Genomic DNA, 114184 nt, shown 5'->3' on the forward strand with positions numbered 1-114184 from the left:
CCCAGGACTTGGCGCCGGCGGATGCGCCGCGTCTTGACGCGGTGGCCGCGACAGGCGCGGCGATGTACCGCCTCGATCAGGCGGCTGCGACGGCAACCGATCTCGCCCAGGCGCAGCGCGCCTTCCGGCGCGACAAGCGGGTACGGGGTTGGATCACCGAGGATCTGGGGTCGGCGGTGGCCGTGTACTTCCTGGATGACGCCGGCCAAGCGATCTACCGGGTCGACGTGCCCGATTCGGACGAGGTGTCCGGCGCGCTGCAAGTCATGGACACGCCGCTGGTGTTGGACGGTGCGTTGGCAGCGGCCGTGCAAGCGCGCGCGTCGGCATTGGCGGCACTCGAGAGCGCGGATGATTTCGGCGGCTGCAGCCGGCAGCACAACACCGTGGTGCTGCCGGTGGATGGGCATCCGGGGCGCTTCCACGTCTATATCCTGCCGGGCACTACGCGGCACCACGTCGTGCCGATCGGCGGCAGTTACCGTGTGGAGGTCGACAACGGGCAGGTGATCGCCCAGCGACCGTATACGCGCTCGTGCATCGAGCTGCAGAACCCGCCCGGTAACGTGGCGATGATGATCACCCACCTGCTGGACGACACGCCGACGGAGGTGCATGTGTTCTGGAGCCTGTGGGCCGGCACTCCGCTGATGGTCTCAACCGAGGCGGGTGCGTGGCGGGTGGAGAACGGCCAAGTGACCTTGCTGCACGAGCAGTGATAACGGGGGCGGTTTCACTTGCCGCCGCTTTTGGCTAGGCGATGTGCAAGCAGGGAGCCGGTAAAGCGCTGCGTCCTGACTTCGACCATCGTTCGGAAGTCACCGCGTCCCCAGCGCTATTGTTGGCGGGAGGGCGCCATGCGTGGCGAGCATGGCGCCCGATTTATGACCTGTCTATCGGGGACGCACACGGCGGCCTATACAGAAAGTGAAACTGCCCCCCGTTTTTGCACATCAATATGCTTATGATATCTCCGTCTCAACGTGGCCCACGCGCAGGAAATAACTGAATCGTCACGCCGAAGGGAAGTTCAATTGTTGTCAGCTTTATTTGAAGCCTGGTTTCTAGGAAAGCTCAGCGGCTGTGTTCTGACTTCAAAATTCTGAAATTCGACGACCCTCAGGCGCTCACTTTCAGTGTCGAAAATAGCAACGTGGTCGGTCGAAGTGGCCACGATATAACCTCGAATCATCAACTCGTTCTCGCGCCAAAGTTCTGCGGGGTCGAGGTAATGCTCTCCCGTTCGAAAGCTGTCAATCATCTTGTCGGCTGACTGTTTTCCTGCGCTCTCACCGACGAGCGCTGGGATGATTGCGATAAGCAGGATCAAAAGAAAAAGGTAGAATGCCAAGGTCATCGAAAGTGCGGAAAGGAGTATGGCGGAAGCGGCATTCTTGAGCCAAGCCGGAATCTTCTCGACCCATTGTGATCGAGCCCGCTTTGGTGCTGGCAGGCGAAAGAACCAGATCACTAGCGCGATCATGAGGCATATCACCCCGAGAAGCGTCAGTGGCATGTTGTCCAGCAACCTGGCGCTCTCGTAGTAGATCGCGTAGTAACCATTGATCATGGTCCACTCCACGCCGCGGCCGAAGAGATCGCTTGGCACGCCCAGCCCGCGCAGTTGGGTGATGTGGGCAATATGACCGGTCAAATGAAGGCAGATGCCGGCCAGGGTGCCAAGGGCAATAAGCAATGCCATAACCGAGGTCAAACGGCTAGCCCAGACGCTCAACGAGCGGTTTGGCGGACGCCCGCCACTCGACTCTTCCACAGTGCTTTCCATATGCCTCCCCCTGATTTGGCCTTGAATGCCGTCACAGTAGCGCTCGGCAGTCTCAGTTCCGGAGACGGCGGTAGCGGGGTCAGGTCTAATTTTCCGACTTCCAAGGGCGGTGAGCTTCTCGAACCCCGGTGAAGGGCTTCGCTTTGGTTCCGGATAACGGGTCAGGTTGGCTCACTTACTGCCGTTTTTGGCTGGATGGTGGCGAACGCTGGCATCGCCTACGTGGTGTTGACCGAGGTCGTCGACTGCCGACCCAATTTGAGCAGGAAATCACTGGGTCATTACAGGCGCGTGGTCGATCAACCGTTTCCGCACTTCCAAGACTCGTAAGGAATTGGATGTTCATTTAGATAGTGTTGCGTGGCAGGCTCAAGTTTTTCCCTTGAGTATGCGTAAGCACCGCCAGTTTTTCCCTGACTTGGCCCTTCTGACACCACACTTGCCTGCGAACACATCACTTCGACTGGCTCAAGGCCCACGCCACTGTTCCAAACCTTGACCGCACCACCAGGCGCTAGTCCGACAATCAGCTGATTGCGGTACTGCAGCTTCTGTTCGGGCAAGTACCTCGGCTGTGGCTCGCGTTGCTGCATCAAGCGTCGCACCTCGTCGGGAATCTCGAGCGTCACTTCGTAGGTCTGGGGTTCGACCAGTGATTGCCAGCGCACGTAGATGCGGGCGGGCAGGTCCGCGCCGGTGACGTTCCGGCCTGCACCACGCCCCGGTCGATCTGGCCAACCCGATGGGTCTCCCGAGTAGCGAAGCGACACCGTGCCGCTCCCCGCGTTCGGATACAGCCCCCCTTTGACATCGATGACGCTCGCGGTCTCCACCCACGTTTCCATGTAGGCAGGCGCGCCGAAGCCGAGGTGCCATGGCTCTTCCAATGCGCCAGACCTCACCGTGGCACCGCTGCATCCGATCAACATGACAAACAGCAGTAACCAGACACTTTTCATTCCGCACGCCCTCCGATGGCGTCTACAAGGGCCGTCAATCGGCTCCGCACGTCCATGAGCCGTAGGGGATCGGGTGGGCCTCCACATATGGGCGCGCCCGTTCTGGCAAGGTCACGTAGCGACCACCGTAACGGCCACCGTCGGGTCCTCCTGCCACCACGCTGGCCTGTGCACACATCACTTCGACCGGATTACCCAGCGTCCCACTCACCCACACCTTGATCGCACCGCCGGGTGCCAGACCCACCACCAGCCGATCCCGATAGCTGCTCCGGTTCGGATCGCGCACCGAAGGGGCCTGCGTCAGCATCAACGCGCGCACCTCCTCCGGAATCTCCAGCGTCGCCTCGTAGGTCTGCGGCTCCACCAACGATTGCCACCGGACATGGATGCGGGCCGGGAGACTGGCCCCGATGATCGAGCGTCCCGGGCTGGCGCCGAGCGTGGCGGGCCAGCCCGCGGCACTTCCGGAATAGGAAATCCCCGCAGTACCGCTACCGGAACGCGGAAAGACCCGACCGTCCATGTCCTCGACGCGTGCAGCTTCGATCCATGCACTCATGTAGTTCGGTGCGATGAATCGTAGTGCCCACGCGTCATATGGCAATCCACGTACTGCGGTACTTGTTCCGGAGACACAGCCGGGCAACATCACCAGCAACAGGACAGCCAGCCATAGCCGCTTCATTCCGCACGCCCTCCCAGGTTGGCGTAGTTGACGCGTGCATAGTCGTCCGTCGGCCGGCTGATGTACAACGCGTTGAACGGCAGCGGGCCGGGGCCGAGCCCCTCCAGCAGATCGATGTTCCAGTGCGCGGACAGATGCAGGTACTTGCGCTTGAGCAACGCGTCTTCGGCCGCGGTCAACAAGGGGCCACCACCGCGCGCATACGCGACGAGCTTGTCGCTGATCGGTTGGAGGTCATCCGGCAAGGACAGCGCAGGCACGTCGTCAGGCGACTGCTCCCACGGCACCCCCGCATCCTCCGCCAGGGCGTGCATGACCCGCAGGCAGACCAGGGTGTAGGCCGCGCTCACTCGTCGCTTGAGCCGCACCGTGGCATACGTGCGTTGCCGCGGTTGTGGCACCACGCTACCTGTTCGTGGGTCGCGGCGACGGTAGATGATCGCCCGGGCATCCACCTGCAGTTCCGCTTCCGGATATGATGGATCCAGCCAAGGACGCCACAGGGTCTTGAGCCTGTCGGCCTCCCGATAGGCGCGCGCACGTTCCGGCGTACGTCCCAGCGGTTCGTCGCTGGAGAGGGGTCGGATCATCATCAGTTCCTCGACCACCTCGTCCCGGTAGCCGCCGCCGATATCGGCATGGGCACCCGGCAGCAGGCGGATGTCGGTGTGCGGCGGGCCGGTCAGGGTCAGCGGGAAGTTCACCCGGTGTTCGTCCCGGGCACATAGTTGCACCACCTTGTCGGCACAGCCCTCGGGCAGTTGCATCTCCAGCCCGTGCGTGCGGGCACGGAGCGGATCGCCGGTATCCGCATCCAGTCCCACATTGACGACTGTGTCGAAAAGGCCGACGAAGGCAATGCGCACATCGCGTTTGGCCTGGAATCCCGGCACATAGGTGGCATCACAGTTGGCCAGCGGATCGCACAGGTCGATGCCGCGCTGGTGCACGAGTGCCACAAAGTGCCGGGCGGCGGCTGCACCGCGCGAGAAGCCGAACACGTGGAAGACGACACGCTCGACCAGAGTGTCTGAGTTGTCCTGCGCGAATCGATCCAGTGCTTCACGCACTGTCTTGTCCAGCGTTTCCTCTGCGCGACTTCTGACACCGGCAGCACCTTTACCCATGCCCTGTCCCCGGATCGTACTGTCGGGTTCTCCCGTTGTTGTACCGATGCCGGCGATGTACAACGGAATGAAGAACTCACTCGCACCGTCCTCGGGAAGTGTTTGCGTGCTGTCCCGAAACAGGTCGTACAACTTCGCCACATTCGTCGCAGCCCCCTCGTAACTGCCACTGCCCATGTAGGACTTGCAGAAGTCCCGATAGGCCTCCGCATCCGCCTCGTCGCGCACGTCCACGCGGCATTGCGCGCCGAGCTCGGCATTGGTGGCGTTGTTGTTGGTGCCGTCGAAGAACAGCCCGAGGTGCACGGTGACGGCGTTGAGCATCGGCTCGGTGCTGTCAGCGAACGCCATGGCGTCGTCCGACTGGGCCGGGCGCAAGCGGGTGGGCACTTCGTGGCCTGCCTCCTCGGCCCGGCGCCCAGCCGGCGTGAGATAGCTCTGCGGCAGCGTGTCCTCGATGCGCATCGTCAGCGGACAGCTGCTGATGGCGTGACAGCCGCAGCTGAGCTTGTGGCCCTGCAACACCAGCCCACGGCCGTTGAGGCTGCGGCTGAGGCAGCCCTCCACGAACACCTGCTGCCCACCGCAGCAGATCGCCGACATGCCGCGGGTGATCACCGGAATACCGTCGATGGGCATGAACGCATCGCCCGGCCCGAGGACGTGACCGCCGCTGCTGGTGCGGTCGCCGACGCGGATCGGGCCGCCCCGGAGCAGGCGGGTCATGCGCCGGTCCCTGCGTCGTCGCCGAGCGTGGCGAGGGCGACGCTGCCGTCGTCGTACTCGATGGCGACGACGCTGTGCTGACCGGGATCGAGGATGTACTCACCTGGACGCGTGGTGAGGCTGCCGGCGCAGGCGACGGGCTGGCCGTGGGCCTGGAGGGCATCCAGGCGGGTGAGGATGCGGGCATCACCCAGGTGAGGGTGGGTGACGGTATCGCCAGCGCAGGCCAGCGGCACGTCGTGGTGGCGCATCCCGCTGGACGCAGTGGCGACAGTACTGCCGAGGTTGGTGCGGGCGCCCTGTTGCGCCAGCGGCACGATCCGGCGGGGCTGCGGGGGCCGGTGGGGGCGTGCATCGTCTTTCATGTCGACCTCTCTCCTTGAGATTCCTTGTCGATGTGCGGCATGCGTGGGACAGGCTGGTCCGGCCGGGCGTGCGGTGTCGTCGGGCAAGTCAGTGTTCGGCTTCCGGACAACACCGCGACCGGGAGTAGGAAAAACCTGATTAGGGAGAACGTGCGGGTCCGGGACCTTCTATGGGTGGGCTGGGGGTGGGGGGCGACACGCGGCTCCACCACTTGATATGCAATTGAAAGATGTCATCAAATGCAATCAAAAGATGTATTGCTTGGTTCGTTACACGTCGGCACTTTCCGGGCGGTAAGCGCCGCTGTCGTAAGTCCGCCGCCTTGCACCTGACTTACGCAGCACGTAGAGTCTACCTCGGGCGTAGCCCATGGGTCATGCTGTTTGCATGTTCGCGTCGCAACCGGCCCGCCTGTGAGTTCCGCCCTCTCCGCTCCCCGGGCGGTGGTGGCGGCGCGCCTGCGCCAGATCCGCCAGCTGCGGGGCCTGAGCCAGCGGGACGTCGGAATCCGGATGGGACTGGACAAGGACACGGCATCGGCACGGATCAGCCGCTACGAGAGCGAGGCCATGACGGTCAGCCTCGAGTCGCTGTTCGCGCTGGCGCAGGCCCTGGACGTGCCCCCCGCCTACCTGCTGGCCGACACCCCGGCCATGGCCGATGCCATCCTGGCGCTGGGCACCGAAAGCGCCACCCAGCAGACAAGGCTGGCGGAGGCGGTCGCGGCCTTGGTGGCGATGCCCGTCGGCCAGCGCAAGGCACTGCTCGAAGGCCTGCTGGACACGCACCGGCCATAGCACGCACGGCCGGGTTCGCAAGGAACCGCACACATGTGGGCAAGGATGCGCCACTGGCTTCGGCAACGCCGTCGTCCGCCGCGTCGCACCGTCACTGCCGAGGTCATGACGGCGCTGGTCGACATCAACATGCTCTCGTTGAACATCACCGAGGCGCAGTGGCTGCTGCGGCATGTCGCGCCGCTGACGGATGCAGAGACGCAGACCATCACGCGCTTCCTCGAAGCGGCCGCCGCGTGCCTGGCCGAGACCCCGCCGCTGTCGGCACCTGCCGATCAATGGCACGCGCTGCAGGCGCGCGCGCGTGCGCTCAATGCGGAGTTCACGCGTTTGCGTGACCGGGTGACGGGCGGTGATGACCGCGCGCCATAAACACGGAATCAGGTTCGGGGAAAACGGGGTCGGAAAACGGGGTCAGGTTCACTTTGACGCGCCCTCGACCGCGAGGCCTGATAGAGAGCCGGCTAGTTCACCTCACTTGGGGACTTGCCTTCCGGCTGTCACGGCGACCTACCGGGAGGTCCGCACTGCGGTGCGGAAGACAGCTCCCTTATGTTGACCCAAGAGCGACTAGCCCGCGGCACCCACCGTAGCTTGTTGCAACCAGCGAGTACACGTGCGTGGTGGACGGGGAGGCTCACCGTCTCGATCGCGTAGTTCGAGCCATCAGGTGATGGCGGGATATCGCAATGCGAGTGCCTGTGCGATCAGCCTACGTTTCTCGACAGAGACGACTGGCTCGCCGTAGGTGAACCACTCGCAGCCCCGGCCCATCGGCGTGAAGACAAAGACCTCCGAACTCTTCCCGGCTCCTGTCTTCTCTACATACCATCCAGGCAGCGAAACAGCGGGCTTGACGGAAGCCGGCTCGTCCAATGCTTCGCGCAGAAGGTTGGCGAGGTGGCTTGCCTGGCGTCGTGCCTGCTCGATTGGGGCACGCGTCACAAAGTCAGGGAATTGAAGTGTTTCGCCATCGAAGGTGAGCTTTGCTTTGTTCTGGGATGGTAGGTGTCTCGGCTTGCGAAATGATTTGGTCTCCACAGCGAAGATGCCGCGGGGCGCGATCACCACGTGGTCGATGTTGAATTTCCCGCAAGGCAGGTCGTGCATCACAATGCAGTCTTTCGCGGTGAGCCGGTTGAGCTGTATGCCGGTCACACGCTCGGCCAACAGACCATCCCGTGCCTGCTCCTTTCGCTTGAGATGGCGTTGGTACTGCCAGAAGCCGAACCCAAACAGAGGCACCCATCCTGCAAGGAAGAGTGCCTCTTGCGTTCGGAAGCGAAACTGCGTCCAGTCGATCTGCGTCGTCGCCCAGATCAGAAAGAGCATCGGCAGCGCGAGGGTCATGAGGTTGTATCCGTACATGATCTCCTCGTCCGCTTTGTCGATGCGTCGTAGAAGCTGCTGCCCAGGCAGATGACCGATTTGCTTCCCGTGTAATGGTGATCGTCGCTGGCGCGATGTCCGGACGGCCTTGAACACCAAGAGAATGATCAACGTGATCACAGTTGATGCGATGAAAACTGCGTGGCCGATGAAGATTTCCCATTTCATATCTGTGCTCCTTGCGCTGATGCAGCGACATCATGGTGCGCGGTTTCAGCACGTAACGCTCGCTAGCGACAAGACCGACTCGTGGCGGCCCTCCCGGAGCGTGCTGGTGCGAAAGTGGCCTGCATTAAAAACGTATTGGTGTCCGAGCCGCTGCATGAGTTGCCCAGTATCGCCAGCCGCGGCGTTGCCTTGGTTGTCCCTCAGAACAGAGGCATGCAGAGGCATGCCGGTCACCAATAGCTCTCCCTGCAGCGCCTGCAGATATCGCAGGCGGTCACTATCAGCAATGAAAAAAAAGAGTGGCCGATTGTTGCCGCGCTACATGATGTGTTGCGTAACTTTAGTTAGGTTGAGGCGGGCAGGCGAGCCACTCGGGTCAGTGTGCTAGTCCGCACGCGGCGCGCGCATCGAGGAATCTGAAGAGGGTTGGCCGGTTGAATTACTGGCGCGTCATGAAAGCGAAGCTGACCACGTCTGACAGGGGGCCGGTAAAGCGCTGAGTCCTGACTTCGACCATCGTTCGGAAATCACCGCGTCTCCAGCGTTACCGTTGACGGGAGGGCGCCATGCATGGCGAGCATGGCGCCCGATTAATGACCTGCCCATCGATGAAGAACACGATGGCCTACACGAAAAGTGAAACTGACCCCGTTTTTACAGCCTGCTCGGTCATCAGGTCAGTTTCTCGGGTCCGCGATCACTCGGGCGGGTGACCCGTAGAGCACCAGAACACGCTGTCCAGCCGCAAGCACCGGCTCTGATCCTTGGACGACTGTCATCAGACTCCCGTTACTTGTCTCGACCACGTACTCGATTCCGCTCTGGCCGGACACGCCACGCTCGGCCGCAGCACCTGCGATCGAGCCGATCACCAGGCCGCCGATAGCTCCAACGGCGCCGACGGCATCGTTGCCGCCGATCTGGGAGCCTGCGACAGCGCCTGCCGCGCCGCCAGCAATAGAGCCGCCGCCTCGGCTTCCATCGATTGCGACCGATCGCGCGCTCACGACGACACCTTCCACCGAGCGGTTGACCTGACCAACTGATCCGACCGAGTAGCTATCGGGTCGGATGTTCGGTGTGCAGGCAGCAAGACCCGCTGCGAGTCCGAGGGCAACGACCAGCCCTCTCACGGCGCGGCCTCCGGACGACCGTTGGGAAACATCGGCCTCGTCACATCGATCGTTTCAAGCGCCTGAAGAAACTGTGCAATGTTGTTCTGGACCGATCGGTTGATCGACTCGCGGGCGCGGATCATCCCAGCGAATGCATAGCTCGCGGGCACTACGCCAGATGCGCTGATGTCTTGTGTGTAGATGATCGAGCCTGACTCTCGATCGATGATCTCGTAGCGAGCCGTCGTCTGGGTGGTCATCGATGCGCCGAACGCGGGAACATCGAGCTCAAGAACCTTGACGCTGAGGCTGACCTTACGATTGGAGTTGTCACTGAAAACAGCCATCCGATTGAGGGCTTCTGTCAGGGCCGACTCCCACATTTGAGGAACTTCATGCTGAGCGGCCGCAGGGATCTTGCCCTTGGCTTCATCCGGTCGAGCGAGTGAGACCGTCAGTGAGCGCATGTCGGCATCGACTTTCTGCGCGGTGACGCCAACGTTGGGCACGGAAAAATTGAGTGGTGGATTGGATGCACATCCCGCCAAGCCCAGTACGAGGACTGCGGCCAAAAACATCGTCTTCATGGAGTTCCCCTGTATGCCCATCCTGGGCGATGTGGGCAGCCTGAAAGGCTGCCCCGCCTTATCGGCTCGCTCGAAAGGAAGTTGAGAGGCGATGAGGACCGCTCCCTCCCATTTCGCGAATTCAGAAAATTCCTACACCTGTCCAGCCGATTGTTACCTTGACCGCCCAGCACTCCCCGTAGCAGACTCGACCCCAAGGAGCGTCGAAACTCCTCACACAGCGGTACCCACCTCCGTCAATCTGGTGGGTTTTTTGTGCCCGTGCGTTTGCTTTCGGGCATGGACCGACGCGATCCCTGCGTCGGGAGGGCGGCTAATACAAGACCCTTCGGGGAAATACGCCCGCCGGCTGTGTGCGGTTTCGAACCTCCCGACTTCCCGTCCTCCGTCTGGCGGACGGGCACTTCATGGAATGGAGGACACGACGATGTCGACGTTCGAGACGGAAGATCGCGGCGCACTGGGCTATTTCCTGAGCGAGGACGGCCAGTCCCGGCTGCGCAAGCTGCACCAGCACATCGAGTTCCTGTCGCGCCTGGCGGAGCCACGCGTGGACGAGGAAGAGGACGGCCCCGAGATCGAGGCCCCCGCACTGGCCGGCTGCCTGGAGCTGCTGGCCGAGCAGGTGCAGCAGGTGCTCGATACGGTGTCCTGGCCGGCACGCCTGCAGCCGAGGGGCACGCCGGTGAGGGTGGGGCAGCAGGCCGACGGCGACGAGGCCGAAGACGCGGATGAGACCGATGCCGACACGTCGCCGGCGGCGGCCTCCGCTGACGATGACTACGTCTTCGGCATGACCATGGACCAGCTGGACGAACTGCACCGCCTGCTCGACCTGCTGCGCGCCCAAGGCGATCTGATGATGGCCACCGGCGACGGCGATGTCGCCAAGGACACCATCGTCGTCACCGGCTCGGCGGTCTTCGACGGCGCGGATGCCGTGCGCACCATCATCGACGAGGTCGAATCGCAGGCCCGCGACGATGACGACGCGCGTAGCAAGGCCCGGCGCGTGCGCGAGACGCCGCCGCTCTACAACGTGCACGCCGTGGCCGCCGCGCCGCAGGTCAACCCCGGCGCTGGTCTGCACTGAGCCCGACGCCACCCACAGCCGTGTTTGCATGTGCTGCGGGTGGCGTCCTTCGTCGAAGCGACGTTTTTTGGGCTGACGCTCTGCCTGTGCATCGCTCGGGCATGGCCTGATCTGTCGCTGTCCTGAGGCGTCGTTGCTGTGCCGACTGACCGGGCATCGCCAGCCCGGGCCATGGTCCAACGGCGTAAAACGTTGCGCCTCCTCAGATACACAATGCCGACCGCATTTTTCGGTAACGGGCGGCTTTGCCGTGCGCGTCGCGTCTGCCAGTTGGGGGGCGGCCGCGCACTGGAGCGTCTCCATGTCGGACGGCAAGGATGTTGAGTCTTGTGAGGTGACGCGGCACCGCGCTGCCTTCGATGCAGCACTGATGCATCTGCGACCCGAACTGCTTCATTTCATGCAACGGCATGTTCGCGATGCAGACACTGGCGCGGACCTCGCACAAGAAGCGCTACTGCGCTTGCTGGCTTACCGGGACATGCCCGATATTGCCTGCCATGTGTCGCTGATGTATCGCGTTGCCTGGAACCTGCTGCGGGAGCACTGGCGAACGAGGCATCGCCACCATGCGTCCCACCATGTACCAATGGATCTGATTGAACCGTTGCTGGCGGAGGCCGCTTCGGTTGAGGACATCGTCGACGCGCGCCGGGCGCTGCAGCGTCTTTCCAGCGAGGCGCTCGACACCTTGCCACCAAGATGCCGGAAGGCGTTCGAACTCCATCGCGCTGACGGTCTGACCTATCCCGAGATTGCCGTCGAGATGGGCATCTCGGTGAAGATGGTGGAGAAGCACATCGGTAGGGCGCTGGCGACATGCCGTATTGCCGTGGAGCGTGCAGGATGACAAAACCGCAAACGTTCTAGAGGAGTCTTGGCGACTTGCCGGTGCAGTCTCCTCTGGTGGCACGGCTGACGGGCACCGCCAAACCTTATGAAGCTCCCTGAGCTTTATAAGGTTTCTGGCCTTTCCTTCTAATATGTTCCTCGCCTCCCAAGCTTGCGCACATAGGCTTGTCATGCGCCGAGATGAGGTTGACGTTGAACTGCATTCGTGCCGGGCATGTGTGTCAGGACATGCCGGACGTTGCCTGCACCCACCGATAGTTCCTGGTCAGCAGCGGCACAGGTCAATCAGCATGAGCGCGGCGGGCGGCAGTGAAGCGGGGAGTGCATCGCCAGGTATCTCCGAAAGCCCCACCACATGTGGCTCTTCCCGACATCTAGGGGCTGCCCTAGGTGCGTACTCGTGCGTGTTTCACATCTCGTGTACGTAATCCAATCGTGCCTGACTGCGCAAGGTTCCACCGGTAAAAACGCCGTTATATTCCGGACTCCCCCGAAGCAGGAGAACTGGATATGTCGCTCATCCGACAGCATCGTACGAAGGCACAAATGATCGGCGTGGCGCTCGTTGCCGCCGTGGGCCTCGGTGGCTGCGCCACCTACAAGGACGACTTCGCACGCATGGACTCGCGGCTGGATTCCCTCGACTCGCGGGTGCAGGGCGCGGCCCAGAGTGCGGAATCCGCCAACCAGTCCGCGACGCAGGCCAACCAGCGCCTGGATCAGATGGAACGTCGCGTCCAGCAGCTCGAGACGGCGCCGCGCCGTACGCCGCGCGGTTGATCTGATCGGGCCGGGCCCCGTTGGCCCTGTCGGCCACGGGTCCCGGTGTTTCATCCGTCTTTCGAGGAGTGTTCCTATCGCCAAGTCCACTCACGCTGCGATGCGGGTCGTCCACGGTGCGCTGCTGCTTGCATTGGCCACCGCGAGCGTCGGTGTGGCCGTCGCGAACGAGGACGCCGCGACGCCATCGGCCGCCTCGGTCGACCAGCTTCCGCCGGGCCAGGACGTGTCCGACACGGTGATCGCGCTTGCGGGCTGGGTCATCGCCGCCAACGACAATCACGGCTACCCGTTCATGGTGATGGACAAGGCCGCCGCGCAGGTGCTGGTGTTCGGCGGCGACGGTCGCCTGCGTGGCGCAGCGCCGGGGCTGTTCGGTTCGGCGGTCGGCGACCATGCGGCACCCGGCATCGCCGGTCTTGCGCTGCGCGAGATTCCGGGACGGGATCGCACCACGCCGGCGGGTCGTTTCGTGGGCGGCTATGGCCCCTCGATCGACGCCGGCCGCGTGCTCTGGGTGGACTACGATTCGGCGGTCTCGCTGCACCCGACGGCAAGCGGCACGCCGGTCGAGCGACGCGAGGAGCGTTTGGCGTCGCCCACGCCGGACGACAACCGTGTCACCCATGGGTGCATCAATGTGGCATCGGATTTCTACGAGCAGGTGGTCCGCTCGACGTTCGAGAAGGGGGGCGTGTTCTACATCCTGCCGGACACGGATTCGATGGAAGAGACCTTTCCGGAGTTCGCGCAGAGTCGCGTGGCGGGGAAGAACTAAAACGGGGTCAGGTTCACTTACCGCCCACGACGCGCCGATCGGTTGGATGGCCGGTCACGCGCACGGGGTATGACATCCGGCGGAACGGACCAGCGGCGTGAAGGCCATCGGTTGGGTGGGAGACCACGATGTGCCTTCCCCGTGCCGCCAGGGCACGGGCGCAACATGCACTGACACGTTGTATTCAACATAAGGCGCAGCGCGCCAGGGGATGAGAGCAATGAGCAAGTGGATGGGGATGGTGCTTGTGGCGTGCGTGGGCCTCGCGGGGTGTGCGGCCTCGGTCCAGCGGCCGACATCGGTGGCGGACCGGCTGGACATTCCCCCGGTGGCGACCGAGGAGATCCATCTGCTGGTGCAGACATCCCCCGAGCATCAACGCGCGGAGGACTGGGAGGCGTTCCGCGCGGAGTGGCGAACGGCGATGGCGAGCGCGACATCGGCGGCCGGCCATCGCTTCGTCTACCTCGATGCCATGCCGGCGCAGTTCGAGGGGCCGGGCACGCTGGTGGTCGTGAACGTCAACGACTACCGGTATCTCTCGCAGGGCGCGCGGTTGGGGCTCGGCGTGATGACGGGCAATGCCTACATCGATGCCGATGCCACGTTCTATGTGCTGCCGCAGCGCACCCTAGTCGGCACCCGCGAGTACGCCACCACCTCGACCGCCTGGCAGGGGGTGTTCTCGGCGATGACGAACAAGCAGGTGGGGGCGATCGCGCAGGAGATCCTGGCGGAGATCGACGGGCGGTAGGCCTTGCTCCGAAAACGGGGTCAGGTTCGAAAACGGGGTCAGGTTCACTTACCGCGGCTTTTGGCCGGGCGGTGTGCGGGTCGGACGCCGGCAAAGCGTTGCGTCCTGGCCTCGACCATCGCGCGGAAATCGTCGCGCCCCCAGGCGCGTTGCTGCTGGAGGTACTGCTTGATCTCGACGAGGTCTTGGTCCGGGATCGATGCGTCGAGCAGCCGTCGCCATGCGCTCGCACGTGCCGCGGGATCGTCGTGCAGCGCCAGCCACGCCGGGTGCGGCGTCAGCAGGGCGTGCCTGCGCCCATCGAGGTGTGCGGCGCAGCTCGACCAGCGATAGGCGGCGGGGTCGTCGGTCACGCGCGCCCGGACCGGGTTGAGTTCGATGTACCGCTGGCAGGTGAGGACGTAGCGTTCGCTGTCGACGAGGCACGCCTTGTAGCGTCCCTCCCACAAAGTGCCGGTGCGTCCGTGCCGCGCGTTGAACGTGCCCACGTACTGCCGGCCGAGCTTCTGCATCATTCGCGCAAGGTCGCCGGTTGCACGGGGCGTCGCCAGTAGGTGGACATGGTTGTCCATCAGGACGTAGGCATGCAGCTGTACGTCGGTGGCCAGGAGTGCTTCGCGGAGCAAGTGCAGGTAGTGCAGGCGATCGCCGTCATCGAGGAAGCAGGGCAGGCGATTGTTGCCGCGCTGCACGACGTGCTGCGGGATGCAGGGAAGATCGAGTCGAGGGCGTCGTGCCATGCCAGGAAGCATGGCGCCCGATCAATGGCCTGCCGATCGGCGAAGCACGCGGTGGCCTATAGGAAAAGTGAACCTGACCCCGTTTACCCGGGAAAAGTGAACCTGACCCCGTTTACCCTGACCCCGTTTACCCCCGCGGCAGCGGAAATCGCGAAAATCGCGCCAGAGCCAGCCCGATGATCGACAGCAGGCAGGGCAACGACATCGTCAACAGAAACGCGAACAAGCCATACCCATAGCTGCGGTCAACGTTTGTGGCATACCAGACCGCGACCAGATAAAGCACCGAAGCAATCAGGATCGCCGCCATGACATGGACAATCGCGCGATTCACGCTGTCGTGTGCCGGCGTACCCAAGCGATGCCCGCCCAACAAGTAGGCCAGTCCGAGCACGCAGAACACGGTTGCTATCGGCCAAACATAGCTAAACAAGGCAAATCCGAAGCTCACGAACGCTTCAAGTACCGCCGGCATGGCAGATCCCGTACCAAGGTTGCTGCGCATGGAGCATACATTGGCAATGGCTTCGATCGACACGGTGCACAGTCGCGCTGCCAAGACGGAAACGGGGTCAGGTTCACTTACCGCCGCTTTCGGCCCGGCGGTGCGCGGGTCGGATGTCGGCCAAGCGCTGCGTCCAGGCTTCGACCATTGCGCGGAAGTCGTCCCGTTCCCAGGCGCGTTGCTGCTGGAGATACTGCCTGATCTCGACGAGGTCTTGGCCCGGGATCGATTCGTCGAGCAGCCGTCGCTATGTGCTCGCATGTGCCGCGGGGTCGGTTTGCAGCGCGCGTGAGGCCGGGTTGGGGCGCCAGTCATGCGCGCCCGGAAACGGTTGAGCCCGTTGTACCGCTGTGGGGTGCAGGGAAGATCAGGTGGAGAACGTCGCGCCATGCTGGCGAGCACGGCGCCTGATCAATGGCCTGCCGACCGGCGAGGCACACGGCGGCCGATAGGAAAAGTAAACCTGACCCCATTTACCTGGACCCCGTTTACCTGACCCCGTTTACCCACGCCCTCAGCGAGGCAGCGGGGCCAAAGAGTACTCGGGTGGCTCGGCTCCGTGCAGATGTCGGACGAAGTAATCCCAAAGTCTGCGGGTGAACACGCGGTCGTTCCGGAACAGTTCGTGGTCCTGGCCGGCCAGGTAGAGGAGATCGTAGTCGCGGTCAGCGCGGTTGAGCGCGGCCGCCAGCTGCAGGGTGAGGGCCGGCATCGCGTGTTCGTCAAGTTCGCCGTAGACCAGCAGCAGGTTGCCGCGCAGGCGGTCGGCGAGGGTGGCGTTGTCGAGGGCGGCGAAGGCTGCCGGCACACCTCTTCCATGATGGCCGTCGGCACCCGGATCCGACTCCGGTTGGCCGACGAACAACCGGTCCATGCCATGGATCGCGCCGCCGTAGATGCCTTGGAAGTTGTGACTCCCCGCCGATGCCACACCAACGCTGTAGACATCCGGGTAACGCAACAAGGCGCGCGCGGCGCTATAGCCGCCGAACGAATGGCCATAGATCCCGATGCGCGTGGCGTCGATCCCGGGATAGCGCTCGGCAAGCTGTGCGATCGCAGCAACGTGATCATCGAGCTGCACGTCCGCCGCATGCACGAAGCTCGCGTCATGGAAAGCCTTGTCGCGCCCGGCGGTGCCGCGGCCGTCGATGGTCACGACGACGAAGCCCAACTTCGCCAGACTCGCGCGCGACACGGGATTGTGCGCCGAGACGGCCTCGACGTAGCTCACCGGTGCATTGTGCAGAAACACGCCTCCGTACATGGCATCGATCAGGGGATGATTGCCATCTTCCCGGTAGTTCGGCGGCAGGTAGATGGTGGCGTAGATCGGGGTGTGCCCATCGGAGGCGAACAACTGTTCGCGGCGTGGTGGCCGCCAGCCAGCGGCGATGACCGTGCTGGCGTCGGCGTCCTCCAGCGTCAACAGTACGCGGCCGTCATCGACCGCGCGCAGGACACTGCGCGGCGGTTGCGATAGCGTCGAGTAGGTGTCGACGATGGCATTTCCGAGAGGCGACAGGGCGTTGGGGGCGCGATCGCCGACGACCGTGCCCGCACCCGCATCCACCGCATGATCGGCGTCGGTAGTGCCGAGAAGATGCGGGTCCCCGCCGTCCAGAGGTACGCGATAGAGCCGGCGTAGATAGGGATCACCGGGCTCGCGCCCGCTACCGGTGACATAGAGCTGTCCGGCGTCGGCATCTACCCCGACGATGTCGCGCACCAGCCAGTTGCCGTGGGTAAGTTGGCGCTCGACTCGACCGCTGCGTCGATCGAGCAGGTAGAGGTGGCCCCAGCCATCGCGTTGTGAAAACCAGACGATGCGATCCTGCGCCGGCAAGACCACGACCGCTGGCCGCTGGTAAGACAAGGCATTGAGTTGGACGCGGGTCTCGCTGCGTTCCTCGTGCAGGGTACGCACGCTGCCGTTGACGAGATCGATCTCCACCAGGCGCAGCCGCGCCGGCCGGTCGTAGCGTGCAATCGCGGTGTAGACCTTGCGCCCATCTTCCGCCCAACCGAGCGCGCCGGCCTCGGTCAGGGCTTGCCATCCCTCCGGGACAGGGATCACACGATTGCCCCCATCGGCGACATCGAGCGCGAACCAGCTGCTGCGCACCTGCTGGGTGTCACCAAGCAGGCCGAGTCGGACGGTGTGGACGACTGGACGGGCACCGTCGCCTGGCGAGCTGTCGAGATAGGGATATGACGTGAGTCGCCGCTCGTCGTAGCGCACGCCGAATACGCGCTCGCCCTCTGGCGACCACCAGACCGCGAAAGGCGGGGCCTGTACGCGGCCTGCGCGGCGGGGAATCGCGCGCAGGGAGAAGTCCGGCAATACGCCGTAACCGAAGCCGTCCTCCCCATCGACGGTTAGAGGCTGCGCGGTCATCTCACGTCCGTGCAGCCACAAGTTGTGGTCGCGCACCATAAGCCAGCGTTGGTTGTCGGGTGCGGCAAGTGCCTGCGGAGGCATGATCTCGCGCGTCGCCATGTGGCAGTGATACGTGGGGATCTCGCATTTGGCGACTTGAGTGGGTGTAGCTCGCAGGCTGACCCACAGGCGGTCGGCGTCGGGTTCGACCGCTTCGACGCGTGAGGCGACGTCGTCCGGGGTGCCGACGCCGGCTGTGATAAGTGCGGAACGCAGGGCCTCGGGGTCGAACAGCGGCTGCCTCGCGGAGGTTGTCGGGTCCACAAGCACGAACTCGATTCCCTCTTGCGCATTTCCGCGGTGGCGGCGATACCAGAAACGTCCGTCTGGTAGCCAATGGGGGGTTACCGTGGCATTGCGAACCGAGCCGCGCAGGCGCGTATCGAGCACGCGTTCAGCGCGTGCGTAGTCGTCGGCATTCGGGCTGGAACGTGGCGGCGCGGCGATGGCACTGCCGGTTGCGGCAAATGCGGCCATGGACGTGAGGACCATGCCGATACGGCGGTAGCGTGAGGCGATCATCGGCAGATGATAGTGCGCGGGGCGATGCCGGCGAAGCGCTGGAATAATGGGTCGGCTTCACTCCGCACCCAGCTCGCTCGGCGCCTCCACCACCGGCAACCGCAACACGCTCGGATGCCCGGCACTGTGATGCAGGCGCACCGTCGCCACCTGGGCATCGACCAGTGTTTCGTGGCCGATGCGGCCGCCGCTGTTGAAGTTGCGCTGCAGCTCGGGCGTGTCCACCGGGGCGATGACCAGCCGCAGGCGGCTGCCTTGCTCCAGTTCCCGGCAGGTCCAGGGGAAGCGGTCGAAGCGCCAGGTGTCGATGTCGCCCGGAGTGGCGAGGCGTTCGGCGTCCATGCCGTGGCGGAACCGGGCGCGCTGGATGTCGCGGCCCAGCCAGCGCAGTTCGTTGCGTGGGGTGACCTGGTACACCTCCACCTGGACGTCGGTGTCGGGCACGTCGAGTTCGATGCTGGCGTCGAACGTCATGCGGCCGCAGAGCGTCTGCGTGTGCGGCAGCGGAGCGCTGTGGAAGAACAGCTGGCCGCCCTGGAGGGCGTCGCCGTGCGCGGTGTAGTCGAACTCGCCGATCGGCCGCGGGGTCGGATGGTCCGGCGTGCGGCGCGGGTCGAAGCGATAGGCCGAGGGCGGCTCGTCGCCGGCCGGCCCGGGCTGCAGGCGGCCGCTGCGGAACACGTCGTCGGCCGGCAGCCCGCCGGCGCTGAGCTGGAAGCTGAGGGTGTGCGGGGCCACGGCCTCCAGGCTCGGTGCGGAGCGCCAGGTTTCGGCGCCCATCACGTAGTAGGTCACGCGGTCGGGCAGGGCGTCGGGCCGGGGCGCACCGTCCAGTACGTGCTTGAACCACGCCATCTGCAGCGCATCGAGATCCAGCACGGCGGCCTGGTCGAATGTCAGGCCGCCCAGTTCGGCGGTGGGGTAGCGGGTGCCGGCGTGGCTCCAGGGGCCGATCAGCAGCCAGTGGTTGGCGCGCCCGCGCCGGGTGGCGTGGGCGAGGTGTTCGTCGTAGTAGCGCAGGGTGCCGTCCTGGTCGCCGTCGAAGTAGCCGGTGATGCTGAGCACGGGTGCGTCGATCGCCGCGTACTGGGGCGGCGTCGGGTTCATGGCCTGCCAGTACGCGTCGTAGGTGGGATGCGCCAGCCAGCGTGCGAACGGCGCCTGCGGCACGCCGCTGACCGTGGCGAGGTCGGCGAAGGCGATCTCGCCGCGCCAGGCGCGCTCGAAGTGGCGCTGCCACAGCGCGGTGTCGGCGATCCACTGGGCGTTGCCCGCGCGGCCGTCGACGTAGCCCAGCCACGGCGCGATGAAGCCCAGGAAGATGCCGCGCGGCTGCGGGAAATCCCAGCCCGGATACGCCGAGGCGGTGGGCACGGCGGCCTGGATCGCGCCGGCGTCTTCCGCCATCGCCTGCCACTGCATGGTGCCGCGGTAGGAGCCGCCCATCATCGCCACGCGGCCGTCCGACCACGGCCGGTTGGCGAGCCAGCGTGCCGCGTCGGCGCCATCCGGGCCGCCGCCTTCCATCGGCCGGAATTCGCCGCCGGAGGTGCCGCGGCCGCGGCGGTCGACGCTGGCGTAGGCGAACCCGGCAGCAACGAACTTCATCGCCCGCGCGTGGGTTTCGTCGGAGAGGTAGGGCGTGTGCTGCATGACCACCGTGTGGCGGCCGTCGCCGCTCGGGCGCCACACCCGGACCGAAAGCTCGGTGCCGTCGCGCATGGGCGCGCGCAGGTCCGCTTCGATGATCGGGGGCGGTGCGGGCGGCGTGGCCGCGAACGCGGTGGGCAGTGCCAGTGCGAGTACGAGCGCGGCGAACAGCCGCCTGGCGGGACGGGCGGTGCTGCGGAGCAATCGACGGGGCATGGGCACGCCTTCGGGAATCGGGCCTGCAGGATAGCGTTGCGGCGCATGCCTGATGACGCGACTGCCGGCTAGGTGCCGCGGCGATGACGTGCGAAACGGCCTGACCTACAGGGCATCGGACGAAGGCGCTTTTCCGGAAAGCGGAGGCGGGATGTCGGATCCCGGCCGATGGGGGCGGCGTGGACGGACGCGAACACTGCGAACGCACCGTCCCGCACCGGGATCGGATCGAAGGGAACCGCCATGTGCAACATCGCTCATCTTTCGGCTGCGCCGGCAGGCGACCGGGCCTACCTGAAGGCATTGGTCCAGGCGTCCATCCATCACTTCCAGGAGTTCCGCGGGGCAGGGGCCGGCGTCGCCAACGGCTCGTGCTGTGCGGTGATGAAGTCCGGCCCGGGCCCGCAGGACTTCGTCTTCGGGCACAGCCAGGCCCACAACCTCGATCCCGACGCGCCTCATCACGGCGGTCTCTTCAATCCGGATCACCATGCCGAGCGTGTCGTCTACACCGCGGCCGCCGCACATCCCGCGCACCACAATCATCTCTTCGTGGAGTTGCCGCCCTGCGCGAGCTGCGCCGCCTGGCTGCAGGCCACGACCCCGCACGGCTTCAACGTCTGGTACCTGTACGCCGACACCGAATCGATGCGGTTGGCCCATGCCTACGGCACGGAGGCCGAGCTGGCGACGCTCGACAGCATTCTCTAGGCGCGCACGCGGCCGTCGTCACGCCTGGCGTCGCGCGCGCGAGGCCATCGGGGCGCGCGGGCCGGGTGTCGGCGAGGCCGCCGCCATGGCGGATCCCATCCGCCTGTGCTGCAATTCGCGCATGCCCGATCCCAGCCTCGACGCCCTGCGCCGCTACGCCGTCGCGCGCACGCTGTTCAAGCCGACCACGTTGCTCCGTGCCATCCAGAGGCTGGGGTTCCTGCAGGCCGATCCGATCCGCGCACCCGCCCGCGCGCAGGACCTGACGCTGCGGCACCGGGTCAAGGACTATCGCGCCGGCGATCTGGAGCGGCGCTATCCGCGGCTGGCGGTGGAAGAGGACTGCCTGGTCAACTACGGCTTCCTGCCGCGCGAGCACGTCGCGCTGATGCATCCGCGCCAGCCGCGCCGCGCCTGGGACGCGAAGACGCGACGGCGGGCGGCGGAGGTGCTGGCCTTCGTGCGCGAGCATGGACCGGTGCATCCGCGCGAGGTGGAGCGGCATTTCGCCCATGGCCGCGTGCGCAACTACTGGGGCGGCTCCAGCCATGCCAGCACCCAGTTGCTGGACGGCATGCACTACCGCGGGCTGCTGCGGGTGCAGCGACGCGACAACGGGATCCGGGTGTACGAGGCGGTCGCGCATCCGGCGGTCGACGACGGCCCCGAGGGCCACGCGCAACGGGCGGCCGCGCTGGTCGACCTGATCGTGCGCAAGTACGCGCCCTTGCCGGCGGCCAGCCTGACCTATCTGGTGCGCCTGCTCGGCTACGGTGCGCCGCACCTGGCGACGCAGACCCGGGCCGCGCTCGCGCGGGCGCGTGAGCAACTGCCGAATTGCCGCATCGACGGCGTCACCTGGTACTGGCCGGTCGACGACAATCCACGCGCGCGTCGCCATGCCGTCGACGACGCGGTGCGCCTGCTCGCGCCGTTCGATCCCGTCGTGTGGGACCGCCGCCGTTTCGCGCTGCTGTGGGACTGGACCTACAAGTTCGAGGCCTACACGCCCGCGCCCAAGCGCCGGTTCGGTTACTACGCACTGCCGATGCTGTGGCGCGACCGGGTGATCGGCTGGGCCAACGTCGGCGTGCGCGATGGGCGCGTGGACCCCGCGTTCGGTTACGTGGGCGGTGCCCCGAGGGATGCGGCGTTCCGCGCGGCGCTGGACGAGGAGATGCAGCGGATGACGCAGTTCCTCGCGGCGCGCTGACCGGACGGCGCGACAGCCGCGGTCACGCGGTGGCCGGATAGCGGAGCGCGTCCACCAGGTGCGTGAAGGCGGCAGTCGGCTGCCGGCGGTTCGGGTAGTAGAGGTGATACCCGGGGAACGGCGTGCACCACGCGTCCAGCACACGCACCAGCGCGCCGGATGCCAGCTGCGCGCGCACCAGGTCTTCGAGGATGTAGGCGAAGCCGAAGCCTTCGACAGCCGCGGCCACCATCAGGTCGCCGTCGTTGAACACCGGCCCCGGGCCGGGCTTGACCGTGAGCTCGCTTCCGTCTTCCTCGAACGCCCAGGGCGAGCGTTCGCCGCTGTGGTGCCTGAAGCAGATGCAGGCATGGCGGGCGAGGGCGGTGGGGTGTTTCGGCGTGCCGCGGCGCGCGAGATAGGTCGGGGCGGCCACCACGGCGATACGCATCGGCGGGCCGATCGGCAGCGCCACCATGTCGTGCTCCAGCCGTTCGCCCAGGCGGATGCCGGCGTCGAAGCGTCCCTTGACCAGGTCGACGAAGTCGTTGTCGACGCAGACCTCCACCTCGATCCCCGGGTGCCGGCGCATCAGCGGCACCAGCGCAGGCCAGAGGATCGTATCGGCCGCATGCTTGCCGGCGGTCAGGCGGATGGTGCCGGCCGGCTCGTCGCGCAGGCTGGCGATCTGCTCGATCTCGTGCGTCACCGCGTCGATGGCCGGCGCCAGCGTGGCCAGCAGGCGTGCGCCGGCGTGCGTGGGCGAGACGCTGCGGGTGGTGCGCGCCAGCAGCCGGATCCCGATGTCCGCCTCCAGCCGCTTGATCATCTGGCTGAGCGCGGACTGAGTGACGCCCAGGCGCCGGGCGGCACGGGTGAAGCTGCCTTCGGTGGCGATGATGCGGAAGATCGCCAGATCACCGAGCAGGTCGGGACGCATTGGTTAGTCCTTCTAATAGGCCTTATGAATCATGGTGCGGTCGATTCGCTGCGTGCCCTCGTACGCTGTCGAGCGGTATCCACACGCGAGGACATGATGATGGCTGGAGTCTGGTTCATTACGGGTGCAAGCCGGGGCCTGGGCAAGGAGATCGCGGGCGCAGCGCTCGATGCCGGCGAGACCGTCGTGGCGACGGGACGGTCGGCGGACGATATCAGGCAGGCGCTCGGCACGAGCAGCCGCCTGCATGCGCTGGTGCTCGACATCACCGACGAGGGCGCGGCGATCGACGTGGCGCGGCACGTCGTCGAGCGGCACGGCAGGATCGATGTGCTGGTCAACAACGCGGGCCATGCGCAACTCGGCTGGTTCGAGACGATCGCCAGCGCGCACGTGCGACGCCAGTTCGAGGTGAACGTCTTCGGCACGATGAACGTCACCCGGGCGGTGGCCCCGTATCTGCGCGCGCGACGATCGGGCCGCATCGTCACCATCTCCTCGGTCAACGGCCTGCTGGCCAACCCGGGCGGATCGATCTACGCATCGTCGAAGTTCGCCGTGGAGGGATGGATCGAGGGCTTCGCGCAGGAGCTGGCGCCGTTCGGCATCGAATCGATGGTGGTCGAGCCCGGCATGTTGCGGACGGATTTCCTCGACGATCGCTCGGCCGCGCATGGCGATGTCGAGATCGAGGATTATGCGGAGGCGATCGAGCAGTTCCGCGCGTTCATCGCGGGCGCGAACCACAACCAGCCCGGCGACCCCGCAGCGCTCGCGGCGCGGATCGTCGCCCTGGCAACGGCGGACGCGCTACCCGCGCGCCTGGTCTACGGCGACGATGCACAGGAATGGGCCGCCGACAAAGTGGATCGGCTCAAGGCGGACATCGCGCGGTCGGTCGGGCTCGCGAACGGCGGTTGATGGGCAACCGGGTGGCGTCGAGGGTGCGCGTGCGCATCATCGCGCGTGGTCCTGACGGCTGCGTGCAGCTCGTTGAACAGCCGCAACCGCCTGCGCGTCACGAGCGCGATGCCCGGGCGGATCGCCATCCAGCAGAGCGCCGTCTTCGCGCGCGCTTTGGGATCGTTACGGTGCATGACGCACTCGGGTACGCGGGACTCGGCACACAGCGGCCGCTCAGCCGCTGTGCGCCTCACGCTTTCCGACCTGCGAACTGCGCGCAGGCGGGGGTGACGTGTCAGATGACCTGTCCGCCGGAGACTTCGATGCGCTGCGCGTTGATCCAGCGGTTGTCCTCGCTCAGCAGGCTGGCGATCATCGGGCCGATGTCGTCGGGCTCACCCACGCGCCCCAGCGCGGTCATGTCGGCGAACACCTTGTTGAGGTCCGGCATGTCGCGCACGGCGCCGCCGAGGAAGTCGGTTTCGATCGCGCCAGGCGCCACTGTGTTGACCGCGATGCCGCGACTGCCCAGTTCCTTGGCCAGGTAGACGCTCAGGACCTCGACCGCCCCTTTCACCGCCGAATAGGCGGAGAAGCCGGGGTAGGAGACGCGGGTCAATCCGGAGGACAGGTTGACGATGCGTCCGCCGTCTTCCAGCAGCGGCAGCAGGGTCTGGGTCAGGAAGAACACGCCTTTGAAGTGGACGTCGACCAGGCGGTCGAACTGTGCTTCGGTGGTGTCGATGATCGACGCCATGTCGCCGTGACCGGCATTGTTGACGAGATGATCGAAGCGATCGCGCTGCCATGTGTCGCGCAAGGCGGTGCGCAGGCGATCGGCGAATGCCGCGAAATCGGCCACGTTGCCGGTGTCCAGCTGCAGGGCGACCGCTTTGCCGCCCTGCGCCTGGATCTCGGCGACGACGGCCTGGGCGTCGGCTTCGCGGCTCTGGTAGGTGATGACGACGCCGCTGCCCGTGCGCGCGATATGGAGCGCGGTGTTGCGGCCGAGTCCGCGGCTGCCGCCGGTGACGAGTGCGATCTTGCTCATGTCCGATCTCCTGTTTCGGGAGCGACAGTGTCGAAGCGAGGGGCGGACGCGGGTTGCCGGAAAGTCCGCGTTGCTTGCCGGAACCTCCGTCGAGCGGGCGCATCTGTCTCCGCGTACGGAAGGAGTCGACATTGCCGGATACTCGACGAATCTTGCGCGATCCCCCGGCAGCCCTGTCCCGGCGCATCCAGGCGATAGGATGGCGGCATGTCCGAGACGCTTCTCCACGTGGTCCGTCGCTATGCACAGGCATTCGCCACGCCCGATGGGGTGGCGCGGACGCCGATTCCCCGCCTGACGATCATCCGTGCCACAGGCCCGAGCGGCCTGGATTACGCGATCTCCCGGCCCACGGCCTGCCTGGTGTTGCAGGGCGCCAAGCAGGTCGACATGGGGGCGCAGTCGTTCGTCTTCCGCGCCGGCGATTCATTGCTGATCAACGCCGACGTGCCGACCGTGAGCCGGATCTCCCAGGCGAGCATCGCCGAGCCCTATCTCTCGCTGATCCTGGACCTCGACCTGTCCCAACTCTCCGAGCTCGCGCTCGAGATGAAGGCGGCGCCTGCGGTGGCGGCACCCGGTGTGCACCAGGAGCCGACGGACGCAGAGGTCGGCGATGCCGCATTGCGTCTAATGCGGCTGATGGAGCGGCCTTCCGCGATGCCTGTCCTGCAAGCGCAACTGTTGCGGGAGCTGCATTACTGGCTGCTTGCGGGGCGCCATGGGCCGACCCTTCGCCAGCTGGGTGTGCCCGACGGCCAGGCGCAGAAGATCGCGCGCGCCGTCGCGCTGCTGCGGGCCCAGTTCGCGCAATCGCTGACGGTGGATCAGCTCGCGGCAACGGCCGGCATGAGTCCGTCGTCGTTCTATCAGCATTTCCGCGCGGTGACGTCCCTGTCGCCGCTTCAGTTCCAGAAACAGCTGCGGCTCATCGAGGCGCGTCGCCTGATGCGCGCCGAAGGCCGGCCGGCCAGCACTGCCGCGTTCTCGGTAGGGTATGAGAGTGTCCCCCAGTTCACCCGGGAGTACCGCCGCATGTTCGGGCTCCCGCCCGCGAAGGACACCCAGCTGGCATCTGCGTGACACTGCGGCCGCGCCGTTGCGCCGGGGCTTCGGGAGGGGACCACGCCCCGCAGGAAGAGTTCCTGGCGCCGCTGGTGATCAGCCAGAAGGCGCTGGCACGTGCCATGGGCGTGCCGCCACGCCGGATCAACGAAATTTGGCTACTCCGCGTCTAGCGATCCCCGCTTGTCGGATAAGTCGAGAACGAATCCTTGCAATCGGATCGCGTCGGTTCGTCCAAGGCGTCCGCAATGTCGCCATTCTCGTCGTAGGAGAAATACTCGATGTGTTGCGTGCAGAAACGGATGGTCCCAGAAGACAGCATGGAACGCAGCGACGTCGCGTTTTCCCATGCGTAGTAGCCACTGACGAGATGCGAGGCGTGGGGGTGCGCCTCTTCGTCGTAGAACACGATGCTCGACGCCAGCCCGGGGCCGGCTTCGCTGATCGCCGGATACACGAACTGTATCCAGGGTAGGTCGTCGACGACTCCTGCAGCAACATCCACCTGGGACCTCGTGTCCCAGGGCGCCTTGATGTCCGATGGATGGACGCGATCGATCTCGCCAGGACTGCACCCCGATCCCAGAGGCTCGATGGCGTCGTAGGCGCTGGTGTAATTCTCCGAAGTCAAGTTGAGCGAGCGCTCGATATCGAACTCGAGCCGACCTTGACTCTCCCCGGTTTTGAGGTCGGCGATGAATGTCTGGCATGACGATGGCTGCGGGTCGACCGCAGTCTCCGCCGCGCATGCGTGCAGCATTGGCGTAGCGACGAGGAGGAGAATGCTCGTGATCTTATTCATGCCGGTCGGTGATGGTCGGGTTGTAGCCCTGCAGGTGGAGGTGATGTTGATGGTTGACCAGATGCTGGGTATGGTTCAGAAGCCTGCTCTGCCCGTTGATCGTATACCGCCATGCCCTCAGGTCGTGCCATCCGTACTTGTGGAGCGCATTGTTGAAGGCGTTCTGACGCGCTTCGTCCATCAACTCGGGATTGGTGTCGATGTGAAGGCTGGATTGGGTCTGGGTCGTGCCATCGGCCCGGAAATACTTGAAGTCGCCATTGACGCCGTTGCGGTGGCTCGAACTTCCTCCGATCGAATGTCCGCGATGGTCGCTGAAGCCATTGCAGGACACGTCCTCGTATCCGGTATCCAACATGGCACCAAGCAGACTGGCGAGGGCGTGATCCGCGATGTAGGGGCGGAGAGTCAGGCGGGTGTCGTAGTGAAAGCCGTATCGGATGCTCCCACTCGCGTAGTTTCCGAGATCGCGAAGATCCACGAGACGTGACGTTCCGCCCGCCGGCGCGTTGCCCGGCCCAACCATGCTGGCGGATGAAAATGTGTACTCACCCACGTCATGCTCCGTCCCCGCGGCGTCGACATAGAGGTATCGAACGATGGTCCGCCTGGCGGGCGCGATGTTTGCGGGCGTGATGCGCTCCAGAGAGCCGTTATGGTGATGGATCCGATACGTGAGGCAGTCGATCGGGCTCTGTTTGAACGCCGCAATGAAGCCGATCGCATGGAGATTCATGGCGACGAGCGGGTCGCCATCGGGTAAGCCGTGCTGCCCCTTGGCATCATCCCACCACAGCAGCGAAGCGATCCGCTCCTTCTCCTTCGCCCAGTCCGCTTTGCGGCTCTCGGGGATCAGCGGGTCGATGGCATCCCACTTGCCCATCGGTCCGGACCACTCGCTCTCATGTTCGACAATGAGGTGCGATAGCGCTTGGGCGAGCCAAGGCTTTCGCAGGGCACGGCGAAGTTCATCGGCGGTGATCTTGCGGTCGCCGCTGTCGTCGATGATCTCGTAGAGCTTGCGGAAGATCGGGCCGGTGTCGACGGCGGCGCCGCTCTGCTCCAGCGCGCTCTGCTCGTCCGGGGCGACCTGCGCCTGCTGGCCGGCATGACGGGCGTAGAACTGATCGGGCCGGGTGTCGTCGACGTGCACGATCTCGAAGCCGGGCCATTCCCACGGCGAGGCGAGGCGGACGTGGGCATGGTCGCGTTCGCGTACCCAGCCGGATGCGGTTCCGCCGCCTGCGATGCCCACGTCCACCGGCCACCAGCGGCTGCCGTCGTCCCCGGTGACCGCGGTCAATGCCTTGATGGGCAATACGCGTGTGCAGTGGGCGACGGGTCCGCCGCCGGCGCCTTGGGCAGCCGTGAGTTGCGCCGGCGAAGGCGTTCCGCTCGGAACGGCCAACTGGGCACCCCTGTCGACGACCAGCAACGTCTTGGCCGTATTCGGCAGTCGGGCCGCCAGGTTACGGCTGGCATCAATGAAGGCTTCGATGTTCTCCGTAGTGAACACGTCGATCTGCGCGAGCGGGCGCACGTCGCTCGAACACATGGGATCGACATCGATGTAGCGCTTGTACTCGCCGAGATGACCGACGAGCGCCCCCGCAGCGATCGGGATCGGTGTTTCCGGAACAACCACGCCGTCCTTGATATCGGGTTCCGTCGGTACCGGGCTCAATTCGCCGCGAAACGCATAGACCTGCGTGACGCCGGGCGCGAGCACGGCGTCGCCGACGATCCCGGTGACTGCGAAATAGCCTCCGACCGGACCTTCCTCGCCCAGGCGCAGGCGGGTGCCACGCGGCGCGAAGCCTGCGTAGGCGTTGGTGGCGTCGCGAAGGTTCAAACCGACGCCATCGGGTGGCAGGTACGGATTCGGTTGGCGGTTGGTCCGTTCGGAATCGTTCGCCTGCGCGGCCACCGTGTAGGTGTCGTCGCCCCAGAAGGACGGTCTCGGCCGGTCGGGATGCTGCCGGTAGCCCTGCCAGTCAAGAAGATGCATGTACAACGAGTAGAAGAGCAGGGTGGGTGCGTCGTCGTCTTCGTCGCTCGCGTCGGTGGTTCCGTCGGGCGCGGGCGTGGCCGGGAGCGCCAGACGATGGCGGACGAGGACGAATCCCGTGGAGTACGTCGCGGCGCCGCAGGTGTCGTACGCGACCGCGGGGTAGGTGTCGTCGATTTTCCAGGCGATGACCTCGCCATCGGCGATGCAGCGGAGCCCGTAGTCCTGGTCGAGCAGGGTGCCGGTCTGGCGGCCGAAATGGATGCCGCCGTGCCATTGGCCGTTGGCGCCGATCGGATAGAAGCCGTCTTCGGCCAGTGCGAGGGCGTCGTAGTAATCCTGGGGGTCGGTGACCTCGCGGCTCGATGGCTGGCCGCTTGCCGAGGTGTCCGTCTTCGGGAATGGCCACGAGAATTTCCTGAGCGGCGGTGGCGCCCCGGTGCTGTTGCTCATACAGGCATCCTTGTCTGCGAAGTCGTGGGCGCTGGTATCGAGCCCCCGACACACACGGGCAGTCTCCTCACGGTGTCGCAGTCACGTCAAGTTTGGCTAGCTGGCGGGTCAAGGGGGAAAAGGGCGACAGTGCCTCGAATCCCGATCGTCGAACGGTCTTGAGGGCCAGCCCTCGACGTGCCCCACCGAGACCGGCTACGGTGCAGCGGACGGCAGCACGCCGTGGCAGGAGGCCGATCCGGCATGACAGACCCGACGCACGCTCCGGTGGTCCCCGAGGTCGCCAACCCCTGGCGCGCCATGTGGCTGCGGCCCCGGCAGACGATCCAGTCGATCGTCGACCGCGATCCCACGCAGTCGGTGCTCCTGCTGGCGGCGCTGTCGGGCTTTTCCCAGACCCTGGACCGGGCGACGGCCAACAACAGCGGCGACGTGTTTTCGCTGCCGGGCGTGCTGTTGTTATGCCTGGTGGGCGGCGCGATCAGCGGCATCGTCGGGCTCTACGTCGCCGGTTTCCTGCTGCGTGTGGCCGGGCGCTGGCTGGGCGGTACGGCCGATTCGGTCCAGGTGCGGGCCGCGGTGGCGTGGTCGGCGGTACCGGTGGCGTGGTCGCTGCTGCTCTGGGTGCCTCAACTGCTCATCTTCGGGAGCGATCTGTTCACCCGTCACGCGCCGCGTATCGATGCGTACTGGTGGCTTTATCTCGCGTTCGTGGCGGTCGAGGTCATCCTGGCGATCTGGTCGGTCGTGTTGCTGCTCAAGGCGTTGGGGCAGGTGCACGGGTTCTCGGCCTGGCGTGCCCTGGGGACCGCGGTGATCGCCTTCGCCCTGGTGTTCGTGCCGATCGCGCTGCTGGTGCTGGCGTTGTTCGCGCTGCGCTGAGGGTGGCGTGGTCCATTGGGGAGGAGAGCGCCCAGCGTCTTCCCGGCTGGGCGCCCTGATCGCAACGCGCCTTACCAGCTGAAGCCCGCGCCGGCCGAGACGCTGCGCTCGCCGCCGGCGACGGCGCCGCCCAGGGAGACGCTGGCGCGATTGCCGATGGCGCGCTGGTAGCCGACGGCGATGGCCTGTTCGCCGCCTTGCGCGCCGACGCCGACACCGACGCGGTTGCGTCCGGCCAGGCCGGCGGTGTTGAGCGCCATGCCGGCGTAGGCGCCGCTCATTGCGCCCATCCGGTCGATGCGGCGGTCCTGGTGCTGGAAGCGCTCGTCGATCTCGCCGCGCAGGGCCTGGAAGTTGTCCTCCCAGGCGGCGAAGCGCTGGTCGGCGTAGGCGCGGGCACTGTCGAGGGTGCGCGCGTCGGCCGCGTCCATCTGGCCGACGTCGGCTGCATTCCGTGCCTCGACGCCGTCGGCGATCTGGCCCGCCCGGGGCGGGGCGGCGTCTTCGGTCGCGGCCGTGGCCTCGGCGGATCCGCGCGGCGTCGCATCGCCCGCATCGGCGGTCTGTGCGTTGCGCGCCGTCGTCTCCGACGAAGTATCGGCCGCCGCCGCCGTCGTGCGGGCGTCCGCGACCTGCGCAGTCGCGCTGGTGCCGGCGTCGTTCTCGAGCACGTCGATGCGGCTGTCGAGCCCGGCGATCGCGCCGTCCAGGGCGCCGATGGCGGCGCCGACATTGCCGTAGTGGGCGCCCTGCACGGTGAAGACGCTGCCGATCAGGCGGCCGCCGGCATCGACCACGGTGCCGCCGCCCAGCGTACCGGCCACCGAATCCATGGCGCCATGCAGTTGCCCACCGGTGACGGCCTCGCGGCTGCCGGCGCGGACGCGGCCGTCGGCGAGGTTGTCGATGACGGTGCCGTTCGCGCCCTCGAGGCGGATGCGCGAACGGTTGGTGTCGTCGTAGCGCACCGCGGTGGCGGCGATGTCGCCGACCTGGTCGGAGACCGCGTCGAGTTGCTCGAGGTTCACCGCATCGGTGCCCCGCGTGCCTGCGGCGACGTGGGCGATCTGGCGTTCGCCGCCGCTGCGGCCGACCGAGACCGTGCCGGCGCGGTCGGCCACGGCACCGCGCCCGAGCGCCACGCTGTCGTCCGCCGATGCGATGGCATCGCTGCCGATCGCCACGCTGCCCGCACCTTCGACGTCGCTGCGGAAGCCCAGCGCGACGCTTTGCTCGCCGATGGCGCGGGCCACCTGGCCCACCGCGGTGGCGCTGTCGCCGAAGGCGCCGCTGCCGGCGCCCAGTGCCAGCGTGCGGATCTCGCCCGCAGTGGCGCCCTGGCCCAGCGCGGTCGCGTGATCGCCGGCCGCGGTGGCCATCACGCCGACTGCGGTGGTGCGCTCCGCGCGGGCGCTGCCGCCGATCGAGACCGCCATCTTGCCGCCGGCGTAGGCGCCCGAGCCCAGTGCGGTCGCGTCGTCCTCGAGCGCGCGCGCGCCGGCGCCGAGTGCGGTGCTGTCGCGGCCCGAGGCGACGGTGGCGAACGTGTCCATCTCCCAGGTCTCGCCGTTCATGGCGGTGAGGTAGCCGCCGATGGCGGTGGCGCCGGTGGCCGTCGCCTCGCTGCCGGCACCGTAGGCGCTCGCGTCGTCGCCCGAGGCGGTGCTGTTGAAGCCCACCGCGGTGCTCCTGCCCGCGTAGGCCTGCGCACCGCTGCCGAAGGCGGAGGCGCCCAGTTCGCCTGCGTAGGCGCTGGATCCTGCAGCGGTGGCGAAGGCCGCGTGGGCGGTGGCCGGCTGGGTGTTGTCGGCGTCGCCGGTGGCCTCGAAGTAGCGGGTGTGGGCCGTGGCCGCCTGCAACTGGCCGAGATTCACCGCATCGGTGGCTTCGGTACCGGCGGCGACGTTGACGATCTGCCGGTCGATGGCCGCGATCTCCACCGGAACCGGATTGCCGCCCCGATGCGAGCGTGCTGGCGAGCCGACCGAGACGGCGTTGTCGCGATCGACATACGAGTCGGCACCCAGCGCCACCGCGTTGGCGACGCCGTCGGCGACCATGGCGTTGCGGCCGAGGGCGATGCTGCCCGCGCTGTCCGGGTGCACGATGCTGTTGGATCCCATCGCGATGCTGGCGTGGCCGCCCGAGGCGCTCCAGTTGCCGAGGGCCAGGCTGTTTTCGCCCCAGGCGTAGGACAGCAGGCCGAATGCGGAACTGCGGTCGCCATGCGCCTGTGCGCTGCTGCCCACCGCGGTGGCGTTCGCGCCATAGGCACGTGCCTGCCTGCCGATGGCGATGCTCGCGTTTCCACGCGATGTGCTGGCCGCGCCCAGCGCGATCGCGCCGCTGGCACTGGCTTCCGAGGTCATGCCCAGGGCCACGGCCGCGGACCCGGATGCGTGCGCGGCGGTGCCGACCGCCGTGGCCTCCTGGCCCGAGGCGGTCGTCGACCAGGTCTCCTCTTCCCATGTCTCGCCGTTGATCACCGTCATCTGGCCGCCGATCGCGGTGCTGCTCCTGCCGGTGGCCTGGCTGCCGGCGCCGTAGGCGGTGGCGTTGCCCTGGCTGGCGACCGCGTTGAACCCGGTCGCGCTGGCGTTCGCCTCCAGCGCGAACGCGCCGCTGCCGAGGGCCGTCGCGCCGGCGCCGCCTGCCAGGGCGGCCGAACCGGCTGCCGTGGCGTACGCGCCGTCCACCGTCGCGTGTTGATCGTTGCCGTCGCCACCGCTGGCCGCGAAGTAGCGGACCGCGTCGGGCTTGCCTGGCCGGGTCGGCAACGGGGCATCGGGGCGGGTCGCCTCGCGGTTGGTGCAGCGGGTCAAGGCCTCGCCGGCGGGCACGGCCAGGTCCGCGCAGGCGTCGTCGGCCGGCGTGGCGATGCCGGGGCGCTCGGCCGTCCAGGCGGGCGCGGCCAGGGGCGCGATCAGGGCGGCGATGGCCAGCGGTAACAACGAATACCTCATCGGCGTGCGTCTCCTCGGTGTCGGGGTGCAAGCCCGTGCGTGGGCCTGCCGCTGCCGATCCTCGGGGGCGGGGTGGGGCAACTGCCATTCCAAATGCGTTACCAGCGCATGATCTGGATGTTTTTGTGCTTCAGATTCAATCTGTTAGCGGCGCACGCCCGAGGCGGGCGGCCCGCTGCCGTCCGGGCCGTCGCAGGGGGGCGCCGGGTGCCGGGCGTTCAGATCTGCGCGGCGCCGCCGTCCACGTAGAGTTCGATGCCGGTGATGTAGCTGGCATCGTCGCTGGCCAGGAACGACACGGCCTTGGCGACTTCGTCAGGCTCGCCGACACGGCCGAGGGGCGCGGCGGCGGAGGCGTCCTGGACGAAGGCGTCGATCTGCGCCTCGGTCATGCCGAGCTCCGTGCGGTAGCCCGGCGTCACGATGGTGCCGGGCGCGATGGCGTTGACCCGGATGTCGCGTCCCCTGAGGTCCGAAGCCCACGTGCGCACGAACGAGCGCAGCGCCGCCTTGGTGGCGGCATACACGCCGAACGCAGGGACGCCCTTGGCCGAGGTGGCCGACCCGTTGACCACGATGGCCGCACCGGGCGGCATCAGTTCGAGCGCCTTCTGCACGGTGAACAAGGTGCCTTTGACGTTGATGTCGAAGTACTTGTCGAACTGGGCTTCGGTGATCGCGCCCAGGGGGCTGAATTCGCCGCCGCCCGCGTTGGCGAACAGGATGTCGAGCGTCCCGTGACGTGCCCGGATGCGTGCGAACACGCGATCCAGGTCCTCCTGGCGGCCGATGTCGCCCTGGATGGCTTCGACCTTGTCGCCGAGCGTGGCGGCCGCGGCGTCCAGTTCCGGCTGGCGACGCCCGGTGAAGTAGACGAAAGCGCCCTCGGCGACCAGCCGCTGGACCGTCGCCAGGCCGAGCCCGGAGCTGCCGCCCGTGACCAGCGCGACCTTGCCGGCGTGTTTCGTGGTGTGGATGGATGTCATGCGGAATTCCTGTCGATGCGGGAGGAGGGCACACCGCCGCTTGGTGCGGAATCGTTGCCTTGGGGCGCCGCGCCCGTGGTGACCACGTGCGACGGCCGCCCCGGCGATGTGCGTCGCAGCAAGGTAGGAATGCGATTACCTCGGGACAAGTACATACTTTCTGGTAAGTATCCAAGGCAGGCGTACGATGACCTCCCCTCGATTCAATTGCGGCCTCGACGCCGCACTCGCCGTGATCGGCGGCAAGTGGAAGTTCCACATTCTTTATTACGTCGCCCAACAGCCGCGCAGGTTCGGCGAACTCCGGCGATTGGTGGTCGGGATCAGCGAAAAGATGCTGATCCAGCAACTGCGCGAACTGGAGTACGACGGTGTGGTCCACCGGCATGATTTCCAGGAAGTGCCGCCGCGCGTGGAATACAGCATCACCGGATTCGGAACGAGTCTGGCGGCCGCCGTGGCGCCACTCTGCGCGTGGGGCGTCACCCACATGGAGGCGGTGGTCGCTCTCCGCGATTGACGTCGGCCGGCGCGTGGACCGATGCGGGGTCGGCGGCATCGGCGGGTCGGCGTTTCGCGGACGCCTCGGGGCCCGCCGGTTCGACCGGGCCGGCGAGATCGGGTGCGGCGGCCCGGTGCGCACCGGTGCAGATTTTCTTCCCCGCTGGCGTCCATCGCGCGTACGCTGCGGTGGAGCCCCACGAGGTGTCGTCATGCCGTCCGCCTCCGCACACCGCCGCCGCCTCGGGGCCTACGTCATCATCGCGGCGATCGTCGTCGTCGCAGGCGGTGCGTTCGCCTGGACCGCCGGCTGGCTGACGCCCGAGCGGTTGACGCCGGCCCGCATGACCGATGCCATCGAGGCGACGTCGGTCGCGTCTTACCCCGGGTTCCGTCGTGCGCACGCCAAGGGGATGTGCGTGTCGGGGCGCTTCGAGAGCGCCCCCGAGGGTGCGGTCCTGAGCCGGGCGCGGGTGTTCGCCGAGGGTGCGACGCCGGTACTGGGACGGATGTCGATCGGGGGCGGTTCGCCGTATGGCCTGGACGCGCAGGCGCGCGTGCGCAGCATGGCGCTGGTGCTGCAGGGCGGAGCCGCGGGCGAGTGGCGGATGGCGATGAACAGCTTTCCGTTCTTCGGTGCGGCGTCGGCCGAGGCGTTCTTCGAGCAGACGCGCGCCTCGGCGCCGGACCCGGCCACCGGCAAGCCCGATCCCGAGCGCATGGCGGCGTTCGCCGCGCGACATCCCGAGGCGCAGCGCTTCGCGGCCTGGGCCAAGGCCGCGCCGTGGTCGGACAGCTTCGCCAATACCGCGTACCACGGCATCCATGCGTATCGCTTCGTTGACGACGGCGGGGAGGCGCGCCTGGTGCGGTGGACGATGCGACCGCAGGCGCCGTTCGTCGAGATGAGCGCCGCGCAGCGCGAGGCGGCCGAAGGCGACTATCTTCAGGACGACTTGCGCGCACGCCTGGCGCGTGGGCCGCTGCGCTGGGACATGGTGGTCACGCTTGCGGCGCCGGGCGACGACGCAAGCGACCCGAGCACGCCGTGGCCCGACGATCGCGAGCAGATCGTGGTCGGCACGGTGGTGCTCACCGATGCACAGGACCAGGCGGCTGGACCCTGCCGGGACCTCAATTTCGATCCGACCGTGGTGCCGGCCGGCGTGGCGCTCTCGGACGACCCGATCCTGGCCGCGCGTGCAGCGGTGTATGCGCAATCCTTCGATCGCCGCGAGCGCGAGGTGGCGCGCGGGGCGGATGTCGCCGGTACGCCGCCCGCGGAGGTCGCCCGGTGAGCGGCGTCGACCGCGCCGGCGGTGCGCCCGATCGCCACGATGCGTTCGCGCGCCTGCTGCACTGGGGCATGGCGGTGCTGATCCTGGCGATGCTGTTCGTCGGCGTGGCGATGGTGTCGTCGATGACGCTGCGCCCGTCGCTGCTCGCATGGCATCGGCCGATCGGCATCGCCTTGCTGGCGCTCGCGGTGCTGCGGCTGCTGCATCGCCTGTACCGACGTACGCCCGCATTGCCGGCCGACCTGCCTGCCTGGCAACGGTTCGCGGCGCGTGCGTCGCACGTCGCGCTGTATGCATCGATGCTGGCGATGCCGCTGATCGGCTGGGCGATGGTGTCGGCGGCCGGCAATCCGGTCGTGCTGTGGGGCGATGTGCACCTGCCACCGATCGCGCCCCACGATGCCGGGTTCTACAGCGTGCTGCGCACTGCGCACGCATGGCTGGCCCGGGCGCTGCTGGCGGTGATCCTGTTGCACGTGGCCGCCGCACTGCACCACGCCTGGGTGCGGCGTGATGGCGTGTTCCGCTCGATGGCGCCGGTGCCGCTGGGGCGCGATCCGGTGGAGCACGCTCCGGTGGAGCGCGGCCCCGGCGTGCCGCCGCGCGCGCCCTGATCGACGGTCGGCGCCTGGCGGCGGCCGGCGTCGGCACGCTGATAGGATCGTCCACTCCATACTCCGGGTGAGGCGACATGGATCCGAATCGCTGGTCGAACGGCATGCCCCGCCGACGCGTGTTGCAGACGCTTGCGCTCGCCGGTGCCGCAGCGGCATTGCCTCGCGGCTTCGCGGCAGGATCCTCGACGCGCCGCCTGGGCGTCGCGATCGTCGGTCTCGGCGGCTACAGCGGCGAACTGCTCGCGCCTGCGCTGCAGCTCACCCGACATTGCCGTCTCGCCGGCCTGGTCACCGGCTCGCCGCACAAGATCCCGGACTGGCAGGCGCGATACGGCATCGCCGACGCCAACATCTACAGCTACGACGAATTCCACCGGATCGCCGACGACCCGGACATCGATGTCGTCTACATCGCCACGCCGAACCACCTGCATAAACCGCAGGCACTGATCGCCGCCAACGCGGGCAAACACGTCTGGTGCGAAAAGCCGATGGCGATGGACGCCGCCGAGGGCGAGGCGATGATCCGCGCCTGCCGCGACAACCGGGTACAGCTCGCCATCGGCTATCGCATGCAGCACGAGCCCAATACGCGACGGTTCATGGCCATGGCGCAGGAGCGTCCGTTCGGTCGCATCGTGCAACTGCGGGCCGAGGCCGGCTGGCTGGGCTGGCGACAAGGTGCCGACGACGCCTGGCGGCTCGATCCCGCACGCGGCGGTGGCGCGATGTACGACATGGGCGTCTATTGCGTGAACGCCGCGCGTTACAGCAGCGGCCTCGAGCCTGTCGCGGTGCGCGCCTGGGACGAGACCGCGCGTCGCGAGATTTTTCCCGCGGTGGACGAGACCACGCGTTTCACGCTCGAGTTCGCCGACGAGATCGTCGCCGAGTGCGTCACCAGCTTCGGCCGCAACCTCAACACCCTGCACATCGACTGCGAGCGCGGCTGGTACGAGCTGTCGCCCTTCCAGGCCTACGACGGCAACGTCGGCCGCGCCAGCGACGGCACCCGCTTCGCCGCCCAGCTCGGCGAGCGCCCGCGCATGCAGGCCGAGCAGATGGACCAGGACGCACTCGCCATCCTCGAAGGCCGGGCGCCGCGCGTGCCCGGCGAGGAAGGCCTGCGCGACATGCGGGTGGTCGATGCCGTGTTCGCTTCGGTGCGCAACGGCAACGCGCGCGTGCCGCTCTGAAACGGGGTGCTCCGACCGGATGGGACAGTGAATCCGGTCCTGTCGTGCGCAGGGTGCGGTACGGTTGGCGACTGCCAGCGTGAGAGCTCGACAATGGGGTCAGTACGGTTCCGCTCGACGAATGTGATTCTTGCAGGGATGTTGTGGCCGGCGGTCGCCGCGGCCACGCCGGCGCAACCGCCGCAGGACCTGGCGGAGGCCTACACGCGCGCCGCGCGCGTGCTGGACGGCAATCTGGCCGGTCGGATGCGCAACGCGGCCGTCGCCCCCCACTGGATCGAAGGCGGCGACCGCTTCTGGTACCGCCGCGACGGAGCCGAGGGTCCGGAGTGGGTCGTGGTCGAGTCCGCCACGGGCGCGAGCCGGCAGGCCTTCGATCCGGCCCGGTTGCGCGCCGCCGCCGCACGTGTGCTGGACACGGCGTTGCCCGAGGCCCTGCCGGTGACCGCGATCGACGGGGACGAGGTGCGGCTCGACCTGGGACACCAGGTGCTGCGTTGCACCCTCGCCGATGACACCTGTGTCGCCACGCCGCGTGCCGCGTCCCCGGGCGTGCTGTGGTCCGCCGATGGCCGGCATGGCGTGTTCGTCCGCGATCACGATCTCTGGCTGCAACCGCAGGGCGATGCGCCTGCGGTGGCGCTGACCGACGATGGCGTGGCGCACTTCGCCTACGGCACCGCGCCGGGCACGTCGTTGTTCGCCATTCCGCGGATGCGTGCCACCCAGCCGCTGCCGCCCGTCGGCCTGAGCTGGTCGCCCGACGGCACGCGCCTGATGAGCGTGCGCGTCGACGAGCGCGCGGTGCCGGCCTATCCGTTCCTGGAGTCGGTGCCGCAGGACGGCAGCTATCGACCGAAAGTGTGGGCGCCCCGTATCCCGCTGATGGGCGATGCCGAGCGGGGGATTCCGGAGGTCGCCGTGCTGGACGTGGTGGCCCGGCGCCAGCAACGCGTGGAGGTGCCGGACGGCTGGGAGCTGTACCAGCCCGTCTTCCAGGCCCATCCGGTGTTCCACTGGTCGACGGACGGGCGCCGCGCGTGGAGCCTGGCCGCGACCCGGGGCATGCGCGAGATCGCATTGGCCGAGATCGACCTCGACAGCGGCGCGGTGCGCCTGCTCGCCAGGGAGGCGGTGGCCGGCGTGGGCCGCTTCAATGCGTTCGTCTACAGCCCGCCGAACGTGCGCATCCTGGAGGCGAGCGGCGAGGCGGTGTGGTTCTCCGAGCGCGACGACTGGGGCCAGTTGTATCTGATCGATCTCGAGACCGGGGCGGTCAAGCGCCGATTGACCGACGATCCGCGCACCGTGCGCGATGTCATCGGCGTGGACGAGACCCGGCGCCGGCTGTTCTATACCGCGGGCGGTAGCGAACGCGATCCGGACCCCTACTACGTGCGGGCGTATTCGGTGTCGCTCGATGGCGGCGCCTCGCAGTTGCTGACCCCGGAAGACGGCGTCCACCTCATGGGACGCGCCCCGATCGGCAACGGTGCGCCCGGCACGGCGACGACGGCGGGGGTGTCGCCGGATGGCGCGTGGCTGCTGCACACCTATTCCCACTTCGACCAGCCGCCGGTGACCGTGCTGCGTTCGGCGGACGACGGACGGGTGGTGCGGACCCTGGAGACGGCGGAGGTGTCCGCGCTGGCGGCGACCGGTTGGCGCGCGCCGACGCGAGTGCAAATGGTGTCGGCCGATGGGGTCACGCCGATCTGGGGCTCGGTGTACTTTCCGCCCGACATGCAGCCCGGGCGGACGTATCCGGTCATCAACGCGATCTACGCCGGACCGCAGGTGATCAACGCGGTGCCGTCGTACCAGGAAGCGGTGGCGACATTGAACCCGCGTTCGCGCGCGAGTCTGGCGGAGCTGGGTTTCATCGTGGTCACGATCGACGGTCGCGGCACGCCCGGCCGCTCGAAGACGTTCAACAACGCCAGCTACGCAGAGTTCGCGGAACCTGCGCTGGCCGACCACGTGGCCGGCATCCGCCAGCTCGCGGAACGCTACGGCAGCCTGGATCTCGACCGTGTGGGCATCTACGGCCATTCGTTCGGCGGCTACACCTCGGCGCGCGGCATCCTGACCTATCCGGATTTCTTCAAGGTGGCGGTGTCGTCGGCCGGGCCGCACAACTTCCAGGGCTTCTACCCCGTGGAGAGCCTGTTCCCCGTGCCCGATTACGGCGACGGCCGCACGGCGGCGCCGGACCCGCAAGCCATTCCGGACAACTACGCCGATCTCGACATGCTGCCGCTGGCCGAACGCCTGACGGGCAAGCTGCTGCTGGTCTACGGCGAGCTGGACGAGAACGCGCCGCCGGCGGTCACGTTGCAGTTGGTCGATGCGCTGATCCGGGCGAACAAGCCCTACGACCTGATGTACCTGCCCAATCGCGACCATGGTTTCTTCCGCACGGACGCGTACTACACGCAGCGGATGTGGGATTACTTCGTCGAGCATCTGCTGGGCGGCACCCCGCCCGCGGACTTCCGGCTGGAGTTGGAACCGCCGACATCGGCGTTCGGGTTCTGAACCAGGTCGTTCGACGGTGGGCAGGTCGATCCGCCCGGTGGTCCTGGCGGAAGGCAGGCTGCACGTCCGCCCGATCCCGTCGTGGGGTCGGCGCCTGCCCGTCGAGGGGTCAGCGTCCGGTATCTTCCCGGCTGGCGACGATGCGGCATGCATCGCCGCCGACCGCGGTTTGCGCGCCGGCGTCGTCGGCGACCACCTGCGGGCGCTGCGCGGCGTCGAGCGGGGCGAGGTCGAGCACGCCGGCGGGATCGACCAGCACCACCGTGCGGCCGTCGGCATGCAGGCGGCGCAGGTTCTCCAGCAGCATGCGCGTGGCGACGTCGTTGAGCGAGTGGGTGTGCAGCAGCGAGAGGATCACGGCGCTGGCGTCGCGGTGACGGCCGCCGTCGGCCGTGTCGGCATCGCCGAGATCGCGCGCCAGGGCGCGGGTGAGCAGTTCGGCGCCGCCGAAGCGCACCGCGCCGCGCAGTTCGTACACCGGCACGACGGCGTCGTCCGTGTGGCCCTTGCCGCCGGCCAGCGTCACCACCAGCGTGCGGACCACCGCGCGGCCGATCTGACTGACGTCCATCATGTGCAGGCCCATGTCGCGCGAGAGGCGCTCGCAGACCGCCACGCCGCGTGCGCTGTTGCCGTGCGCGTCGAGCTTCGGCGAGAACACCGCCAGCCCCAGCTGGCCGGGCAGGGCGCCGATGATGCCGCCGGCCACGCCGCTCTTGGCCGGGATGCCGACGTTGGAGACCCAGTCGCCCGCGGCGTCGTACATGCCGCAGGTGGTCATCACCGACAGCACCTGGCGCACGCCGCCGCGATCGATCACCTGCCGGCCGCTGAGCGGCTGCACGCCGGCATTCGCGAGGGTGGCGGCCATCAGGGCGAGATCGCGCACGGTGACGTTGACCGCGCACTGGCGCACATAGCCGTCGACGATGGTCTCGGCTTCGGCGGTGATGATGCCGCCGGCGCGCAGCATGTGCGCCAGGCCACGATTGCGATGCGCGTCGCGCAGTTCCGCTGCATAGACGGCTTCGTCGACATCGAGCTCGCGGCCGGCCATCGCCGACATCAAGGCCCGCAGGCGCTCCACGCGCTGCGGGCCTGTGGCGTCGGGACCGCCGACAAGCGCATGCGTGGCGAGCGCGCCGGCGTTGATCATCGGGTTCATCGGGCGATGGCTGCCGTCTTCGAGCGAAAGCTCGTTGAAGGCGTCGCCCGACGGCTCGACGCCGATCTTGGCCAGCACCGCACCCAGACCCACGTCCTCGATGGCCGCCGCGTAGGCGAACGGCTTGGAGATCGACTGGATCGAGAACGCCACGTCGCTGTCGCCGGCGGCGTAGACCTCGCCGTCGACGGTGGCCAGGGCGACGGCCAGGCGCGAGGTGTCGGCGTTGGCGAGCACGTCGATGTAGTCCGCGGGGGCGCCGTCTTCGATCGAGCGCACCGCGTCCAGCACGTCGGCGAGATAGTCGGGCAGGGGTGATCGCATCGGGCGGGTCCGGGGAATGGGCTGCCATCCAACCGCAGCCGGGTGGCCGATTCAACCCTGCCGTGCGCTTCCGGCGGGATCGGCTTCACGGGCTGGCCGGACGCAGGCCGGTGCGATCTCCAGGCGCGACCGCAGCGCGTTCGAGGTGACGCTCGTCTCACTTTTCCATGCGTGTCATCGGGTATTCACCGCCTCGATGGCTCCGGGTGCATGCGGTCCCTAGACTCCCGGACTTTGTTTTCGAATACGGAGTGCGCCATGCGCGAGTCTCGACACCGTTCCGCCGCGGAGGCTGCGGTGCAGCACGCGATTGCGCCCGCCAACGACGAGCACGTCCTGGATGCGGACGCCGCGCGTCGGATTCTCGTCGACTGGAACCGGACCGAGCGGCCTTACGACAGGGCCGCGACCGTCTGCCGCCTCGTCTTGGCGCAGGCACAGGCGCACCCCCGGCGCGTCGCCGTCATCGATGGCCTCACCGAGATCGACTACCGGCAACTGACGGCGCGTGCGGACGCGATCGCCGGCGCGCTGGCCGCGCGTGGCGTGCAGCCGGGTGCGCTGGTGGGTGTGTGCATGCAGCGGACATGGGATCTGGTGGCGACGCTGCTGGGCGTGATGCGCGCCGGCTGCGCCTACGTGCCGCTGGATCCGGCGTACCCGCGCGAGCGGGTACGCTACATGCTGGAGCACGCGCAGGCGGTGGCCGTCGTGGTGGACGGCCCGGCCACGTCAGCACTGTGCGCCGGCGCGTCCGTCCAGGTCCGGCTGGATACGGTACCCGCGCAAGCGCAGGCGGCCGATACGCCGCCCGAACCTGCCGCGGACGACCTGGCCTATGTGATCTACACCTCCGGCTCGACCGGGCGGCCCAAGGGCGTCGCGGTCGAGCATCGGCAGGCGGTGGCGATGACCTGCGCGATGCGCGAGCTGCTGGACGACGAGGATCTGGCCGGCGTCCTCGCGGCGGCATCGGTCTGTTTCGATACCTCGGTGATGGAGATCCTGGGCACGCTGTCGCTGGGTGGGACCGTGGTGCTGGCCGACAATGCGCTGGCGTTGGCGACCCTGCCGGCGGCCGAACGGGTGCGCACGACGGTCATGGTGCCGTCGTCGATGCAGGCATTGCTCGCCACGGGCGGCCTGCCGCGCAGCGTGCGCTGCACCGTGCTCGGCGGCGACGTGCTGAAGGCGCCCCTGGTGGCGCAACTCCATGCACTCCCGCAGCGCCCGCGGGTGTTCAACTTCTACGGACCCACCGAGGACACGGTGTTCTCGACCGCGACCGAGCTGCCGGCGGGTCGGTCGACGGTCACGATCGGTCGACCGGTGGCGAACGCGAGGTCGTACATCCTCGACGAGGCGCTGCAGCCGGTGCCGGTCGGCGTGGCGGGCGAGCTGTACCTGGCCGGCGACAAGCTGGCGCGTGGTTATCTCCACGACGAGGTGCGCACGCGCGAGCGTTTCATCGCGCCGCCCGACGGCGGACAGGTCCGCGAGCATCGCCTGTACAGGACCGGCGATCGATGTCGATGGACGGAGGACGGCGAGATCGAGTTTCTCGGGCGCATCGACCAGCAGGTCAAACTGCGTGGTTTCAGAATCGAACTGGAGGAGGTCGAAGCGGCGCTGGCATCGATGCCCGGTGTCGACGATGCCGCGGCGGCCGTGGTCGAGGCGGTCAACGGGAAGCCGATGCTCGCCGGATACGTGGTGAGCCGGAACGGCGCGGTGGACAGCGAGGCGGTGCGGACGTTCGTGGCGGCGCGCCTGCCGGGCTACATGGTGCCGCAGGTGGTGATGGATCTCGTCGAGTTGCCGCGATTGCCCAACGACAAGCTCGACCGCAAGCGACTGCCGACCCCGCAGGTCGGACCGCCCGCGGGCGGGGGCGCTGCCGTGGCGCGTGCGGCCGTCGGGGATGGACTGGCCGGGACCGGAGCCGAGGCCGTCGGCGATGGGGACGGGTGGGCGCGGATGTCGACCTTGGACCGCCAGGCCGCCGTGCTGGCGATCGTGCAGCGCGAGATCGCCCGCTTCCTGCGTCTCGACGATCCCGCGCAGGTGCCGCCGCAGCAGACACTGGACACCCTCGGCCTGGATTCGCTCGATTCGGTCGAGCTGAGCCACCGCCTGTCCGGCGTGTTCGGGCGGACACTGCCGGCCTCGTTGCTGGTCGAACATCCCACGCCGGAAGCCGTCGCCGGAGACCTGGCCCGTCGCCTGACGGGCGACGCGGCGGAGCGCACCATCGACGTGCCCGCGGCGAGCACGGCCGATACGCTGGGACGTTTCCAGTCGCAGATCCAGGCGGGCCATCCGCCGTTCCTCGCGGCCCGGGTGCCGGCGTGGTCGGCGACGGACAAGGGCACGCTGCTGCACGAACTCAAGGGCCTGCTGGCCCGTTCGGGACGCGAGCCCTACAGCAAGCTGGTGCGCACCGGCAGCGGGCATCGCGGCACGGTGGCCGACGTGCATACGGGCGAAGCGCACGACGCCATCATCTGGAGCACGAACCTGTATCTCGGCCTCAACCGCGATCGCGACGTCATCGCGCAGGCCCGCACCGCGCTCGAGCAGTTCGGTACCGGCATGGGCACCTCGCCCACGGCATCCGGCATGACCGACCTGCACGTGGCCTTCGAGAAGGAGTTCGCCGAACTGGTCGGCAAGCCGGCCGGCTGCCTGTTCTCCACCGGCTTCACCGCCAACCTCGGGGTGATCGCCGGCCTGCTGGGCGAGCGCGACGTGGTGGTGATGGACCAGCTCTGCCACGCTTCGATCGTCGACGGCGCCCGGCTGAGCGGCGCCACGATCCGCACGTTCAAGCACAACGACGCCGACGACCTGCACGCGGTGCTGGAAGCGGAAGCCTCACCCTATCGAACGACGCTGGTGGTGCTCGAAGGCGTGTACAGCATGGGCGAGGGCACCGCGCCGGTCGCCGAGATCGTGCGCACCGCGAAGCGGCACGGGGCGCTGGTGTTCGTGGACGAGGCGCACTCGTTCGGTTTCTACGGCCCGGGCGGTGGCGGCATCTGCGCCGAGCAGGGCATCGTCGACCAGGTCGATTTCATCATGACCACGCTCAGCAAGGCGCTGGGCAGCCTGGGCGGGGTGGTCGTGGCGAGCGAGGCGCACATCGCGTTGCTCAAGACCGCGGCTCGCGCCTACGTGTTCCAGGCGACCACCACGCCGGCCGACATTGCCGCCGCGCTGGCTGCGTTGCGACGGCTGCGCGACGACGACGCGTTGCGCCAGCGGCTGTGGGACACCACCCGCTACATGCGCGAGCGGTTCACCGCCGCCGGCTACGACCTGGGGACCGGCGACGGCCCCATCGTGACCCCGCATTTCGCCGACAGCGACATGCTCTACGCGATCGCGCGCGGTCTGCACGACCGGGGCATCCACACCACCGCCGTCACCTATCCGATCGTCGAGCGCGGCCGCGGCCGCCTGCGGTTGATCTGCTCGGCCGCGCATTCGCGCGACGATGTGGACAGGACGCTCGAGGCGCTGATCGAGGTCGAGCGCATCGTGAAGCGCGACATGGCGCAGGCGCGCTCCGGCGCGCATTCCGAGGCCGACGACGGTGACGGCGATGCGCAGGCGGGCGAAGGCCGGGCGTTCCATGGCGGGGCGGGTGTGGGCGCCGGTGCGGGGCGGGGCGCAGGGCGGGGTGCCGAGGCGCAGGCGTGGCACGCGGAACTGGCCGCGTGGGCGCACGCGTTCGGCGACGAACTCGGTGCGGCGCTGGCCGATGAGCAGGCCCCGGTGCCGAGCCTGGCGATCTCGATCCGTGTCGCGGACCACGACGTGCCGGTCTGGCTGTCGGTCGACGGGCGAGCCGTCACCGTGGGCGTGCCGCCACCGCAGCCGCTGCCGACCTGCACGCTCGTCCTGAAGGACGCCGATGCCGTCGCCGCGCTGCGGGGCTTCGACGTCAAGGCGCTGCTCGAGGCCGGCCTCGAGGGCCGATGCGTCATGAGCGGACAGGCCGAGCCCTTCGTCTGGCTCGTCGCACGCTTGACGAGCAAGCGGGACGGCGGGGGCTGAGCGCCCGCAGCATCCGCGGGCCGGGCGGCCAGGGTCGCTCGAGCCCGAGGATGTCGCCGCGACGCGGCGGCCGATACGAACGACGCATGCCCTCGGGCGTGGTGGATAATCGGTCCGGCACGGGCCGCAGCGCTCGAAGACAGGAAGGTTCCGAATGCGTAGGGACACGCGATTGGCGTTCTGCGAGGGCGGCTTCGAGGCATCTCGATGCGACCATGAGGTCCTGACGTGAGCGCGGCGCGCGAGGAAGATGCGCGCAGGCACGGCCCGGTCAGCCGGCGGGCGACGACCGACGGCATGCGTGGACTGCGCGCGTGCTTGATGGTGTCCCTGTGGCTTGTGCCGGCGTTGACTGGTCTTGCTCGCGAGCGCCATGCGGTCGAGGACGCGTTGTGCGACGGCTATCCCCGTCTCGCCATCGAGACCCTGCGGGGGATGTGTGCGGGGCTGGTCGTGGGGCCGACCACGCAGGATGCGGCGCGGACGTTGCGCCTGCCACGCTCGTTGTTGCAGCTCGACGCCCAGACCTGGCTGGTGACCGATCTCGGTGCGTGGGAGGGGGCGCGGGGCGCGGTCTGGCGATTGCGGATCGCGCCGGAACGCGAGGTGGCCCTGGAGCGATTGCTCGATGGCCTGCACCTGCCGCATGCCATCGCACGCGGGCCCGATGGCGCGGTGTATGTGGGCGAGATGAGCCGGATCTTCCGCTTCGATCCGCTGGCGGATCTGCCGGCCGCCACGGTCGAAGAGGTCGTGGCCGGCTTGCCCGACAATCGGTTGCACAGCCATCGCCATCCGTTGTCGAAGTTCGTCTTTCTGCCCGGCGGCGACATGTTGGTCAACGTGGGTGCGCCGAGCGACCAGTGCGCCGATGCCGATGCGCGCACCGCGGCGGGGCTGTGTGCCGAGAGCGAGGGCGACGGAGACGCGGCAAGCCTTCGGACGTACCGCTACGAAGGCGACGGCCGCTGGTCGGCGGACTACGAGGTGCTGGCGCGAGGGCTGCGCAACTCCGTCGCGCTGGCGGTGCACACCTCCGGTACCGTGCTGCAGGGGGAGAACAGCTACGACTTCGACAGCCGCTGGTCGCCGTTCGAGGAAATCAATGTGATCGAGGCCGGTCGTCATTACGGCTGGCCCTACTGTTCCGATACCGCCGAGGCGACGCCGGCCTGGCCCGACAAGGCGGCATGGTGCCGGTCCGACGCACATGCCGCCCCCGATCTGTTGCTGCCGCCGCATGCCGCGCCGCTGGATATGCTGTGGTACGAGGGCGACATGTTTCCGGCGCTGCAAGGCCGGTTGCTGATGACCTGGCACGGCCATCGATCCGTCGGCGGCCGCATCGCGAGTTTCGCCGTGGACGCGCGTGGCGTGCCGGTGGCGGATGCGCGCCCTCGCTTTCCCGTCTACGGACAGGCCGATCGCGCGTATGGCGCGGGGCCGGCCGCCACGCCCGTCGTCCTCACGCCGGGCTGGGGGCGCCAACCTGGCAAGCGGCCCCAGGGCTCGCCCGTGGGGTTGGCCGTCGCCGACGACGGTGCGATCTGGACCGCGGACGACCGCGCCGGTCTGGTGATCCGCTTCGCCCGGAGCGAGGACTTCTGAAGCACGGTCGCGACGGTTCGCACAGCGATCCGCCACCGCGTGCGACAAGGCGTGAACGTCGCCGGCCATGACACCCGGGTCGAGCGGGAAGCGGATGCACGCGACACCCAGGCGTGACGAAAAACGGGGGAGCCGGGGTCGGGCGTGGACAGTGTGGAATCGCAGTCACGCTTTCGTCGTTTCCCGGCGTTCGCGTCCGTCGGCCACGCGTCCCCTGCGTGCTAGCCTGCCGCGCACAGGCGTTACCGTCTCGGCCGGACGATGTCCGTCGGAGCAGGCGCGGAGACGATGTGGATCGATGACGCTCCAGGAGACGTTCCGGCATGCCGACCTATTCCTACGACAAGACCTTCGATGGCACGCCGCGTCCGGCGGCGTACGGCAGTGTCGCCATCGAGTACGAGATCCTCGGCGCGGGCACGTTGCATCAGCGCGAACGCCCGGTGCTCGCCAGCGGCTACGTTCTTCCGATGGGCTCGACGGCGGGACGCAAATCCGCGCCGGAACCGCAATCGAACTTCCGCATCGGCATGACCCAGAAGGTGCCCAAGAAGGCGCTGGCGCTGAGTGCGAGAAACACCGGGCGCGTGGACATGGACAAGGGGCACATCTTCGCACTCGAGCTGGGTGGCCCCGATGTGGCCCACAACATCCTGCCCCAGTTCTCGCAGTTCCAGCGCAACGGCGTGTGGCGACGGATGGAGGTGGAGGCGCACGACATCGCCAGCGGCACGTCGGACCTCGTGTTCATGAGTGTCGCCATCGTCTACGGCAACGCCCGCACGGTATCGCGCTCGCTGGTGCCGAGCGGCTTCCTGGTGAATCTGTACGTGGAGGGCGCAGGCGGACGCAGCTTGCGCAAGTCCTACCAGATCGAGAACCGGCAGGACGCGACCGACGACAGGGTCGGCCTCGCCAGGGATCCGGACGTGGATGCATCGGACCAGATGGATGTCGTCTACGGCGATGCGCCGGCCGGCAGTCCGTTCGATCGCCCCGTGCTCGGGGTACGCGTCAACGGACATTCGTTCCTGCGACAGGAACTGGCGCGAGCCGCAGCGGCCTCGCCATCGATCACGCGCCGAAGCGACGTGATGTGCGGCAAGCGGGCATCGCCTTCGTCGTCGACCGATGCCGGCGGACCCGCGAAGAGAAGACGCTGAGGCGTCCTGGCGCATGTCGGCGCCGCGCGCTTCACACGGGCTGGCCGACGACGAACGCCTGCAATTCCGTCATCCGGCCATCGCGAAAGCGCCAGACGTCCGCGTAGGCGTGCCGGGCAGGGGCGCCCTGACGGTCGGGCAGGGTGATCTCGCCCAACGCCACGACCGTGTCGTCTTCGGCCACGAGGCGATGCACCTCGAACACCGGCGGCCGGGCATAGGCATCCGCCATCCAGGCGCGGACGGCCGCTTTTCCGTCGAGAGTGGACTCGCCGACCGTCGTCCATTGGATATCGTCCGTGCAGTGGGCGAGGAAGCCTTCGATATCACCCTGGGCGATGGCCGCATTGGCCTGTTCCAGAACGGCCTTGTTTCGATCCGGCATGGCGCGCGCCTCATGCGAACGGGAAAGTGGCGACGCTAGTCGAGTCGCGCGAAGCGGGAGGTGAAGTGCCACATGGCTGGAGAGCCTGGAAGAGCGCGACCGTGGTGCGGCCCCGACCGACTCCCACTGCGGTGGTCGCATGGCGCGGTCGTCGCTTCGAACACCGCGGACATGCACCGGCCAGATGAGCTCGACCGCCAGGCGCGTCGTTGCCGGTGATGCCTGGGCGTGCCGTGTTCAGGCCTGCGATGCGTTGCGTCTCTCGCGGCGCACACGCGCCTTCCGCCGCCGTTCCGCCGCACCGGCCCAGAACACCAGGCCGGACTGCGACGCCACGCACAGCGCCAGCAGCGTCCAGGCGATATCGAGTTGCATGTAGAACGTGTCGGCGTGGTCGAGCCACGACCATTCCGGACGCCGCATCAGCAGGTTGCCCGGGCCGAGCAGGCGATGCAGCGCCTGGTCGTTGGAAAGCGATCCCCAGCCGCCGTACTGCACGATCCCGATGACGCCCCACGCGACACATGCCGCGACGGCGAGCCCGAGCGCGCCGCCGAGCCACGGCACTGCATCGACGATCCAGCGCGTGCGCGGCCACAGCTGCAGGCTGCCGAGTGCCCACGTCGATGCGATCAGCAGGAGCGCGAGCAGCAGGACCATCGGCGCCCCTCGGCTTCGCTACATGCTGTGGACATGAAGAATGTTGCCGTCGCGATCCTTGAACCAGATGGCCGAGAACCCATCGGCCGTGTGCACGCCGCGGTCGATGCGCATGTTCAGATCCGGGTACTCCTCCAGAACGACGCCTCGTTCGCGCAACGCTGCCGCGATGGTGCCGACATCGTCGCCGCCGCTCCAGGCCACGGCATTGCCGGTTCCCGGACGGACCGCCTCGGAGCGGTACACCACCAACATCGTCTGGCCGGTCCGATAGCCGAGTACGCCGTCCATGTCGTCTTCGACGAGTTCCAGGCCCAGCGTACGGGTATAGAAATCCCGTGCCCGTTCCAGGTCGCCGACCGCGACGATGGCATTGGAGGTCTTGTCCTTCAACATGGGGCTCTCCGTTGGCGCGCGTGCGCGATACATCGCCCGAGGGCGGGCGCGGTCACCAGATGCTGCCGGCGACCACATTCAGACGGCGTGGAATGTCCGCGACGATCCCGAAGATGAATGCGGCGAAGGCTTCGCGCTTGGCTGGGATACGCCGACCTGGAAACTCCCAACGCAGAAAAGGGAGCGCACTGCGCTCCCTTTTCCTGTCGAGCCCGACGCATCGGATGCGTCCGGCTGCCATATGCGCGGTCAGTGACCCTTGCGGGCCTCGTCGCGGGCCTTGCCGACTTCGCCCTGCACCTTGCCGACGTTCTTCTGCACCTTGCCTTCGACTTCCCTGGCCTTGTTGCCGGTGACCTTGCCGGCGATCTCCTTCGCGGTGCCCTTGACCTGGTTCTTCGCGCCTTCGGTACGGTTCTTGTCCACGTGCGATCTCCGATGCCCGGAATGGGCAGGCCGACGCTAGGCCCGCGACTGTCAGGTGGCGGTGAAAATGGAAGACGGCACGGATTCCAGTTCGCTGGCCTTCATCTGGCGACCGCCGGGCGTCATCCGCCTGACGTTCGCGAAACGCCGATACCCTGGTCGTCAGTCGAGTACACGGGGCGCGCCCCCGTGGGTCGCCTCGCGACACCGCTGGAGCAGGGCCGCGCACAACGCCCGCAGGCGCCGGTTGTCCCGCATCAGCCGTGAAAGCGTGTGAGCATCCATGTCGTCGACCATGCAGATGCCAGGCGTAGGCGGCCGGTCGTCCAGGACGTCGCTCAGCGCACATGCGCCCGTGAGCAGGGCCTCGGCATCGGCGGCGACGTCGACGCCGTGGGTGATCGCCACGGCGGGCTCGAGAAGCCGATAGCCCCGACGGTGCACGGTGCCGATGTAGCGGGGGCGATGCACGTTGTCGTCGAGTGCTGCTCGCAAGAGCGCGACATGCTTGTGGATGGTGTTGTCGCCCAGAGCCTGGCCCGGCCAGCACGCGGACAGCAGGGCATCGGCACTGCAGATCGCACCGCCGCCTGCCGCGAGCGCGCACAGGACGCCCATGGTCCTGGGCTCGACACGGCGCCTTTGGCCGGTGCGCTGCAGGCGCCCTTCGGCCGGAACGACCATCCAGTCGCCGATGCGGAATCGTTCCGCTGTCGTCGGCATGTCCTTTGCCATTCCCCCTCCTGCTCGTCACTGCCCCGCGTACACCGCACGGTTTCATCGCGTGCGCGCCGCGCATACGGTCGCGCCGCCGTGACCGTCCTTCGAGGCGGCGTGCCGGCGCACCGGCCATCGCGCGAACGTGCCGGAAGCTTTTCGGAAGGACTTCGGCCAGACCGGTGTGCATGCTCGAGCCGGATGTGGTGTCTGGCGCGCCACCGACTCTAGGGGGGACGAAATGATCGGGCGATGCGATGAACGGGTCACGGCGCGGAAACCTGCCGTGCGGCACGGATGCGATGTGATCGAAGGGGGGCGTGCGCCATGACGCTGCGGATCCTGCTGGCCGACGATCATGTCCTGGTGCGCGCCGGCGTCGGCGCACTGCTGACATCGGATGCGCGGGTCGAGGTCGCCGGTGTCGCCGGGGACGGTCTGGAACTGCTGCGGGTGGCGCGACGACTGGCGTTCGATGTCGCGGTCGTCGAGCCCTCGATGTCGGGGATGAACGGGATCGAGGCGACCCGCCGCCTGCTGGCGCGCACCCCCGACGCGCGGGTGTTGTGCCTGGCGCACTCCGGCGACCACCACGCGGTGAAGGAGGCTTTCGACGCCGGTGCCCGTGGTTACGTGCTCAAGCGCGATCCGGTGGAGGTCCTGCTCGCCGCGCTTCGCGGCGTGGCGAGCGGACGGATGTATCTGAGCTCGGGGCTGGAGGCGGTATTCATCGAGGCCTATCGCAATCGCGATCACGTGGCGGCGGGTCCGTCGCCGTTGACCGGGCGGGAACGCGAGGTGACCCAGCTCTATGCCGAGGGCTGGTCGACCCGCCAGATCGCCGCGCGCTTGCACATCAGCGAGAAGACCGTGGCCACCCATCGCGAGCATGTCTTCGCGAAGCTCGGCATCACCGGTATCGCCGGATTGACCCGTTACGCGCTGCGCGAAGGCATCAGCCGGTTGGACAGTGCCGGCGCCGGCGACGCCCGCGACGACGGCCAGGCGCGCGTGTCGCGGTCTTTCGGTGAGCAGGGCGGTGGGACGGCAGGGTAGACGTCGCATCGGGAAGGTGCGCCTCGCGCGAAGGCCATGTCGGCGGGATGCGGTCACTGTCCGTAGCGTCGGCGCCTCATGCCATCGGGCGGATGCCGATCCTCGCATCGGCGCATCGCCGGCTTCGGGCGCCGGGTGCGTCCGTTGCCGAGCCCGCCGCTTCGCCCGCGCGGCGCGGATTCCGAGTGCGGATTCCGTCATCCCGCCCGATCTTCTAGGCATTGCACCGATGCCCTGGCGCAAGTCCCTCCATGACGCTGTGTCCAACGAACACGACACATGCCAGGAGGACGCCATGGCCGATTTCAACGCGTTTTTCCCCACGCTGCTCCGCTTCGAGGGTGGCTACGTCAACGATCCCGCCGACCCGGGTGGGGCCACCAACAAGGGCATCACCTTCGCGACGTTCCGTCGGTTCGCGCAGACGATGCTCGGGGTCGAGCCGACGCTCGACAACCTGCGGGCGCTGACCGATGCCCAGGCCGGGGTGCTCTACCGCCGGCTGTACTGGGACAGCGTGCACGGCGACGAGATCGCCCTGCAGCCGCTGGCGGACATCGTGTTCGATTTCAACGTCAACGCCGGCGCGCACGCGATCAAGCTGCTGCAGCGCGTCCTCAACGAGCAGGGTGCGCAGCCGCGGTTGCAGGTGGACGGCCTGTTCGGCCCCGGCACGCTGACCGCGCTCGCCGGAGCGGATGCGAAGGCGGTGTATCTCGGCTACCGGAAGGGACGCATCGACTACTACCGCGGCCTGGTCGCGCGCCGGCCCTCGTTGCAACGTTTCCTGCGTGGCTGGCTGGCACGTGTGGACGCGTTTCCCGCCGACCCGACGGTCGCCTGACCACCGGCCGCGTCCAGGCCTTTCGAGGAGCCGCCGATGGCGACGAACACGACGCTCAATTCCCTGATCGAAGCGCTCGCCGGGGCGGTGATCGAGGCGCAGGACAAGATCGAGCAGCATCAGACCGCGCACCTCGCCGACTTCTTCGACGAGGACAACCGGCCGAAGAGCGTGGTCATCCGGCTGCCGTCGCTGCATCCCGATGCGACGCCGGGCGACGAGGACCTTTACCGGGCGCCGTTGCTGCCGTTGGTGTCGACCAACGTCCTGCGCATCAAGGATGTCGAGATCACGTTCGATGCCGATCTGGGTGGGCTGACGACGCACGAGGACGAAGCGCCCGTGCCCGGCGCGCCTCCCGAACACGCATGGAACCGCCGCGACCACGGATCGCGGCCCCGTATCAACGTCGACACCGGCGCGGCGGTCGCTGGTGGTCAGGGGTCGGTCCACGTGGTGTTGCGCGTGGAAGGCTCCGAACCGACGGACGGCGCCGCCAGACTCATCAACCATCTCGCGCAGACCCAGGGCGTGTTCCGGACGACCACCCCGAAGCCGTCGTCCGGCGACGGCACCCCGACGGTCTAGCCGACCTCCAGGAGCAATGACATGGCAAACGAACTCGTGAACATCTCCAGCCAGTTCCAGGGCCTGCCGATGGGCGATCTCATCGGCGGACCGCTGAACGCGGCCTGCGACGCCCAGATCAGGCTGGCCCAGGCCACGGCCGATTTCATCAAGGTGATCGGCTTCCTGCCGCCGCTCGACCCCGCCCGCAATCCCGGCGGCGTCGGCGACACCCGCACGGCGAGCTTCAAGTTCAAGCGCCCGATGGACAGCACCGATCCCAACCGGCCGGGCATCGCGGAGGAAGAGGTCGAGCTGGAAGTGCCGCTGCTGGCGATCGTCAAGGTGCCCAACCTGGCGATCAGCACGGTCGACATCACATTCGACATGGAAGTGAAGTCTTCCTTCTCGAGCCACGAGAGCAGCGACACCTCGGCCTCGCTGGACGCGACGGCGCAGGTCGGGTGGGGCGTGTTCAGCGCCAAGGTGCACATCCAGGGCTCGGTCGCCACGCACAAGGAGAACACCCGGTCCTCCGACAACTCCGCCAAGTACCACGTCAGCGTGCACGCGGAGGACAAGGGCATGCCCGAAGGCCTGGCGCGGGTGCTCGACATCCTGCAGACGGCGTGCGCGCCGAGGAAGATCACGACGACGTCGCTGCCGGCGCCCGCACCCACGCCCGCACCGACGCCCGCACCCGCACCCGCACCTGCACCTGCACCGACGCCGTAACCGAGGCACGCGGACCGGCCGCGCGCCCGCGGCATCCACCCGGGCGCGCGTTTCCCCTCCACCCGCCGCGTGCCCGTTCCCGGGAGCGCGGCCGACCGCCAACGCGGAGCGCACGCGATGTTCGACCTGAGCGACGTGAAGTTCGTCAAACGCATCGTGGTGGGTACCGACAACCCGTCGCGCATGCGCAGCGAAGAGGAGATCGAGGCGGCGCGTGCGTTGCTCAACCGCTGCCTGACCGATGCGCCGCGCGGGACGATCGTCGGCATGGAGAAGAGCTTCACGATCCTCCAGATCGGCGAGCACCAGGTGGTGCTGCAATGGCTGTGCTACCACGTGGGGTTCCCTCGCAAGCCGGCCTGGCTGGAGGGCGCCTGAGGTGCGCGCGCGGCGGTATCCGCTGACGATGCTGGTCGAGGCGTTTCGCGGTGCGGTGCTCGACGGTCGCGCGCGCATGGAGACGGTGTTCCGGCGTTGCCGGGCGGACGCCGTCCAGCGTCTGGCCCGAAGCGGCTCGGCGCTGGAGCGTCTGCGCCCCTGGCGCCGGCATCGGCTCGGCCACGCGGAGCTGCATTTCGCCTGTGTCGTGCTGCGCGATCGCGACGGCAGCGTACGCGCACTCAGGCTGCTCGGGCGCAAGCGCCGCTGGGACGTCGTGCATCGGCTGCGGGTCGAGCTGCATGGCGAGCACTGCGAGGACGTCCGTGTGTATTTCGACGGCCATCTGTTGCCCGTCGGTCGGCAGGTGGACGGGCCCGGCGGATGAAGCGCGCCATCGAGTTCGAGCTGACCCCGGAGCAGGGGCGCGCGATCGTCCGGCGACTGCCGCCGGGGCCGCCACGCCGGGGCCGGGGGGTGCGGGTGATGGCCGCTGCGGGCGCTGCATTGGCGGTCCTGGCGGCGCTGGCTTGGCTGGCTTGGCTGGCGCCATGGTGATCGGCCGCACCCCGCGGCCGGCGACGATGAGGAGATTCACGATGAACGAGACGAGCGTTCGATGCACGCTGATGCTGGCGGCGATGCTGTCGCTGTGCGCATCGACGGCTGCAGAGACCGGCACGTGGCTGGGCAGCGGCTGGGTTGGCGAGGTGCCCCATGCGGTGCGACTGGAGCTGCGAGCCGACGGCGGCGAGCTGCGCCTGGGCGCGCCGTCGGCGTGTCGCGTGCCGTTGTCGCGAGACGGCACGCGCTATGTGGCTGGGCCCTCGACGTCCGGCGGCGCGGCCTGCGAGCGGCTGCTCGGCGAGACGCTGACGGTGGCCGGGGATGGCCACGTGCTGCATCTCGACGGCGCATCCGCAGCGCCGTTGATCCTGCACGCGCTCGGCGATGCGGCCACGACCGCCGACGGACTCGCCCTGGCGTTCACCGGTTACGGCACGGGCACGGCGCAGGTGCGCGTGGAGACGGCGGCGCTCGGGCAGCGTGCCGGCGAGTGGCGCCAAGGCGCACCGGCATCGTGCAGGATTCCGCTGGAGCTGGCGGCAGTGGACGGCGAGCGACGCTGGTACGCGTTCTCCGCCGATTCCTCCGGCGGGGCTTGCGACGGGCTCGTGGATGGGGTGCTCGCGTTGCCAGATCCCTCGGGCCATGGCGCGAGCGTGCTCGATGGGCACGGTCGTCGTGCCGCACTGGCACCGCGATGAGGGTGCGGTCATGGCCGATGTGTGGGATCAGCTCTGGGTCGTTCTGGCCGGCGTCAGCGGTGCGCTGCTGCCGTTGGTGCTCGACGACACGCCGTCGCGACACCGCGCGATGGTGCGGGTGAGCTGCGGCGCGCTGGTCGCGGTGTTCGTGGGGCCGGCGTTGAACGAGCGTTTCTTCGTCAACGCCGACGCGCACGTGCAGGCCTGCACCGCGTTTCTGGTGGGCTGCTTCGGGTTGCAGGGGACCGCGATCCTGCAGCGGCTCCTGCATCGCCGCGGCGATCACATGGCCGACGACCTGGTGGCGCGGGTGACGGGCCGCGGGCGGGGAGAGGCGCCATGAGCCCCGCCTATCTCGTGGTGACATCGTGGCTGGTCGTGGCGGCGCTGTGGATGATGACCGCGACGGGCAACACCCGGCGCATCAAGCTGTGTTGTGCCGTGCTCGCCGCCGGCGCCATCGTCGATGTCTTCGGCCTGGCCAGGGCGATGCTGGACGGCAGTGCCTACGCGACGATCTGGCCGGGCGAGCTGGTGCTCAATGCCGGCGTGACGTTGCTCATGTGCGAGTGGATCCGGCTCGACCGGCGTCAGCGGGCGCGTCGGGTCGCGCGCGACCCCGATGCCTGATGTCCGGAGGATGCCGGGGCGCCCTCTGGTTCCCGCGTCGCTCACGAGCGAAAGGCGCCCGGACCGGGCACTGCGGCGCATGGTGCGCCGTGCGCCTTTGCCTCGCCCGGGGCGTCGGGCCCTGCATGGGGCCGGTCCTGTCCGGTGGCCGAGATGCGTGCCTCGCGGCTGCGTCCGCCGATTCGCTTAGGATACGCATGCACCGTTACGGGCCCATGGAGTGCCCCATGCCGATCACGCCTCCACATCGCGACGATCACGACGCAGACGGCTGGGACGGCGTGCCGCGTTCGCCGGGGACCGTCGTGCTGGACAGTGCCTCGCTGGGCTGGAACGACGTGCGGGTGTTCAGGGTGATCGAGCCGCAGGTCTGCGATGGGCTCGAGGTGTTCGCCCGCGATCACCAGAGCATCGTGTTGATCGAGCGCGCAGCCCAACCGGCCGGCGCCGCGAACATCGAGCGACGGCGGGCAGGGCGCTGGCTGGGGGCCCGCTACCGCGATGGCGATCTCGGCTTCACCGCACCCGGAGAAGGGGCGATGTTGCGCTGGCGCAACCGGTCCGAGCACGTCACCGTGCAGGTGCGGATTCGCGCCCGGTTGCTCGAGGAAGCCGCGGACGGCACCGGGTACGGGATGCCGTCCAGGCGCCTGAATCGCCTCTCGCACCACGATACGACGACGGCGCAGTTGGTCCGGGCGCTGGGGCAGGCCGCAGGGCAGGCGGCGCCTGGGTTCTACGTGGATGCCGCCGCGCGCTTCCTGGCCGCCCACCTGGTGGGCGAGCCCGCCCGTCCGCGCGATGGAGCGCATGCCGTCCGGGCGCATGTTGCGCTCGACCGCATGGATGCGTTTCTGCGAGAGCGGCTGGCCGACGATTTCACGCTCGCCGAGGTTGCCGGGTACGTGGGCGTGGGGACGTTCCAGCTGATCCGGCTCTGCCGTGCGCAGCATGGCGAGACGCCGTTCCGCCGGTTGCAGCGTTTCCGGATCGAGCACGCCCGCGCACTGCTGCAGACGCGTGGCATGAGCGTCACCCAGATCGCCCTGGAGTGCGGGTATACGAGCCCGAGCGCATTCGGCAATACGTTTCTCAAGGCCACCGGCCTGTCGCCCAGCGTCTATCGGGCGCTTTGAGGGGCTTCGTGAAGGGCGCCGGCCGGCCGCGTGCCGACCGGCCGCCGCTCCGTGCGCATGGGCGCAATCGCACGCGTGCAGGCCGCAATGGCGGGAGAGAAACCGGATGAGGCGAACGGTAAAACGGGAATCCCCCGACGCCGAGGCGCTGCCCCCATGTCCGAACCGAACGATGAGACCGATCGGCCGCCCGCCTTCCAGTTGAACCGGCGCGAGGTGCTCGCCGGCGGCCTGGCCACGGTCGCGCTGTCCTGGCTGCCGAGCGGCTTGAACGCCGCCATCCCCGGCGGGCCGCCCGCGGCAGCGCCGGGTCCGTTGCCGGACGACGCGCTGTCGAGCCTGCTGTCGACGGTGATCAACGGCGAGCAGGTGGCGGTGGAGGTGGACAACCGCACCTCGCTGCTGGATCTGCTGCGCGAGGGGCAGGGCTTGTTCGGCAGCAAGAAGGGCTGCGATCACGGTCAGTGCGGTGCCTGCACCGTTCACATCGACGGGCGCCGCGTGGTGTCCTGCCTGACCCCGGCCGTGCAGGCCGAGGGCCGTGCGGTGACCACGATCGAGGGCATCGCCCCCGAGGGCGAACTGCATCCGATGCAGGCCGCCTTCATCGAGCACGATGCGCTGCAGTGCGGCTACTGCACGCCGGGCCAGATCATGGCCGCGATCGCCTGCGTGCGCGAGGGGCACGCAGGCTCGGCCGAGGACGTTCGCGAATACATGAGCGGCAACCTGTGCCGCTGCGGCGCGTATGCCGGCATCGTCGCCGCAGTGCTGGATGCGGCGCCGAAGATGGAGCGCGCCTGATGCGTCCCTTCACACACGTGCGCGCGACATCGCTGACGCAGGCGGTGACCGCCTCGACCCGCGCCGACGGCGCGCGCTTCCTGGCCGGCGGCACGACGCTGTACGACCTGATGAAGCTCGATGTCGAGACGCCGTCGACCCTGGTCGACATCACCGCGCTGCCGGGTCTGCACGACATCGTCCCGGGCCGGCGTGGCCTGGTGGTCGGCGCGCTGGCGAAGATGGCCGACGTCGCGGACCATGGCGAGGTCAGGACGCGGTATCCGGCCATGGCCGAATCCCTGTCGAAGGCCGCCTCCCAGCAACTGCGCAACATGGCGACCGTGGGCGGCAATCTGCTGCAACGCACCCGCTGCGCCTACTTCCGCGGAGGCGCACCCTACCAGTGCAACAAGCGCGTGCCCGGCAGCGGGTGCTCGGCCATCGGCGGTGCCGACCGCGGTCTCGCGCTGTTCGGCACCAGTGAGGCGTGCATCGCCAATTACCCCGGCGACTGGGCGGTGGCGCTGGTGGCCTTCGACGCCGAGATCGAGATCGCGGGGCCGCGCGGCACGCGCCGGATCCCGGCGGAATCCCTGCATCGCGAGCCCGGCACGACTCCGCACATCGAGACGGTTCTCGAACCGGGCGAACTGATCACCCGGATCCACGTGCCGTCGCTGCCGGCGTTGCGCGCCTCCACGTACCACAAGATCCGCGACCGCGCGTCCTACGCCTTCGCGCTGACCTCGGCAGCCGTCGGCATCGAGGTGGCCGGTGGGCGGGTGCGGGACGTGCGGATCGCGCTGGGCGGCGTCGGAGCGCGGCCGATCCGGGCACGCGACGCGGAGGCGGTGCTCCGCGGCCAGCGCTACGACCGGTCGCTCGCGATCAAAGCCGGCGAGGTCGCCATGCGCGGCGCGCGCACCAGTTCCCACAACGCCTTCCGGGTGCCGCTCGGCGTCCAGACGGTCGCCGATGCGATCGGCATCGCGATGGAGAGGGTCTGACCATGCAGACGCACTATCCCAGGACGCGCCGCGTCGATGCCGAAGACAAAGTGCGCGGTCGGCCGATCTATGCGGCCGACCGGATCGCCGCCGGCATGCTGCACGCGGTCACGGTCAACGCCACCATCGGCCGCGGACGGCTGGTCTCGCTCGATGCCGATGCCGCGCTCGCGATGCCGGGGGTCCGGCACGTGCTCACGCATGCCGACATGAGCGGTGTGGAACCGCCCGGGTTCGTGCTGGGGGGCGGCTACGGCGTGCAGAGCGTGCAGCCGATGCTGGGCACCGAGATCGCCTTCCGTGGCCAGCCGGTCGCGCTGGTGCTGGCCGAGACGCTGGAGGCGGCCACGGCCGGCGCGCATGCGGTCCGCGCCGAGTACGCGGCCGTCGGGTTCCACACCGACATGGACGAGGCGCCGGAGACCGATATCGTCGCGCAGCAAGGGTCGCCGCTGCCCCAGGCGATGTTCGCCGATCGAGCGGTCGGCGATGCCGATGCCGCCTACGCGGCGGCCGAGATCAAGGTGGATGGCCGCTATACCGGGCCGGCGCAGCACCAGAACCCGATGGAGTTGATCGCCACGGTGGCCGAATGGCGGGGCGACACGCTCGTCATCCACGAAGGCACCCAGAACAGCAGCGGCATCCAGCACGGCGTCGCCCGCCAGCTCGGCATGCCGGCGGACAAGGTGGTGGTGGTGTCGCCGCAGGTCGGCGGCGGCTTCGGCCAGAAGAATTCGTTGCAGGGACAGACCGTACTGGCGGCGGTGGCGGCGCGTGCGAGCGGGCGGCCGGTCAAGCTGGTGGTGTCGCGCATGCAGACGTTCCATTGCGCGAGCTTCCGCCCGGCGTCGCGGCATCGGGTGCGGCTGGGCGCCACGCCCGGGGGCAGGATCACCGCGGCGATCCACGAGGTGGACCAGCAGACGTCGCGTCACGATCTGTTCCCCGGCGTCTACACGGATGTGACGGCCCGGTTCTACGGCATCGAGAATTTTCGCGGGCGCGAGCGGCTGGTGCGCACCGACGTGCAGACGCCCGGCTACATGCGTGCACCCTACGAGCACACCGGAGCGTTCGCCTACGAGAGCGCCGTCGACGAACTGGCCCAGCAGCTCGGCCTCGATCCCGTGCAGTTGCGTCTGGCCAACGACGCCGATGCGGATCCGCTGACCGGCCGCCCGTTCTCGTCCCGGCACGTCCGCCAGACCCTGGAGGAGGGGGCGCGACGCTTCGGCTGGGCGCGCCGGACGCCGGCGCCCGGCTCCATGCGGACCCCGTCCGGCGATCTGCTCGGCATGGGCGTGGCCATCGGCATGTACAAGGGCGCGACGGCCGCCGCCGGCGCGGTGCTGGAGGTGACCGCGGACGGTGCCGCGACGATCGCCGTCACCGGACACGAGATGGGCCAGGGCATCCGCTCGACGGTCGCCAATTATCTTGCCGAGCGTCTGGGGATCGCGCCGGACCGGATCGCGATCTCGGTCGGCGAACCGGGGCGCATCGTCCAGCATCTGACCGCCGGCTCATGGGGTACCGCGACCGCGCTGCGTGCGGCGGGGACCGCGGTGGACGCGCTGGGCGAGCAGCTGGGCGTGTCTCCCCGGGACGTGCTCGAGGCCCTGCGCCGGCAGGGCCGCCAGCACGTCCGCGTGGACGTTCGCAGCCGCGCGCCCGGTCAGCCGGAAGAGGCGCTGAAGCGGCTCGAGACCGGCCAGGTGGCCGTCGTCGGCCCGGCGTATCCCGAGTTCGTCACGATGAGCTCGATCGCGCACTTCGTCGAGGTGCATGTCGAACCGTCCACGCGCCGGATCCGCGTGCCCCGCGTGGTCAGCATCGCCGACTGCGGGGCGACGGTCAGCCCGGTGACGGCCGAGAGCCAGGTCCGGGGCGGCGTGGTCTGGGGCATCGGCGGCACGCTGCACGAGGTGAGCGAAAGCGATCCGAGGTTCGGCGGTTTCCTCAATGCGAGCCTCGAGGAATACGTCACCGCGGTCAACGCCGACATCGGCGACATCGAGGTCGGCTTCGTGGGCGCGCCCGATCCACTGATCAACGGTGCGGGGGCGAAGGGACTGGGCGAGGTGGTGATGGTGGGGGTGGCGGCCGCGGTGGCGAACGCGATCTTCCACGCCACCGGCCAGCGCCACCGGGACCTGCCGATCCGGCTCGACCGGATGTTCCCGGCGGGCTGACCCGGCCGTGTGCGAGGCCGCCTCACACGTCGATGCGATGCGCGCTCAGGCGTCCGGCAATCGCACGGTCACGCGCGTGCCTTCGCCCAGCGCCGAGACCACGTCGATGTCGGCCCCCAGCGCCTGCGCGGTCTGGCGCACGATCCACAGGCCGATGCCCAGGCCGTCGGTGCGCGCGTCGCCCTGGGCGAAGGCGTCGAAGTAGCCTTCCACGTGCGCGGGGTCCATGCCCACGCCGGTATCGGCCACCACGATCGCGGTGCGACCGTCGGCCTGGTCGCAGCTGATGTCCACCCGGCCGTCCTCGGGCGTGTACTTCACCGCGTTGGAGATCAGGTTGCCGAGCAGGGTCTCGAGTAGATGCGGCTCGGTGCGCGCGGTGCAGGGGGCGGCGTCGATGCGCACCTGCAGGTCGATGCGCTTGCGCCCGGCCGCGCGGCGCCACGAGGCCGCGACCTGCTCGACCACCGGCACCACGTCCACTTCGGCGAGCGACGGCGGCACGAAGCCGCCGCGGCCGGTGGCCGAGGCGACCAGGTCGCCGAAGGTCCGGTGGATGGCGGCGAGTTCGTGCTCGGCGGTGTCCAGCCGTTCCAGCTGCTCCGGGCTGGCATCGGTGCGCGCGCGGTTGATGGCATACAGCGCCGCGCGCAGCGGGGTCTTGAGGTCGTGCCCCGCGCTGGCCAGCACGCGCGCGCGGTGTTCGCTCACCGCATGCGCTTCGGCCAGCAGGCGACGCAGTTCCAGTTGCGCCATCACCTGGCGGGCCAGCGCACGCAGCGTGTCGATCTGCTGCGGGTCGAGGGTGCGCGGTTGGGTGTCGAGCACGCACACGGTGCCCAGCGGCAGGCCATCGGGCGTCTTGAGCAGGGCACCGGCGTAGAAGCGCAGCCCCGGTTCGCCGGTCACCAGCGGATTGGCGGCGAAGCGCGCATCCTGCGTGGTGTCGGGAACCTCGAGGAAATCGTGTTCCAGAATGGCGTGGGCGCAGATGGAGGTGTCGAGCGGCGTCTCGCGCACGCCCAGCCCGATCTCGGACTTGAACCACTGCCGTTCGGCATCGACCAGATTGACCACCGAGATGGGGGTCTGGCAGACAGCCGAGGCGATCCGAGTGATGTCCTCGAAGACCGCTTCGACCGGAGTGTCGAGGATGCCGTAGGCATGCAGCGAGGCCAGCCGCCGGCGTTCGGTGTGGGCGGGCAGTTTGTCGGCGGGCAGGTGCAAGGCGGTCTCCGGTGCGGTCCGCGATTCTGCCATGCAGGCCGGGCCCGGGCGTTCATGTGTCCTTGCAGGCGGGCCGTCCGTCCGAGGACGAGCGTGGTGGCGTTGCCCCGGGCGTCGATCCGCTCCGGATGCCTCAGCGCCGGAACCAACTGTGCAGCCGCACCAGCAGCCGCTCGACATCGGTCAACGCCGTGCGCTCGTCGCGCACGCGGACGGCATCGGCCGGGACGTCAGTGCTGATGTCGTCGACACCGAGGTCCATGTAGCGCGCCATGCGCGTCGGGTCGTTGACGGTCCAGACCTGCAGGCGATAGCCGCGACGGCGGGCGTCGGCGACCGCGCGTACGTCCGCCTGCAGGTGGTTGAGGCCCAGCATGTCGAAGTCGGTCCGGCGTGCCGTGCCCGGCAGTGCGGCATTGGCGAACAGGGCCAGCTGCGCGTCCGGTGCGGCGGTGCGGGCGGCGCGGACCAGGTCGGGAGAGAGCGAGGCGAGGATGACGTCCGCGCCGTGGCCGCCGCGCTCGACATCCGCCAGCACTGCGGCCAGCAGCGCCGAGGCGTTGTGCGGATCGGGCTTGAGCTCCACCAGCGCTTGCGCGCGTCCGTCGATGAAGGCCAGTGCTTCGGCGAGGGTCGCGATGCGTTCGCCGGAAAACGCCGGGCCGAACCAGCTGCCCACGTCGACATCGCGCATGGCTGCGAGCGGCGTGTCCACCACCGCTCGCGGATCGCCGGCGATCCGCCGGAAATCGCTGTCGTGGAAGACGACCACGGCGCCGTCCGCACTGAGCCGAACGTCGAACTCGATGGCATCGGCGCCTGCGTCGATGGCGGCCTGGAAAGCGGCGAGCGTGTTTTCCGGCGCCACGGTCGATGCGCCGCGATGCGCCGTGACGGTGACCTCGCTGCGCAGGTTCATGCTGATCACGGCGAGTGCGGCCTGCGCCAGGGCGAGGGCGAGAAACGCGGCTTCGGCACCCCAGACGTAACGACCCGGCCGGCGCGGTGCGGCCTCGATCGCGTCGCTGCCGCGAACGCCGCCGAGGCGGTGGAACAGGGCACGGACCAGCAGCGCGTTCAGGGTGGTGCCGAGAAAGAGCATGCCGAGCACCGTGGCGGCATAGAGGGTGAGGTAGACCACCATGCCGGCGTTGACCAGTGCGCGGTGCGCCGGCAGGCCGTCCAGCAGCGGCGTCGCCGCCCGGTCGTACAGTTCGGTCACCAGCAGCGGCATCGCCGCGACGCCCAGGGCGAGGCCGACGACCAGCACCGCGATGCGCAGGTGGCGCCCGCGGGTGAGCGTGCGGCTGCGCCTGAGCGCGGCGACCGGGCGGAGGCCTTCCAGCACCAGCGCGGCGGTGGCGAACAGCCAGCGGAAATAGAGCGTCGCGTGCAGGAACAGGCCGAGTGCCAGCACCGGCGCGAACGTGCCGAGGAACCACCACAGCGCGGTCGGTCGAGCGGACACCACGTAGTAGGGATCGAAGTCGCCCAGCAGCCCGACATAGAGCGCGCCGCCGACGGCGAGCCAGGGCAGGGCGAGCACGGCGTGGGCGAGCACCTGCAAGGCCGCGAGCACGGCCAGCGGCCCTGCGCGTCGCAACATGCCGGCCAGCGCCGCGGCGGCGGTCCGGTAGCGGCACCCGAGGCTGGACGAGACCAGCAGCATCCCGGTCTGTTGCAGCATCACCACGAACCAGGCGAAGGCGCCGGCCAGCGCGAGCCACGCCAGTGCCAACAACAGCCCGGCCGGTCCGTCGAACTCGCCTGCGAGCGGTCGCTCGATCCAGTGCAACAGTGCCGCGAGCGACCAGGTCGTCAGCGGCGCGGCGGCCATGGTGGCGAAGCCGGTGAACAACAGGTACCAGGCGAGCATGGGGCGTAGATGCCGACGCAGATCCCGCCGCATGTCGTGCACGAGGATGCCGCGCAGCAGGGCACGGTCGTCGGGCGCGACGGGTGCGCTCGCGTGGCGCGCGCCTTGATCGGGTCGGGGCGTATCCGTTCGGCTTCGCATCGCGCCAGTGTAGGCGTGGCCACCCGCTCGCGTAGCGCCTGGGCCTGTGACCGGCGAGCGCGCTGGCGGGTGATGTGCAGGGCCTGGTCGATCAGGGTCTCCAGGACGCCTCGGCGATCTCGGCGAGCTACACGGAATCGCCTGCGCCGACGAAGCGCGGGTCCGCCGCCGCAGGATGCGTCATCGCGCGGACGTGCAGGTCGACCAATGTGCGCACGTCGCTGATGCAGAAACCGACAGTGGTGGGGCGTTCGATCCAGGGGCGGCGCAGGCGCCACGGCGACACGCTGTGCGATCGCGGTCCGGCGACGAGATGGATGCCGGTTCGCGGGCTCAGTGCGGCGTCTCCGCGTGTTGCCGTGGTGCGGCATGGCGATGCCGCGGGGGCGGCAAGGACGTGGAGCTACGCCGTCGCTGCCGTCAGACGCGGTGGGCTGGCGCGTCGTGGAAACGCCAGGCGATGAAACGGCTCTGCTTGCTGCCCTGTGCCATGGGCACCTCGTGCACCTCCGTGGCGCCGACCTGATGCAGTTGCCTGCGCAGGGCGGGCAGGTGTTCGGCGCGCGAGACGAGGCTCGAGAACCAGCGCACCTGAGTGCGGATGTCCGCGCTCTCAAGGACCATGCGGTGCAGGAATGCCGCCTCGCCGCCGGGGCACCAGAGCTCGTGGGCGTGGCCGCCGAAGTTCAGTGCCCGGGTGGTGCCGCGCGCGGGTGCGGCTGGGCCCTTCCGCCCGAGCTTGCGCAGCTTGTGCTGGTGGGCGCCGCTCGCGTCATGGGCGGAGGCATGGAACGGCGGATTGCACAGGGTGAGGTCGAAGCGCTCGCCGGGGCGCACCACGCCATGGAAGATCCGGTCGCGGCGGGGTTGCAGGCGCAGCGCGATCGCCTTTTCCAGCCCGTTGGCGCGGACGATGGCGGTGGCGACCTGGATGGACGTCGTCTCGACATCGCTGCCGACGAAGTGCCAACTGTATTCGGCATGGCCGAGCAGGGGATAGATGCAGTTGGCGCCGACCCCGATATCGAGCACGCGCACCGCCGCGCCGCGCGGGATGGCGCCGTCGCCCCGGCTGCTGCCGGCGAGCAGGTCGGCCAGTCCGTGCAGGTAGTCGGCGCGGCCGGGAATCGGCGGGCACAGCGCGCCTCCGGCAGGTCCCAATGGACGATGCCGTAGTCGCTGCGCAGGATCGCGCGATTGAGCTCGCGTACCGCGGCGGGGTCGCCGAAGTCGATGCTGGTCTCGCCGCGCGGCGTGGTGACGCGATGTGCGGCCAGTGCCGGACTGGCTTCGATCAGACGTGCGAAGTCGTAGCGTCCCTGGTGCCGGTTGCGCGGGTGCAGGGTGGGTGTGGCGGCGGGGCGCTGCGCGCTAATGTCCGCCGCCCCCGGCCTGGTCGAGTGCGTGGTGGATCAACACCACGCATTGCGAGGCGAACAGCATCGTCGGGCCGAGGGCGATCTTCTTCGCGCCCAGGCGTTCGAGGCCGGGGATGGTCTTCTTCGGCATCGGGATGTGGTCCGTCAGCAGGAAGCACGGATTGCCGTCGAACGCCTGCCGGCCGATGGGCGTTCCCTTGCGGTCCATCAGGAACAACTGATGATCGACCGCCAGCGCCTGCACCAGCCGCTCGAAGCTGGTGGTGCGCACGGAGACCCCGGGGGCCACCGGACGTTCCTCGTCCTTGCCCATGCCGCGCGAGGCATCCAGCGCCCCAGCGATCTTGCCCAGCAGGGTGCGCTCGTCGAAGCCGCCGATGTCGCGCATGGCGTTGGCCTCGAAGCGGATGGTGCGCGAATAGTCACGGGTGCTTTCCAGCACCAGATACACCACCACGTCCGCACGGTGCGCCTGCGCCACGAAGATCGCATTCATCAGCGTGTGCGCGAGGATCTCGGTGTGCGCGTCCTGGCCGACGGCGGCCAGCAGCGCCTGGCTGTCGGTGGGGGCGGCGCGTGCTCTGAGTACGAAGGTCCGCATGGGGAATCCGGCGTGGCAGGCCCGGGGCGGGGCATTGCGGGACGCCATTGTCCCGAAAAACGACGGATGGCGGGCGTTTGGTTCGCGGCCTACGCTTGCGCGCTGCCGTGGTCTTCGGATGCGTTCAACCGCGCGCGTTCGTCCCGGCTCAGCACATGCGGCGTGCGGATCGGCCGGCCGTCCGCATCGAAGAACGGCGAGCGCGGGCGACCGCGCAGGCGTGCCGCCAGCAGGTGCGCGACGATGCTCGAAGCGCCTGCCGCGTACCGGACCGGTGTCGCGGCGACCGGCCCGCGCGCCTGTTTCCGGAACAACGCGATCCGCCCCCGGCGTCCGTAGACGGCCTCCAGGTCCGGCCCGCTGGCATCCAGGCAGGTCGTGATCAGGCCGAGGAAGAACGGATGCGGCGTGCGCGCGGTGTTGCCCAGCGGGGTCCGGCAACAGGCCGCGAACCAGCGCAGTGGACCGCGGTCGCTCATGGACATGCATTCGATCCGCTCGTGGCCGCGCGCGATGCGGACGCCCGAGGGCGCCATCGGCACGATGTCGGTGCCTCCGTGGGCGTCGGTGATGCCGTCGCGGGCGAGAAAGCGGGCGAACGCCTGGCAGTCGCGGCAATAGCAGGTGGCCCGGGTGTAGGCGGCGGACGGGGTCACCGAGCCCTCCACCTGGCCGCAGGCGCATCGCAATGGGAGTGTCATGGCAGCAGCTCCTGGGATGGGCGCATCGCCCTAGTGGTCGTCTTCGTCCTGCGCCTCGCGGCCCTGCTGGCGGATCAGGGCGAGCTGGCGCGCATCCTCGATCGCATCGCGCACGCTGTCGAGATCCACCTCGTGGGCGTCGGGCGTGAACCGGCCGGTGAGCACGGTGTCCGGTTGCAGGTCGCCGGTTTCGTACAACGCCCACATTTCCTCGCCGTACCAGGTGTCGAGCAGTTCCGGGGCCCAGCGGCCGAGGTTGGCGGTCAGATTGTTGACGTCGCGCAGCAGCATGGTCCGCGCGGCGTTGTTGCCCGATGCGCTGACCACCTGGGGGAAATCGATCACCACCGGGCCGTCGGGACCGACCAGCACGTTGTAGGGCGACAGGTCGCCGTGGATGAGGCCGCAGCACAGCATGCGCACGACCTGGCGCACCAGCACGGCGTGGAATTCGCGCGCCTGACCGGGGTCGAGCTCCACCTCGCCCAGGCGCGGTGCGGAGAAGCCCTCGGCGTCGGTCACCAGCTCCATCACCAGCACGCCGTGGAAGAAGCCGTAGGGCTCGGGCACGCGCACGCCGGCGTCGCGCAGCTGGTACAGCGCATCGACCTCGGCATTCTTCCATTCGGCTTCCTGCTGGCGGCGGCCGTACCGGCTGCCGGCGTTCACCGCGCGGCTTTCCCGGCTGCCGCGCGACTTGCGGCCCTCCTGGTACTGCGCGCGCTTCTGGAAGCTGCGGTGCGCCATGTCCTTGTAGACCTTGGCACAGCGCACGTCGTCGCCCGCGCGGACCACGTACACCGCGGCCTCCTTGCCGCTCTTGAGGGGGCGCAGGACTTCGTCGATGACGCCTTCGTCGATCAGGGTCAGCAGGCTTTCGGGTGTCTTCACGTGGATCGCTGATAGGGCACGGGCGGCGGGATGCGCCGGGACGACGAGTGTAGGCGCCGAACGCGTGCCAGGTGCAGGGCCGCCATGCGCACCCGGCTCAGAAGCGTTCTGTGGCCGGAAGATAGCGCCATAGGCCGACGGGCATTTTCGCCAGTCCGATCCGGCCGATGCGCAGGCGCCGGATCGCCACGACGTCCAGCCCCACCTGGGCGCACATTTCGCGCAGTTGGCCCGGCACCACGCCCTTGATCGCGAACCGCAGGCGGACTTCGTTCTGCCAGCTCACTTTGCACGGCGGCAGCGCACGGCCCCGGTACGACAGCCCGCGATTGAGGCGGGCCAGTCCGTAGGGACCGGGGTCGCCGCGCACCTCGACCAGGAATTCCTGCTCGATGCCGTCCAGGTCCTCGGTCAGCCGTCGCCGGACGCGGCCGTCCTGGGTCAGCACGATCAGCCCGCTGGCGTCGGGCTCGAGCGGGGCGAGCGGGGTCAGATGGTGGAAGTGCCGGTCGAGCAGGCGGACGCCGGACGCATCGTCCGGCCAGTGCGTGGCCGCATCGAGGAGTGCCGTGGCCTCGGCGGTCGCGAAGGCGTCGAGACCTTCCGGCTTGTGCAGCAGCATCGTCGCCGGCTCGACGGCTTTCAGTTGCGCGTCGGGGTGCAGCACGATCGATTCGGTCGTGACCGGATGCTGCGGACGGTCGACGACACGCCCGTCCACCGTGACCCAGCCGTCCTGGATGTAGCGCTCCGCCTCGCTGCGCGAGCACGGCACCAGCGCGGCGACGCGTTTGGCCAGGCGAACGGGATCGGACATGGACACGGCCGGGAACAACGGGAGGGCGGGCAGTGTAACGATCCGGCGTCGGCGCGGAGTGCCGGGCATCGCGGGCACGCGGCGTGGCCGGGCGGGGGGCGCGGATCGCCCGTGCGTCGATCACCCGCGCGCCCGCACCGGCGCCGACCGCTGCAGGCCATCAGACGGGCGCGAACCCCTTGGCGGTTTTCTTGTCGCGCTTCTCGGCTTTCTTCTCCTTGGCCGTCTTCGCCGGCTTCTTCTTCAGTTCCTTTTTCTTGTCCAAGCCCTTGCTCACGGGATTCTCCTCGGTGTCTGGCCCGGCGGCCGTTGCCGCCGGGCCGCCGGAGTATGCGCCTGCAGACAGCGCGATGCGGCGTTCACGGGCGGCGGTCGCTGCTGCCGGCACAATGCGTCCGCCCGTGCGTCGATCGCGCGCAACCCGCTTCCGGAGAGTCCGACATGCGTTCCATGCGTTTTGTTGTTCCGTTTCTGGCGGCGGCGCTGCTGCCTTTCGGCGCCACGGCCAGTGCGCAGACCACCCCAGGAGGTGCGGAGGTGACCCAGGCAACGCCGGCACCGCCGGTCGTCGGAACATGGCGGCTGGTGTCCTACGAGGTCGAGGTGCAAGCGACGGGCGAGACGTTTCCGCCGATGGGCGATCATCCGTCCGGCTACACCATCTTCGCGCCCGAGGGCCGGGTGTGGTTCGTGCTGACGGGCGAAGGCCGCGAAGCCGGCGAGAGCGAGCGCGAGAAGGCGCGTTTGCTGGAGACCGTGATCGCCTACACCGGCCGTTACCGGATCGAGGGCGACACCTGGATCACCGCGGTGGACGTGGCCTGGAATCCCGCCTGGGTGGGCACCGAGCAACGTCGCGAATTCAAGCTCGAAGGCGACCGCCTGCAGGTGCTCACGCCCTGGCGGGTGATGCCCAACTGGGCCGACAAGGGCGAGACGCGCAGCATCATCACCTTCGAGCGCGCGACCGAAACGCCATAACCATCCCATCCCGGTCCGGCTGGCCGCTGCGGAACGCCGCGACGGCGTTGCCGGGCGCGGGTGGGGGAGTCCGGCTTGCTGAACGCCGGACGGTTCGCCTTGCCGGTGTCCGGTAGGGGGCCGCACCGCTGGAACGTTGTACGTGCTGAAGCTCGGGGCTGGCCCGGGTGGAGGCGAGCGTGTGACGATTCGGCGGCGCGTGAGACGGAGCAGAAGCAGGCATATCGAGTTCGAACTGAGCGATCAGGAATGGTTCGCGATCGCCCGGACGCTGCGTGGCGATCCCTCGGTGGCGAGACAGAAGTTGAACGGCGCGAGACGCTTCCTCGACGCCGTGCTCTGGGTGTCGACCTACCGGACCTCCTGGTACCACCTGCCGATCTGCTACGGCGCGTCGCATGCCAACTACGTGCGTTTCACCCGCTGGGTGCAGGACGGGACGTTGCGCAAGGTGGTGAACGCGTTGGCGGCCAGCGAGGACAAGCAGATGGCGATGGAGACGCTCCGGCGCTTCTACGCGGTCGGTCGCGAAACCGCCAGCGGGATCGACGAGGCTGCCGTGCCGCCCGTGCCACGGCCTGCGTGTCGCGGGTCGGACAGAGCCGCCGGTACCGGCCATGCCGATGCCAACGCGCCGGGGGACCGCGAGCGGGCTCAGCCGCCGCCGCGGTAGGCGCCCGTCTCCAGCGCATTGACGCGCGACATGAGATCGGCGGCCGCACCGTCGATCGCCTTGGCCAGGGCCTCGTTGGCCGGGTCGTCGATGAAGGCCACCACATCCGCCGCGAATTGCTCGCCGTCCGCGGCCGAGCCCGGCGCCCGCAGGCCGCCGGTCGCCGGGTCGAGCAGCGATTCCGGCAGCGCCAGGGCGCCGCTGCGCGCGGAAGCCTCGACGATCTGGATGGTCTGGGCGGCGACCAGCGCCTGCGCGAATTCCGGCACGCTGGCCTGGAAGACCTTGGAGGCGTTGTCGGTGGGCCACAGCTTGTCGAGCAGCGGCGACTCGGCGTGCGCGTTGTAGGCGTTGGCGAACACCGACCGGGTGGCGCCGCCCGCGCCGAACCCGAGGCCCAGCGCCAGATAGTCGGTCGCGACATTGAAGGCGTCCTGACGGGCGGTGTTGTCGGCGTCGAGATCCGCGGCGCGGATGGCATCCGCGCCGAACTGGCCCTGGATGAGTTCGGCATCGATATCGGCGATCTCGCCGGCGAGATCCTCGACATTGACGTACGCCGTGCCCTGCACGTCGGTGGCGTCCGGCGGACCGTGGGCCTGGACCTCGCCACGGTAGCCGTCGGTCGCGGCGTAGATGGCTTCCTGCCAGCTGTCGTAGCGATCGGTGCCGGGCATCAGCGGGTCGCTGGGCACCTGGTCGCGACGTAGCGGCGGAGTGCCCTCGGCACCCAGCGCGGCGGTGATCATGTCGGCGCCGGCGCCCGCATGGTCGACGGGCAGGCGGGCGAGTCGCTCGCCGAGCGGGGACTGCGTGGCGGCAGGGAACGCGTCGCGGCCTTCGCCGGTGTTGAGGATCTCGCCGGGGTAGGTCATGTACAGCTGGGCCAGCGGCTCGCGCGCCCATTCGCCGACATCGCCATTGCGCGTGTCCGTCGCCTGGACCAGGGCCTCGACGGCCGACAGCGCCGCGTCGTCGGTGGGGTTGGTGGCGAGGTTGTGGCGTGGCGTATCGAGGATGGCGGTGGTGAGCGGATTCATGATCGCGCCCTGGCCGTCGGTCAGGCTCGGGTCGAGCAGGCGGTCCGCGACGACGGGGTTGCCTTCGCCGTCGCGCAGCGCCACGACCTCGGCCGCGGCCTGGTTGCGCAGGATCCCGTGCGTGGCGGTCGCCCAGGCGCCGATGTTGTCGAACTCGACGTTGTGCGCCTTCGGCGTGAGCAGCGGCGCGCGGTGCGCGCTGGTGTCGATGTAGCCGTCGGGCTGGTCGTAGACCCGGGGCGGATCGGCTTCGAGGAACACGTGCCCGCCGAGCTGCGCGGCGGTATCGGGCGTGTAGTCGCCCTCGTTGAGCAGGATCGCGGCGAGTTCCGGATCGAGCGAGCCGTCGGTGACGAAACCGTCCTGCTCGGTGATCCGCGCGACGAACGCGGCGTCCACCGGGCCGCCGGGCATGCGTGTGGCGGCGCCCAGGGTCTGTCCGAGCAGGGACAGCAACTCGGTGGCGGTCTGTCCGTTCGCGTCATCGCCCAGCCGGTCCAGCAGCGGCGTGCGATCGATCGTGGCCGTGAGTCGGGAGAACCCGTCCGGCCCGAGCTGCTCGACCAGGCCTGCGGCATACGCGGGATCCTCCGCGGCGCGTTCGAGCGATGCCTGGACATCGCCGGAGAACTCCGCGACGAGAAACTCCAGCTCGCCCGGCTCGCCATGGCGGATGTCGGTCGGCACCAACTCCAGCAGGCGGTCCGCGGCCGTCTTGCCCTCGGCGAACGGATCGTTGCCGGAAGGACCGTTGGCCGGCGTGGCGGGCAGCACGGGTGGGTGGGCACGGGCGACGGCGTCGAACGGCGTGAACATCGATGGACTCCTGACGGCTTGCGCCTGCGCGCACCTCGCGATTATCGAGTCCGCCGCCAGGCCTCGGCACTGGGGCTGGCCCTAGGGCGGGTTTTCGATGAGGTGTCCTCCTTCGACGGGCGCCCTCGGGCGCGTGCCGACAGCCACACGGCACCCGAAATAATTTCCTGAATGGAGCGGGAACGGTAGGGGGGTGTCGCGCTTTCACGTTTATCAGAGGGACAGATCCGACGGCATGCCCGCCAGCGTCCCGGGCGTAGCCGGTCTGCCGAGGCGTTCCCATCTGATAACGAGGTGACATCGATGAATCCGTTGATCGACAGGTTGTTGCGACCGCACGTGATCGTGGGTGCGACGTTGTGTCTTGTGGGTGTGTCGGCAGGTGCGCTCGCGCAGACGCCACGTACCGAGCCCACCGACTTTGCGGCGGTGATGGGGGAGTCGTTGACGACGACCGACGCGGTGACCGGCGAACGCCGGAGGTTGAGTTCCGCGGAAGTGGAGGCGCTGGCGGCGCAGCGCGGTACCCATCGCACGGCAGACCAGCGGCGGCGGGCCGCACCGGTGAATCGTGCGTTGGCCGCCATGCCTGTGACCGTCGAGGAGTCCCTCAACGAGGCCCAAGTGTCGTCCAAGGGCACGACCCGGTTCACGTCGCTCGAGGAAATCGGCGTGACCTACGGCCAGGTCGATGCGGATGGGGGGCTGCGCGCCAACCACGACCCCGACCCCGATGCGGCGGCGCGCGACCGCTGATTGCAGTGCGTCACGACCGAACACCGCACTCAAACTCACGACTCAAGGGAATTCACGATGAAACAGCCCGTTTCTGCGCTGGCTTTGGCCTTGGCCCTGGCCTGTGCCACGAACGCCCACGCGCAATCCAGCTTCGAGCTGGTCGACATGGATCCGGCTGATGCAGGTCTCAACGATCCGACACCCGTCAAACCGGACGGGGGTAACCCGGGCAGGACGCTGGGCGAGCAACGCCGGATCGCCCAGCGTTACGCCATGGATCTATGGGGTGCCCTGCTCACCAGTCCGCAGCCCATCAGGGTGCAGGCGTCCTTCAGCCCGCTCGAGTGCGGTCAACGCACTGTTCTCGGCTCGGCTGGCGCGGTGACCTGGCACCAAGATTTTCCTGGTGCGCCGCGTCCAGGGCTGGAGTATCCGGCGGCCATGGCGAATGCGTTGGCGGGCGAGGATCTGGCAATCGGGTCGAACGACATCACCACCAATTTCAACTCGGATCTGGGCACCGAGGCGTGCGGCGAGCGCGAGTGGTTCTACGGACTGAAGGGGAACGGCGACAACGTGCAGGACGGGCCGAATTTCCTGAATGTGATCATGCACGAGATCGGGCACGGACTCGGCGTAGCGCATCGGCTGGGTGCGTTCCTGGGTATACCGATTTCGCTCAGCGAGACAGGATACGGCGACATGGCGCGTTCCAACCAGTTCGATACCCGCGTGAACGACCTTGGCACCGCCCAGTTGCGCACAGCCTTGACTACCGTGGGTGATGTCGTGTGGGCGGGTCCGCTGACCAATGCCGCCACCCAATTGATCGCCGATAACCGCGTGTCGCTCGTGGTCGACTTTCCCGCAGGCGCGGCGGGGCGCTTCGAAACGGCGATCGCGACGTTCGGCAACACTGACATCGCCTCGATGCCGGCCGGCGCGCTGGTGCGCGTCCTGGATGCGGGTACGGGGACCTCGCGCGCGTGCGAAGGGGGGGACATCGACGGTACACCGGCACCGCGCATCGCCAATCCCGAGGCGATCGCGGGCAACATCGCGTTGATCGACCGAGGCGATTGCGAATTCGGTCTGAAGGCCGCCAACGCACAGCGGTACGGCGCGATCGCCGTGATCATCGCCAATACGGACGATGTGGTGTTCGGCGGGATGGGGCCGGGCGAGAGCGGTGGCGTGGTCACGATTCCGGTGATTTCGGTCAGCCGGTCGACCGGGGAGCGACTGGCGGGCGAAGCGGCGGTCATGGTGGCCGGAACCGAGGAGGAACCCGACGCCTACTACGGCCTGGACGATGCCGGTCGCACGCGTCTGTACGTGAACACCGCCTTCGAGGGCGGCTCGACGCTCTCCCATATCGACAGGGACATGTCACCGAATGCGTTGATGGAACCTGCCGAGACGCCGACGCTGCAGTCGCACATCTTCGTCGACGTGACGCTGGATCTGTACGAGGACCTCGGGTGGCCGGTCAACCGTGACGGCACCGCCATCCTCGGTGGATGCGATACGGGGATTCCGGTGATCCGCGATGTCGGCTTCATCCCCGGGGCGAACCTGATGGCCCAGCAGAACGTGTGCGAGGTGGCAGCGCGAGGCAGCAGGGCCGGTTACCAGCGCTGCATGAATGACCACGCGCTCGAGCTGCGCAACGACGGTCACATCAGCAATGCCGAGGTGCTGAAGGTCAGGCAGTGCCTGGCATCGGCGTCGCGTCCCAGCGGCGGATAAGTCGCGCCACGTCACACGTACATCGCAGGACGCCGACCGGCGCCTGGTCCGTCCCGACATGTCCGGCGACGGACCAGACCCGGCCAGCGGTGGCCGGCCTGCGCCCGCATGGACGCGATCGCGCGTTGTAGCCGCACAAGACACGTCACTCCGATGCCCGGCGCGATTCGCCGACCGGCGCCATCGAAACTATCTCCCAGGAGTCGTTGATGAACCGCATTTATCGAAAAGTCTGGAGCGCCCAGCGGGGCGTCGTCGTGGCATCCGAGATCGCGAAGTCGATGGGCAAGGGACGGGGCGCGCGGTTGGCGGCGGCGATCGCCGTCGTGCTCACCGCGTTGCCCGGCGCGGTGTCGGCCGGTGGAATCTGCGAACAGCGCGGGGGCGCCGAGGCCGTCGCCGACGCGGCGGGGGCGTTCGCCTGCGGCGTCAATGCATCGGCCAGTCATGTCAGCGCCACGGCCTTCGGACACAACGCGCGCGCGCAGCAGACCAATGCCACCGCGCTGGGCGCCAACGCCCTGGCCAGTGGCGTGGCGGGGACGGCGGTGGGTTCCAATACCCGGGTGTCCGGCGCGCGCGGCACCGCGCTGGGCTACTCGGCGCATGCGCTGTCCGAGGGCGCCATCGCGATCGGCTTCAACGCAGAGGTCACCGCGGACGCGGAGGGCAGCGTCGCGTTGGGCTACGGGGCGCAGGCCACCGAGCGCGATGTCGTTTCGGTCGGCAGCGGGCGCCCCGGCACGAGCGGTGCGGCCACCCGGCGCATCGTGAATCTGGCTGCGGGCACGGTGTCGGCCGACAGCACGGATGCGGTGAACGGCAGCCAGTTGCATGCCACCGAGACGCGTGTGGCGGCGCTGGGCGAGCAGCTCGACGCGAGCCGGACGCGCTACGTGAGCGTGAACTCGGACGCCCGGGGCAACGCGGACAACGACGGCGCCAGCGGCGAGGACGCGATCGCGATCGGCCCGGACGCGCAGGCCGCCGGTGACGGTGCCCTGGCGATCGGAGCCGGGGCGACGGCGTCGGGGACGGAGGCCACGGCGCTGGGTGCGGCCAGCGACGCCAGCGGCGATGCGGCCACGGCGGTGGGCTACGTCAACAGCGCCAGCGGCGAGCAGAGCAGCGCGGTGGGCCACTTCAATCTGGCCGACGGCGCGGGCAGCAACGCGTTCGGCCACGGCAACACGGTGTTCGCCGACAACGGCAATGCGTTCGGCACGGGCAACGCGGTGGAGGGTGCGTCGGCCACGGCGGTCGGCGTGGACAACGTGGCGAGCGGTGCGCGCAGTCTGGCGGCGGGCGTGATGGCCACGGCCTCCGGCGAGGCGTCGATCGCGCTGGGCGACGGCACGCAGGCGACGGCGGCGCAGAGCGTGGCGCTGGGCGGCCAGGCGGGCGCGGAAGGCGCGTACGCGACGGCGCTGGGTTCGGCGAGTGCGGCCCAGGAGGCGGGCAGTACGGCCGTGGGCAGCGGTGCCGCCTCGCTCGGCGTCGGTGCGACGTCGTTGGGTTACAACGCGCTGGCGTTCGGGGCAGGCGCGGTGGCGGTGGGTCTCGATGCCCAGGCGCAGGAGCGCAACGCGGCGGCGTTCGGCGCGGGCAGTGTGGTCAGCGGCGACAGCGGTACGGCGGTGGGTGCGTCGGCGCGGGTGACCGGCAACCAGAGCACGGCGCTGGGTGCGAGCAGTGCGGCGACGGAGTTCCAGGCGACCGCGCTGGGGGTATCGAGCATCGCGTCGGGGCGCGGCAGCGTGGCGCTGGGCGCGCTGTCCGAAGCGCGGCGCGACGGCACGGTCTCGGTGGGCCGGGATGCGGATCCGGTCCGGGGCACGTCGGCGATCCGCCGCCAGATCACCCATGTGGCGGCGGGCACCGAGGCCCACGACGCGGTGAACCTCGCCCAGTTGTCGGATGTTTCGGCCGTGGCCGACAACACCGACAGGCTGTTCAAGGCCACCGGCGGCGCGAGCGCACCCGAGGACGACGTGGGTGCCTATGTCGAAGGCGAGTACGCGACCGCAGCGGGCGAGGCCGCCACCGCGGTCGGCACGGGCGCGAGCGCCTACGGCAGCGGCGCGTTCGCGTTGGCGGACAATGCGTCGGCCATGGGCTACAACGCGGCGGCCGGTGGCGAACATGCGACCGCGGTGGGTGCGCAGGCCGATGCGGCCGACGCTTTCGCCACCGCGGTGGGCGCGCAGTCGCATGCCGCGCGACAGGCGACCGCGGTGGGCATGTCCGCGTCGGCGTCGACGTTGTCGTCGGTCGCGGTGGGCGCGCGAAGCAGGGCGACGGATCTCTTCGGTATCGCGATCGGGTCGGAGGCTGTCGCAAGCGCTGCGGGCGCGGTGGTCGTCGGCGCCGAAGCAAGCGCCGGTGGCGAGTTCAGTACGGCGCTGGGTAGCCTGGCGGACGCGTCGGCGGCGTCGAGCGTGGCGCTGGGCGCACGGTCGGAAGCACGTCGGGCCAACACGGTGTCGGTGGGCCGGGATGCTGCGGGCAGCAATGAGGCGATCCATCGCCAGATCACTCATGTGGCGGCGGGCACCGAAGATACCGATGCGGTGAATCTGGCGCAGTTGTCGGACGTCGAAGCTGCTGCCAACGCGACCGGGCGGTACTTCAAGGCGACCGGCGATACGGACGATCAGGATGCAGCGGTCGATGCGTATGTCGAGGGCGACTACGCGACCGCGGCGGGCGATGCGGCGATGGCGACCGGAACCGGCGCGTCGGCCTACGGCAGCGGTGCGTTCGCACTCGCCGACAACGCGCTGGCCGCCGGTTACGGCGCCGCCGCCAGCGCGGACGAGAGTGTCGCACTCGGCGCTGCAAGTGAGGCATCCGGCGTCGGCAGTCTTTCGGTCGGCGCACGCGCGGCCGCCCTGGGGCCCTACGCCAGTGCGGTCGGTTATGAAGCGGAGGCGAGTGGCCGGCAATCGTTGGCGGCTGGATTCAAGAGCAGGGCAGGTGACCTCGGAACGGCCGTTGGTGCGTACACCGAAGCGTCCTCAGCCGGACTCGCGTCGGGTTACGGCAGTGCCGCGAGCGGCGAGGGCGCCGTCGCGCTCGGCTTCGGTTCGCAAGCCATCGCGGAGGGCAGCGTCGCGCTGGGCGCGGATGCGGTCGCCAGCCGAGCCAACACAGTGTCGGTCGGCCGCGATGCGGATCCCGACGAGGACACCCCCGCCCTTCATCGTCAGATCACCCACGTGGCGGCCGGCGAGGAAGACAACGACGCGGTCAACGTGGCGCAACTGGGGGCGGCCACCTCCGACCTGGACAACCGTATCGAGGAGAACCGGACGCGCTATGTGAGTGTGAATTCGGCCACCGAGGGCAATGCGGACAACAGCGGCGCCAGCGGCGAGGACGCGATCGCGATCGGCCCCGATGCGCAGGCGGCCGGCGACGGTGCGCTGGCGGTCGGCACCGGTGCGACGGCTTCGGGGCGTGAGGGCACCGCGCTGGGTGCGGCCAGCGACGCCAGCGGCGATGCGGCCACGGCGGTGGGCTACGTCAACAGCGCCAGCGGCGAGCAGAGCAGTGCGGTGGGCCATTTCAATCTGGCCGACGGTGCGGGCAGCAACGCGTTCGGCCACGGCAATACGGTTTTCGCCGAAAACGGCAATGCGTTCGGCACGGGCAACGCGGTGGAAGGTGCGTCGGCCACGGCGGTCGGCGTGGACAACGTGGCGAGCGGTGCGCGCAGTCTGGCGGCGGGCGTGATGGCCACGGCCTCCGGCGAGGCGTCGGTCGCGCTGGGCGACGGCACGCAGGCGACGGCGGCGCAGAGCGTGGCGCTGGGCGGCCAGGCGGGCGCGGAAGGCGCATACGCGACGGCGCTGGGTTCGGCGAGTGCGGCCGAGGGCCAAGGCAGCACGGCCGTGGGCAGCGGCGCGGCGTCGCTGGATGTCGACGCGACGTCGCTGGGCTACAACGCGCTGGCCTTCGAGGTTGAAAGCGTGGCGGTCGGTGCGAACGCGCAGGCTCAGGCTCGGCGTGCCGCGGCGTTCGGCGCGGGCAGTCTGGTCAGCGGCGACAGCGGTACGGCGGTGGGTGCGTCGGCGCGGGTGACCGGCAACCAGAGCACGGCGCTGGGTGCGAGCAGTGCGGCGACGGAGTTCCAGGCGACCGCGCTGGGTGCATCGAGCGTCGCGTCGGGGCGCGGCAGCGTGGCGCTGGGTGCGCTGTCCGAGGCGCGACGCGACGGCGCGGTCTCGGTGGGCCGGGATGCGGATCCGGTCCGGGGCACGTCGGCGATCCGCCGCCAGATCACCCATGTGGCGGCGGGCACCGAGGCCTACGACGCGGTGAACCTCGCCCAGTTGTCGGACGTGAGCGACGGGCTGGGCGAGCTCGCCGAGAACGCCGTGCGCTACGACAGCGACGACCGCGATGTGGTCACGCTGCGTGGCGAGGACGGCACGCGCATCACCCATCTCTCGGCAGGTACCGTCGCCAGCGGCAGTACCGATGCGATCCACGGCGGACAGCTCTACGGCGCGCTCGACAGTGCCGCGCAGATCATCGGCGGTGGTGCGGCGGTGACCGCGTTCGGCACGTTGTCGGTGCCGGCCTACCGGATCCAGGGCGCCGAGTACTACAACATCGGCGATGCATTCGGTGCGCTGGACGCCACGATCGGCGTGTTCGACCAGCGACTGACGCGTGTGGAGACGGGGCCCGCCGCCGGTCAGCATGCGTCGGGCGGGCAGGCGGCCTCCGAGGATGGACGGATGGCCGTGGGTGGCGATGCCGGCGGACGCGATGCGGCGACGATCGGCGACGCGCGCACGTCGATCGCCATCGGGTCCAGCGCGAACGCGGGTGGCACCCATGGGATCGCCCTGGGTACGAACGCCTACGCCCACGGGCCCGACGACCTGGCGATCGGCGGCAATGCCCGCGTCGAGGCCGATGCCAGCACGGCCATCGGCACCAACACGCGGATCACCGCCGAGGCCACACGCGCCGTCGCGGTGGGCGAAGGCGCCAGCGTGAGTGCCGCCTCGGGCACCGCGATCGGGCAGGGTGCCTCGGCCACGGCCGAAGGCGCGGTGGCGCTGGGACAGGGATCGGTGGCCGACCGCGCGCGGACCGTGTCGGTCGGCAGTGCCGGCAACGAGCGCCAGATCGCCAATGTCGCCGCGGGCTCCGCGGATACCGACGCGGCCAACGTCGCGCAGGTCAACGCCGGTGTCGCCGAAGCCAGGACCTACACCGACACCACCGCAGCCCAGACGTTGACCTCGGCCAACACCTACACCGACCAGACGTTCGCGACCTGGAACGACAACTTCGACGTCTTCCGCGGCGATGTCGAGCGGCGTTTCCACGACCAGGACCGCCGCATCGACCGACAGGGCGCGATGGGCGCGGCGATGTTGAACATGGCGACCAGCGCGGCCGGCGTACGCACGCAGAACCGCGTGGGCGTGGGCGTGGGGTTCCAGGGCGGCGAGAGCGCGTTGTCGGTCGGCTACCAGCGGGCCTTGAGCGAGCGCGCGACGGTGACGGTGGGCGGGGCATTCAGCGGCGACGAGAAGTCCGTCGGCGTGGGCGCCGGTTTCGGCTGGTGAGCGCGCGAACGATCACGCCGCGGTGCCGATGCCGGCCCGCGGCCATGCGGCATTCCACACAGACACGAGGAATCACGAGATGATGAACAAGAAGACGCTCGGCCTGGCGATCGGCCAGGCCCTCATCGCGCTGGCGATGGCGACCGGCCCCGCGCAGGCGGCGGAGACCGCTGGCAAGGTGGACGTGGATTCGTTGCTCGGCCAGGAGGCGTTCGACCGCTTCCTGGTCAAGTACGCAGCCGGCGCTGCCGAGGCGACCGATGCAGGGACCGCGGAGCGCGGACTGGCATCGGCCGCCACGCGCTCCGGCTTGACGGGCGCGCGCCAGACGGCGGCCTCCTACGTGAGCGCCATGGGCGTGCCCGGCTGGCACGTGGTGCAGACCTCGCGGCGGCTGTCGCGCAGGGAGGCCGAGGCGTTCATGCGCGAGCTGGCGGCGGACCCCTCGGTGGCGCATGTGGCGGCGGACGAGGTGTACGTGCTCCCGCATGTGGAAGAAGCATCGGAGCGTCCCGACGATCCGCGCTACGGCACCAATCAGTGGCATTTCCATGACCCGCTCGGCGGCGTGAACGCAGAGGCCGCATGGGACCTCGCGAACGGAGATGGCGTCGTCGTCGCGGTGATCGACACCGGCATCGTCGAGAACCATGAGGATCTGCAGGAAAACGTACTGCCGGGCTACGATTTCATCAGCAGTGCGTCGAACTCGCGCCGTCCCCAGGCGGGCCGAGCCCCCGGCGGTTGGGACGTCGGGACCTGGCGTTCCGCGGGCTACTGTGGTGCCGGCACCGCTGCGAGGAACAGCAGTTGGCACGGCAGTCACGTTGCCGGGACCATCGCCCAGACGACCGACAACGGTTTGCGATACGCAGGCCTGGCGCATGGCGCCAGGGTGGTGCCCGTGCGCGTACTCGGTGCCTGTGGCGGATCGGCGCAGGACATCGCCGACGGGATCATCTGGGCCTCCGGGGGGACGGTTCCGGAGGTGCCGGCCAACGAACACCCGGCCGAGATCATCAACATGAGCCTCGGCAGTGTGAGCAGGACGACGTGTCCGGCTCTGTATCAGGACGCCATCGATACGGCCGTCGCCAACGGGTCGATCATCGTCGTGGCTGCCGGCAACGACAATGACCAGGCCGGGCTCTACACCATGTCCTCCTGCGACAAGGTCATCAGCGTGGGCGCGACGCGTGTGACCGGCGGCAAGGCGATTTATTCGAGCTACGGCGGCCGGGTGGACCTGTCCGCGCCGGGTGGCGGTGGCTCGGTCGACGGCAATCCGGAAGGCTATATCTGGCAGACGATCAACGCCGGAACCCAGCGTCCGACCGCGGAGTGGAAGGGCGGCGGCATGACAGGTACATCCATGGCATCGCCACACGTCGCCGCGGTCGCCGCGATGGTGCAGAGCGTGGCCGAGACGCCGCTGGACTGGCAACAGATGCGCGACCTGCTGGTGGAGACGTCCCGTCCGTTCCCGGCGTTCGTATCGGTGGACATGTCGATGGGGGCGGGCATCGTCGACGCGGCCGCGGCCGTCGACAGGGCGCTGGGCAACGCCAGATGCGACGGGCAGTCCGACAGCTGCAATCCGGATGCCGTGGTGTTGACGCGCAACGTGTCCCAGGCAGGCGTGTCCGTCGCGAAGGACGAACGCATCGTCTTCGAATACACCGCAGAGGCCGGCAAGGCCCTGACGTTCTCCACGGTCGGCGGGACCGGCGACGTGTCGATGTACGTCGGATTCGAGGCCGTGCCGACTGCTGACGAACATGCGTTCGCGTCCCGCCGTCCGGGCAACCGGGAGGTCGTGCGGATCGATGCGCGCCAGGTCCGCGCCGGCACCTACTACATCACGCTCGTCGGCGAGTCCGACGCCGCCAACGTCCTGATCGAAGCACGGCAGTAAGCGCGCCGGCCACGCAGGTGGCCGGTGCTTCTTCGACACCTTCTCCCGGAGACCACGACTCATGAAACGTCAGCATCGAACGCTTCACGCTCTGTCCTGCGCGATCGCCCTGTCCCTGGCCGCACCGGTGGCACTCGCCGCGGGACTGCAGTACGAACGCGTCAACCTGGGCACCCTGGTGGAGGGCGAGTCCTACAACGAGTTCATCGTCAAGTACCGCGAGGGCTCAGCGCAGCGTGAGCGCCCCGCGCAGCACCTGTCCGAAGCAGTCGGCCTGGCCTGGCGGCAGGTGTCGGGCACCGCCGCGGCGGGAGTGACCTACGTACGCCGCATGGCGGTCGGGGCCGATGTCATCCGGCTTCCCGCGGCCCTGGACGGTGCGCAGGCCACACAGTTGATGCAGCAGATCGCGGCCGATCCCGCGGTGGAGTATGTGGAACCGGTGGTGCGGATGGAGCGCTTCAGCCCGCCGGGCGATCCGCGGTGGGCCGAGCAGTGGCACTACCACACGCCGGCGGAGAGTGCCGGTGGCGTCAATCTGGTCGCCGCTTGGCCGCACGGGCGTGGGGAGGGGGTCGTCGTCGCGGTCATCGACACCGGCGTGACCGAGCATCCGGATCTCGCCGCCAATGTACTGATGGATGAGGGTTACGATTTCATCCTGCGTCAGCCCGGGGGTGCGGATCCCGGGGACTGGGAAGACCTGGAGTTCGGTTCCACGCGTTTTCTCATCACACCCAGCAGCTGGCACGGCACCCACGTCGCCGGCACGGTCGCCGCGGTGACCGATAACGGGATCGGTGTCGCGGGTGTGGCGCCCGATGCCGTGGTGCTGCCCGTGCGCGTGCTCGGATCTGCCGGCGGTACCAACGTCGACATTGCGGATGCCATCGTGTGGAGTGTGGGCGGTGCCGTGGAGGGTGCGCCCGAAAACCGCTTTCCGGCCGAAGTGATCAACATGAGCCTGGGCAGTGGTGCTCCCAGGGCATGTCCCAATGTGTACAAGGATGCGCTGGCTGAGGCGCACCGACGCAACGTGACGGTCGTGGTCGCCGCAGGCAACTCCGCCGGCAACGCAGCCGGCGAATGGGGGACCGGGTACACGATGGCCAACTGTTCGGATGAGATCATTGTTGTCGGCGGCGTCGGGCCGACGGGTACACGCGGAGGTGTGTCGCGGACCGGGGAGATCGGGGCGAGTGGATCCAACCATGGTGGGCGGATCGACCTCGCGGCACCGTACGGCATCGGATTCGGCAAGCCGGGTGCCGACGACATCCTGTCCACACTGAATACAGGAGAGCGTGGCCCTGAAGAACCCTCGTATGCGTTCTACTACGGCACTTCAATGGCCTCCCCGCACGTTGCGGGCGCGGTCGCCCTGATGCAGAGCGTGGCCCCCGAGCGCCTGCGCCCGGACCAGGTGAAGCGCATCCTGCAGGACACCGCGCGGGCGTTCCCGGTCGCGCTCGACAAGCCGTTGGGTGCAGGCATCCTGGATGTGGAAGCGGCGGTTCTCGCCGCCCAGCAGACCCCTTGCGACGAGACCGAGGCCGGCTGCGGGCCGTTGCCCGCACAGCAGTTGTTCGACGCGGTGCCGTTGACCCCGTTGTCGGGCGATGACGAGGGCGAGCGGTTCTATTCGTTCGAAGCCAGGGCCGGCAGCGTCCTGAACATCCTCGCGTCCGGGGGAACTGGGACGGCGGCCCTGCACGTCGCGTTCGATCGGGTGCCGACGGCGGACACCTACGATTTCCGATCGGTGCGCCCGGGCACCAACCAGGTGGTGCGCATCGCCGCGCCGAAGGCCGGGACGTACCACATCCGCCTGTCCGGAGAGTACGCACGGCTGACCCTGCGGGCCCAGCAGGCGCGCTAAGCCGGCTGCGCCGGCGCATGCAGCGTGCATCGTCCGACGTCGTCGCGATGACAGGCGACGTCGGACGACCCGACCGCACGGGGCTGCGTAGCGTGTCCCGCTTGCAGGCCGATGGCGACCTGCCGGCGTTCGTCACGTGTTGCCGCGTACGGCGGCCTGGATGGCGGCGATGTCGATCCTGCGCATCGTCATCATCGCGTCGAAGGCGCGTTTGGCCGCGGCGCGGTCGGGACTGGTGATCGCCTCGGTCAATGCCCGGGGGGTGATCTGCCACGACAGGCCCCATCTGTCGCGGCACCAGCCGCATGCGCTTTCCTCGCCGCCGTTGCCGACGATGGCCGCCCACAACCGGTCGGTTTCGGCCTGGTCGTCGGTGGCGATCTGGAACGAGAACGCCTCGCTGTGCCTGAAGGCATCCCCGCCATTCAGGCCGAGGCAGGGAATGCCGAGCACGCTGAAGTCGACCGTGAGCACATCGCCCTCCCGGCCCGACGGGAAGTCGCCGGGTGCGCGGTGCACGGCGTGGACGGCGCTGTCGGGGAAGGTGTCGGCATAGAAGGTGGCGGCATCGAGCGCGGTGCCGTCGTACCAGAGGCAGATGGTGTTCTTGTGGATCATCGCGGTTCTCCGGAAAAAAGGCCTGCCGTTCTGCGACGAACCGCAGGGGGCCGCATCGACAGCGGATATGGGGCATCTCCCGACATCCACTGTCGCGGACCGCACCGGTTCGTCGATCCGCACGGCTTGCCCTGATCTTCATGGGTGTCCGCGTACCAAGGGACCTCGGTGTCCTGGAGGTCACATGCGCTTCGGCTGCGTGTTCATCGCGATGCTCGGTCTGGCCGGTTGTGCCACCGGCGACCGTGACGCACCTCTCCCGGCGGCGTCAGCAGCGTCGGCCGGTGCGAACGGGGCGTCGCTGGACGCGCTGGAGTTCGTCGGACCGCAGACCGAACTGGCGGCATCGACGGCATCGGTGGTGCTGCTGGGTCATGGCGAGTACGCGCGCAATCGTCAGGTCTGCCTGGAGCTGACGCGATCCCGCGCACCGGCCGCGCTAGCGGTGGCCGACGGCGTCGACGCGATCCCGATCCGCGTGCCGATGCAGGAGGACCGCCTCGACCCGCAGGGGCTGCGGGACTGCGGCTATGTCCTCGGCGCGTACGACTACGCACGGGCGCAGACGTGGATGGTGCGCCTGGGCGTGGAAGACCGGCGCGGTCCGTTTCTGGTGACGCTGTTTCCGGACCGCCTCGACGGCGATCGGGAACCGTTCCTGCTGGCCGATGCGTCGGACCTGGACGCGGCGCGGATCACGGATCTGGTGGCCGATTGGCAGCGCTCGCTGCAGGCCGCCTCGGCGGAGATGGAAGACACCGCCGGCGGCAGCGCCGGTCCGCCGGAGGCGCTGCCCGAACGGGATGCCTCGCGATTCTGCAGCCTGGCCGGGGATGCGATCCGTGTCACCGGGCCGGTCCTCGTGGAGGTCGGCCGGCAGGCCTTCCTCCATTATCCCGGCGTCAGCCTGGTGTACGGCCTGGTGGGGAGTACCGGCGCGGGCAGTGCCGCGGCGACGGCGCTCCGGATCGACCGCGACGGCGCGGTGGGCGCAGTGGGCGGGGGCGCCCGGACCGCTTGCGTGCAGATGCGGAGCTGGATCCAGCAGCGCATCCTGCGACGCGACGGGGAATAGACGCGTCGATCGCGCGCGGCGCGATGTCAGCGCGCGGTGTCGCGAACGACCGCGATGAACGCCCGCAGCGGTGCGGGCACATGCCGGTAGCTGGCGTAGTAGAGACAGTTGCCGGGGGCGGCAGGGGTCCAGTCGTCGAGGACGAGGACGAGCCGCCCGGCGTCCAGTGCGGGCCGGGCGAAGAGGTCGGGAACGAAGGCGATGCCCTGGCCGGCGACGGCGGCCTCCACCATCAGGTCGTTGTCGTCGAGGCTCAGGGCGCCGGGGACGTCGAGGGCGATGGCCTGGTCGCCGCGCTCGAACTCCCAGCGGTAGCGCTTGCCGCTGGGCAGACGTTGGCGGATGCAGCGATGCGCCATCAGATCGGCCGGTGCGACGGGAGCGCCGGCCGCCGCGAGATAGCCGGGCGAGGCCACCGCGACGAAACGGATGGGGTCGCCGAAGGGCACGGCCACCATGTCCTTCGGTACCGATTCGGCCAGCCTCACGCCGGCATCGAAGCCTTCTTCCACGATGTCCACCAGCTCGCCGCGGGTGACCAGGTCCAGCGCCACACGGGGATGACGTTGCAGGAACGCCGGAACCACATGGCGCAACAGCCAGCGCGCGCCGCCCCGGTTGGCATTGATGCGCAGGGTGCCGACCACCTCGTCCTCGCCATGGCTGACGGCATCCAGCGCATCGTCGAGTTCGTGCAGCAGTGGCGTCAGCCGGTTCAGCAGCTGCGCACCGGCTTCGGTGAGGGCGACGCTGCGGGTGGTCCGATGCAGCAGGCGCACGCCGAGACGCCGCTCGAGGGTCTTGAGCGCGTGGCTGAGCGACGAGCGCGAGACGCCCAGGGCATCGGCCGCCTTCTGGAAGCCCCGATGCCGGGCGACGTGTGCGAATGCTTGAAGGTCGGCGAGGGTGACGCGGTCCATTGGTGAAAATCTATCACCGAGTCGTTCGTATTGGTCAGTCTTATCGCCAGGTCGGTGGGTGCCTATCGTCGTGGATGGACCTTTCAGGAGCACATCATGAAAACGTGGTTGATCACCGGCGCCTCGTCCGGACTCGGCTTGAGCATGACCACCCGCCTGCTGGCGCGCGGCGACCGGGTGGTGGCGTGCGGGCGGCGTTCGGCACCGTTCGACGCACTCCTCGCCACGGCCGGCGAACGGTTGCGGGTGGCGACGTTCGACATCACCGATACCGCAGCGCTCCGGCGTGAAGTGGACGCGGCGTTCGCCGCGATGGGCCGCATCGACGTGGTCGTCGGCAATGCCGGCTACGGCCTGTTCGGGGCGGCGGAGGAGGTCACCGATGCGCAGATCGAGCGCCAGTTGGCCACCAATCTCACTGCCTCGATCCAGCTGATCCGTGCGGTCCTGCCGCATCTGCGTGCGCAGGGCGGGGGACGGATCGTGCAGGTGTCGTCCGAAGGCGGACAGGTGGCGTATCCGAACTTCAGCCTCTATCACGCCAGCAAATGGGGAATCGAGGGGTTCTGCGAGGCGGTGGCGCAGGAAGTAGCCCCGTTCGGCATCGAGGTGGTCATTGCCGAGCCCGGCCCGACCGCGACCGGCTTCGGTGCGGGACTCGACCATGCGGCGCCGATGGAGGTCTACGACGGGACGCCTGCCGGCGATGTCCGGCGCGCGGTGGCGGACGGTGCGTTCGAGGTCCGCGGCGATGCGGAGCGGACGGTCGAGGTGATCGTGCAGGTGGCCGATGCCGCGAGCCCGCGGCGCCGGATCGCGCTGGGCAGCACGGCGTTCGAGAACATTCATGCGTCGCTGACCGCCCGGCTGGACGACCTGGTCGCGCAGAAGGCGCTCACATTGCGTGCGGATCGCCAATGACGGCCCGGCGCACATCCCGCATGGCCCGTCTCGTGGGCGCACTGATGGCCGGGGCCGCCGCCGTGTCGGCGGCGTTGCCGGTCGCGGCGCAAGCGCCCGGGGCGCCCAACGAGATGGTCGGGGTCTGGCGCATGGTCTCGGCCACCCTGGAGGGTGCCGACGGTGTCGAGCAACCGTATGGCGCGCAGCCGCAGGGAATGCTGGTGTTCACCCCCGACATGCACTTCGTCGAGGTGCTCACCGCTGGCGACACGCCGCGTTTCGCCTCCGACGTGCGCGGCGGCGGTACCGATGCGGAGAACCGCCGCGCGATGGCCTCGTCGATCGGATTCTTCGGCACCTATCACGTGGATGCGCAGGGACGGTTCGCGGGCAACCGCGTCGAAGGCGCCACCTTCCCCAACTGGGTGGGTGCCGAGCGCACGACCCGGGACCTGCAGCTCAGGGTGGAGGGCGATCGGATGTACGAGACCTTCACCCGTCCCGATGGCGGACGGCTGAGCGCCGTCTTCGAGCGTGCGCGGCCGGCCGGGGTGGCCGTGTCCGACCCGGAGACGCCGGCCGAGTGAGACCCCGCCGCGGCATCGCACGTGGATGGATCCGCGCGCGACGCCGCGCGAACCGGCTCAGCCGCGCGAACGCACCAGTGCGCTCTGCAAAGTCTCGACCTGGCCGCGCAGGAGTTCGTTCTCGCGCTCGAGCTCCTTGACCCGCTTCTGCAGGGCCTTGACGTCGACCGGCGGCGCTTCGGCCGTGTCGGTGGCGGTGTCGCCAGCGTCGTCGACGACACCGCCGGCGCGCGGACGCTTCTTCGCATCCCGGGCGCGTTTGGCCGCCTGTTTGAGTTCGGATCGGCCGGCCTGGGCGGCGCTGCGCTGTTCGTCCTCGGGCAGGCTGGCCACCGCGGCGGCGGCGCTGATCGAAATGTCGCCGGCCTTGAGCGCATGCACCACTTCGGGCGTGGCCTGGGCGTGGATCCGCTCGATCATCGCCACCTGGTTGCTGCTGAGCTTGGCCTCGCGGGCGAGTTCGGCGCGGCTGACCGGGACCGGCGTGTCGTCCCACGGCGGGGTGTCGGACGCGGCAGCGTCGACGGCGGGCGCTTCGCCAGCCTCTTCGGTCGCGCCGGTCGTGACCGGCTGGGCCCGCTTGCGTGCGGCCAGGATGTCGCGCTTGCGCAGGGCGAGCACGCCGCGCTGGTAGTCGGACACGCTGCGGCGGCCGAGGTGCTGCTCGATCATCCACAGGTGGACATCGTCCATCGACTGGAAGCGGGTGTTCTGCACGGTGTTGAAGGGCAGCCCGTGCTTCTGGCACAGCCCGTACCGATTGTGGCCGTCGACGAGGACCTCGCCCCACAGCACCAGCGCGTCGCGGCAGCCCTCGGTGAGCAGGCTGCGCTCCAGCGCTTCGTGCTCGTCGGGGGTGAGCGGGTCGATGTAGGCCTTGAGTTCTTCGAGGACGACGATGTTCATGCGATCTTGCAACGGCGCGGGGCGCGCATTGTACGGGCCCGGTCGACCGGAGGCAGCGTCGACTTTTCCGACGCGATGTGGTGTGGGCACGCGCCCGCGCCGTCTCCCGCGCCGTCTGCCGCCGCGCGCAGGAACGGCTCGTCCCGTCGACAGCAGCCGGCGGACGGCGCGTGGATTCGGTGACCGGGCGCGCAATCGGGGTGCGCCCGCGCGCACAACTCGCGACATCGACCCTCGACGGTCGGTGGCGGCCTGCGACAGAGTCGATGGATCGCATCCCATCGGGGCAGGGGACGCGTGCGGCGCGCGCCGCCGCCGGGGGGCGGCTACCCCACCATTGAACAGGAGATTCGCAATGCGCACCGGAACCAAGTCGGCATTGAGTGTGGCGGTATTGAGCGGTTGCCTGATGGCGATCATGGCGAGTCCCGCGGTCGCATCCGATCGCGAGGCGTCGCTGGGCAGCGACGATCTGCTCTATTCCTACGACGAGATGTTCGATTTCGACATCGAGGCCTATCTCTCGCAACGCGCTCCGCATCTGCTGCCGTACGCCGAGACCATCTCGCACTGGGCCGGCTACAGCCGGATCAGCCCGAAAGTCCTGATGGCCTTGATGGAACAGCGCAGCGGCGTGATCACCCGCGAGCGCGCGGCGGCGGACGCGCTGCGTCGTCCGTTGGGCGATCTCGCCGAGGCCGACGGTTTCGGCGAGCAGGTGCGCGAGGTGGCCGTCGCCCTGCGGCAGGCCCTGTACGAGCGGGAGGATCCCGATCTCGATCACGTCGGCCGGGTGAAGCTGGCGCGCGTCAACCCCTTGCAGTCGCTGTACCTGCAGGCGGGCGAGACCGAATCCAGTGCGGCGGTGCTCGGCGATTCCGAATTCCAGCTGGCCTATGCCCGCCTGTTCAACGAAGCGCGCAAGGCGGCGCCACCGTCGCCGGAGTTCGCCAGCGCACAGACGGATGCGGTCGTCGCCAGCCCGCCGAACGGCTTCCTGCAGTTCCCGTTTCCGCGCGGGGCGCGCTGGCATGTCGGCGGCGCGCACACCAATACCGGGCAGGGCAGTTATCCGATGTCGTCGCTGGACATGTCGCAGGGCGGTGGCTGGGGCAGCAACCAGAGCCATCTGTGGGTCTCGGCGTCGGCGGCCGGCCGGTTCGTGCGCCATTCCTCCTGTTTCGCCGAGGTTGTGCATTCCGGGGGCTGGTCGACGACCTACTACCATCTGATGAACATCCAGTACGGCACCAATGCCCAGGTGTCGGCCAACACGGCCATCGCCAATCCAGCCAACACGCAGTCCCAGGCGCTGTGCAACGGCGGCGCCTCGACCGGTCCGCACCAGCACTGGTCGCTCAAGCAGAACGGCAGCGACTACCACCTCAACGGGGTGATCCTGGCGGGTTACACGATCACGGCCACCGGCAGCAGCTACGACACCAATTGCAGCCGCTTCTATCTCCGCCGCAACGGCAGCAATTTCTGCGCGGGTTACTTCACCAACCCCTGATCCGCGCGTCTGCGAAGTATTGCGTGTGTGGAGAGCCTGCCCGACGCCACGGCGTCGGGCAGGCGTCGATACCAGGGCGCGCAGGGCATTGACATGGGCCTATCGCAGCGTCGCGACGCGCCGGCGTGGCGGGTTCACCAGGGCAATTCGCCGTCGCAGTCGTAGACCTGCTCGACACTGTGCGCGGTCTGCTGTCCCCAGCTTCCCAGATCGCACGCGCCGTGGCTGTGGGCACCGACGAGTGCGCCGCTGGCGTCGTAGTAGAACGTCACCCACACATGGCGCGGCACGTGGGCCTGTGCCATGGCGGCCGAGACGAACAACGTACCGGTCAGCAGCAGTCCGAGTCCGGTGACGATGCGGTTTGCCTTCGCGAGATCCTGCATGATGCGTTTCCTCGGGTCGTGTCGAATGGGGCTTCGAAGTGCCCTGCCGGGCAGGCGTCGCGTCAGAGGTAAAGGCATGCGCCCTGCCATTGGCAGATCTTGTAGGGCTGCCACTCGCTGCCGTCGCAGCGCCAGTAGGTGTCGATGTTGCCGTCGCCGGTGACGGTTTCCTCGCCGGCGACGGTGCAGGGCTGCACCGGCGTGGCGGGTACGCCACCCGCGGCGAACAGGAAGCCGACGCCGAGGAGCATGGCGGCCGCGTGTTTGATGAAGTTGTGCATGTCGATGATCTCCCTGCCGCCAGAAGTGGCCGTCGGTACGGTGGCGGCTGCCGGCACCGACGCGAGTCCGCTCAGGGTCGGTGTTTTTCTCGTGCCCGACCGAGGCCGGGATCACCGTTTGGCTGGCGGCTCCGGCATGAATGCGGGTGTACGGACCTCCGCGTCCGCAGGCTCGGTCGCCGGCGCCCTCCCGGACACGACGACGCCCCGGCATCTGCCGGGGCGTCGCGGATCGCGGCGGTGGCCGCATGCGGCCCGATAGGGCGGACGTCAGAACGTCCAGCCCACCCGCGCGTAGTAGAACCCGCCGTTGAAGCCGTAAGGCGAGTGCACCGGGTAGGCGGCGCCGGAGACGGCACGCCCCCAGGGGTTGTCGCGCGGCACGCGGTCGAACAGGTTCTGCGCGCCGACGTTGACGTACAGGCCCGACGCGAACTTCCAGCCCACCTCGAGATCGACGATGGTCGCACTGCCGTTGTCGATCGGCAGGCCGCCGGCCTCGGCCGAGATGACGCCGCTGTCGACATGGTCCTCGAACCAGGATCCGTAGTAGGCCAGGCGCAGGTTGGCGTGGAAGATGTCGCGCTGGTGGTTGACGCTCAGGTAGCCCTTGGTCTTGGGCAGCGACTCCTCGATCTTGTACACCCGCGCCTCGTCGACGAAATCGGCATTGAAGCGGTCGACCTCGGTGCGGTTCCAGTTGCCGGCCAGCGAGTAGGTGGTGGTACCGCCGAAATGGTCGCTGGTGTAGCTGGTGACCAGATCCACGCCGGTGGTGGTGGTGTCGAAGGCATTGCCGAAGTAGGTCACCGAGGTCAGCGACGCGGCCTCCGGATTGCCTGAGGCCACCAGCTGCGCGCGCTCCTCGTCGGTGAGCTCGAAGCTCGAGCTCAGCGCGATGCGGTCGTCGACCTGGATGCGGTAGGCATCGGCGGTGACCAGCCAGGGACCGCTGTCCCAGACCAGGCCGAGCGACACGTTGGTGGATTCCTCCGGCGTCAGCGGCTGTGCGCCCTTGAGCGCGGCGATCGGATCGGTCGGCGGCAGGGTGGCGATGTCGACCAGCCCGGTGCCGGCGAACACGGTGCTGATCTGGCTGATGTTGGCCTGGCCCGGCGTGGGCGCGCGGAAGCCGGTGTTGACCGCGCCGCGGATGGCGAAGGTGTCGGTGAAGTCGAACCGGCCGGTGAGCTTGCCGTTGGTGGTGCTGCCGAAGTCGTCGAAGTCCTCGTAGCGCACCGCCGCGGCGAGCAGGAACTGATCGGTGATCTGGGCCTCGGTGTCGAGGTAGACGGCCCAATTCTCGCGGGCGTGCTTGCCTGCGGTGCGCTGGCTGAAGCCGTTGAAGCCGTTGGAGCCCAGCGCGAAGCCCTGGTCGGTCAACGGTCCGATCCCGGTGGAGGCGGCGTCGCCGGCGACGATTTCGAACTCCTCCTTGCGCCACTCCAGACCCATGGCCACGCTCAGCGGCTGGGCGGTGAACGCGGTTTCGAAGTCGCGGCCGACATCGAAATTGAACGCGGTCTCGGTCTGCACGTTGCCGCCGGGCTGGAAGTAGAGGCCGGCCGGCTGGTCGGGTCCCTGCGACGCGTTGATGGTGTTGTAGATGTAGAAATCGATCTCGTTGCGGCCGTAGGAACCGCTGACGTCCCAATACCAGTCGCCGCCCCAGTTGCCCTTGGCGCCGGCCACGACGGAGCTGTCCTCCAGCTCGCCGCCGAAGCGCGGGGTGAAGCCGCCGGGCAGGCTGGACAGGAAGGTGAAGCAGTTGTCGGGCAGGGCCGACACCGCGGCACCGACGGTGCTGTAGGGCAGGAGGTTGCCTGCACCGTCGCGCAGGGCGATGGTCGGGCAGCCGCCTGCGCCGGTCAGGTCGCCGATCAGCAGGGTATTGCCGCCGTCGTTGGAGTAGACCCCGGAACGCGAGGTCGGGTCGCGATAGTAGAAGCCGCCGTCGACTTCGCGCTTGGCGTAGTTGCCGAACAGGTAGAAATCGGCGTACTCGCCGGAAATGCCGGTGTTGGCGACCAGTTTGAAGTCCTGCTTGACCTCGGGCGAGCCCCAGACCTGAGCCGGGTCGGGCACGCCCGGATAGCCGGCGGCGGCCGCGGCGGCGGCGTCGTCGCGCTGCACGCTGCGCGACGTGGCATCGGCTTCGCGCCATTCCGCGGTGATGGTGGCGAAGCCGCGCTCGGTCATCGGCAGGCCGATCTGCGCCGAGTACTGGGTGGTGAAGCCGTCGCCCTGGTAGTACTGGCCGGCGAAGACTTCGGCGGTGCCGCCTTCGCGCAACTCCTTGAGGCCGAAGTTGATCACGCCGGCGATGGCGTCCGACCCGTACTGGGCTGCGGCGCCGTCGCGCAGGACTTCCACCTGCTGCAGTGCCAGCGAGGGGAACACCGACAGGTCGGGACCCTGTGCGCCATCGGACAGGCCGTGGCCGAGGAAGGTGATGACGGCCGAGCGGTGGAACCGCTTGCCGTTGACCAGCACCAGGGTGTTGTCCGGCGGCAGGCCGCGCAGGTTGGCCGGGCGGACGAGGCTGGCCGCGTCGTCGATCGGAATGGTGCTGACGTTGAAGGAGGGCACCAGCACGCGCAACTGGTCGAGCGCATCGGTCGCGCCCTGGTTGCGGAATTCGTCTGCGGCGATGATGTCGATGGGGACCGCCGACGAGGAGACCGAGCGCGGTTGGCTGCGGGTGCCGAGGACGGACACCGTATCCAGTGTCGCGGCCTCTTCCGAGGGCGGTGCGGGTTGCTGTGCGAATGCGGTGCCGCTGGTGGCGATGAGGGCGGTGGCCAGTGCGGTCCTGACCGCCATGGTCAGGCGCGCGGTGGCGATTCCCCGGTGCTGCCGATCGTACGTGTCCATTCAGTGCGTCCTTCTTGGAAGCTCATTGGTGGGTTCCCCTCCCCCCGTTCCGGCAGCCGGCCTGAGCCGCTGCTGCACCGCAGCACTGTTAACAGAAAGTAAATGTTCGGACAACGAATGGTGGCGTCTGAAACCGTTGTCATTTCCGAAATGCGACTCACGTCAATACCAATGCGTATGGTGGGTCGCCATTCCGTCGCCGCGGCGGCGTCGCTTCGTCCAGCCGGGGGGCACGTGGTGTCGGCGTGGCCGGTCTCTGAGAACGGCTGCCGGCGCGCTCCGCCGGACCGGGACGAGTGACAGATGCCGGGGAGGCCGGAATAATCCGGCGGCTGTGCCTGCCGGACCGGAGATCCGCGTGTCCATCGATATCGTCACCGCTTTCTTCGACATGGGCCGCGATGGCTGGTCGGGCTTCGAGCGCGGCAATGCGCGCTATATCGAGTACTTCCGTTTCTGGGCGCGGCTGCGTAACCGGGTCGTGGTCTACACCAGCCCGGAGTTCGCCCCTCGGGTGGAGGCCATCCGCGACGCATTCGGCCTGGCCGACCGCACCACGGTCGTGGCCGTACCCGATGTCCACGCCCTGGATGCGGACATGTACCGGCGGATCGACGCGGCGATGGGGCAGGACATCGGGTTGAACTTCCACAAGGACATCCGGCGGCCGGAGTCCTGGAGCGCGAAGTACAACTACTTCATGGCGATGAAGTCGTACTTCATCGTCGATGCGATCGAGAAGGGCCTGGTGGACGGCACCGTGGCGTGGATGGATTTCGGCTTCAACCACGGGGGTGGGGGTGGGTTGATCGATGCCACGGAGTTCGATTTCGAGTGGCGACACGACTTCGCGCCGAAGGTGCATCTGTTCCTCGCCGAGGACATGGACGCCGGGCGCCCGATCTTCGACATCGTCCGGACCATGGACGTCTACGTGCAGGGCAACGTGATCGTGGCGCCGGCGGCACTGTGGCCGGAGTTCCGCCGGCTGACCCGCGAGGCCATGCTGAGCCTGACCCGCTGCGGCCTGTGCGACGACGACCAGACCCTGGCCGTGATGACATGGCGCGAGCGCCCAGACCTGTTCGAACTGCATCGCGTGCAGCACTGGTACGACGCGGTGAAGTGTTTCGGCGGCGAACATCTGAGCGTGGCCGCGTCCGAGCCGCGGCGTAGCCGCCTGTACCGGTCCAACAAGTACCGGGCACGGATCTTTCTGGCCGAGGGACGGTACCGGCTGGCCTGGCGGCAGATCGCCAATTACTTCAGGAAGCGGCCCTGACCCCGAGGGGTAACGCCGCCCTGGCGGGACACGATCGGACGCGGACCGCATGCCGGTCGTGTGCGCGGGTGTCGGCGTCGGCACGGTCCGGATGTCGCGTCCTGGCCTGAACAGGCCCGCCGCCCCCGTCGCGACGGGGGGCCGGGACGCGGTCCGGAAGGCGACGCGATGCCTGCTTTCCCGGACAATGGCCGGATGACCGAATCCGCTTCCCCCTCGGCCGGCGCCGCCACACCCGAACCGCCGGCACGCACGTTGACCGAGGCGGTCAAGGAAGACGTCCGCCAGGCCTATCAGCGGCTGCAGGCGAACACGCCCGGGTTCTCGCCGCGTCGCGCGCAACGGCAGATGATCGGCGTGGCCACGCGCGCACTGGCCAGCAGCGGCGGCATCGCGGTGATCCAGGCGCCGACCGGCGTCGGCAAGAGCCTGGGCTATCTGAGCGCGGGTGTGCCGGTGGCGCTGGCGACCAACCGCAAGCTGGTGATCAGCACCGGCACCGTGGCGCTGCAATCGCAGCTGGTCGATCGCGATATTCCCGCCTTCCTGAAGGCGACCGGCCTGGACGCGCGGGTCGCGCTGGCGAAGGGGCGTACGCGCTACCTGTGTCCGCGCAATGCGATCGAACTGCACGCAGGCCCCGGCCAGGCGTCGATGTTCGGCGACGAGGCTCCCTCGGAGCCGGGCGAGAAACTCTACGACCGGCCGCCGACCTCGCTGGAGATCGAGGCCGCGGGGCGACTGATGCAGGCGCTGGCCGATCGCGACTGGGAGGGCGATCTCGACGACGCCCCGGTGCCGGTGTCGCCCGCATTGCGCCGGCACGTGACCACGCCGTCGTCCGGATGCTCCGGCCGGCGTTGCGCGCACGCCCTGCAATGCCCCGTGCTGAAGGCACGCACCACCGTGCGCGAGGCGCAGATCGTGGTGACCAACCACGCGCTGCTGCTGGCGTCGCTGATGCAGGGCGAGATCGAGAACGGCCAGCCGTTGCTGGCGCCGCCGGGGGAAATGCTGCTGGTGGTCGACGAGGGCCACCATCTCGCCGGCGTGGCGATCGACCAGGGCGCGGCCCGGCTGGCGCTGGGCGATGCCGCGCGCCAGGTGCGACGCATGGAATCGCTGATCGCCAGTGCCTACCGCACGCTGGACAAGGACACCATCGCCAAGCTGCTGCCGGGCGAGGCGGTCGATCTCGCAGCGGGTCTGGCCAAGCAGCTCAAGGCGTTCCGGACCGACCTGGAGCAGGCATGGACGCCGGCGCCGGGCGATCGCGAACCGGTGTGGCGCGCGCCGCTGGGGCGCCTGCCCGACGACTGGATGCCGTCGATCGAGGCGTTGGCCGACGACACCCGGAACCTGCGCAACTGGGTCCATGCGGCCCAGCAGATGGCGGCCAAGGCCAAGCCCGACGATCCCTTGCGTGAGCGCCTGTTGCGCACCCTCGGGCCGGTACTGGAGACGATGGAACAGCAGGACGCGCTGTGGACCGGCTGGCGCCGCGAGGACCGCGAGGGCCAACCTCCGATGGCGCGCTGGTTGAGCATGGATCGCGATGGCGAGCTGCATTGCCATGCCTCGCCGGTCTCGGCGGCGCAAGTGCTGCGGTCGCTGATCTGGCGCGACGTGGATGCGGCGGTGATCACCTCGGCGACCTTGGCCGGCGGTCACGATTTCCAGGCGTTCGCCGCCGAAAACGGCGTGCCGGGCCACGCCGAGATGGTCTCGCTGGATTCGCCGTTCGACCTGCAGCGGCAGGCGCAGCTGGTGGTGCCGCGGTTTCCGGTGGCGCCCGACGATCGCGAGGGTCACCCGCGCGAGATCGCGCGCTACCTGGATGCGGAGCTCGACTGGAACCGCGGCAGCATGGTGCTCTTCACTTCGCGCTGGAAGATGGAGAAGGTCGCCGAACTGATGCCGCAGGCGCGACGCGACGCGGTGCTGGTGCAGGGCCATGCCAACAAGCGTCAGGTCGTCGCCGAACACCTGCAGCGGATCGCCGGCGGCCGCGGCTCGGTCCTGTTCGGGTTGAACTCGTTCGGCGAAGGCCTGGACCTGCCGGGCGAGGCCTGCACCACCGTGGTGATCACCCAGGTCCCGTTCGCGGTGCCGACGGATCCGCAGACCGCGACGCTGGGCGAATGGCTGGAGAGCCGGGGGCTCAATCCGTTCGCGCTGATCGCGATTCCGCATGCGCTGCGGACACTGACCCAGTTCGCCGGTCGTTTGATCCGCACCGACACCGACACCGGGCGGGTGATCATTCTCGATTCGCGCCTGCTGACCAAGCGCTACGGGCCGCAGATCCTGGATGCGTTGCCGCCGTTCGAGCGGGTGATCGGCTAGTGCGTCCGTCCGGACCGGATGCGATCCGCCTCACCGCGTGGCGAAACCTGTTGCCCGCGCGCCCGATCCACGGAGGTTCCGGTTGCCGGGCGCATCGGATGAAGAAAGGGAAGCGCGATGCACGTCCGTCCGACTGCGACGCGTCGGAGTGACGGGGTGACGCCTGGAACCCGCGCGCTGCGCGACGGCGTGCCCGCAAGTCGGTTGCAGCTGCCGCCTGGCGACTGGACCACGGTGCTCGATGCGCTGTGCGACCGCTTTCCCGCGATCGACCGCGCGACCTGGCGCGACCGCTTCGCGCGCGGGCGGGTGCTGGATGCGGCGGGTCATCCGCTCGCCATGCATGCGCCGTACCGGCTCGGTGCGGAGATCCAGTACTTTCGCGAGGTCGACGACGAACCTCGCGTGCCTTTCGAGGCCGTCGTATTGCATGCGGACGCGCACCTGGTGGTGGCAGACAAGCCCCATTTCCTGCCGGTGGCGCCGACCGGCGCGTTCGTGCGCGAAACCCTGCTGGGGCGGTTGGTGCAAGGCCTGGGCAATCCCGACCTGGTGCCGCTGCACCGGATCGATCGCGCCACCGCCGGGCTGGTGCTGTTCTCGGCCGATCCCGGCAGTCGCGCCCGCTACCAGGCGCTGTTTCGCGAACGGCGCATCGACAAGACCTACCAGGCCCTGGCACCCGCGCTGCCCGCGCTCGCGTTTCCGCACGTGCGCCGCAGCCGGCTGGCGCGCGGCGAGCCGTTCTTCCGCATGTGCGAGGTGCCCGGCGAGGCCAACAGCGAAACCCGCATCGATGCGCTGCAGGCCTCCGGCCCGATCTGGCGCTACCGGCTGCACCCGCTCAGCGGACGCAAGCACCAGTTGCGGGTGCACATGGCCGCGTTGGGTGCGCCGATCATGGGCGACGAGCTGTATCCCGACGTGGCATTACGCGATCGGCAGGACTACGGCACGCCGTTGCGTCTGCTGGCACAGGCGCTGGCGTTCGACGACCCGCTCGACGGTCGGCCGCGCCGGTTCGAAAGCGCGATACGGCTGGAAGTCTGACGGCGCCGAAGCGACCGGCCTACGACAACGCGTCGGCGAGCGCCTCGTCGAGCAGGCCCAGACCGGTCTGCAGCGTCTGTGCATCGGCGATCAGCGGCGGCGCGATGTGGAGCCGGTTGGCGACGACGAACGGCCACAGCCCGCGTGACTTGCACGCCGCAGTGAGCGCCTGCATCGGCGCATTCGCCGCGCCCTGGGCGTTCCACGGCACCAGCGGCTCGCGCGTGTCGCGGTCGCTCACCAGTTCCACCGCCCAGAACATGCCGAGGCCGCGAACTTCACCGATGCTGGGATGGCGCGCGTGCAGATCGCGCAGGCCGGGGCCGAGCACGTGCTCGCCCATCGCGCGCGCGTGTTCGATGACGCCTTCGTCCTCGTAGAGCCTGATACAGGCGACTGCCGCCGCGCATGCCAGCGGATGACCCGAGTAGGTCAGCCCGCCCGGGTAGGGGCGGTCCACGAAGCCGGCGGCGATGTGTTCGGCGATCAGCACGCCGCCCAGCGGAACGTAGCCGGAATTGACGCCTTTCGCGAATGCGATCAGGTCCGGGACCACATCCCAGCGGTCGAGCGCGAACCACTCGCCGCAGCGGCCGAAACCGCACATCACTTCGTCGGCGATCATCACGATGCCGTGCGTGTCGCACAGCCGGCGGACGCCGGCCAGGTAACCGTCGGGCGGCACCAGGATGCCGCTGGAGCCGACCACGGACTCGAGCACGATCGCCGCGATGGTGCCGGGCCCTTCGGCCTGGATGGTCGCAGCGAGATGGGCGAGGGCGCGTTCGCACTCCTGTTCCGGCGTCGTGGCGTGGAAGGCGGAGCGGTACGGATAGGGGCCCCAGAAATGGACGAAGCCGGCGGCGACGGGTTCCGACCCCCAGCGACGCGGGTCGCCGGTGGCGGCGATCGCGCCGGAGGTCGCGCCGTGGTAGCTGCGGTACGCGCTCAGGATCTTGTGCCGGCCGGTGTGCAGGCGCGCCAGGCGAAGGGCGTGCTCGATGGCCTCGGCACCGCCGTTGGTGAAGAACACCTTGTCCAGCGTGCCGGGTGCGTGCGAGGCGATCAGCCGTGCCGCTTCGCCGCGCACCGGCGTGGTGTGGTACGGCGCGATGGTGCACAGGCTGGCGGCCTGGGCCTGGATGGCCGCGACGATGCGCGGGTGCTGGTGTCCGGCGTTGGCGTTGACCAGCTGGCTGGAGAAGTCCAGCCAGCGGCGCCCGGATTCGTCGTGGAAGTACGCGCCTTCGGCACCGGTGACGACCACCGGATCCACCGCACCCTGGGCCGACCACGAATGGAAGACGTGGGCGCGGTCGTCGTGCCAGGCGGGCGAGCGGTCAGTGGCGGAAGCGTTCGGGTCAGACATGTGCGGCTGGGGTCCGTCGGGTGCGGGCTCCCGAGTTGAACACGAATGACCGCACCGCCGCAGCCCGGCGGTGCGGATCGTGGGAGCGGCTCAGGGAATGAAGGTCTGCTCCGGGTCGTCGAACGACTTGAACTCGAGCGCGTTGCCCGAGGGGTCGAACAGGAACATCGTCACGTGCTGGCCCGGCTTGCCTTTCAGCCGCAGGTGCGGCTCTTCGTGAAAGGCGACGCCGGCGTCCTTGAGTCGGCGCGCCAGCGCTTCCCAGCGCGAGCGATCGAGATTCATGCCGAAGTGCGGTACGGGCACCGCTTCGCCATCGAACTTGCCGGTCTGCAGCGGTTCGCCGTCGGCGGAAATGTGCGCGACCAGGTGGTGGCCGAAGAAATCGAAGTCCTGGTACGTGACGTCGCTGCGGCCCTGGGGGCAGCCCATGACGTCGCCGTAGAAGCGCCGCGCCTCGTCGACGTCGCGCACCGGAAACGCCAGGTGGAACTGGTTGATGTTGCCGCTCACTGCACGGTCTCCCGCTCGAGGTGGCGTTCGCGTGCGTGCACGTGCGGATCGACGTAGGCGCTGAAGATGTTCTCCCAGAACTGGTTCCAGGCGACGATGCTGCGGTCGTAGCCGCGGGCCAGTTCCGGCAGCACGTCGGGATCGGCGCGGAGGTAGTTGTCGATGGCGGCGCGGGTGAGCTCGCCGTGGATGATGTCTTCCTCGCCGGTGTGGATGGTCCAGAAGTCCCAGTCGATGACGTCGGCATGCTCGCGCATGTACGGGTTCTGCCGCATGTGCTCGAACATCACCGCGAGATAGGTCTGGCACAGACACTCGCCGCCCATGCCGCGCAGGCCGACGCCGGATGCGACGGATTGCGTGGCCAGATCGCGGGTCAGGCCCTGCAGCACTTCGACGTTGGCCGGCAGTTGCCGCTCCAGCGCCTCGGGCGCCACGCCGATACTGAGCAGGAAACGGTCGTAGACGTCCGGGTGCGCCTTGGCGGGATCGCCTTCGCCCAGTTCCTCGGCGAGGATCTCGCTGAGCAGGCTGCGCAGGCCGCCGAAGGGAAGGCGCGCGACCAGCAGCGCGAGATCGGTGATGTAGTCGATGGTAAAGAAGCGGTACTGCACGCAGACGTCGCGCAACGCCTCGATCGGCAGTTCCGACAACGGTTTCATCTTGGCCGCGGCGATCGCTTCGGTGCGCTCCTTGGCGGCATCGGCGAGCTGCCAGAACCGGTCTCGGGTCAGGGGGGCTTGCGTCACGGGGTCTCTCCGGAATGGGCGGGCAGCCGCGCGGCGAGACAGGAACCGCGAGTGTGGCGCAGCGGTGGCGTCGCGACCTCGCGGTTGCGCCCGAAGCTAGCGTGGCCGATGGCGTCGAAACAAGGACGGCGGTGGCCGTTTTGGATATGCGGTCGCAGCAAGCAACGAAGGATGCGAACGCGGTCACGCTGCGACCGGGCGCCGGTGGGACCGGCGCTCGCGGATGCATCGAGGAACGACGGCGCGCCACCCTGCGCGCCGTCGGTGACGCTGCGCAGGGTCAGCGCGGGGGGCAGCGCCGCGCGGTGTCGTCGGCGATCGCGCGCGCGCGGGCCTCCTGGTCGTCGCCCGGGCCCACCGTCTCGGTGATGCAGGGGGCGGCGCCGGAAAGACGGACCGGCAGCAGGTAGGTGGTCTTGACCGTGGGCTGCTCCGGATCCTCGGCGATCTCGTAACGCGCGATCAGCGCGTGCGGGGCGAAGCCGTCGTCGGCGCGCGTGCCGCGCCATTCGATCCGGTCGCCGAGGTCGCCGAACCCCGCGCCGGTATGTTCGGGCACGCGAAGGCTGGTGAAGTCGGCCGTCGGCGTGCGCACGAACAGGTTTTCTCGACCGTCGGATTCGATCCTTCGCACCGCGTAGCCGGCGGGGCCTTCGCATTCGGAGGCGCGATAGCCGGCTTCCTCCGGACGCGAGGCGGTTTCGGCGCAGTCGCGGATGGAGGTGTGCTCCGAGACGTGGCCATCGGCCTCGGTGGCGGCGGCGGATTCATGAGCGGGAGCGGTGTCGTCGGGTGCGGCGACGGTGTCGCCGGTCGCCGTGTCGGCAGCCGGCCTGTCGGCGGTGTCGGGCGCGCGCTCCGCGGGCGGCGCGCTTTCGGGCGCGCACGCCGCGGCCAGCAAGGTCAGCGAGGCGCCGAGCGCGAGCCGTGCGAGGGGAAGCGTCATGCGGAACTCCTGTCGTAACGGATGCGGCAGGAGTCTGGCGGTCCATGCGCTAACGGCGCGCGAACGGCGCATCGACGGCTCAGGTCCCGACGATGCCGCCGTCGCGGCGGGTGACGACCACGGTCGCCGACCGCGGCTTGAGGCGGTTGCCCGGCCAACCGCTGCCGCCTCCTTCGCCGGGATGCTGGATGTTGACGAACAGGGTCCGGCCGTCGGGCGTGCTCACCACGCCGGTGACTTCGCAGCCGTTCGGCCCGACCAGGAACCGCTTCAGCTCGCCGGTGGCGGGGTTCGCGACCAGCATTTGGTTGTTGCCGAACGGGCCGCTGCCGAGCTGGCTGCCGCTCATGTCGGTCTGGATCCACAGCAGGCCGTTGTGGTCGAACCACAGACCGTCCGGACTGGCATGGATGTTGTCGTCGTCGAGCGGCTGGAGGTCGGGTCCGAGACTGTCTTCGGCGGTGCCGCTGAGCAGGAAGAGATCCCAGGTGAACGCGGTGGCGTCGCTGCGTCCGGCCTGTTCGTCGAAGCGGATGATGTGGCCGTAGGGGTTGGGGCCACGCGGATTGGCTTCGTCGACCCGGTCGGGGCTGCGTGCGCTGTTGTTGGTCAGGGTGAAGTACACCGCGCCGGTGTTCGGATCCACCGCGCCCCATTCCGGGCGGTCCATCGGCGTCCCGCCGGCGATGTCGGCGGCCAGCCGGGTGTTGATGAGCACGTCGCCCTGGTCGGCGAACGCGACGCCGGCCTCGCGCGCGGCGGCGGCGAAGGTGGGATCGTCGAGATCCAGCGCCAGCCATTCGCCGTGGCCGTCATCGTGGAAGCGGGCGACGTAGAGCGTGCCGTCGTCGAGCAGCGTGCCCGGTGCGCGGCCGGGCGTGTAGCTCTCGCGGCTGACGTACTTGTATATGTATTCGTTCTGCGAATCGTCGCCCATGTAGGCGGCCAGGCGCTCGCCAGGGCGCGGCTGCGAGAACACCAGACCTTCGTGGGCGAAGCGGCCCAGGGCGGTGCGCTTGACCGGGATGCTGCCGGCGTCGAACGGATCGATCTCCACGATCCAGCCGAAGTGGTTGGGTTCGTTGCGGAAATCCAGCGCCGGATCGTCGCCGTGCGGCGTGGCGTCGAACCGCGTCTCGACGGTTTCCCAGCGATAGCGGCCGCTGCCGGTGGCGACGCCGTAGCGGCTGTGCTCGCGCGGGCGCTCGCCGCGGTTGACGAAGTAGCCGGCCCAGTTCTCTTCGCAGGTCAGATAGGTCCGCCACGGAGTGAAACCGTGGGCGCAGTTGTTGAGGGTGCCGCGGGTGGCGGTGCCCTCGGGGCTGTGGCGGGTGCGCAGCTTCGCGTGCCCGCGCGCCGGTCCGGCGATCGTCATCGGCGTGGCGCCGGTGACGCGGCGGTTGTAACGGCCGCGCACGGTGACCCATTCGGTGCCGCGACGGCGGAGCTCGACCACGCTGACGCCGTGGGCGGCGATTTCCTTGCGCACCTGGTCGGCATCGCGGATCCCGTTCCGGGTCACCGGGCCATCGGGATGCAGGGCGAGGGCGTCGATGTATTCGTGGTTCATCACCAGCAGGCCGGCGCTGGAACGATGCAGCGCATCGCCGCGCAGCGGAAAGAAATGCATGCCGTCGTGGTGCATGCCGACCTGCTGCTCCTGTTCGGCGCCGGAGTTGAGGCCGCCGTCGCGGTACGGCGGATAGCGGCCGGCGATGGGCTCGCCCCAGGGCAGGATCACCGAGAAGGTGTACTCCGGTGGCACGATGATGTCGTCCCCGCGTCCCACCGGCACCGCGGTGAAGCCGAGCGGGCTTCGACGGCCCGGAAACGCCGGCTTGCCCGGCGCGGCGAGGGCGCCGGCGCTGCCGAGCAGGCCGAGGCCGACCGCGAGACCGATGCCGCCCTGCAGCAGGCGCCGGCGCTTCAGGCGCACGTCGAGCACATCGGCGAAGTGGGGGTTGCCCGAACGGTTGCTGTCTTCGTGATCGAAATCGTGTTCGCCGTACGGGATCGGCGCATGTGGCTGGGTCATCGGCTGGCCTCGCTGTGGTCGTTGGCTGGAATCCGGATCCCCCGCCCGCACGCTATGCGCGGCGTGTTGCATCCGGATGGCAGCCGGAACCCGGTCACGGTCCCGCGCGAGGACCCGTGCCGCACGAAGGCGGCACGGGGAGGGTGGAGATCGGGCGATCGCGCTACAGGAACATGCCGCCCGAAGCTTCGATGCGTTGCGCGTTGATCCAGCGGTTGGCCGGGCTCAGCAGCGATGCGACCACGCCGCCGATGTCCTCGGGCTGGCCGGTGCGCCCCAGTGCGGTCTGCGAGGCGATGAACGCGTTGGTCTCGGCGTCGTCGCGCACCGCGCCGCCGCCGAAATCGGTCTCGATCGCGCCGGGCGCCACGGTGTTCACGGCGATGCCGCGCGCGCCCAGCTCCTTGGCCTGGTAGCGGGTGAGCACCTCGATGGCGCCTTTCATCGCGGCGTAGGCGGCGAAACCGGGCAGGCAGAAGCGGGCGAGACCACTGGAGATGTTGACGATCCGTCCGCCATCGGCGATCAGCGGCAGCAGCGCCTGGGTCAGGAAGAACGGCCCTTTCAAGTGCACGTCGACCAGGGTGTCGAACTGCTCGCGGGTGGTGTCTGCGAACGCCGCGTGGATGCCGATGCCGGCGTTGTTGACGAGGTGATCGATGCGCGTTGCACCCCAGCCCTGCAGGGCCGCGCGCAGGCGCTCGACGAAGGCGGGAACGTCGTCGCTGCGGGCGACGTCGAGCGGCAGTGCGAGCGCGCGACGGCCAAGCGCCTCGATGTCGGCCACGACCGCCGCGGCCTCGCGTTCGCGGCTGCGATACGTCAGGACGACATCGTGGCCCTGACGGGCCAACGCCAGGCTGGTGTCGCGGCCGAGGCCGCGGCTGCCGCCGGTGAGCAGGGTGATGGGAGCGGGCGAGGTGGAGGGCGTGACGGACATGGCGGGTTCCTTGATGGGCTCTGCGGGTGTGGGATCTACCTTATTGACTGTTATCGGATGAACAAACCGGGTTAGATTGATAGGACTGTTCGTGCAGGATGAACAATTGGAGCGTCATGCACCGTACCGATGCCATGCGGATCTTCGTCCGGGTCGCGGAACTGGCCAGTTTCAGCCGTGCGGCGGACATGCTCGATCGGCCCAAGGCCAGCGTGTCCACCGCCGTGCGCGAGCTGGAGGCGTGGCTGGGGACGCAGTTGCTGCACCGGACCACGCGACGGGTGCGGATGACCCCGGACGGCGAGGCTTTCTACGCGCGGTGCAAGGACCTGCTCGGCGAGATCGACGACGTCGAGCACATGTTCGCCCGTTCGCCGCAGGCCCTGCGCGGACGCTTGCGGGTGGACATGTCCAGCGCGCCCGCCCGGCAGTTCGTGGTGCCGGCGCTGCCTGACTTCCTGCGCCGGCACCCGCAGCTGGAGCTCGAGCTCAGCTGCAGCGACCGCCGCGTGGACGTGGTGCGAGACGGCTTCGACTGCGTGCTGCGGGTCGGCACGCTGGCCGGCAGCGGTCTGGTGGCACGTCCGCTGGGGCAGTACGCGGTCGTCACCTGCGCCAGTCCGGCCTATCTGCGCGCGCACGGCGAGCCGGTATCGCCGGAGGTGTTGGCGGGTCATCGGTTGATCCACTACGTGTCCACGTTCGGCGACCGTGCCGATGGCTGGGAGTACTGGGACGGCAGCCGCTATCGGCAGGTGCGGATGGTCGGGGCGCTGACGGTCAACAACGTCGATATCTATCGCGACGCCTGCGTGGCGGGTCTCGGGTTGATCCAGGTACCGCGCGTCGGGGTGCAGCACTTGCTGGCCGAGGGCCGGCTGGTGGAAGTGCTCGTCGACTACCGGGCCGAGCCGATGCCGGTCAGCCTGATCTACCCCCACCGCCGTCACCTCCCGCGGCGGGTGAAGGTCTTCATGGACTGGATCGCGGATGTGCTGGCGCCGTACCTCGAGCCGCTGCCGCCGCACGATGGGTCCGCGCCGCGCTGACGCCGCGGCCAGAGGGGAGCGGAGCGCGAACGCGCATGGCGGGCAGGGCCCGGCGGGCGGATGCTAGAGTGCCGCGCTTCCGACATCCGTCCGCACTGGAGACGCCCGTCATGACTGCAGCCGAGACCTCGTCCGAATCCACGTATCCGATCGGGACGCCCGGCACGCCGTGGGGGGCTGCGGAACGCGCGCAATGGCTCGCCGCGCAGTCGCGGCGGCGCAGCTACCTGGACGATGTCGTCGAGGTGATCGACGGTCTGAGCGACGGCTTCGAAGTGGTCGAGTACGGCGTGTTGACGTATGGCGACGAGCGGTTCCCGCTGTACGCCCTGCGCACCCGCGCCTGGAACGACGCGTTGCCGGTCGCGCTGGTGACCGGAGGCGTGCACGGCTATGAGACCAGCGGCGTGCATGGCGCGCTCCAGTTCGCGGCGCGGCACGGCACCGAGCATGCCGGGCGCGTCAATCTGTTGATCGCGCCCTGCGTGAGTCCGTGGGGGTACGAGCGGATCCACCGCTGGAACCCGGACGCGGTCGATCCCAACCGATCGTTCCGTGCCGACAGCCCGTCGGGCGAGGCGGCGGCGCTGATGCGGTTGGTGGCACCGGTGCGCGACCGGGTGCGGGTGCATGTGGATCTGCACGAGACCACCGACACCGACGAATCGGAGTTCCGCCCCGCGCTGGCTGCGCGCGATGGTGTGGCCTACGTGCCCGGCGGGATTCCGGACGGCTTCTACCTGGTCGCCGACAGCGAGCGACCGCAGCCGGCGTTCCAGCAGGCGGTGGTGCAGGCGGTCGAGCAGGTGACCCACATCGCCCCGGCCGACGACCGGGGCGAAATGATCGGTGCGCCGGTGGTGGCGCGCGGCGTGATCGAGTATCCGGTGCGGCGACTGGCGCTGTGCGCGGGCATCACCGATGCCCCCTTCGTCACCACCACCGAGGTCTATCCGGACAGCCCGCGCTCGACCTCCGAGATCTGCAACGATGCGCAGATCGCCGCGGTGCGCGCGGCGATCGCATACGCGCTCGCGCACGGCGACGCCTGATCGGTATCCGCCACGGCCACGCGTCGGACTCGCGGCTGCAGGGGCCGGCGGCGCGAGCCGTACTGCGCGGGCCCTGGCACCGCGACGGCGCCCGGGCTCCCGGCGGCGATGCCACTGCGTGCGGTGAACGCGTCGCCGACGGTGCAACGCCCGCATAGGGCGCGCTGGACGTATTGACCCCGATTGAACGCGTCGGGATCTAACGTGTCCGACGACCCTCCACCGGGCCTTGCCGATGCGACTCGAAGGTTCCTGCCATTGCGGGCGCGTGCGCTTCCGCTGCGAAGCGCATGCGCCGGTGCCGTTCCTGCACTGTTACTGCTCCATCTGCCGCAAGACCGCCGGGACCGGCGGCAGCGCGGTGAATCTGGGCGCGAAGGCGGACTCGCTGGAGGTGGAAGGCCGGGAACATCTCGGTGTCTACCGCGCCTCGCTGCCCGACGACGACGGCGGATGCCGTCCGAGCGGTGCGCGGCGGCATTTCTGCCGGGAATGCGGAACTGCACTTTGGCTGTTCGATCCCGAATGGCCCGATCTGGTGCATCCGCATGCCGGTGCCGTCGACACCGAGCTGCCGGTGCCGCCGGAGCGCGTGCACATGCTGCTCGGGTCGAAAGCGAACTGGGTGCAGGTGCCCGACGGACCGCACGACGTGCACCGGCAGGGTGGTCCCGAGACGTCGCTGGCGGACTGGCACCGCCGCCACGGTCTGCTGGACGGCGACAGCCCCGATTAGCCGTCAGCCGGATGCAGCGCTGTGGCCGGCCGGCGGGCCGGCGGCACGTTCGCGCGCGCCTGCACGGGATGCGCATGTCGGTCCCGCCACACTGGCGGCTGATTCCCCGCTGGAGACCCCTCGCCGATGCGAAAGATTCCGCACAACCCGTACGATCTGGGCCGCCACGACCTTCCCGCGCTGTTGGCCGAGATCCACGACGATGTGCGCGAACGCATCGCCTCCGGCCGCTTCGGGACGCTGGCCGATTACATTCCCGCCCTGGCCGATACGCCGTCCGACCGCTTCGGCATGGCCGCGCTGACGCTCGATGGCGACCTGCACACCGTCGGCGATGCGTGCGAACCGTTTCCGATCCAGAGCGTGTCCAAGGTGCATTCGCTGACCATGGCGCTGGAAGCCGAGGGCGACGACCTGTGGAAGCGGGTCGGGCGGGAGCCTTCAGGCGATCCGTTCAATTCGCTCGTCCAGCTGGAACACGAACACGGCATCCCGCGCAATCCCTTCATCAATGCCGGGGCGATCGTGGTCGCCGACATGATCCTGTCTCATCACGCCGACCCGCTCGACGACCTGCTGGCCTTCATGCGGGCGCGTTCCGGCAACGCGGCACTGGATGTCGATTGCTCGGTGCTCGATTCCGAGCGCGGCGCGGGCTTCCGCAACGTTGCGCTGGCGAACTTCATCCGCAGTTTCGACAACATCCACAACGACGTGGCCAAGGTGCTGGAGCTCTATTTCGCCCAGTGTTCGCTGCGCATGAACTGCGTCGATCTCGCGCGCAGCGTGAGTTACCTGGCCGACCGCGGGCGTTGCCTCGTCACCGGCGAACAGATCATCAGCGCCGAGCGGGCGACGCGCATCAACGCGGTGATGATGACCTGCGGCACCTACGATGCGGCCGGTGAATTCGCGTTCCACGTCGGCCTGCCGGCCAAGAGCGGTGTGGGCGGCGCGATCGTGGCCGTGGTGCCGCACGTGATGACATTGTGCGTGTGGTCGCCCGGCCTCGACGACAAGGGCAATTCGCTCCTGGGCGGCTATGCGCTGCACCGGTTCACCCGCAAGACGGGGTTGTCGGTGTTCTGACTCCCCCCTGCGGCGCGGCTGGAGAAAGAAGGTGCGACAGCCGCCGTCGGGCTGCCGCACGCACTCGCCTGATCCCGTCGGCGCTCAGGTCTCGACGGTCAGGGCGACGTCGATGTTGCCGCGGGTCGCGTTGGAGTAGGGGCACACGACATGGGCCTTTTCCACCAGCGCTTCCAACTGCTCGCGCGCCAGGCCGGGGGCGTGGATGGTCAAGGCGACTTCGATGCCGAAGCCGGTCGGGATCTTGCCGATGCCGACCTGGCCGGTGACCCGGGTGTCGTCCGGCAGCGCGACCTTCTGCTGGCCGGCGACGAACTTCAGCGCGCCGAGGAAGCAGGCCGAGTATCCCGCCGCGAACAGCTGTTCGGGATTGGTGCCGTCGCCGCCCGCGCCACCGAGCTCGCGCGGGGTGGAGAGCTTGACGTCGAGGGCGCCGTCGGACGAGGCCGCCTGACCTTCGCGGCCGCCGGTGGCGCTGGCGGTGGCGGTGTAGAGCACGGTATCGATGGACATGGGAGTCTCCTGGTGTTCGTTCGGGCCGGTCGGCGACCGGGCTGGGTGCCAGCATGCGCGTGCATCGTGGCGGCGTGTTGACCCAGCGTCCGGGCGCGTTGACCGGACGTCCGGGACGCGGGGGACGGCGGGTCAGTCCGCGGGCGGAGTGAAATCGATCTCCGGACCCATCGGCACGATGCCGGTCGGATTGATTTGACGATGGCTCTGGTAGTAGTGCTTCTTGATGTGCGCGAGGTCCACCGTGGGCGCCACGGCCGGGTGCGCGTACAAACGACGCGTGTAGTCCCACAGGGCGGGATAGTCGGTCAGCTGGCGTAGGTTGCATTTGAAGTGGCCGTGATAGACCGGGTCGAAGCGCATCAGCGTGGTGAACAGCCGCCAGTCGGCCTCGGTGAGCGTCTCGCCGCACAGATAGCGCCGCGAGGCGAGATGGTCCTCGAGCCAGTCCAGGGTCTCGAAGACGCCGGCCACGGCGCGATCGTAGGGCGCCTGCTCGGTGGCGAAACCGGCCTTGTAGACGCCGTTGTTGAGGCCGTCGTAGATGCGTGTGTTGAGGGTCTCGATGTCGTCGCGAAGCTCAGCCGGCCAGTAGTCGCCTTCCGCGGCCCCGACGGCGTCGAAGGCGCTGTTGAACATGCGGATGATATCGGCCGATTCGTTGCTGACGATGCAGCCACGCTGCCTGTCCCACAACACCGGCACGCTGACCCGGCCGGTGTAGTCGGATTTCGAGCGCGTGTAGAGTTGCCAGACGGCCTCTGCGCCGTTGACGGTGTCGGGCACGACGCCGGGCGCCGGATCGAACGTCCAGCCGCGGTCGGCCATCAGCCAGTGCGTGACCGAGAGGCCGATGCCGTCCTGCAGCCCCTTGAGTTCACGGAAGATCGTGGTGCGATGGGCCCAGGGGCAGGCGCGTGCGACGTACAGGTGATAGCGGCCCTGCTCCGCGGGAAAGCCGCCTTCCCCGGTGGGGCCTGGGCGGCCGTCCGGGGTGATCCAGTTGCGGAACGCGGCATCCGGGCGCTGCAGGCGACCGGCAGCGTCGACCAAGCGGTCGGTGTCCGGTTCCCAGTGGCCGTCGACAAGCATGCCCATGTGTGGAACTCCATCGGAACGAGAGCCACATGATGATCGGCCCGACGTCAACGGTACGGCAGGGCGATCCCGTCGACGCCGTGTCCGTCGTGCACCGTGCGCGGGCAGGGGCATCGCGCTCCGGCGTTACGGTCGCGGTCGCCGTGGCTTGTCCGCATGGAGTGCGCCGGAGATCATGCGGGTCCTGGAGGGACGTGGAGACATCGGCATGGCACACCACCGACGATGGCGGCAGGCGCTCGTTCGCGGGACGCGCCTGACGCTCGTGGCGGTGGGCCTGGCCGGCTGTGCGGCCGGGCCGGCGCATCCCGGCGCGGCGAGGATCGTCGCCGGGCACGACGGCGGCGCGCCCGCGATCGATGCGGCGACCGCCTTCGCGCTGCCCGGCGATTACGCCCGACGCCGGCTCGAAGCGTCCACCGCCCAGGCGGATCCGAAACTGCCCAGCGTGCCCGGTGTGCGGCTGGGCGAGTTCGCGGGGCATCGGGCCCTGCTGGTCGACACCGCCGATGCGAAGGCGGCGATCGCCTTGTTCGGCGGTCATGTGCTGTCGTTCGTGCCGGCCGGCGGCCGCGATCTGCTTTGGGTGTCGTCGGCCTCGAGGCCGGCCCCCGAGCCGATCCGCGGCGGGATTCCGGTGATCTGGCCCTATTTCGGTCGCGAGGGGCAGACTGCCGACGTGCCCGCGCACGGTCTCGTGCGCACGCTGTCGTGGCAGGTGCTGGAGGTGCGCGCGGAGGCCGATGGCAGCGTCGCGATCGCGATGGCGCCACCTGCGCTCCAGGGCCTGCCGCTGGCGCTGCGCATGGAGCTTCGTGTGGGGCGTGTCCTGGAGCAGCGTCTGGTCACCCGCAACACCGGAGCGGCCACGGTCGTGTTTTCGCAGGCGTTGCACAATTATCTGCGCGTCGGCGACGCCGATGCCGTGAGCGTGTCCGGCGTCGACGGCCTCGCGTACCTGGACAAGAACGACGACTACCGCCGCGACCGTCAGTCGGGAGACTGGCGGCTGTCCGATGCGCCGGATCCAGGTCGCAGCGATCGGATCTACCGTGGCGGCGGCGGTGTCTACGCGCTGGACGATCCGCGGCTCGATCGCCGGATCCGGCTCACCGTCGAAGGTGCCGGCGGTCTCGTGATCTGGAATCCGGGCGAGGCCGGTGCCGCCCGCGCCGTGGATCTGCGGGCGATGGACTGGCACGGATTCGTCTGCGTGGAACCCGCCAATCTCGACGTCGAGCGCGTGGCGCTGGCGCCAGGTGCGACACACACGCTCGTGCAGCGGCTGGAGGAGGTGGGACCGCTGCACGAGCGCCGGGGCATCGAACCCCCCGAACCGCCTTGAGAGAAGACGCGCGCGGCGGGGCCGCGCGCGTCGGCCGAACCTTACGGGCTTTCGTAGTACACGTTGTCGATGAAGAGTTCGACGTCGGAGCCCGGCGGGTCGCCGACGACCATGAACATCTGCTTCACCGAGTGCAGATCGAGATCGTGGAAGGCATCGAACGGGATGGTCACCTCGTGCCAGTTGCCGTCGCGCACCAACCCGTACTGCTGACCGCCGTCGACGAAGTCGATCCAGCTGTCGCCGAACGAGGTGCTGATGCCGATCTTGAACACGTGCGGCGTGGTCGTGCGCATGTGCAGCTTGAGGTTGCCGCCTGCATAGTTGGACATGTTGCGGATGTCGGTCAGGATGCCCGCACCGAACCACTCGCCCGCCGCTGCGCGGAACGCCATCAGCTCGCCGCCCTCGTAGGGTGCAGATGCGATCGGGGTCAGGTTGTTCCACAGGTACAGCTCGGCATCGTTGCCGAATTGCAGCGCGCCCGCGAGACCGGACTGCTCGGTGAACACGCCGAAGCGGCCGGCCGGTGCGGCGGATTCGTTGCCGATGTAGAGCTGGCTGTCGGGGTGATCCTGATACAGCCGGATGTAGTCGATCTCCATGCGGCCCGGCAGCGGTGCGGTGATGCCCGCGGGGGCGGTGATGCCGGTATAGGTGCCGCCCACCGCCATGTTCAACAGCAGGAAGTGCTGCTGATGGAATTCCTGCAGTGAGGCGTTGTCCAGCGCGGGCTGGCCGATGAAGAACTCGAAGTACTGGTTGCCGTCGATCGAGACGCGGATGTATTCCGGATCCCAGGTCAGGCGATAGGTATGGAAGTCGTTGTTGAGATCGACCGGGCTGTCCCAGGTGTCGTAGTGCATCGCGTAGTTGCCGTCGATGTCCCAGTGCACCGCGGCGCCGATGCGGCGGTTGGCGAGGCCGGCATTGATCGCGTCGACGTTGCCGGCCTCCATGATGTCGATCTCGCCGCGCTGGGGCCAGACGCCGATCGCGCCGAGCATCCAGTAGGCCGGCCACAGGCCGTTGCCGACGTCCGGCAGGCGGATGCGCGCCTCGAGCGTGCCGTAACGGAAGTGCATGCGGCCTTCGGTCTTCAGGCGCGCGGAGGTGAACGGGCTGCCCTCGAAGTTCTCGCGATGGGCCTCGATCACCAGGTTGCCGTTCTCGATGCGCGCGTTCTGCGGTCGGCTGGTGTAGTACTGCATCTCGGCGTTGCCCCAACCGCAGATGCCGACCTGGCAGCCGGTGCCGACGTCGTAGGTCCAGTTGTTGCCGTCGATGCTGGAGCCGTTGAAGTTCTCCTCCCAGACCGGGGTCTGGGCGTACGTGTCCTGGGCGACGG

101 protein-coding genes and 3 pseudogenes (2 of these 104 only partly in view) are annotated in these 114184 nt (G+C 68.9%); 58 read left to right on the forward strand and 46 right to left on the reverse strand.

What is annotated here, in order from left to right:
* Nucleotides 1-719: the 3' portion of a hypothetical protein gene (locus RG19_RS05640; protein ID WP_162267053.1), read on the forward strand. 106 nt of this gene lie to the left of the window's left edge; the window shows 719 of its 825 coding nt (coding positions 107-825); the start codon falls outside the window, past its left edge; the stop codon is at nt 717-719.
* A 311-nt stretch (nt 720-1030) separates the two neighbouring features.
* On the opposite strand, the gene RG19_RS05645 is transcribed toward RG19_RS05640, so the two are convergent.
* The 5 genes from RG19_RS05645 to RG19_RS05660 form a co-directional block, all read right to left on the reverse strand.
* The gene (locus RG19_RS05645; protein WP_157515172.1) at nt 1031-1774 is read right to left on the reverse strand and encodes a hypothetical protein; all 744 of its coding nucleotides are present in this window, start codon (nt 1772-1774) and stop codon (nt 1031-1033) included.
* A gap of 311 nt (nt 1775-2085) precedes the next feature.
* Complete coding sequence (locus tag RG19_RS17155; RefSeq protein ID WP_162267054.1) at nt 2086-2745, reverse strand: DUF2931 family protein; 660 nt, start codon at nt 2743-2745, stop codon at nt 2086-2088.
* A 34-nt stretch (nt 2746-2779) separates the two neighbouring features.
* Nucleotides 2780-3433 carry a DUF2931 family protein gene (locus RG19_RS05650; RefSeq protein WP_058834422.1) on the reverse strand — a complete coding sequence of 218 codons (654 nt, stop codon included), beginning with the start codon at nt 3431-3433 and terminating at the stop codon, nt 2780-2782.
* A complete protein-coding gene (locus RG19_RS05655; protein WP_058834423.1) occupies nt 3430-5286 on the reverse strand; it encodes a PAAR domain-containing protein in 1857 nt (618 codons plus the stop codon). Before RG19_RS05655 ends, RG19_RS05650 begins: the two co-directional genes overlap by 4 nt.
* Complete coding sequence (locus RG19_RS05660; protein WP_058834424.1) at nt 5283-5651, reverse strand: PAAR domain-containing protein; 369 nt, start codon at nt 5649-5651, stop codon at nt 5283-5285. The genes RG19_RS05655 and RG19_RS05660 overlap by 4 nt, the downstream gene beginning before the upstream one ends.
* A 414-nt stretch (nt 5652-6065) precedes the next feature.
* Here RG19_RS05660 and RG19_RS05665 point away from each other — a divergent pair, with 414 nt between their 5' ends.
* Nucleotides 6066-6449: a helix-turn-helix domain-containing protein gene (locus tag RG19_RS05665; RefSeq protein ID WP_058834425.1), complete on the forward strand. Its 384-nt coding sequence runs from the start codon at nt 6066-6068 to the stop codon at nt 6447-6449.
* A 45-nt stretch (nt 6450-6494) separates the two neighbouring features.
* A complete protein-coding gene (locus RG19_RS05670; RefSeq protein WP_058834426.1) occupies nt 6495-6821 on the forward strand; it encodes a hypothetical protein in 327 nt (108 codons plus the stop codon).
* Nucleotides 6822-7115: 294 nt separating this feature from the next.
* On the opposite strand, the gene RG19_RS05675 is transcribed toward RG19_RS05670, so the two are convergent.
* Nucleotides 7116-8006, reverse strand: coding sequence for a nuclease-related domain-containing protein (locus RG19_RS05675; RefSeq protein WP_058834427.1), 891 nt, complete (start codon nt 8004-8006; stop codon nt 7116-7118).
* Nucleotides 8007-8770: 764 nt separating this feature from the next.
* On the opposite strand from RG19_RS05675, the gene RG19_RS17535 reads away from it, so the two are divergent.
* Nucleotides 8771-9052 carry a hypothetical protein gene (locus RG19_RS17535; protein ID WP_157515174.1) on the forward strand — a complete coding sequence of 94 codons (282 nt, stop codon included), beginning with the start codon at nt 8771-8773 and terminating at the stop codon, nt 9050-9052.
* Nucleotides 9053-9135: 83 nt separating this feature from the next.
* On the opposite strand, the gene RG19_RS18000 is transcribed toward RG19_RS17535, so the two are convergent.
* A complete protein-coding gene (locus tag RG19_RS18000; protein WP_058836434.1) occupies nt 9136-9708 on the reverse strand; it encodes a YajG family lipoprotein in 573 nt (190 codons plus the stop codon).
* A gap of 427 nt (nt 9709-10135) precedes the next feature.
* On the opposite strand from RG19_RS18000, the gene RG19_RS05685 reads away from it, so the two are divergent.
* From RG19_RS05685 to RG19_RS05705, 5 genes are all read left to right on the forward strand, one after another.
* Nucleotides 10136-10801, forward strand: a complete 666-nt coding sequence (locus RG19_RS05685; protein ID WP_157515175.1) for an XAC0095 family protein — start codon at nt 10136-10138, stop codon at nt 10799-10801.
* 301 nt (nt 10802-11102) lie between these two features.
* Nucleotides 11103-11651: an RNA polymerase sigma factor gene (locus tag RG19_RS17175; protein WP_082672794.1), complete on the forward strand. Its 549-nt coding sequence runs from the start codon at nt 11103-11105 to the stop codon at nt 11649-11651.
* Between the two features lie 512 nt (nt 11652-12163).
* Complete coding sequence (locus RG19_RS05695; protein ID WP_058834430.1) at nt 12164-12433, forward strand: hypothetical protein; 270 nt, start codon at nt 12164-12166, stop codon at nt 12431-12433.
* Nucleotides 12434-12533: 100 nt separating this feature from the next.
* A complete protein-coding gene (locus tag RG19_RS05700; protein ID WP_058834431.1) occupies nt 12534-13211 on the forward strand; it encodes a hypothetical protein in 678 nt (225 codons plus the stop codon).
* A gap of 220 nt (nt 13212-13431) precedes the next feature.
* Entirely contained in the window at nt 13432-13965 is a 534-nt protein-coding gene (locus RG19_RS05705; protein ID WP_058834432.1) for a hypothetical protein, read from the forward strand.
* A 44-nt stretch (nt 13966-14009) separates the two neighbouring features.
* Here the strand turns inward: RG19_RS05705 and RG19_RS05710 are convergent, their stop codons facing one another.
* Nucleotides 14010-14657 (reverse strand): transposase, encoded by a 648-nt coding sequence (locus tag RG19_RS05710; RefSeq protein ID WP_338037910.1) that lies wholly within the window; start codon nt 14655-14657, stop codon nt 14010-14012.
* Between the two features lie 175 nt (nt 14658-14832).
* Nucleotides 14833-15243, reverse strand: a complete 411-nt coding sequence (locus tag RG19_RS05715; protein ID WP_157515176.1) for a hypothetical protein — start codon at nt 15241-15243, stop codon at nt 14833-14835.
* Between RG19_RS05715 and RG19_RS05720 the strand changes: the two genes are divergently transcribed.
* Nucleotides 15227-15502: a hypothetical protein gene (locus RG19_RS05720; RefSeq protein WP_157515177.1), complete on the forward strand. Its 276-nt coding sequence runs from the start codon at nt 15227-15229 to the stop codon at nt 15500-15502. The genes RG19_RS05715 and RG19_RS05720 overlap by 17 nt on opposite strands.
* A gap of 222 nt (nt 15503-15724) precedes the next feature.
* On the opposite strand, the gene RG19_RS05725 is transcribed toward RG19_RS05720, so the two are convergent.
* The gene (locus RG19_RS05725; RefSeq protein ID WP_425599688.1) at nt 15725-18172 is read right to left on the reverse strand and encodes a S9 family peptidase; all 2448 of its coding nucleotides are present in this window, start codon (nt 18170-18172) and stop codon (nt 15725-15727) included.
* A gap of 57 nt (nt 18173-18229) precedes the next feature.
* Nucleotides 18230-20038, reverse strand: a complete 1809-nt coding sequence (locus RG19_RS05730; RefSeq protein WP_058834436.1) for a CocE/NonD family hydrolase — start codon at nt 20036-20038, stop codon at nt 18230-18232.
* A gap of 243 nt (nt 20039-20281) precedes the next feature.
* Here RG19_RS05730 and RG19_RS05735 point away from each other — a divergent pair, with 243 nt between their 5' ends.
* Together RG19_RS05735 and RG19_RS05740 are read left to right on the forward strand one after the other, a co-directional pair.
* Nucleotides 20282-20749 (forward strand): hypothetical protein, encoded by a 468-nt coding sequence (locus RG19_RS05735; RefSeq protein ID WP_058834437.1) that lies wholly within the window; start codon nt 20282-20284, stop codon nt 20747-20749.
* 85 nt (nt 20750-20834) lie between these two features.
* Nucleotides 20835-21962, forward strand: a complete 1128-nt coding sequence (locus RG19_RS05740) for a DNA glycosylase AlkZ-like family protein (protein WP_425599689.1) — start codon at nt 20835-20837, stop codon at nt 21960-21962.
* A 22-nt stretch (nt 21963-21984) separates the two neighbouring features.
* On the opposite strand, the gene RG19_RS05745 is transcribed toward RG19_RS05740, so the two are convergent.
* Nucleotides 21985-22881, reverse strand: a complete 897-nt coding sequence (locus RG19_RS05745; RefSeq protein ID WP_058834438.1) for a LysR family transcriptional regulator — start codon at nt 22879-22881, stop codon at nt 21985-21987.
* A 99-nt stretch (nt 22882-22980) separates the two neighbouring features.
* Here RG19_RS05745 and RG19_RS05750 point away from each other — a divergent pair, with 99 nt between their 5' ends.
* Nucleotides 22981-23802: an SDR family NAD(P)-dependent oxidoreductase gene (locus RG19_RS05750; protein ID WP_058836437.1), complete on the forward strand. Its 822-nt coding sequence runs from the start codon at nt 22981-22983 to the stop codon at nt 23800-23802.
* Nucleotides 23803-24079: 277 nt separating this feature from the next.
* Here the strand turns inward: RG19_RS05750 and RG19_RS05755 are convergent, their stop codons facing one another.
* A complete protein-coding gene (locus tag RG19_RS05755) occupies nt 24080-24835 on the reverse strand; it encodes an SDR family oxidoreductase (RefSeq protein WP_058834439.1) in 756 nt (251 codons plus the stop codon).
* 207 nt (nt 24836-25042) lie between these two features.
* Here RG19_RS05755 and RG19_RS05760 point away from each other — a divergent pair, with 207 nt between their 5' ends.
* Nucleotides 25043-25918 carry an AraC family transcriptional regulator gene (locus tag RG19_RS05760; RefSeq protein ID WP_058834440.1) on the forward strand — a complete coding sequence of 292 codons (876 nt, stop codon included), beginning with the start codon at nt 25043-25045 and terminating at the stop codon, nt 25916-25918.
* 2 nt (nt 25919-25920) lie between these two features.
* A pseudogene (locus RG19_RS18490) lies at nt 25921-26061 on the forward strand (helix-turn-helix transcriptional regulator); the annotation flags it as partial.
* 8 nt (nt 26062-26069) lie between these two features.
* On the opposite strand, the gene RG19_RS05765 reads toward RG19_RS18490, so the two are convergent.
* Together RG19_RS05765 and RG19_RS05770 are read right to left on the reverse strand one after the other, a co-directional pair.
* Nucleotides 26070-26702, reverse strand: a complete 633-nt coding sequence (locus tag RG19_RS05765) for a hypothetical protein (protein WP_058834441.1) — start codon at nt 26700-26702, stop codon at nt 26070-26072.
* On the reverse strand, nt 26695-29163 hold the full coding sequence (locus RG19_RS05770; RefSeq protein ID WP_058834442.1) for an EF-hand domain-containing protein: 2469 nt from the start codon (nt 29161-29163) through the stop codon (nt 26695-26697). Before RG19_RS05770 ends, RG19_RS05765 begins: the two co-directional genes overlap by 8 nt.
* A 243-nt stretch (nt 29164-29406) precedes the next feature.
* Here RG19_RS05770 and RG19_RS05775 point away from each other — a divergent pair, with 243 nt between their 5' ends.
* Nucleotides 29407-30045, forward strand: a complete 639-nt coding sequence (locus tag RG19_RS05775; protein ID WP_082672500.1) for a Yip1 family protein — start codon at nt 29407-29409, stop codon at nt 30043-30045.
* A gap of 71 nt (nt 30046-30116) precedes the next feature.
* On the opposite strand, the gene RG19_RS05780 is transcribed toward RG19_RS05775, so the two are convergent.
* Complete coding sequence (locus RG19_RS05780) at nt 30117-33008, reverse strand: YadA-like family protein (RefSeq protein WP_058834444.1); 2892 nt, start codon at nt 33006-33008, stop codon at nt 30117-30119.
* Between the two features lie 218 nt (nt 33009-33226).
* Nucleotides 33227-33994 carry an SDR family NAD(P)-dependent oxidoreductase gene (locus RG19_RS05785; protein WP_058834445.1) on the reverse strand — a complete coding sequence of 256 codons (768 nt, stop codon included), beginning with the start codon at nt 33992-33994 and terminating at the stop codon, nt 33227-33229.
* A gap of 187 nt (nt 33995-34181) precedes the next feature.
* Between RG19_RS05785 and RG19_RS05790 the strand changes: the two genes are divergently transcribed.
* The 5 genes from RG19_RS05790 (at nt 34182) to RG19_RS05810 (ending at nt 40144) form a co-directional block, all read left to right on the forward strand.
* Nucleotides 34182-34514, forward strand: coding sequence for a winged helix-turn-helix transcriptional regulator (locus RG19_RS05790; protein ID WP_058834446.1), 333 nt, complete (start codon nt 34182-34184; stop codon nt 34512-34514).
* A gap of 193 nt (nt 34515-34707) precedes the next feature.
* Nucleotides 34708-35793 (forward strand): catalase family peroxidase, encoded by a 1086-nt coding sequence (locus tag RG19_RS05795; protein WP_082672503.1) that lies wholly within the window; start codon nt 34708-34710, stop codon nt 35791-35793.
* Nucleotides 35790-36407, forward strand: coding sequence for a cytochrome b (locus tag RG19_RS05800; protein WP_274377910.1), 618 nt, complete (start codon nt 35790-35792; stop codon nt 36405-36407). The genes RG19_RS05795 and RG19_RS05800 overlap by 4 nt, the downstream gene beginning before the upstream one ends.
* 104 nt (nt 36408-36511) lie before the next feature.
* A complete protein-coding gene (locus RG19_RS05805; RefSeq protein ID WP_157515179.1) occupies nt 36512-37606 on the forward strand; it encodes a Gfo/Idh/MocA family protein in 1095 nt (364 codons plus the stop codon).
* Between the two features lie 138 nt (nt 37607-37744).
* Nucleotides 37745-40144 (forward strand): S9 family peptidase, encoded by a 2400-nt coding sequence (locus RG19_RS05810; protein WP_058834448.1) that lies wholly within the window; start codon nt 37745-37747, stop codon nt 40142-40144.
* A 109-nt stretch (nt 40145-40253) separates the two neighbouring features.
* On the opposite strand, the gene RG19_RS05815 is transcribed toward RG19_RS05810, so the two are convergent.
* Entirely contained in the window at nt 40254-41633 is a 1380-nt protein-coding gene (locus RG19_RS05815; RefSeq protein WP_058834449.1) for a glutaminase, read from the reverse strand.
* A gap of 258 nt (nt 41634-41891) precedes the next feature.
* Here RG19_RS05815 and RG19_RS05820 point away from each other — a divergent pair, with 258 nt between their 5' ends.
* From RG19_RS05820 to RG19_RS05830, 3 genes are all read left to right on the forward strand, one after another.
* Entirely contained in the window at nt 41892-45692 is a 3801-nt protein-coding gene (locus RG19_RS05820) for an amino acid adenylation domain-containing protein (protein WP_202905321.1), read from the forward strand.
* A 297-nt stretch (nt 45693-45989) separates the two neighbouring features.
* The gene (locus RG19_RS05825) at nt 45990-47300 is read left to right on the forward strand and encodes a PQQ-dependent sugar dehydrogenase (RefSeq protein WP_082672795.1); all 1311 of its coding nucleotides are present in this window, start codon (nt 45990-45992) and stop codon (nt 47298-47300) included.
* Between the two features lie 323 nt (nt 47301-47623).
* On the forward strand, nt 47624-48463 hold the full coding sequence (locus RG19_RS05830) for a DNA/RNA non-specific endonuclease (RefSeq protein WP_058834450.1): 840 nt from the start codon (nt 47624-47626) through the stop codon (nt 48461-48463).
* A gap of 31 nt (nt 48464-48494) precedes the next feature.
* Here the strand turns inward: RG19_RS05830 and RG19_RS05835 are convergent, their stop codons facing one another.
* From RG19_RS05835 to RG19_RS05850, 5 genes are all read right to left on the reverse strand, one after another.
* The gene (locus RG19_RS05835) at nt 48495-48989 is read right to left on the reverse strand and encodes a nuclear transport factor 2 family protein (protein ID WP_238376593.1); all 495 of its coding nucleotides are present in this window, start codon (nt 48987-48989) and stop codon (nt 48495-48497) included.
* A 96-nt stretch (nt 48990-49085) separates the two neighbouring features.
* Nucleotides 49086-49508 carry a hypothetical protein gene (locus tag RG19_RS05840; protein ID WP_058834452.1) on the reverse strand — a complete coding sequence of 141 codons (423 nt, stop codon included), beginning with the start codon at nt 49506-49508 and terminating at the stop codon, nt 49086-49088.
* Between the two features lie 18 nt (nt 49509-49526).
* On the reverse strand, nt 49527-49904 hold the full coding sequence (locus RG19_RS05845) for a VOC family protein (protein WP_058834453.1): 378 nt from the start codon (nt 49902-49904) through the stop codon (nt 49527-49529).
* 249 nt (nt 49905-50153) lie between these two features.
* Nucleotides 50154-50330 (reverse strand): CsbD family protein, encoded by a 177-nt coding sequence (locus tag RG19_RS17185; protein WP_082672505.1) that lies wholly within the window; start codon nt 50328-50330, stop codon nt 50154-50156.
* A gap of 162 nt (nt 50331-50492) precedes the next feature.
* Nucleotides 50493-51053, reverse strand: coding sequence for a winged helix-turn-helix domain-containing protein (locus tag RG19_RS05850; protein WP_058834454.1), 561 nt, complete (start codon nt 51051-51053; stop codon nt 50493-50495).
* A 321-nt stretch (nt 51054-51374) separates the two neighbouring features.
* Here RG19_RS05850 and RG19_RS05855 point away from each other — a divergent pair, with 321 nt between their 5' ends.
* From RG19_RS05855 to RG19_RS05915, 14 genes are all read left to right on the forward strand, one after another.
* Entirely contained in the window at nt 51375-52103 is a 729-nt protein-coding gene (locus RG19_RS05855) for a response regulator (RefSeq protein WP_058834455.1), read from the forward strand.
* A gap of 295 nt (nt 52104-52398) precedes the next feature.
* Nucleotides 52399-52947 carry a glycoside hydrolase family 108 protein gene (locus tag RG19_RS05860; RefSeq protein ID WP_058836442.1) on the forward strand — a complete coding sequence of 183 codons (549 nt, stop codon included), beginning with the start codon at nt 52399-52401 and terminating at the stop codon, nt 52945-52947.
* A gap of 36 nt (nt 52948-52983) precedes the next feature.
* A complete protein-coding gene (locus tag RG19_RS05865) occupies nt 52984-53535 on the forward strand; it encodes a DUF2589 domain-containing protein (RefSeq protein ID WP_058834456.1) in 552 nt (183 codons plus the stop codon).
* A gap of 21 nt (nt 53536-53556) precedes the next feature.
* Nucleotides 53557-54249 carry a DUF2589 domain-containing protein gene (locus RG19_RS05870; protein WP_082672507.1) on the forward strand — a complete coding sequence of 231 codons (693 nt, stop codon included), beginning with the start codon at nt 53557-53559 and terminating at the stop codon, nt 54247-54249.
* Between the two features lie 117 nt (nt 54250-54366).
* Nucleotides 54367-54627: a hypothetical protein gene (locus RG19_RS05875; RefSeq protein ID WP_058836443.1), complete on the forward strand. Its 261-nt coding sequence runs from the start codon at nt 54367-54369 to the stop codon at nt 54625-54627.
* A 1-nt stretch (nt 54628) separates the two neighbouring features.
* Nucleotides 54629-55015, forward strand: coding sequence for a hypothetical protein (locus tag RG19_RS05880; RefSeq protein WP_058834457.1), 387 nt, complete (start codon nt 54629-54631; stop codon nt 55013-55015).
* Complete coding sequence (locus tag RG19_RS17545; protein WP_157515180.1) at nt 55012-55185, forward strand: hypothetical protein; 174 nt, start codon at nt 55012-55014, stop codon at nt 55183-55185. The genes RG19_RS05880 and RG19_RS17545 overlap by 4 nt, the downstream gene beginning before the upstream one ends.
* 41 nt (nt 55186-55226) lie before the next feature.
* The gene (locus RG19_RS05885) at nt 55227-55895 is read left to right on the forward strand and encodes a hypothetical protein (protein WP_157515181.1); all 669 of its coding nucleotides are present in this window, start codon (nt 55227-55229) and stop codon (nt 55893-55895) included.
* Nucleotides 55858-56238 carry a hypothetical protein gene (locus RG19_RS05890; RefSeq protein ID WP_058834459.1) on the forward strand — a complete coding sequence of 127 codons (381 nt, stop codon included), beginning with the start codon at nt 55858-55860 and terminating at the stop codon, nt 56236-56238. The genes RG19_RS05885 and RG19_RS05890 overlap by 38 nt, the downstream gene beginning before the upstream one ends.
* Nucleotides 56235-56525, forward strand: a complete 291-nt coding sequence (locus RG19_RS05895) for a hypothetical protein (RefSeq protein ID WP_058834460.1) — start codon at nt 56235-56237, stop codon at nt 56523-56525. The genes RG19_RS05890 and RG19_RS05895 overlap by 4 nt, the downstream gene beginning before the upstream one ends.
* Nucleotides 56526-56752: 227 nt before the next feature.
* Nucleotides 56753-57661: a helix-turn-helix domain-containing protein gene (locus RG19_RS05900; RefSeq protein WP_058834461.1), complete on the forward strand. Its 909-nt coding sequence runs from the start codon at nt 56753-56755 to the stop codon at nt 57659-57661.
* Nucleotides 57662-57817: 156 nt separating this feature from the next.
* Entirely contained in the window at nt 57818-58465 is a 648-nt protein-coding gene (locus RG19_RS05905) for a (2Fe-2S)-binding protein (RefSeq protein ID WP_058834462.1), read from the forward strand.
* Complete coding sequence (locus tag RG19_RS05910; RefSeq protein ID WP_058834463.1) at nt 58465-59454, forward strand: FAD binding domain-containing protein; 990 nt, start codon at nt 58465-58467, stop codon at nt 59452-59454. Before RG19_RS05905 ends, RG19_RS05910 begins: the two co-directional genes overlap by 1 nt.
* 2 nt (nt 59455-59456) lie before the next feature.
* Entirely contained in the window at nt 59457-61649 is a 2193-nt protein-coding gene (locus RG19_RS05915; protein WP_058834464.1) for a xanthine dehydrogenase family protein molybdopterin-binding subunit, read from the forward strand.
* 45 nt (nt 61650-61694) lie between these two features.
* On the opposite strand, the gene RG19_RS05920 is transcribed toward RG19_RS05915, so the two are convergent.
* The 7 genes from RG19_RS05920 to RG19_RS05950 form a co-directional block, all read right to left on the reverse strand.
* The gene (locus RG19_RS05920; protein ID WP_058836444.1) at nt 61695-62876 is read right to left on the reverse strand and encodes a GAF domain-containing sensor histidine kinase; all 1182 of its coding nucleotides are present in this window, start codon (nt 62874-62876) and stop codon (nt 61695-61697) included.
* Nucleotides 62877-63009: 133 nt separating this feature from the next.
* A complete protein-coding gene (locus tag RG19_RS05925; protein ID WP_082672509.1) occupies nt 63010-64893 on the reverse strand; it encodes a glycerophosphodiester phosphodiesterase family protein in 1884 nt (627 codons plus the stop codon).
* Between the two features lie 420 nt (nt 64894-65313).
* Nucleotides 65314-66054, reverse strand: coding sequence for a 23S rRNA (adenine(1618)-N(6))-methyltransferase RlmF (gene rlmF / locus RG19_RS05930; protein ID WP_202905322.1), 741 nt, complete (start codon nt 66052-66054; stop codon nt 65314-65316).
* A gap of 210 nt (nt 66055-66264) precedes the next feature.
* Nucleotides 66265-66873 carry a tRNA (pseudouridine(54)-N(1))-methyltransferase TrmY gene (trmY, locus tag RG19_RS05935; RefSeq protein WP_058834466.1) on the reverse strand — a complete coding sequence of 203 codons (609 nt, stop codon included), beginning with the start codon at nt 66871-66873 and terminating at the stop codon, nt 66265-66267.
* 89 nt (nt 66874-66962) lie between these two features.
* Nucleotides 66963-67574 (reverse strand): DUF6151 family protein, encoded by a 612-nt coding sequence (locus tag RG19_RS05940; protein WP_157515183.1) that lies wholly within the window; start codon nt 67572-67574, stop codon nt 66963-66965.
* Nucleotides 67575-67604: 30 nt separating this feature from the next.
* On the reverse strand, nt 67605-68465 hold the full coding sequence (locus tag RG19_RS05945; protein WP_058834468.1) for a PA4780 family RIO1-like protein kinase: 861 nt from the start codon (nt 68463-68465) through the stop codon (nt 67605-67607).
* 97 nt (nt 68466-68562) lie between these two features.
* Nucleotides 68563-69282, reverse strand: a complete 720-nt coding sequence (locus RG19_RS05950; RefSeq protein WP_058834469.1) for an rRNA pseudouridine synthase — start codon at nt 69280-69282, stop codon at nt 68563-68565.
* Between the two features lie 441 nt (nt 69283-69723).
* Between RG19_RS05950 and RG19_RS05955 the strand changes: the two genes are divergently transcribed.
* Entirely contained in the window at nt 69724-70263 is a 540-nt protein-coding gene (locus RG19_RS05955; RefSeq protein WP_238376594.1) for a lipocalin-like domain-containing protein, read from the forward strand.
* Between the two features lie 199 nt (nt 70264-70462).
* The gene (locus RG19_RS05960) at nt 70463-70936 is read left to right on the forward strand and encodes a transposase (protein WP_058834470.1); all 474 of its coding nucleotides are present in this window, start codon (nt 70463-70465) and stop codon (nt 70934-70936) included.
* On the opposite strand, the gene RG19_RS05965 is transcribed toward RG19_RS05960, so the two are convergent.
* Nucleotides 70918-72792 carry a hypothetical protein gene (locus tag RG19_RS05965; RefSeq protein WP_058834471.1) on the reverse strand — a complete coding sequence of 625 codons (1875 nt, stop codon included), beginning with the start codon at nt 72790-72792 and terminating at the stop codon, nt 70918-70920. The two genes, RG19_RS05960 and RG19_RS05965, sit on opposite strands and share 19 nt — an antisense overlap.
* 303 nt (nt 72793-73095) lie before the next feature.
* On the opposite strand from RG19_RS05965, the gene RG19_RS05970 reads away from it, so the two are divergent.
* The 6 genes and pseudogenes from RG19_RS05970 to RG19_RS05990 all read left to right on the forward strand — a co-directional run bounded on the left by RG19_RS05970 (nt 73096) and on the right by RG19_RS05990 (nt 84661).
* A complete protein-coding gene (locus tag RG19_RS05970) occupies nt 73096-73548 on the forward strand; it encodes a hypothetical protein (RefSeq protein ID WP_058834472.1) in 453 nt (150 codons plus the stop codon).
* A 57-nt stretch (nt 73549-73605) separates the two neighbouring features.
* Entirely contained in the window at nt 73606-75279 is a 1674-nt protein-coding gene (locus tag RG19_RS05975; RefSeq protein WP_082672511.1) for a PA domain-containing protein, read from the forward strand.
* A gap of 209 nt (nt 75280-75488) precedes the next feature.
* A pseudogene (locus RG19_RS05980) lies at nt 75489-79820 on the forward strand (ESPR-type extended signal peptide-containing protein); the annotation flags it as partial.
* Between the two features lie 237 nt (nt 79821-80057).
* Nucleotides 80058-80867, forward strand: a pseudogene (locus tag RG19_RS18495) (YadA family autotransporter adhesin); the annotation flags it as partial.
* A 352-nt stretch (nt 80868-81219) separates the two neighbouring features.
* Nucleotides 81220-82782, forward strand: a complete 1563-nt coding sequence (locus RG19_RS05985; protein WP_157515184.1) for a S8 family serine peptidase — start codon at nt 81220-81222, stop codon at nt 82780-82782.
* Between the two features lie 61 nt (nt 82783-82843).
* On the forward strand, nt 82844-84661 hold the full coding sequence (locus tag RG19_RS05990) for a S8 family serine peptidase (protein WP_058834476.1): 1818 nt from the start codon (nt 82844-82846) through the stop codon (nt 84659-84661).
* A gap of 132 nt (nt 84662-84793) precedes the next feature.
* On the opposite strand, the gene RG19_RS05995 is transcribed toward RG19_RS05990, so the two are convergent.
* Nucleotides 84794-85279 (reverse strand): VOC family protein, encoded by a 486-nt coding sequence (locus RG19_RS05995; RefSeq protein WP_058834477.1) that lies wholly within the window; start codon nt 85277-85279, stop codon nt 84794-84796.
* A gap of 184 nt (nt 85280-85463) precedes the next feature.
* Between RG19_RS05995 and RG19_RS06000 the strand changes: the two genes are divergently transcribed.
* On the forward strand, nt 85464-86354 hold the full coding sequence (locus RG19_RS06000; RefSeq protein ID WP_058834478.1) for a hypothetical protein: 891 nt from the start codon (nt 85464-85466) through the stop codon (nt 86352-86354).
* Nucleotides 86355-86380: 26 nt separating this feature from the next.
* On the opposite strand, the gene RG19_RS06005 is transcribed toward RG19_RS06000, so the two are convergent.
* Nucleotides 86381-87274, reverse strand: a complete 894-nt coding sequence (locus tag RG19_RS06005; protein ID WP_058834479.1) for a LysR family transcriptional regulator — start codon at nt 87272-87274, stop codon at nt 86381-86383.
* A 93-nt stretch (nt 87275-87367) separates the two neighbouring features.
* On the opposite strand from RG19_RS06005, the gene RG19_RS06010 reads away from it, so the two are divergent.
* Together RG19_RS06010 and RG19_RS06015 are read left to right on the forward strand one after the other, a co-directional pair.
* Nucleotides 87368-88195 (forward strand): SDR family oxidoreductase, encoded by an 828-nt coding sequence (locus RG19_RS06010; protein ID WP_058836446.1) that lies wholly within the window; start codon nt 87368-87370, stop codon nt 88193-88195.
* Nucleotides 88196-88215: 20 nt separating this feature from the next.
* Nucleotides 88216-88764, forward strand: coding sequence for a lipocalin-like domain-containing protein (locus RG19_RS06015; RefSeq protein ID WP_058834480.1), 549 nt, complete (start codon nt 88216-88218; stop codon nt 88762-88764).
* 57 nt (nt 88765-88821) lie between these two features.
* Here the strand turns inward: RG19_RS06015 and RG19_RS06020 are convergent, their stop codons facing one another.
* On the reverse strand, nt 88822-89670 hold the full coding sequence (locus tag RG19_RS06020) for a hypothetical protein (protein WP_058834481.1): 849 nt from the start codon (nt 89668-89670) through the stop codon (nt 88822-88824).
* 355 nt (nt 89671-90025) lie between these two features.
* Between RG19_RS06020 and RG19_RS06025 the strand changes: the two genes are divergently transcribed.
* Nucleotides 90026-91183 carry a M23 family metallopeptidase gene (locus RG19_RS06025; RefSeq protein ID WP_157515185.1) on the forward strand — a complete coding sequence of 386 codons (1158 nt, stop codon included), beginning with the start codon at nt 90026-90028 and terminating at the stop codon, nt 91181-91183.
* Between the two features lie 134 nt (nt 91184-91317).
* On the opposite strand, the gene RG19_RS06030 is transcribed toward RG19_RS06025, so the two are convergent.
* The 3 genes from RG19_RS06030 to RG19_RS06040 form a co-directional block, all read right to left on the reverse strand.
* Complete coding sequence (locus RG19_RS06030) at nt 91318-91569, reverse strand: hypothetical protein (RefSeq protein WP_058834483.1); 252 nt, start codon at nt 91567-91569, stop codon at nt 91318-91320.
* A gap of 62 nt (nt 91570-91631) precedes the next feature.
* Nucleotides 91632-91850 carry a hypothetical protein gene (locus RG19_RS06035; RefSeq protein WP_058834484.1) on the reverse strand — a complete coding sequence of 73 codons (219 nt, stop codon included), beginning with the start codon at nt 91848-91850 and terminating at the stop codon, nt 91632-91634.
* 270 nt (nt 91851-92120) lie between these two features.
* Entirely contained in the window at nt 92121-94724 is a 2604-nt protein-coding gene (locus RG19_RS06040) for a TonB-dependent receptor plug domain-containing protein (protein ID WP_082672515.1), read from the reverse strand.
* Nucleotides 94725-95082: 358 nt separating this feature from the next.
* Here RG19_RS06040 and RG19_RS06045 point away from each other — a divergent pair, with 358 nt between their 5' ends.
* The 3 genes from RG19_RS06045 to RG19_RS06055 all read left to right on the forward strand — a co-directional run bounded on the left by RG19_RS06045 (nt 95083) and on the right by RG19_RS06055 (nt 99402).
* Nucleotides 95083-96006 (forward strand): WlaTC/HtrL family glycosyltransferase, encoded by a 924-nt coding sequence (locus RG19_RS06045; RefSeq protein WP_162267055.1) that lies wholly within the window; start codon nt 95083-95085, stop codon nt 96004-96006.
* A gap of 195 nt (nt 96007-96201) precedes the next feature.
* Nucleotides 96202-98352, forward strand: coding sequence for an ATP-dependent DNA helicase DinG (gene dinG / locus RG19_RS06050; protein ID WP_058834486.1), 2151 nt, complete (start codon nt 96202-96204; stop codon nt 98350-98352).
* A 117-nt stretch (nt 98353-98469) separates the two neighbouring features.
* Complete coding sequence (locus tag RG19_RS06055; RefSeq protein ID WP_082672517.1) at nt 98470-99402, forward strand: pseudouridine synthase; 933 nt, start codon at nt 98470-98472, stop codon at nt 99400-99402.
* Nucleotides 99403-99421: 19 nt separating this feature from the next.
* Here the strand turns inward: RG19_RS06055 and RG19_RS06060 are convergent, their stop codons facing one another.
* The 6 genes from RG19_RS06060 to RG19_RS06085 form a co-directional block, all read right to left on the reverse strand.
* Nucleotides 99422-100771, reverse strand: a complete 1350-nt coding sequence (locus RG19_RS06060) for an aspartate aminotransferase family protein (RefSeq protein ID WP_058834487.1) — start codon at nt 100769-100771, stop codon at nt 99422-99424.
* 90 nt (nt 100772-100861) lie between these two features.
* A complete protein-coding gene (locus RG19_RS06065) occupies nt 100862-101284 on the reverse strand; it encodes a VOC family protein (RefSeq protein ID WP_058834488.1) in 423 nt (140 codons plus the stop codon).
* Nucleotides 101281-102033, reverse strand: a complete 753-nt coding sequence (locus RG19_RS06070; RefSeq protein ID WP_058834489.1) for an iron-containing redox enzyme family protein — start codon at nt 102031-102033, stop codon at nt 101281-101283. Before RG19_RS06070 ends, RG19_RS06065 begins: the two co-directional genes overlap by 4 nt.
* Nucleotides 102034-102313: 280 nt before the next feature.
* On the reverse strand, nt 102314-102979 hold the full coding sequence (locus tag RG19_RS06075; protein ID WP_058834490.1) for a hypothetical protein: 666 nt from the start codon (nt 102977-102979) through the stop codon (nt 102314-102316).
* A 79-nt stretch (nt 102980-103058) separates the two neighbouring features.
* Nucleotides 103059-105014: a PhoX family protein gene (locus RG19_RS06080; RefSeq protein ID WP_058834491.1), complete on the reverse strand. Its 1956-nt coding sequence runs from the start codon at nt 105012-105014 to the stop codon at nt 103059-103061.
* Nucleotides 105015-105177: 163 nt separating this feature from the next.
* Complete coding sequence (locus RG19_RS06085; protein ID WP_058834492.1) at nt 105178-105954, reverse strand: SDR family NAD(P)-dependent oxidoreductase; 777 nt, start codon at nt 105952-105954, stop codon at nt 105178-105180.
* 98 nt (nt 105955-106052) lie between these two features.
* Here RG19_RS06085 and RG19_RS06090 point away from each other — a divergent pair, with 98 nt between their 5' ends.
* The 4 genes from RG19_RS06090 to RG19_RS06105 all read left to right on the forward strand — a co-directional run bounded on the left by RG19_RS06090 (nt 106053) and on the right by RG19_RS06105 (nt 109880).
* The gene (locus RG19_RS06090) at nt 106053-107003 is read left to right on the forward strand and encodes a LysR family transcriptional regulator (protein WP_338037912.1); all 951 of its coding nucleotides are present in this window, start codon (nt 106053-106055) and stop codon (nt 107001-107003) included.
* A gap of 110 nt (nt 107004-107113) precedes the next feature.
* Complete coding sequence (locus tag RG19_RS06095; RefSeq protein WP_058834493.1) at nt 107114-108055, forward strand: M14 family metallopeptidase; 942 nt, start codon at nt 107114-107116, stop codon at nt 108053-108055.
* Nucleotides 108056-108290: 235 nt separating this feature from the next.
* On the forward strand, nt 108291-108791 hold the full coding sequence (locus tag RG19_RS06100) for a GFA family protein (protein WP_058834494.1): 501 nt from the start codon (nt 108291-108293) through the stop codon (nt 108789-108791).
* Between the two features lie 126 nt (nt 108792-108917).
* Nucleotides 108918-109880, forward strand: a complete 963-nt coding sequence (locus RG19_RS06105; RefSeq protein ID WP_058834495.1) for a glutaminase — start codon at nt 108918-108920, stop codon at nt 109878-109880.
* Between the two features lie 84 nt (nt 109881-109964).
* On the opposite strand, the gene RG19_RS06110 is transcribed toward RG19_RS06105, so the two are convergent.
* Nucleotides 109965-110393, reverse strand: a complete 429-nt coding sequence (locus RG19_RS06110) for an organic hydroperoxide resistance protein (protein WP_058834496.1) — start codon at nt 110391-110393, stop codon at nt 109965-109967.
* A 132-nt stretch (nt 110394-110525) separates the two neighbouring features.
* Nucleotides 110526-111491: a glutathione S-transferase family protein gene (locus RG19_RS06115; RefSeq protein WP_058834497.1), complete on the reverse strand. Its 966-nt coding sequence runs from the start codon at nt 111489-111491 to the stop codon at nt 110526-110528.
* A gap of 208 nt (nt 111492-111699) precedes the next feature.
* Here RG19_RS06115 and RG19_RS06120 point away from each other — a divergent pair, with 208 nt between their 5' ends.
* The gene (locus RG19_RS06120; RefSeq protein ID WP_082672518.1) at nt 111700-112836 is read left to right on the forward strand and encodes a D-hexose-6-phosphate mutarotase; all 1137 of its coding nucleotides are present in this window, start codon (nt 111700-111702) and stop codon (nt 112834-112836) included.
* 41 nt (nt 112837-112877) lie between these two features.
* On the opposite strand, the gene RG19_RS06125 is transcribed toward RG19_RS06120, so the two are convergent.
* Nucleotides 112878-114184: the 3' portion of a glycoside hydrolase family 16 protein gene (locus RG19_RS06125; RefSeq protein WP_058834498.1), read on the reverse strand. Its footprint extends 67 nt past the window's final position; only the last 1307 of its 1374 coding nucleotides appear in the window; the start codon falls outside the window, past its right edge; its stop codon occupies nt 112878-112880.

This window comes from Luteimonas abyssi (genome assembly GCF_001482195.1).
GTDB classification, from domain to species: Bacteria; Pseudomonadota; Gammaproteobacteria; order Xanthomonadales; family Xanthomonadaceae; genus Luteimonas; species Luteimonas abyssi.

Excerpts from the sequence above, each read along its gene's own strand:
- RG19_RS05875 (WP_058836443.1), top strand. The coding sequence starts at position 54,367 with ATGTTCGACCTGAGCGACGTGAAGTTCGTCAAACGCATCGTGGTGGGT.
- RG19_RS17155 (WP_162267054.1), bottom strand. The coding sequence starts at position 2,745 with ATGAAAAGTGTCTGGTTACTGCTGTTTGTCATGTTGATCGGATGCAGC.
- RG19_RS06080 (WP_058834491.1), bottom strand. The coding sequence starts at position 105,014 with ATGACCCAGCCACATGCGCCGATCCCGTACGGCGAACACGATTTCGAT.
- RG19_RS06030 (WP_058834483.1), bottom strand. The coding sequence starts at position 91,569 with ATGCAGGATCTCGCGAAGGCAAACCGCATCGTCACCGGACTCGGACTG.
- RG19_RS05860 (WP_058836442.1), top strand. The coding sequence starts at position 52,399 with ATGGCCGATTTCAACGCGTTTTTCCCCACGCTGCTCCGCTTCGAGGGT.
- RG19_RS05950 (WP_058834469.1), bottom strand. The coding sequence starts at position 69,282 with ATGTCCGATCCCGTTCGCCTGGCCAAACGCGTCGCCGCGCTGGTGCCG.
- RG19_RS06060 (WP_058834487.1), bottom strand. The coding sequence starts at position 100,771 with ATGTCTGACCCGAACGCTTCCGCCACTGACCGCTCGCCCGCCTGGCAC.
- RG19_RS05845 (WP_058834453.1), bottom strand. The coding sequence starts at position 49,904 with ATGTTGAAGGACAAGACCTCCAATGCCATCGTCGCGGTCGGCGACCTG.
- RG19_RS05805 (WP_157515179.1), top strand. The coding sequence starts at position 36,512 with ATGCCCCGCCGACGCGTGTTGCAGACGCTTGCGCTCGCCGGTGCCGCA.
- RG19_RS05675 (WP_058834427.1), bottom strand. The coding sequence starts at position 8,006 with ATGAAATGGGAAATCTTCATCGGCCACGCAGTTTTCATCGCATCAACT.
- RG19_RS06000 (WP_058834478.1), top strand. The coding sequence starts at position 85,464 with ATGCGCTTCGGCTGCGTGTTCATCGCGATGCTCGGTCTGGCCGGTTGT.
- RG19_RS05695 (WP_058834430.1), top strand. The coding sequence starts at position 12,164 with ATGTCGCTCATCCGACAGCATCGTACGAAGGCACAAATGATCGGCGTG.
- RG19_RS05850 (WP_058834454.1), bottom strand. The coding sequence starts at position 51,053 with ATGCCGACGACAGCGGAACGATTCCGCATCGGCGACTGGATGGTCGTT.
- RG19_RS06015 (WP_058834480.1), top strand. The coding sequence starts at position 88,216 with ATGGCCCGTCTCGTGGGCGCACTGATGGCCGGGGCCGCCGCCGTGTCG.
- RG19_RS05895 (WP_058834460.1), top strand. The coding sequence starts at position 56,235 with ATGAGCCCCGCCTATCTCGTGGTGACATCGTGGCTGGTCGTGGCGGCG.
- RG19_RS05835 (WP_238376593.1), bottom strand. The coding sequence starts at position 48,989 with ATGCGACCACCGCAGTGGGAGTCGGTCGGGGCCGCACCACGGTCGCGC.
- RG19_RS05720 (WP_157515177.1), top strand. The coding sequence starts at position 15,227 with ATGGCTTCGATCGACACGGTGCACAGTCGCGCTGCCAAGACGGAAACG.
- RG19_RS06110 (WP_058834496.1), bottom strand. The coding sequence starts at position 110,393 with ATGTCCATCGATACCGTGCTCTACACCGCCACCGCCAGCGCCACCGGC.
- RG19_RS06085 (WP_058834492.1), bottom strand. The coding sequence starts at position 105,954 with ATGTCCGTCACGCCCTCCACCTCGCCCGCTCCCATCACCCTGCTCACC.
- RG19_RS05740 (WP_425599689.1), top strand. The coding sequence starts at position 20,835 with ATGGCGGATCCCATCCGCCTGTGCTGCAATTCGCGCATGCCCGATCCC.
- RG19_RS06120 (WP_082672518.1), top strand. The coding sequence starts at position 111,700 with ATGGCACACCACCGACGATGGCGGCAGGCGCTCGTTCGCGGGACGCGC.
- RG19_RS05735 (WP_058834437.1), top strand. The coding sequence starts at position 20,282 with ATGTGCAACATCGCTCATCTTTCGGCTGCGCCGGCAGGCGACCGGGCC.
- RG19_RS05970 (WP_058834472.1), top strand. The coding sequence starts at position 73,096 with ATGAATCCGTTGATCGACAGGTTGTTGCGACCGCACGTGATCGTGGGT.
- RG19_RS05915 (WP_058834464.1), top strand. The coding sequence starts at position 59,457 with ATGCAGACGCACTATCCCAGGACGCGCCGCGTCGATGCCGAAGACAAA.
- RG19_RS05985 (WP_157515184.1), top strand. The coding sequence starts at position 81,220 with ATGGGCGTGCCCGGCTGGCACGTGGTGCAGACCTCGCGGCGGCTGTCG.
- RG19_RS06115 (WP_058834497.1), bottom strand. The coding sequence starts at position 111,491 with ATGGGCATGCTTGTCGACGGCCACTGGGAACCGGACACCGACCGCTTG.
- RG19_RS05650 (WP_058834422.1), bottom strand. The coding sequence starts at position 3,433 with ATGAAGCGGCTATGGCTGGCTGTCCTGTTGCTGGTGATGTTGCCCGGC.
- RG19_RS05885 (WP_157515181.1), top strand. The coding sequence starts at position 55,227 with ATGAACGAGACGAGCGTTCGATGCACGCTGATGCTGGCGGCGATGCTG.
- RG19_RS05905 (WP_058834462.1), top strand. The coding sequence starts at position 57,818 with ATGTCCGAACCGAACGATGAGACCGATCGGCCGCCCGCCTTCCAGTTG.
- RG19_RS05790 (WP_058834446.1), top strand. The coding sequence starts at position 34,182 with ATGACCTCCCCTCGATTCAATTGCGGCCTCGACGCCGCACTCGCCGTG.
- dinG (WP_058834486.1), top strand. The coding sequence starts at position 96,202 with ATGACCGAATCCGCTTCCCCCTCGGCCGGCGCCGCCACACCCGAACCG.
- RG19_RS06055 (WP_082672517.1), top strand. The coding sequence starts at position 98,470 with ATGCACGTCCGTCCGACTGCGACGCGTCGGAGTGACGGGGTGACGCCT.
- RG19_RS05745 (WP_058834438.1), bottom strand. The coding sequence starts at position 22,881 with ATGCGTCCCGACCTGCTCGGTGATCTGGCGATCTTCCGCATCATCGCC.
- RG19_RS05730 (WP_058834436.1), bottom strand. The coding sequence starts at position 20,038 with ATGCCCCGTCGATTGCTCCGCAGCACCGCCCGTCCCGCCAGGCGGCTG.
- RG19_RS05760 (WP_058834440.1), top strand. The coding sequence starts at position 25,043 with ATGTCCGAGACGCTTCTCCACGTGGTCCGTCGCTATGCACAGGCATTC.
- RG19_RS05795 (WP_082672503.1), top strand. The coding sequence starts at position 34,708 with ATGCCGTCCGCCTCCGCACACCGCCGCCGCCTCGGGGCCTACGTCATC.
- RG19_RS05670 (WP_058834426.1), top strand. The coding sequence starts at position 6,495 with ATGCGCCACTGGCTTCGGCAACGCCGTCGTCCGCCGCGTCGCACCGTC.
- RG19_RS06095 (WP_058834493.1), top strand. The coding sequence starts at position 107,114 with ATGACTGCAGCCGAGACCTCGTCCGAATCCACGTATCCGATCGGGACG.
- RG19_RS05705 (WP_058834432.1), top strand. The coding sequence starts at position 13,432 with ATGAGCAAGTGGATGGGGATGGTGCTTGTGGCGTGCGTGGGCCTCGCG.
- RG19_RS05750 (WP_058836437.1), top strand. The coding sequence starts at position 22,981 with ATGGCTGGAGTCTGGTTCATTACGGGTGCAAGCCGGGGCCTGGGCAAG.
- RG19_RS05725 (WP_425599688.1), bottom strand. The coding sequence starts at position 18,172 with ATGATCGCCTCACGCTACCGCCGTATCGGCATGGTCCTCACGTCCATG.
- RG19_RS05890 (WP_058834459.1), top strand. The coding sequence starts at position 55,858 with ATGGGCACGGTCGTCGTGCCGCACTGGCACCGCGATGAGGGTGCGGTC.
- RG19_RS17545 (WP_157515180.1), top strand. The coding sequence starts at position 55,012 with ATGAAGCGCGCCATCGAGTTCGAGCTGACCCCGGAGCAGGGGCGCGCG.
- RG19_RS05655 (WP_058834423.1), bottom strand. The coding sequence starts at position 5,286 with ATGACCCGCCTGCTCCGGGGCGGCCCGATCCGCGTCGGCGACCGCACC.
- RG19_RS05780 (WP_058834444.1), bottom strand. The coding sequence starts at position 33,008 with ATGAGGTATTCGTTGTTACCGCTGGCCATCGCCGCCCTGATCGCGCCC.
- RG19_RS05870 (WP_082672507.1), top strand. The coding sequence starts at position 53,557 with ATGGCAAACGAACTCGTGAACATCTCCAGCCAGTTCCAGGGCCTGCCG.
- RG19_RS05925 (WP_082672509.1), bottom strand. The coding sequence starts at position 64,893 with ATGCGAAGCCGAACGGATACGCCCCGACCCGATCAAGGCGCGCGCCAC.
- RG19_RS05855 (WP_058834455.1), top strand. The coding sequence starts at position 51,375 with ATGACGCTGCGGATCCTGCTGGCCGACGATCATGTCCTGGTGCGCGCC.
- RG19_RS06025 (WP_157515185.1), top strand. The coding sequence starts at position 90,026 with ATGCGCACCGGAACCAAGTCGGCATTGAGTGTGGCGGTATTGAGCGGT.
- RG19_RS05770 (WP_058834442.1), bottom strand. The coding sequence starts at position 29,163 with ATGAGCAACAGCACCGGGGCGCCACCGCCGCTCAGGAAATTCTCGTGG.
- RG19_RS05685 (WP_157515175.1), top strand. The coding sequence starts at position 10,136 with ATGTCGACGTTCGAGACGGAAGATCGCGGCGCACTGGGCTATTTCCTG.
- RG19_RS05820 (WP_202905321.1), top strand. The coding sequence starts at position 41,892 with ATGCGCGAGTCTCGACACCGTTCCGCCGCGGAGGCTGCGGTGCAGCAC.
- RG19_RS18000 (WP_058836434.1), bottom strand. The coding sequence starts at position 9,708 with ATGAAGACGATGTTTTTGGCCGCAGTCCTCGTACTGGGCTTGGCGGGA.
- RG19_RS05765 (WP_058834441.1), bottom strand. The coding sequence starts at position 26,702 with ATGAATAAGATCACGAGCATTCTCCTCCTCGTCGCTACGCCAATGCTG.
- RG19_RS05995 (WP_058834477.1), bottom strand. The coding sequence starts at position 85,279 with ATGATCCACAAGAACACCATCTGCCTCTGGTACGACGGCACCGCGCTC.
- RG19_RS06020 (WP_058834481.1), bottom strand. The coding sequence starts at position 89,670 with ATGAACATCGTCGTCCTCGAAGAACTCAAGGCCTACATCGACCCGCTC.
- RG19_RS06105 (WP_058834495.1), top strand. The coding sequence starts at position 108,918 with ATGCGAAAGATTCCGCACAACCCGTACGATCTGGGCCGCCACGACCTT.
- RG19_RS06090 (WP_338037912.1), top strand. The coding sequence starts at position 106,053 with ATGAACAATTGGAGCGTCATGCACCGTACCGATGCCATGCGGATCTTC.
- RG19_RS06005 (WP_058834479.1), bottom strand. The coding sequence starts at position 87,274 with ATGGACCGCGTCACCCTCGCCGACCTTCAAGCATTCGCACACGTCGCC.
- trmY (WP_058834466.1), bottom strand. The coding sequence starts at position 66,873 with ATGCGGACCTTCGTACTCAGAGCACGCGCCGCCCCCACCGACAGCCAG.
- RG19_RS05775 (WP_082672500.1), top strand. The coding sequence starts at position 29,407 with ATGACAGACCCGACGCACGCTCCGGTGGTCCCCGAGGTCGCCAACCCC.
- RG19_RS05955 (WP_238376594.1), top strand. The coding sequence starts at position 69,724 with ATGCGTTCCATGCGTTTTGTTGTTCCGTTTCTGGCGGCGGCGCTGCTG.
- RG19_RS05940 (WP_157515183.1), bottom strand. The coding sequence starts at position 67,574 with ATGACACTCCCATTGCGATGCGCCTGCGGCCAGGTGGAGGGCTCGGTG.
- RG19_RS05825 (WP_082672795.1), top strand. The coding sequence starts at position 45,990 with ATGCGTGGACTGCGCGCGTGCTTGATGGTGTCCCTGTGGCTTGTGCCG.
- RG19_RS05840 (WP_058834452.1), bottom strand. The coding sequence starts at position 49,508 with ATGGTCCTGCTGCTCGCGCTCCTGCTGATCGCATCGACGTGGGCACTC.
- RG19_RS05865 (WP_058834456.1), top strand. The coding sequence starts at position 52,984 with ATGGCGACGAACACGACGCTCAATTCCCTGATCGAAGCGCTCGCCGGG.
- RG19_RS05990 (WP_058834476.1), top strand. The coding sequence starts at position 82,844 with ATGAAACGTCAGCATCGAACGCTTCACGCTCTGTCCTGCGCGATCGCC.
- RG19_RS05910 (WP_058834463.1), top strand. The coding sequence starts at position 58,465 with ATGCGTCCCTTCACACACGTGCGCGCGACATCGCTGACGCAGGCGGTG.
- RG19_RS05810 (WP_058834448.1), top strand. The coding sequence starts at position 37,745 with ATGTTGTGGCCGGCGGTCGCCGCGGCCACGCCGGCGCAACCGCCGCAG.
- RG19_RS05700 (WP_058834431.1), top strand. The coding sequence starts at position 12,534 with ATGCGGGTCGTCCACGGTGCGCTGCTGCTTGCATTGGCCACCGCGAGC.
- RG19_RS05815 (WP_058834449.1), bottom strand. The coding sequence starts at position 41,633 with ATGCGATCACCCCTGCCCGACTATCTCGCCGACGTGCTGGACGCGGTG.
- RG19_RS05785 (WP_058834445.1), bottom strand. The coding sequence starts at position 33,994 with ATGACATCCATCCACACCACGAAACACGCCGGCAAGGTCGCGCTGGTC.
- RG19_RS06035 (WP_058834484.1), bottom strand. The coding sequence starts at position 91,850 with ATGCACAACTTCATCAAACACGCGGCCGCCATGCTCCTCGGCGTCGGC.
- RG19_RS05755 (WP_058834439.1), bottom strand. The coding sequence starts at position 24,835 with ATGAGCAAGATCGCACTCGTCACCGGCGGCAGCCGCGGACTCGGCCGC.
- RG19_RS06100 (WP_058834494.1), top strand. The coding sequence starts at position 108,291 with ATGCGACTCGAAGGTTCCTGCCATTGCGGGCGCGTGCGCTTCCGCTGC.
- RG19_RS05975 (WP_082672511.1), top strand. The coding sequence starts at position 73,606 with ATGAAACAGCCCGTTTCTGCGCTGGCTTTGGCCTTGGCCCTGGCCTGT.
- RG19_RS05660 (WP_058834424.1), bottom strand. The coding sequence starts at position 5,651 with ATGAAAGACGATGCACGCCCCCACCGGCCCCCGCAGCCCCGCCGGATC.
- RG19_RS17175 (WP_082672794.1), top strand. The coding sequence starts at position 11,103 with ATGTCGGACGGCAAGGATGTTGAGTCTTGTGAGGTGACGCGGCACCGC.
- RG19_RS05965 (WP_058834471.1), bottom strand. The coding sequence starts at position 72,792 with ATGTTCACGCCGTTCGACGCCGTCGCCCGTGCCCACCCACCCGTGCTG.
- RG19_RS06075 (WP_058834490.1), bottom strand. The coding sequence starts at position 102,979 with ATGACGCTTCCCCTCGCACGGCTCGCGCTCGGCGCCTCGCTGACCTTG.
- RG19_RS05830 (WP_058834450.1), top strand. The coding sequence starts at position 47,624 with ATGCCGACCTATTCCTACGACAAGACCTTCGATGGCACGCCGCGTCCG.
- RG19_RS06040 (WP_082672515.1), bottom strand. The coding sequence starts at position 94,724 with ATGGACACGTACGATCGGCAGCACCGGGGAATCGCCACCGCGCGCCTG.
- RG19_RS05900 (WP_058834461.1), top strand. The coding sequence starts at position 56,753 with ATGCCGATCACGCCTCCACATCGCGACGATCACGACGCAGACGGCTGG.